General features: G+C 40.0%; 81 protein-coding genes and 1 pseudogene (1 of these 82 running past the window's edge). 24 read left to right on the top strand and 58 right to left on the bottom strand.

Annotation, left to right across the window (positions count from 1 at the left end; genetic code table 11):
- The 3 genes in view from Q4575_RS10405 to Q4575_RS10395 are tightly spaced (each overlapping or abutting the next) and all read right to left on the bottom strand, a layout consistent with a single transcriptional unit that may run on beyond the window.
- Window positions 1-381, bottom strand: partial view of a TRAP transporter small permease gene (locus Q4575_RS10405; RefSeq protein WP_303522862.1) — the 5' portion only. 198 nt of this gene lie to the left of the window's left edge; the window shows 381 of its 579 coding nt (coding positions 1-381); its start codon is at window positions 379-381; the stop codon falls past the left edge of the window.
- Window positions 371-1,363 carry a TRAP transporter substrate-binding protein gene (locus tag Q4575_RS10400; protein ID WP_303522860.1) on the bottom strand — a complete coding sequence of 331 codons (993 nt, stop codon included), beginning with the start codon at window positions 1,361-1,363 and terminating at the stop codon, window positions 371-373. Before Q4575_RS10400 ends, Q4575_RS10405 begins: the two co-directional genes overlap by 11 nt.
- Window positions 1,353-2,297 (bottom strand): sugar kinase, encoded by a 945-nt coding sequence (locus Q4575_RS10395; protein ID WP_303522858.1) that lies wholly within the window; start codon window positions 2,295-2,297, stop codon window positions 1,353-1,355. The genes Q4575_RS10400 and Q4575_RS10395 overlap by 11 nt, the downstream gene beginning before the upstream one ends.
- A gap of 360 nt (window positions 2,298-2,657) precedes the next feature.
- Here Q4575_RS10395 and Q4575_RS10390 point away from each other — a divergent pair, with 360 nt between their 5' ends.
- Window positions 2,658-3,491: a DeoR/GlpR family DNA-binding transcription regulator gene (locus Q4575_RS10390; protein ID WP_252736837.1), complete on the top strand. Its 834-nt coding sequence runs from the start codon at window positions 2,658-2,660 to the stop codon at window positions 3,489-3,491.
- Between the two features lie 84 nt (window positions 3,492-3,575).
- On the opposite strand, the gene Q4575_RS10385 is transcribed toward Q4575_RS10390, so the two are convergent.
- From Q4575_RS10385 to Q4575_RS10360, 6 genes are all read right to left on the bottom strand, one after another.
- Entirely contained in the window at window positions 3,576-4,979 is a 1,404-nt protein-coding gene (locus Q4575_RS10385; protein ID WP_303522855.1) for an FGGY-family carbohydrate kinase, read from the bottom strand.
- 31 nt (window positions 4,980-5,010) lie between these two features.
- Entirely contained in the window at window positions 5,011-6,156 is a 1,146-nt protein-coding gene (locus Q4575_RS10380; protein ID WP_303522853.1) for an alpha-hydroxy acid oxidase, read from the bottom strand.
- A gap of 105 nt (window positions 6,157-6,261) precedes the next feature.
- The gene (locus Q4575_RS10375; protein WP_215963692.1) at window positions 6,262-7,923 is read right to left on the bottom strand and encodes a nucleoside transporter; all 1,662 of its coding nucleotides are present in this window, start codon (window positions 7,921-7,923) and stop codon (window positions 6,262-6,264) included.
- Window positions 7,924-8,102: 179 nt separating this feature from the next.
- On the bottom strand, window positions 8,103-9,395 hold the full coding sequence (rhaI, locus tag Q4575_RS10370; RefSeq protein WP_215963693.1) for an L-rhamnose catabolism isomerase: 1,293 nt from the start codon (window positions 9,393-9,395) through the stop codon (window positions 8,103-8,105).
- A gap of 23 nt (window positions 9,396-9,418) precedes the next feature.
- On the bottom strand, window positions 9,419-11,611 hold the full coding sequence (locus Q4575_RS10365; protein WP_303522851.1) for a bifunctional rhamnulose-1-phosphate aldolase/short-chain dehydrogenase: 2,193 nt from the start codon (window positions 11,609-11,611) through the stop codon (window positions 9,419-9,421).
- 183 nt (window positions 11,612-11,794) lie between these two features.
- Complete coding sequence (locus Q4575_RS10360) at window positions 11,795-12,094, bottom strand: hypothetical protein (RefSeq protein WP_303522849.1); 300 nt, start codon at window positions 12,092-12,094, stop codon at window positions 11,795-11,797.
- 606 nt (window positions 12,095-12,700) lie between these two features.
- On the opposite strand from Q4575_RS10360, the gene Q4575_RS10355 reads away from it, so the two are divergent.
- The gene (locus Q4575_RS10355) at window positions 12,701-13,750 is read left to right on the top strand and encodes a type IV toxin-antitoxin system AbiEi family antitoxin (protein ID WP_303522848.1); all 1,050 of its coding nucleotides are present in this window, start codon (window positions 12,701-12,703) and stop codon (window positions 13,748-13,750) included.
- Window positions 13,731-14,021: a hypothetical protein gene (locus tag Q4575_RS10350; RefSeq protein WP_303522960.1), complete on the top strand. Its 291-nt coding sequence runs from the start codon at window positions 13,731-13,733 to the stop codon at window positions 14,019-14,021. Before Q4575_RS10355 ends, Q4575_RS10350 begins: the two co-directional genes overlap by 20 nt.
- Window positions 14,022-14,377: 356 nt before the next feature.
- Here Q4575_RS10350 and Q4575_RS10345 read toward each other — a convergent pair whose 3' ends face one another.
- Window positions 14,378-14,740 (bottom strand): DoxX family protein, encoded by a 363-nt coding sequence (locus tag Q4575_RS10345; protein ID WP_215963696.1) that lies wholly within the window; start codon window positions 14,738-14,740, stop codon window positions 14,378-14,380.
- A 102-nt stretch (window positions 14,741-14,842) separates the two neighbouring features.
- On the opposite strand from Q4575_RS10345, the gene Q4575_RS10340 reads away from it, so the two are divergent.
- Window positions 14,843-15,742, top strand: coding sequence for a LysR family transcriptional regulator (locus tag Q4575_RS10340; protein ID WP_303522845.1), 900 nt, complete (start codon window positions 14,843-14,845; stop codon window positions 15,740-15,742).
- A 314-nt stretch (window positions 15,743-16,056) separates the two neighbouring features.
- On the opposite strand, the gene Q4575_RS10335 is transcribed toward Q4575_RS10340, so the two are convergent.
- On the bottom strand, window positions 16,057-16,704 hold the full coding sequence (locus tag Q4575_RS10335; RefSeq protein ID WP_215963698.1) for a HEPN domain-containing protein: 648 nt from the start codon (window positions 16,702-16,704) through the stop codon (window positions 16,057-16,059).
- Window positions 16,705-17,512: 808 nt separating this feature from the next.
- On the opposite strand from Q4575_RS10335, the gene Q4575_RS10330 reads away from it, so the two are divergent.
- The gene (locus Q4575_RS10330; RefSeq protein WP_303522842.1) at window positions 17,513-18,907 is read left to right on the top strand and encodes a diguanylate cyclase; all 1,395 of its coding nucleotides are present in this window, start codon (window positions 17,513-17,515) and stop codon (window positions 18,905-18,907) included.
- A gap of 186 nt (window positions 18,908-19,093) precedes the next feature.
- Here Q4575_RS10330 and Q4575_RS10325 read toward each other — a convergent pair whose 3' ends face one another.
- Complete coding sequence (locus tag Q4575_RS10325) at window positions 19,094-19,261, bottom strand: hypothetical protein (protein ID WP_215963700.1); 168 nt, start codon at window positions 19,259-19,261, stop codon at window positions 19,094-19,096.
- A gap of 178 nt (window positions 19,262-19,439) precedes the next feature.
- Between Q4575_RS10325 and Q4575_RS10320 the strand changes: the two genes are divergently transcribed.
- Entirely contained in the window at window positions 19,440-22,718 is a 3,279-nt protein-coding gene (locus Q4575_RS10320; protein WP_303522840.1) for a glycoside hydrolase family 2 TIM barrel-domain containing protein, read from the top strand.
- 283 nt (window positions 22,719-23,001) lie between these two features.
- On the opposite strand, the pseudogene tatA reads toward Q4575_RS10320, so the two are convergent.
- The 7 genes and pseudogenes from tatA to Q4575_RS10285 form a co-directional block, all read right to left on the bottom strand.
- Window positions 23,002-23,145, bottom strand: a pseudogene (gene tatA, locus Q4575_RS10315) (twin-arginine translocase TatA/TatE family subunit); the annotation flags it as partial.
- Window positions 23,146-23,316: 171 nt separating this feature from the next.
- Window positions 23,317-24,813 carry a sulfatase gene (locus Q4575_RS10310; RefSeq protein WP_303522838.1) on the bottom strand — a complete coding sequence of 499 codons (1,497 nt, stop codon included), beginning with the start codon at window positions 24,811-24,813 and terminating at the stop codon, window positions 23,317-23,319.
- A 198-nt stretch (window positions 24,814-25,011) separates the two neighbouring features.
- The gene (locus tag Q4575_RS10305) at window positions 25,012-26,547 is read right to left on the bottom strand and encodes a sulfatase (protein WP_303522836.1); all 1,536 of its coding nucleotides are present in this window, start codon (window positions 26,545-26,547) and stop codon (window positions 25,012-25,014) included.
- Between the two features lie 153 nt (window positions 26,548-26,700).
- Window positions 26,701-27,948 carry a DUF6786 family protein gene (locus tag Q4575_RS10300; RefSeq protein WP_303522834.1) on the bottom strand — a complete coding sequence of 416 codons (1,248 nt, stop codon included), beginning with the start codon at window positions 27,946-27,948 and terminating at the stop codon, window positions 26,701-26,703.
- 269 nt (window positions 27,949-28,217) lie between these two features.
- Window positions 28,218-29,837: an arylsulfatase gene (locus Q4575_RS10295; RefSeq protein WP_303522832.1), complete on the bottom strand. Its 1,620-nt coding sequence runs from the start codon at window positions 29,835-29,837 to the stop codon at window positions 28,218-28,220.
- A 249-nt stretch (window positions 29,838-30,086) separates the two neighbouring features.
- Window positions 30,087-30,551 carry an arsenate reductase ArsC gene (locus Q4575_RS10290; RefSeq protein ID WP_303522830.1) on the bottom strand — a complete coding sequence of 155 codons (465 nt, stop codon included), beginning with the start codon at window positions 30,549-30,551 and terminating at the stop codon, window positions 30,087-30,089.
- 127 nt (window positions 30,552-30,678) lie between these two features.
- Window positions 30,679-32,169 (bottom strand): sulfatase, encoded by a 1,491-nt coding sequence (locus Q4575_RS10285; RefSeq protein WP_303522828.1) that lies wholly within the window; start codon window positions 32,167-32,169, stop codon window positions 30,679-30,681.
- Window positions 32,170-32,495: 326 nt separating this feature from the next.
- Here Q4575_RS10285 and Q4575_RS10280 point away from each other — a divergent pair, with 326 nt between their 5' ends.
- Window positions 32,496-33,488, top strand: coding sequence for an alpha/beta hydrolase (locus Q4575_RS10280; protein WP_303522826.1), 993 nt, complete (start codon window positions 32,496-32,498; stop codon window positions 33,486-33,488).
- A gap of 51 nt (window positions 33,489-33,539) precedes the next feature.
- Window positions 33,540-36,923 carry a GH116 family glycosyl-hydrolase gene (locus Q4575_RS10275; protein ID WP_303522824.1) on the top strand — a complete coding sequence of 1,128 codons (3,384 nt, stop codon included), beginning with the start codon at window positions 33,540-33,542 and terminating at the stop codon, window positions 36,921-36,923.
- A 134-nt stretch (window positions 36,924-37,057) separates the two neighbouring features.
- On the opposite strand, the gene cydC is transcribed toward Q4575_RS10275, so the two are convergent.
- Genes cydC through Q4575_RS10250 form a run of 5 tightly spaced genes read right to left on the bottom strand, consistent with a single transcriptional unit; the run spans window position 37,058 to window position 43,555 of the window.
- Complete coding sequence (gene cydC, locus Q4575_RS10270; RefSeq protein WP_303522822.1) at window positions 37,058-38,836, bottom strand: thiol reductant ABC exporter subunit CydC; 1,779 nt, start codon at window positions 38,834-38,836, stop codon at window positions 37,058-37,060.
- A complete protein-coding gene (cydD, locus tag Q4575_RS10265) occupies window positions 38,836-40,575 on the bottom strand; it encodes a thiol reductant ABC exporter subunit CydD (RefSeq protein ID WP_303522820.1) in 1,740 nt (579 codons plus the stop codon). Before cydD ends, cydC begins: the two co-directional genes overlap by 1 nt.
- A gap of 58 nt (window positions 40,576-40,633) precedes the next feature.
- A complete protein-coding gene (gene cydX / locus Q4575_RS10260; protein WP_215963710.1) occupies window positions 40,634-40,762 on the bottom strand; it encodes a cytochrome bd-I oxidase subunit CydX in 129 nt (42 codons plus the stop codon).
- A gap of 41 nt (window positions 40,763-40,803) precedes the next feature.
- Window positions 40,804-41,958 carry a cytochrome d ubiquinol oxidase subunit II gene (gene cydB / locus Q4575_RS10255; protein WP_303522817.1) on the bottom strand — a complete coding sequence of 385 codons (1,155 nt, stop codon included), beginning with the start codon at window positions 41,956-41,958 and terminating at the stop codon, window positions 40,804-40,806.
- A gap of 10 nt (window positions 41,959-41,968) precedes the next feature.
- A complete protein-coding gene (locus Q4575_RS10250) occupies window positions 41,969-43,555 on the bottom strand; it encodes a cytochrome ubiquinol oxidase subunit I (RefSeq protein WP_303522815.1) in 1,587 nt (528 codons plus the stop codon).
- A 343-nt stretch (window positions 43,556-43,898) separates the two neighbouring features.
- Between Q4575_RS10250 and Q4575_RS10245 the strand changes: the two genes are divergently transcribed.
- Complete coding sequence (locus Q4575_RS10245) at window positions 43,899-45,209, top strand: sigma-54-dependent Fis family transcriptional regulator (RefSeq protein WP_303522813.1); 1,311 nt, start codon at window positions 43,899-43,901, stop codon at window positions 45,207-45,209.
- Between the two features lie 151 nt (window positions 45,210-45,360).
- On the opposite strand, the gene Q4575_RS10240 is transcribed toward Q4575_RS10245, so the two are convergent.
- Window positions 45,361-49,044: an AAA family ATPase gene (locus Q4575_RS10240; RefSeq protein ID WP_303522811.1), complete on the bottom strand. Its 3,684-nt coding sequence runs from the start codon at window positions 49,042-49,044 to the stop codon at window positions 45,361-45,363.
- Window positions 49,041-50,297, bottom strand: a complete 1,257-nt coding sequence (sbcD, locus tag Q4575_RS10235; protein WP_303522809.1) for an exonuclease subunit SbcD — start codon at window positions 50,295-50,297, stop codon at window positions 49,041-49,043. Before sbcD ends, Q4575_RS10240 begins: the two co-directional genes overlap by 4 nt.
- Window positions 50,298-51,141: 844 nt before the next feature.
- Between sbcD and Q4575_RS10230 the strand changes: the two genes are divergently transcribed.
- Window positions 51,142-52,011 carry a WYL domain-containing protein gene (locus Q4575_RS10230; protein WP_303522808.1) on the top strand — a complete coding sequence of 290 codons (870 nt, stop codon included), beginning with the start codon at window positions 51,142-51,144 and terminating at the stop codon, window positions 52,009-52,011.
- A 261-nt stretch (window positions 52,012-52,272) separates the two neighbouring features.
- Here the strand turns inward: Q4575_RS10230 and Q4575_RS10225 are convergent, their stop codons facing one another.
- Genes Q4575_RS10225 through Q4575_RS10215 form a run of 3 tightly spaced genes read right to left on the bottom strand, consistent with a single transcriptional unit; the run spans window position 52,273 to window position 54,459 of the window.
- Entirely contained in the window at window positions 52,273-53,136 is an 864-nt protein-coding gene (locus Q4575_RS10225) for a mechanosensitive ion channel family protein (RefSeq protein ID WP_303522806.1), read from the bottom strand.
- Between the two features lie 7 nt (window positions 53,137-53,143).
- Window positions 53,144-53,932: a hypothetical protein gene (locus tag Q4575_RS10220; protein ID WP_215963718.1), complete on the bottom strand. Its 789-nt coding sequence runs from the start codon at window positions 53,930-53,932 to the stop codon at window positions 53,144-53,146.
- A gap of 47 nt (window positions 53,933-53,979) precedes the next feature.
- Window positions 53,980-54,459, bottom strand: a complete 480-nt coding sequence (locus Q4575_RS10215) for a hypothetical protein (RefSeq protein WP_272180173.1) — start codon at window positions 54,457-54,459, stop codon at window positions 53,980-53,982.
- Between the two features lie 372 nt (window positions 54,460-54,831).
- Here Q4575_RS10215 and Q4575_RS10210 point away from each other — a divergent pair, with 372 nt between their 5' ends.
- From Q4575_RS10210 to Q4575_RS10185, 6 genes are all read left to right on the top strand, one after another.
- On the top strand, window positions 54,832-55,254 hold the full coding sequence (locus Q4575_RS10210) for a hypothetical protein (RefSeq protein ID WP_303522803.1): 423 nt from the start codon (window positions 54,832-54,834) through the stop codon (window positions 55,252-55,254).
- Window positions 55,254-55,481: a helix-turn-helix transcriptional regulator gene (locus Q4575_RS10205; protein WP_272180175.1), complete on the top strand. Its 228-nt coding sequence runs from the start codon at window positions 55,254-55,256 to the stop codon at window positions 55,479-55,481. Before Q4575_RS10210 ends, Q4575_RS10205 begins: the two co-directional genes overlap by 1 nt.
- A gap of 216 nt (window positions 55,482-55,697) precedes the next feature.
- Entirely contained in the window at window positions 55,698-56,399 is a 702-nt protein-coding gene (locus Q4575_RS10200; protein WP_215963733.1) for a spondin domain-containing protein, read from the top strand.
- A 10-nt stretch (window positions 56,400-56,409) separates the two neighbouring features.
- Entirely contained in the window at window positions 56,410-57,126 is a 717-nt protein-coding gene (locus Q4575_RS10195) for a spondin domain-containing protein (RefSeq protein ID WP_215963734.1), read from the top strand.
- A 3-nt stretch (window positions 57,127-57,129) separates the two neighbouring features.
- Window positions 57,130-57,939, top strand: a complete 810-nt coding sequence (locus Q4575_RS10190; RefSeq protein ID WP_303522800.1) for a response regulator transcription factor — start codon at window positions 57,130-57,132, stop codon at window positions 57,937-57,939.
- Window positions 57,939-59,498 (top strand): cell wall metabolism sensor histidine kinase WalK, encoded by a 1,560-nt coding sequence (locus Q4575_RS10185; RefSeq protein ID WP_303522798.1) that lies wholly within the window; start codon window positions 57,939-57,941, stop codon window positions 59,496-59,498. The genes Q4575_RS10190 and Q4575_RS10185 overlap by 1 nt, the downstream gene beginning before the upstream one ends.
- 119 nt (window positions 59,499-59,617) lie before the next feature.
- On the opposite strand, the gene Q4575_RS10180 is transcribed toward Q4575_RS10185, so the two are convergent.
- Window positions 59,618-61,024 carry an ATP-binding cassette domain-containing protein gene (locus Q4575_RS10180; protein WP_303522796.1) on the bottom strand — a complete coding sequence of 469 codons (1,407 nt, stop codon included), beginning with the start codon at window positions 61,022-61,024 and terminating at the stop codon, window positions 59,618-59,620.
- Window positions 61,025-61,511: 487 nt separating this feature from the next.
- Between Q4575_RS10180 and Q4575_RS10175 the strand changes: the two genes are divergently transcribed.
- Window positions 61,512-62,351, top strand: coding sequence for a DHHA1 domain-containing protein (locus Q4575_RS10175; RefSeq protein WP_215963737.1), 840 nt, complete (start codon window positions 61,512-61,514; stop codon window positions 62,349-62,351).
- Window positions 62,352-62,442: 91 nt separating this feature from the next.
- On the opposite strand, the gene Q4575_RS10170 is transcribed toward Q4575_RS10175, so the two are convergent.
- The 4 genes from Q4575_RS10170 to Q4575_RS10155 all read right to left on the bottom strand — a co-directional run bounded on the left by Q4575_RS10170 (window position 62,443) and on the right by Q4575_RS10155 (window position 68,580).
- The gene (locus Q4575_RS10170; protein ID WP_303522793.1) at window positions 62,443-63,849 is read right to left on the bottom strand and encodes a polysaccharide lyase family 7 protein; all 1,407 of its coding nucleotides are present in this window, start codon (window positions 63,847-63,849) and stop codon (window positions 62,443-62,445) included.
- A gap of 205 nt (window positions 63,850-64,054) precedes the next feature.
- Window positions 64,055-65,404, bottom strand: coding sequence for a response regulator (locus Q4575_RS10165; protein ID WP_303522791.1), 1,350 nt, complete (start codon window positions 65,402-65,404; stop codon window positions 64,055-64,057).
- Window positions 65,397-65,747, bottom strand: coding sequence for an Hpt domain-containing protein (locus Q4575_RS10160; RefSeq protein WP_272180185.1), 351 nt, complete (start codon window positions 65,745-65,747; stop codon window positions 65,397-65,399). Before Q4575_RS10160 ends, Q4575_RS10165 begins: the two co-directional genes overlap by 8 nt.
- On the bottom strand, window positions 65,740-68,580 hold the full coding sequence (locus Q4575_RS10155) for an ATP-binding protein (RefSeq protein WP_303522789.1): 2,841 nt from the start codon (window positions 68,578-68,580) through the stop codon (window positions 65,740-65,742). Before Q4575_RS10155 ends, Q4575_RS10160 begins: the two co-directional genes overlap by 8 nt.
- A gap of 410 nt (window positions 68,581-68,990) precedes the next feature.
- On the opposite strand from Q4575_RS10155, the gene Q4575_RS10150 reads away from it, so the two are divergent.
- The 3 genes from Q4575_RS10150 to Q4575_RS10140 are packed head-to-tail and all read left to right on the top strand — an operon-like array spanning window position 68,991 to window position 71,913.
- Window positions 68,991-70,232 carry an EAL domain-containing protein gene (locus Q4575_RS10150; protein ID WP_303522786.1) on the top strand — a complete coding sequence of 414 codons (1,242 nt, stop codon included), beginning with the start codon at window positions 68,991-68,993 and terminating at the stop codon, window positions 70,230-70,232.
- Window positions 70,233-70,258: 26 nt separating this feature from the next.
- Window positions 70,259-70,609, top strand: a complete 351-nt coding sequence (locus Q4575_RS10145) for an Hpt domain-containing protein (RefSeq protein ID WP_272180188.1) — start codon at window positions 70,259-70,261, stop codon at window positions 70,607-70,609.
- Between the two features lie 5 nt (window positions 70,610-70,614).
- Entirely contained in the window at window positions 70,615-71,913 is a 1,299-nt protein-coding gene (locus Q4575_RS10140; RefSeq protein ID WP_303522784.1) for a response regulator, read from the top strand.
- A 39-nt stretch (window positions 71,914-71,952) separates the two neighbouring features.
- On the opposite strand, the gene Q4575_RS10135 is transcribed toward Q4575_RS10140, so the two are convergent.
- The 4 genes from Q4575_RS10135 to Q4575_RS10120 all read right to left on the bottom strand — a co-directional run bounded on the left by Q4575_RS10135 (window position 71,953) and on the right by Q4575_RS10120 (window position 79,157).
- The gene (locus Q4575_RS10135) at window positions 71,953-72,891 is read right to left on the bottom strand and encodes a diguanylate cyclase (RefSeq protein ID WP_303522782.1); all 939 of its coding nucleotides are present in this window, start codon (window positions 72,889-72,891) and stop codon (window positions 71,953-71,955) included.
- Between the two features lie 165 nt (window positions 72,892-73,056).
- Window positions 73,057-74,688 (bottom strand): electron transfer flavoprotein-ubiquinone oxidoreductase, encoded by a 1,632-nt coding sequence (locus Q4575_RS10130; protein ID WP_303522958.1) that lies wholly within the window; start codon window positions 74,686-74,688, stop codon window positions 73,057-73,059.
- Window positions 74,689-74,923: 235 nt separating this feature from the next.
- Window positions 74,924-78,022 (bottom strand): hypothetical protein, encoded by a 3,099-nt coding sequence (locus Q4575_RS10125; protein WP_303522780.1) that lies wholly within the window; start codon window positions 78,020-78,022, stop codon window positions 74,924-74,926.
- A gap of 829 nt (window positions 78,023-78,851) precedes the next feature.
- Window positions 78,852-79,157: a hypothetical protein gene (locus Q4575_RS10120; RefSeq protein ID WP_215963747.1), complete on the bottom strand. Its 306-nt coding sequence runs from the start codon at window positions 79,155-79,157 to the stop codon at window positions 78,852-78,854.
- Between the two features lie 571 nt (window positions 79,158-79,728).
- Between Q4575_RS10120 and Q4575_RS10115 the strand changes: the two genes are divergently transcribed.
- On the top strand, window positions 79,729-80,106 hold the full coding sequence (locus Q4575_RS10115) for a DUF3718 domain-containing protein (protein WP_215963748.1): 378 nt from the start codon (window positions 79,729-79,731) through the stop codon (window positions 80,104-80,106).
- Window positions 80,107-80,230: 124 nt separating this feature from the next.
- Here the strand turns inward: Q4575_RS10115 and fdx are convergent, their stop codons facing one another.
- From fdx to Q4575_RS10050, 13 genes are all read right to left on the bottom strand, one after another.
- On the bottom strand, window positions 80,231-80,569 hold the full coding sequence (gene fdx, locus Q4575_RS10110) for an ISC system 2Fe-2S type ferredoxin (RefSeq protein ID WP_215963749.1): 339 nt from the start codon (window positions 80,567-80,569) through the stop codon (window positions 80,231-80,233).
- A 28-nt stretch (window positions 80,570-80,597) separates the two neighbouring features.
- A complete protein-coding gene (hscA, locus tag Q4575_RS10105) occupies window positions 80,598-82,463 on the bottom strand; it encodes a Fe-S protein assembly chaperone HscA (RefSeq protein ID WP_215963750.1) in 1,866 nt (621 codons plus the stop codon).
- Between the two features lie 29 nt (window positions 82,464-82,492).
- Window positions 82,493-83,011, bottom strand: a complete 519-nt coding sequence (gene hscB, locus Q4575_RS10100; RefSeq protein ID WP_215963751.1) for a co-chaperone HscB — start codon at window positions 83,009-83,011, stop codon at window positions 82,493-82,495.
- 118 nt (window positions 83,012-83,129) lie between these two features.
- Window positions 83,130-83,453 carry an iron-sulfur cluster assembly protein IscA gene (iscA, locus tag Q4575_RS10095; RefSeq protein WP_215963752.1) on the bottom strand — a complete coding sequence of 108 codons (324 nt, stop codon included), beginning with the start codon at window positions 83,451-83,453 and terminating at the stop codon, window positions 83,130-83,132.
- A gap of 72 nt (window positions 83,454-83,525) precedes the next feature.
- Complete coding sequence (iscU, locus tag Q4575_RS10090; RefSeq protein WP_215963753.1) at window positions 83,526-83,909, bottom strand: Fe-S cluster assembly scaffold IscU; 384 nt, start codon at window positions 83,907-83,909, stop codon at window positions 83,526-83,528.
- Window positions 83,910-83,977: 68 nt separating this feature from the next.
- Window positions 83,978-85,192, bottom strand: coding sequence for an IscS subfamily cysteine desulfurase (locus tag Q4575_RS10085; RefSeq protein WP_215963754.1), 1,215 nt, complete (start codon window positions 85,190-85,192; stop codon window positions 83,978-83,980).
- A gap of 50 nt (window positions 85,193-85,242) precedes the next feature.
- Window positions 85,243-85,713, bottom strand: a complete 471-nt coding sequence (gene iscR / locus Q4575_RS10080) for a Fe-S cluster assembly transcriptional regulator IscR (protein WP_215963755.1) — start codon at window positions 85,711-85,713, stop codon at window positions 85,243-85,245.
- 123 nt (window positions 85,714-85,836) lie between these two features.
- The gene (cysE, locus tag Q4575_RS10075; protein WP_215963756.1) at window positions 85,837-86,655 is read right to left on the bottom strand and encodes a serine O-acetyltransferase; all 819 of its coding nucleotides are present in this window, start codon (window positions 86,653-86,655) and stop codon (window positions 85,837-85,839) included.
- 24 nt (window positions 86,656-86,679) lie between these two features.
- Window positions 86,680-87,402, bottom strand: coding sequence for a tRNA (cytosine(32)/uridine(32)-2'-O)-methyltransferase TrmJ (gene trmJ / locus Q4575_RS10070; RefSeq protein ID WP_303522775.1), 723 nt, complete (start codon window positions 87,400-87,402; stop codon window positions 86,680-86,682).
- Between the two features lie 318 nt (window positions 87,403-87,720).
- Window positions 87,721-88,350 carry a fumarylacetoacetate hydrolase family protein gene (locus Q4575_RS10065; RefSeq protein WP_272180198.1) on the bottom strand — a complete coding sequence of 210 codons (630 nt, stop codon included), beginning with the start codon at window positions 88,348-88,350 and terminating at the stop codon, window positions 87,721-87,723.
- Between the two features lie 152 nt (window positions 88,351-88,502).
- Entirely contained in the window at window positions 88,503-89,702 is a 1,200-nt protein-coding gene (gene tyrS, locus Q4575_RS10060) for a tyrosine--tRNA ligase (RefSeq protein ID WP_215963759.1), read from the bottom strand.
- 85 nt (window positions 89,703-89,787) lie between these two features.
- Window positions 89,788-91,248, bottom strand: a complete 1,461-nt coding sequence (gene dgt / locus Q4575_RS10055) for a dGTPase (protein WP_303522772.1) — start codon at window positions 91,246-91,248, stop codon at window positions 89,788-89,790.
- 35 nt (window positions 91,249-91,283) lie between these two features.
- Window positions 91,284-91,748, bottom strand: coding sequence for a hypothetical protein (locus Q4575_RS10050; RefSeq protein WP_215963761.1), 465 nt, complete (start codon window positions 91,746-91,748; stop codon window positions 91,284-91,286).
- Window positions 91,749-91,964: 216 nt separating this feature from the next.
- Between Q4575_RS10050 and Q4575_RS10045 the strand changes: the two genes are divergently transcribed.
- Window positions 91,965-92,564 carry a YigZ family protein gene (locus Q4575_RS10045; protein WP_303522769.1) on the top strand — a complete coding sequence of 200 codons (600 nt, stop codon included), beginning with the start codon at window positions 91,965-91,967 and terminating at the stop codon, window positions 92,562-92,564.
- 89 nt (window positions 92,565-92,653) lie between these two features.
- Here the strand turns inward: Q4575_RS10045 and Q4575_RS10040 are convergent, their stop codons facing one another.
- The 5 genes from Q4575_RS10040 to Q4575_RS10020 all read right to left on the bottom strand — a co-directional run bounded on the left by Q4575_RS10040 (window position 92,654) and on the right by Q4575_RS10020 (window position 108,223).
- Complete coding sequence (locus tag Q4575_RS10040; protein WP_303522767.1) at window positions 92,654-93,103, bottom strand: hypothetical protein; 450 nt, start codon at window positions 93,101-93,103, stop codon at window positions 92,654-92,656.
- An 11-nt stretch (window positions 93,104-93,114) separates the two neighbouring features.
- Window positions 93,115-104,259: an Ig-like domain-containing protein gene (locus Q4575_RS10035; RefSeq protein ID WP_303522765.1), complete on the bottom strand. Its 11,145-nt coding sequence runs from the start codon at window positions 104,257-104,259 to the stop codon at window positions 93,115-93,117.
- 31 nt (window positions 104,260-104,290) lie between these two features.
- Window positions 104,291-105,568: a FecR family protein gene (locus Q4575_RS10030; RefSeq protein ID WP_303522763.1), complete on the bottom strand. Its 1,278-nt coding sequence runs from the start codon at window positions 105,566-105,568 to the stop codon at window positions 104,291-104,293.
- 8 nt (window positions 105,569-105,576) lie between these two features.
- Window positions 105,577-106,950: a lipopolysaccharide assembly protein LapB gene (locus tag Q4575_RS10025; protein ID WP_303522759.1), complete on the bottom strand. Its 1,374-nt coding sequence runs from the start codon at window positions 106,948-106,950 to the stop codon at window positions 105,577-105,579.
- Between the two features lie 472 nt (window positions 106,951-107,422).
- A complete protein-coding gene (locus tag Q4575_RS10020; RefSeq protein ID WP_272180212.1) occupies window positions 107,423-108,223 on the bottom strand; it encodes an ion transporter in 801 nt (266 codons plus the stop codon).
- Window positions 108,224-108,579: 356 nt separating this feature from the next.
- Between Q4575_RS10020 and Q4575_RS10015 the strand changes: the two genes are divergently transcribed.
- The gene (locus tag Q4575_RS10015) at window positions 108,580-109,971 is read left to right on the top strand and encodes a sugar porter family MFS transporter (protein ID WP_303522755.1); all 1,392 of its coding nucleotides are present in this window, start codon (window positions 108,580-108,582) and stop codon (window positions 109,969-109,971) included.
- Between the two features lie 142 nt (window positions 109,972-110,113).
- On the opposite strand, the gene Q4575_RS10010 is transcribed toward Q4575_RS10015, so the two are convergent.
- On the bottom strand, window positions 110,114-110,629 hold the full coding sequence (locus tag Q4575_RS10010; protein WP_215963769.1) for a DUF2058 domain-containing protein: 516 nt from the start codon (window positions 110,627-110,629) through the stop codon (window positions 110,114-110,116).
- Between the two features lie 63 nt (window positions 110,630-110,692).
- Window positions 110,693-113,641 carry a hypothetical protein gene (locus Q4575_RS10005; protein ID WP_303522752.1) on the bottom strand — a complete coding sequence of 983 codons (2,949 nt, stop codon included), beginning with the start codon at window positions 113,639-113,641 and terminating at the stop codon, window positions 110,693-110,695.
- A 150-nt stretch (window positions 113,642-113,791) separates the two neighbouring features.
- Here Q4575_RS10005 and Q4575_RS10000 point away from each other — a divergent pair, with 150 nt between their 5' ends.
- Complete coding sequence (locus Q4575_RS10000) at window positions 113,792-114,808, top strand: hypothetical protein (protein WP_303522750.1); 1,017 nt, start codon at window positions 113,792-113,794, stop codon at window positions 114,806-114,808.
- The last annotated feature ends 535 nt before the right edge of the window (window positions 114,809-115,343 follow it).

Raw genomic sequence — 115,343 nt, 5'->3', positions numbered from 1 at the left:
GAACTGACCTAAAGTCCACGTCAATGTCATCAAGTTTGTACCACCGACAATCAATACGGCCACTGCAAAAAAAGACACCAAAAGGCAACTAAATTGATAGATACGAATGGCTTTTTTTACCGAAAGATTACGCACGATTAAATCAAACCCTAAATGACTATGCTGACGATAAGCGTAAGCACCACCTAGTAAACTGACCCAAATCAACAAAAACCGAGCCACTTCTTCGGTAAAAGAGCTTGGCTGTGGTAACACAAATCGTGTTAAGACTTGCCATGTTACGTCTATTACTAATAGCCCCATCATCAGCGCCAATAAGTAGCGTAAACCTTGATCCATTTTAGAAATAAAGGTGGCAAAAAAATGATTACTAGTCTTCATGGCGATCTCCTAATGCTCTAATGTCATTAATTAACGTCATAATTGGTTGATTGGCTAACGCTTGATAAATTGGCTCAACACTTTTCTGGAACAACGCTTTATCTGCCTGCATCACTTTAACGCCGGCTTCTTTAACTTTGTTTAGCGACATCAAGGTCGACTCATGCCATAACTGACGCTGGTAGTCTGTTGCTCGTTGCATCGCAATAGTCAACCAAGCTTGTTGTTGTTCAGAAAGTTTATTCCACATATGAGTGCCAATAATGATGACATCTGGAATAGAAGTATGTTCATCTAATAAATAGTACTTACTAACTTCATAGTGTTTCGAAAAGAAAAAACTCGGAGGGTTATTTTCCGCCCCTTCGACAATCCCCTGTTGCAGTGCAGTGTATAATTCGCCCCAACTAACCGGAGTTGCAGCGCCTCCTATCGTATTGACCATATCAACTGCCGATTGACTATTCATTACGCGGATCTTTAAACCATTGAGGTCGGAAGGTTTTTCAACAAGCTTGTCCGTGGTATAAAAACTGCGGCTCCCTGCATCGAAATAACCTAAGCCTTTAACACGATAATCGGTACCGGCGTCTAACAATGATTGCCCGATATCACTATTTAAGGTTTGCCAATAATGAGTTTGGTCAGTAAATAGATAAGGTAAGCTAAACACTTTCATTTGCGGAACAAATGCTTCAAGTGAACTCGCGCTAACCTTGGTCATGCCCATGGTTCCAATTTGGATAAGCTCGATAATTTCACGTTCAGACCCTAATTGGCCTGATGGGTAAATCACTAAATTCATTTGCCCAGACGACAATCTTTGAAGTTCCTCATCCATAAAAACTAAGGCTTTATGCACTGGGTGTTGAATATCAAGACCATGAGCCAAGCGAATTGACGTACTAGTTTGGTCGGTAGGAGTACAACCAACTAATGCCAGCAACGCGGCGCCAAATAACAGCCTAATTTTAGTTATCATGCGCCGCTCCCCTTGCCACATTCACGTCTTCGTTAATAATTGCGCCGCTATGTTGTATCACGACACTGGCGCAAAATTGACCGTCAAGAACACTTTCTTCTACTGACTTACTCTGTAATCTAGCGGCTAAGTACGCTCCATTAAACGAATCACCAGCAGCCGTTGTGTCACGCGGCTGAATAAGTCGTTCAAGTGGGATTTCAGAAATTTGCTCATCGACATAGGCCATACAACCTCGGTGGCCATTTTTCACAACAACCTCAGTAACACCAGCTCTTTCCCAGCGTTGAATACACTGTTTTGCGCTATGCTCACCGTACATCAATACTTCATCGTCTAAACTTAAAAGAGCTACATCGGTAAGCGTCATCATTTGTTGATAAGCAGTGATAGCAAATTCCACTGAAACCCAACCATTTGAGCGATAATTGTTATCAAATACCACTCGACCGCCTGCACCTCGATAAGTTTTTAGGAACCCTAAAAGTGCCTGCCGATCGTCCTCAGAATACAAAGACAACGTAATACCAGTTAGGAATACATAGTCATAATTCATTAGATCCGAAAACAACTCAGGGTAATAATGCAACAATTGCCTAGCTGGCGAATGATTTCGCCAATAATGGAAATAGCGCTCACCGTCGTCGTCATTTTCTATTAGATATAGACCTGAATTATTACGTTCAGCTACCTTAACTTTGGATACCCCAACGCCAGAATTTTCCCAATCTAACTTCATACTCGAGCTATAACTGTCATCACCAATCACAGTAAAGTAATCACACAGCCCTCCGCAGCGCGACAAATACACAGCTGTGTTTAATGTATCTCCACCATACCCTATTTTATATAGCCCGTTTTTTTGCATACTTAGTTCAAGCATACACTCACCAATAATTGCTACTTTCAATGTCTTACCCTTATTGACAAGCACTTTGCACAGTATTGTAGGTGACTAATTCATTGTTATTTTTTTACCCACCATGAGCAAAATGCATTCACGCATTAATGCAGTTATTTTTGATTGTATATAGGAAACCCATGATTGTAAATGAGCGATATAGATTATTATTGACCAAAAGTCATATAAAGAAAAATTAATTGACTTAATTAAATGTAGAATGAACTCTATCAAACAAAAATTATGACGATAAATTCAACAAATAAATTATTTTCTTAAATGTGAAAATAAATAATGACCATGAACAAACTATAACAGTCAAAAACTGTCTTTATACGTCTTAATATGGTACTTTTATACGTAATTGTATGTAGAGGAATTTGCCGATAGAATATGAAAAATTCACAAGTTAACAATGTTATCTCACCTAAGGGGTTACCCATGTTAGAAAAACATAGGCAACAATTGATCAAGGATATTTTGGACCAACAGCAATTTGCAAGTGTCCGAGATTTAACAGAAAAATTAAACGCGTCTGAAGCAACAATCCGTAGAGACATTACCAAAATGGCAAAGCGCGGTGAAATCACTAAAATACGTGGCGGAGCAGAATCAATTAACGGTGAGCCAAAGAAAAAACACATCTCAAGTTCTGTGTTTTTTGTTGATAAAGATAAACGAGCAGCGACAAAAAGAGCAATAGCTAAAAGAGCGACTGAATTATGTGAGAATGGTGACTCTATTATTATTAATGGTGGTACATCAACATATATGATGGGCGAATATTTAGCTGACATGCATTTAAATATTTTAACCAACTCTTTTATTCTGGCCAATTATTTAACAAAACATAGTGATATTCAGGTCACTTTACCTGGTGGTGAGATTTACCGTGAACAAGGCATTATTTTAAGTTCATATGAAACAGACAATACGGAATATTTTCACGGTTCAATGATGTTTATGGGGACACCAGGTTTAGGAAAGTTTGGGGTAATGGAGTCAGACCCATTGCTCATTCGCTCGGAGCAAAAGCTTAAAAAGCAAACAGAAAAGCTTGTGATTCTTGCTGATAGTACTAAGTTAGGAAAACGTAGTAATTTTATATTATGTCCTTTGGCAGAAGTAGACATTCTAATTTCGGATACCAAAGCAGATCCAGAACTCGTTGCCTATTTTGAGCAAAACGGCATTGAAGTGATTTTAGTAGAAGCCGAAGACGAATAAATACAACAAAAGAATAAATAAAAAAAGGTATGTGTCGGCAAACACATACCTAATACTTACAATAGCAAGAGAACGATCCCACACTTAACCTTCAATCAACTTTCGCCACATATTTTTATAAACCAATAAATTAGTCAGCTCACTTTTTTGAACCGACTTTGCTTCTATTTGGCCTTGGATGTTTTCCCAATCTGTTAAATATGCAGCGCCTTGTACTGTCCCTGTTGTGTCAAGGGACAGCTTAACTAGTTGCTCGGTTCGAAGTTGGCTTACAATGCTGCACAAAAGAGGGTTCTTTAAGAAAGCCCCTTCTATATATACGTCGCCTTTCGCACCTAACATATCCAATTGATAATCAGTCATTAATGCGCAATAAATTGTCGCCAATGCGATGCCGCTAACTTTATTGACATCACCATTAAAACTTGATTTTTGGCCACCAAACGGACCGCTTCCACCGCTAAAATCAGGGATAGCGAATACTTTATTGTCGATAACATTTTGCAAGTCTTGTAACTCAAACTGCTCTCCTAGCCAAGAACCTGCTTGTTCGCAAATAGCTTCGAACTCTCTTCCTCCCATAAAACGGGCACACGCGATTGGGGTTCCTAAAGCATCGATATTAGCCAACATATCTTTGCTTGGGTTTAAATTTTCTAGCTCAATTTGAGAGGCCATAAGTATTGTCCATGTCCCAGTCGAAACAACGGTAAATGGCTTATTGCCTTGCGACAAGCGATAACGCAGATAACTTGCATTACTATCGTGTAAGCCGCTATATACTTGGCAGTTAGATTCTAACCCCAATTTCGACGTCAGTTCTGACTTAACAACCCCAGCTGCGTACCAAGCTGGTTTTAACTCAGGAAATTTATCACGACAATCGAGTTGTTCAACCAAAGAAGAATAATCCCCTTTTTCTAAGGACCAGAGGTCAGTATGGCAACCCAAAGAAGTAATCTCAGAAAATAACTGACCTGTAAAACGCCAAACCCAGTATTGAGGGTACATTAGAATGTCAGTTGCTTGTTCAAACCCTTTAGGAAATTCTTGTTTTAACCAAAATAATTGACGGCCTAAATTTAGGCCTGCTGGTAACATAGGAGAATACGTAGAAGAAAAGTCAGGTCGACATTCTTCGTAGTTTGGAGTTTGTAGCTGGACGTCTGAATATTCGTAATCCAAAACAGGTAAAACAAGACCACCGTAATCAGATCGATTTCGATCAATTAACGCTGCAGTCGCACCATGAGTAGTCACCGTTAACTTGGTAATCTTAAATAGTGCAGCTGCTTCTGCAATCGAGTCACAGCACCATATCCAAATGGCTTCAATATCCATGCTAGGGTAAATGCCAATTTTGTTGACTTGATTGCTCATTTGTTTTGCAAAAACCGACTCAAACGTTGCTGAATCGAGCAAATGTACTTTAACGTGGGTCTTGCCGATATCGATAATCAGCGTGTATTCATTTGATGTAATTGTCATGTCTTATTAACTCAATTGGTTGATTCGATCTTTAACGAAAACGCAAGTTGCTGCGAGTTAATTGGTCAAGAGACGTTACCCCCATCAATTTCATATCGCGTTCAATTTCAGCCCGCATTTGCCCTAATGCACGTTCAACTCCAGCTTGTCCAGCGGCTGCAAGTGGGAAAAGGTAATAACGCCCTAAACCAACCGCTTTTGCGCCTAGCGACAAAGCTTTTAGAACTTGCGTACCTCTCTGAACACCGCCATCCATCATCACATCCAAGCGGTCACCGGCGGCTTCAACAACCTCGGTTAATTGATTAAATGCGGTACTTGAACCATCTAATTGACGGCCACCATGATTAGACAAAATCACTCCAGTACAACCAGCATCCGCGGCAAGCTTCGCGTCAGCGCCTGACATTATACCTTTTAAACAAAACTCCCCATCCCAAAATTCAGCGAGTTCAGCTACATCATCCCAATTCATTGTTGGATCTAACATTTCAGTAAAGTAACGCCCAATCGAAGTTGCTCCACCACTCATGTCTACATGTGATTCTAGTTGCGGCAGTCTAAATTTTTCATGAGTTACATAATTAATGCCCCACATCGGTTTCATGGCAAATTGCATCATACCGCCTAAAGTCAATTGCATAGGGATAGAAAAGCCTGTTCTTAAATCACGCTCTCGATTGCCCCCTGTAATGCTGTCCACAGTTAACATAAGGACTTCAACGCCAGCCGCTTTCGCCCTTTCCAACATAGCTCGATTTAGTCCTCGGTCTTTATGAAAATAGAATTGGAAAACCTGTGGGTTTTTGTGTTTTTCTCTGATTTCTTCCATTGCCACAGTTCCCAGTGACGAGACGCCAAACATTGTGCCATATTTTTCAGATGCAGCAGCTACAGCTCGTTCACCTTTATGATGAAAGAGCCGCTGTAAGGCGGTCGGCGAACAATATACCGGTAAATCTAGTTTTTGCCCCATAACGGTAACAGACATATCTACAGATTCTACTCCCCTTAAAACATTCGGGATCAAATCGCACTTATCAAAGCAACTTGTATTATTTCTATATGTGACTTCATCGTCGGCACCGCCGTCAATATAGTTAAAAATAGGGCCCGGCAATCTACTTTCCGCTAATTTACGAAAGTCTTTAAAGTTATGGCAATTTTTTAGACGCATGGGGAGATCAACTCTCTTGTTAATTTTAGAAGAGTTAAGGGGGAAGTCCCCCTATAACTTGTTAAACGGTGTATTGAAAAGTTTTACTTCTATCTTGGCAATGTACTATTGAGTGCTATTTGACTTCAAATATGCATATGTAGCGGTGACAAAATAAACTAAAGTAGGGATAATTAACCAAGAGGTGACAATTTCAATATTCGTATTTGCGTATGCTAATAAACCTAACAAAGCACATGCGACTAAAGCCCCCCAAGACACAAATTTAGCTAATGTTGCATTAAGTGGGATTATTTTAACCGCATCTTCTGCGCCATTCGTAGGGCCAGCTAAGTAAACCGCTTCTTTAGCCTTGCGATCAGACTCTGCTTGTTCCGCAATTGCAGCTTCAGGGTAAGTTTCTTTTGCTCCCATAACTGACGCTAAGGCAACGTACATAGCTGTAGCAAAAATCCAAAGTGGCACTAAAATAAAGAACAAGTGCAATACTCCAGCTTGCTCCACTGCAATTCCTACCAACATAGAAACAACCCAGGTAGATAAAGCAGCCCAATTTGTAGTGTTGCCCTTATAACTTGACCAATAGCGAGTTAAACCTATTTTATTAAACAACCAATGTTCAGCGACAATAATAGCGCCAACAGGTGCCAACAATAGTCCCATGTAACCGACAAAACCTAGCAAACCTGAAAACACAAATGGAGAGCAGGCAATGATAGTCGTTATAATACCTACGACGATCGTAACGCGAGTACGTCCCCACGATTGATTTAATGAACTAAAAGCGAGTCCTGCACGATAAATAGTCGGGTTTGACGTTGTCCAACCAGCAATTATTACGGCCAAAATCCCTGATGTTCCTAGTGCTGTATATGCAACTGACCCCGGATCAATTGCTGTAATAGTGGTATTTAGCAATATCGCAGCTCCGGCCCCCATAACACCTGCACAGATCCAAGCAATGTAGTGACCAATAAACATACCAAGCGCAGAGAAATATCCATATCTAGGACTTTTTGCAAAACGTAGGAGTGTCATATCCCCTAAACTGCCATGCATCGCCAAATTAGCGACCCATGCAAAAGCAATTACATGCATAATACCAATATCACCGGTCGTTTTTTTCCAAATTGAATCACTAGCAACTGTTAAAAAGTCGTTAAAACTGTTGATACTGTCGACATTTGCTGTGGCCGCAACGGTTGTTGGCATCATGACAAAAGCACCAACGATAAACATTAAAATCATCCAAGGAGCACATACCTCAGCAAATGCAGCCAATTTCTTGAAACCTTTCACTGCCATATAAACCACTACGGCACCAACACCGAGCACAACCGCTACAAATCGCCAATCTGTTGGAAAGTAGCCAACTTGATCTGGTATCCCAAAAGGGATCCGAACTGCCGATGCGGAAACCGTTATCATCGCCCCAGCCAAAACACAAAACAAAATGCCGTTGATAACACTGTAGAATCTGATGGTTCCGGGTCCAGCAATTTTCTCTAAATATGCATACAAGGTTAAACGAGTGTCGGTTGCAATAGGAGCTGTAACGAGTCCCCAGGTTAACACTGCTAATAAGTTACCAATTAATAACCCAACTAATACATCAACTGCTCCAACCCCCCAAGATACAAATAATGCGCCAATAACAAATTCTGTTCCGGCCACGTGTTCCCCGGCGTAAGAAGCTGCGAATGTTTTGGGGCCCTGCAGTTTTTCTGCCGATACCGGTACTGATTCAAATTCTTCTGCTGCTGACATGATGCTCTCCAAACAAATAGCTTTTTACCACTGGGTATAAGCCTTTTTATAATTTTATTTTGTATTGCCTTAAGCTGTTATGAAGATCGCTAAAAGGTTTTTTATTAAAAAGCACGGAAACCTGCAAAGACCCCCGTGCATATAGCTAATCACATATATAACATCTAGTGACCGTCGTTCTAAACAATCCCAGAGCCATTGCCACCGCTATTAGGACGCTCAATACCAGCCTGTGCTCGATAGCCTGACTTGCGATAAACAGCGATTGGATCAATTGCCCCACCTTTACGTAAACGAGCCATTTCTAATATTGGCGATACGTCTGTAGTAAAGGCCTTTTTCAATGTATTGCTACACATAAGCGCATCATTTTCAGTTTGATAACCACTTAACTTCTCGCGATCAACGATAAGTGCTGATACATAAGAACGTTGTACACTAGCCGCAGAGTTCATTAAACTTTCAATTGGGTCTGTCACGTTATGAGATTGATCTAACATATAATTAGGCCCAAATTCAGCTTGTTGACGATATTCTGCATCAACTAATTCATTGAAAATAAGGAACTGTTGATATGGATGCAAACTGCCGCTATCTAAATCGTCGTCGCCATATTTAGAGTCGTTGAAATGGAAACCACCAAGTTTCTTAAATTGGATCAAACGTGACACAATCATTTCAATGTTAACGTTAGGTGCATGGTGACCTAAATCAACAAGCGACTTAGCTTGAGGTCCAAGTTCCATCGCTGCTAATACATTACTTCCCCAGTCTTGAATAATCGTTGAGTAAAATGCAGGTTCAAACATTTTATGTTCGATGTGGAGTTCCCAGTCTGAAGGCAGGCCAGCATAAATCTTTTTCATGCTTTCTAAATAACGCTCAAAAGCATGTTGAAAATGTTGTTGACCTGGATGATTAGAACCATCCCCAACCCAAACAGTTAATGTTTTTGAATCTAGTGCTTTACCATATTCAATACAATCAAGGTTATGTTGAATAGCAAGGTCACGTGATTCTTGGCTGGTGTTGCTCAAGCTACCATACTTAAAACTATGTTCTTGTCCCGGCTGATCTTGGAATGTATTTGAATTGATAGAATCCCATTTCAGGTTCAGGCTGTCCGATGTTTGTTTCAACTCAGAGAAGTCATCCACTTTATCCCATGGAAAATGCGGAGAAACACGTTCAGTACACTGAGATAAGTCGTTAATAACCGCACTATCTTCTAGCTTTTCCCAGATATTACGAGGTTCACCCTCACCAGGGAAACGCGCAAAACGCGTTCCGCCTGTACCAGTTCCCCATGAAGGAACGGCAATTTGAAATTCTTCCGCTTTCGCTGTGATTTCATCAATATTGATACCGTCACGTGATAGCTTGTTACCAAGTGCTTGATAATCTTCTTGTAAATTGGCTTCTAATTTTGCATTTTCTTCTGCAATTAGCCCTTTATCGATACGTTGCGTCATAATAATTCCTATTTTCTCGTAACTTAGCGTAAAAACGCTTCGTGTAAACCACCGTCTACACTGATAATTTGACCTGTAGTTTTGCTTAATTGCCCAGACACCATCAAATAAGCTGCCTCTGCTTGGTCTGCTGGGGTAATTGGAGATTTAGTTAATGTGCGTTGGGCATAAAAATTAGCCAACTTGTCACGTAATTCGTCATCAGAATCTGATTCAGAAAAATCAACGCTGTATTTAGTTAATGAAGCGATGACTCGGTCACGAGGGAACATCGTACTGCCTTTCACAACAGTTGCAGGAGCTAAACCATTAACATTAACTAGCGGTGACAATTCAACAGCAAGCTCTCGTACTAAATGATTAGCCGCAGCTTTCGACGTATCATAAGCAAGAGAACCTTTCTTTGACACTGCTGCATTTACACTAGTTGTAAGAACTAATGCGCCTTTTAACCCTTGAGCTTTCCAAATTTCATTTGCTTCGGTACCGACGATATAGCCACCTTTTACATTTACGGCAAAGCTCACATCAAACTGCTGATCGTTACTCATACCCGATTGACCAGGAGCCAAAAATACACCTGCCGTAACGATAACTTTATCAATACCACCATAGGCTAAAATTACTTTTTCAAACATTTTCTGAACGCTTTCACGATCAGTAATATTCACTTCTTGAGCAATAGCAGGACCACAACCAGAGATCCCTGTCCCCGCGACACCGATACCTTGACCATAAATTGCCGCTAATTCATCAGCAGTTTTTTGTGCAGCGTCAAAACGTAAGTCGGCACAAACAACATGAGCCCCTTCTTTTGCAACTCTAAATGCGGTCTCTTTACCAATACCGTCACCAGCACCAATAACCACAACGATATCGCGAGCTAACGGTGCTTCTTTAGGCATCCGCTGTAACTTCGCTTCTTCTAAAGCCCAATATTCGATATCAAATGCTTCTTGCTGTGGTAAGGCTGTATATTCGCTAATTGCTTCAGCACCTCTCATGACTTCAATCGCACAGTTGTAGAACTCTGTCGTAACTCTCGATTCAGATTTGTTTTTACCCCAACCGATAATACCAACACCCGGAATTAAGATAACCGTTGGACTTGGGTCTCGCATCGCAGGAGAATCATCGCGTTTGCAGCTATTATAGTATTTTGCATAGTCTATTCGATATTGCTCAATACCAGCGTTAAGTTTTTCAACTAAGGTTTCAAAACTGTCTTGTTGAGGGTTAAAGTCAACGTAGAGTGGTTGAATTTTAGTACGTAAGAAATGATCTGGACATGAAGTGCCTAATTTAGCTAAACGAGGTGCGTCAACACTATTAACAAAACGTAACGCAGTTTCGTCAGTTTGAACCGTTGCAATAAATTTCACTTTATTAGATAGGATACCGCGAGCTACTGGTAAAAATTTACGAAGTAATTCCGTGCGTTTATTGTCTGGCAAACTTTCTACTTTGGCACCGCCAAAAGTCAATGCGCCTTTATCGTGTTCTTCGATATAACTTGCTGCTGTTTCAATAACCCATAATGACGTCTCGTAACAACTTTTACTTTCCGACTCCCAGTTAGTATGACCATGTTGCCCCAACAGAATTCCGATACTGTCAGGTTTTGCAGCATAAGCATCTTCACATACTTTTGCCGCTTCCCAACCTGGGCGCATCCAAGGTACATAAGCCATCTTTCCACCCCAAACTTTTTCAGTTAAGGCTTCTTGATCTTTACAAGAGGCAATTGCAATAACAGCATTTGGGTGTAAATGGTCAACATGCTTTTCCGCAATCATGGAATGAAGTGGGGTGTCAATTGAAGAAGCACGCGGGTTCAAACAAAAGTTACAATGTTTGTACATGCCAATCATTGCATCTTCGCCAGATGATTTATAACCTGTTACCGGTTGCTTTCGGTAAGCACCGTCTAATGCATTTAATTTACCTTGGTATAAAGAAGAGAAATTTTCTTTCTTCGCAGTTCGTAAATCACCGCCTGAACCTTTCACCCAAAGGACTTCAACCTCTTCCCCTGTTAATGGATCAGTTTCCATTAACTTCGCTGACGTATTGCCACCACCAGTGTTTGTAATGCGTTGATCTGCACCCAAAATGTTTGAACGGTACACTAGGCTATCTAGGGGAGATAACCCCTCAGCGACTTCATCATCCCAGTTGTAATCCACATATAGGTATTTGTCTTTTTTCATTGTCATTCTTTGTCACTCCCACTTAAAAAGGAAATCATGCGATAAATTAAATTATTTCACTCAATACTACCTCCAATTTAAACACAGTCAAGCATTTTCAATCATTTTAAGTCACCACGGGATAAATCAGATAAATTTCAAACAATTCAAGTCAAGCATTGTTTGTGTTATCAATATGAGCGAATAGATCTAATTATGGATTGCAATGGGTGCAACACGATGAAAATGAGAGCTATTTTTTAGCTGTAATTTAGTAAACTTATCTACTTGAGCACTACACTCACAAATACTAACGAGGATAGATTTGACATGAGAAAGGCGTTGCTCTTCTAAGCAGGAGCCAAAATATTTGATTAACAGCAGATCAACATCATAGTTGCCTTCATTAAACCGCATATCGTTTATATCGTCATGGTAATTCATAAACCGGCGGCTTATGTCATCAAGAATTAAAGATGCAACGGCGGCATTTAAAGTTGGTTTGTTCATATAAATTCCCTTTTTAAAATTGATTCAACTTTAAAAAGGCATGAGTAGGGAAAATTTTCACATTACGAAACTAATTAGTGGTGAGACCAACTTTTATATATGGAGAACACCATGAACGAAAACACGAACGTAATTGAATTATTTGGACAACGTCCGCCCATTGCAAACGATGAAGATTTTCTGGTTTTGTTAGATCGTGGCGATGATTACATCTGTTATGTGCGGAACTATATTTCTTCACAAGAGTTTATACTCGTCAGTAACAATATCATAAGCAAACTACCCGAAGAGTTAAGACCTATAACAAATGTGTTTTTATACTCGAACTTTCACGCACTGCGCCAATTTTAGTCAGACGTTCGACGGTACATCTTAGAGTCGGAGAACGGTTTGAAAATGTTCTATTTGTATTTCGATAGCTCAATAACCAGTTTCTTTGACAATCTCTGACTACTAGCCAGCAATGTATTTTGCTGGCTTTTCTTGTTCACTATAAACATTCGTTCAAAAATAATGAACATGACAATTTATTGAACAAACCTCTTGCTTTATGTTCAATTTATATTATTGTTCAATATTAATGAACAAAATTATTTATTGAACATCATGTTAGAAAAAGAATTAATTCACAATGCTATCGATAACTTAAATAAGCAAACTGGTTTAGGTATCGATTATCGTGTTTTTGAAGACGGAAATATCGATGGTGAGTTGGTATTGCCTAATGTACAACAACGATTGCACGTCGAATGCAAGAAGTGGCTAAACAAAGCTAACATACAAAAGTACCTTGCAGAATTAACAGTAAAAGACCTGAGCACTGATGTTGTATTAATTACTGAGTATATCAATCCAAATCAGGCTACTCGGTTAAAAGATCATAAAGTACCTTTCATAGATTTAGCAGGAAATGCCTATATCAATACCCCTCCTGTTTATATCGATATTCAAGGTAAAAAGCCGGAAAAGCCGACTCAAGAAATAACTTTGGCAAAACAACTAGGAAAAGCATTTCAACCTAAAGGTATGAAGGTGGTGTTTATGTTGTTAGCTCATCCTGAATTATTGAAAGAACCAATGCGCACCATTGCTGAGACAGCAGAAGTTGCTCTCGGTACAGTTAAGCAAGTGATCGACGATTTACTCTATCAAGGATTTATTGTTCAAAAAAACACTCGTAACAATAAGAACGCTATCAAAGAAATGATCAATCCGCAGGAATTACTCGACAAGTGGTTAGACGCATACCCAACAACCGTTGAAGCTAAACTAAATAAAGAAGTTTACACCACTGACAACTTAGAGATATTAAGGACTTTAGACCTCACCGACACTAATGCTTTGTGGGGCGGCGAATATGCAGTTGAACTATGCGACAACTACCTAAACGCAAAAGACTATCTGCTATATGTTCAGCCAGAGCATAAAAATCAAATTTTGAAAACTGCGAGGCTGCGTAAAGCTAAAACTAACGAAATTCTAAATAAAACTACTGCAAGAGTAATTCTTGCTGAACCACCTTTAGGGATCAGAAAGATAGAAGGTAAACAAGATAATATGGCGCATCCATACTTTATTTATGCAAACCTACTCGCTAGCCTAGAGCCGAGGAATATTGATGCAGCAAGGAAGTTTTATGAAAACCACATCGCTTAATGTTGTTGGCAAGCTACTAGAAGGACTAGTAGAGCTTTATCAAATTATTTCTAGCCATACAGACGCTCTAGATATCCCATACTTAGTTGTTGGCGCAACAGCTAGAGACATCATTTTACATCACGGTTTTGGAGCGGCTATTGAGCGCGGTACACGTGATGTAGATTTTAGTATTCGAGTTAGGCCGCATCAGCATAGTGGCGGTTTGGCACCAAATGAGTCAGAGAGAAGATACTGGCTAAACTATAAAACCGTGGCCAAAAACAGTTGACCACTACACATAGTATTCGACAAAAAGACGCGATGGATATTTACTATCTAACCAAACATTACTCAAAAAACAAAAAAACACCAAAAACTACTACAAAGCCACTACAAAACCACCGTATATATGAAACATTGTCGAAACCGCCAAAGCCAAGGGTTTGACGCCTTCGATTAAATCCTGATTGGCCTAAACGAACACTGCTACTCAGAGCTAGAGATCGAAAATTTAGTGGTCTGAAATGTAAACCTTAAGTGTTGATCACCAGACGTTTACTAAGGGCCTCTTCCGTGAGAAATAAAGTAAATCGGTAATGGCTCAGTTATTCGTCGGTCATATTAAGATTTATAAGAGCTAAGTATTTATATTGGATACCAGATAGCATTTCGCTTTCTAGCAATAACTGCGTAAATAGCTAAGGCAATAAATACAATAGAAGGCACTGCTGAAGGCACTTCATATGCGATATGGTAATAAGTCGCACCAATCATTATCGGAATGAGTCCTGTTGCCGCCAATGCAGTCCACTTGCGAATAAACATCGCAAGACCGGCAAGTAACTCTGCTAGGCCAATAAAGTAACCAAACCACTCTGGCAGCCCCATTTTTGCAAAGCTTACATGAAGCTCAGGTACTCCAGCAAGTTTGGCGGCGCCAGCCATTATCATCGATAGTCCTAGTAAGACAAATGGCAACCAAGACAAGGTTATTTTCAATTTATTCATAAATTCCTCAATTCATTGTTAATTTCAATAAGGAAAGTTTAATTAAATGAGTCGATAATATATATTGATAATATTTTATACTCTTGATTAGAGATATTTATCATGATTACCATTGACCAATTAAAAGTTTTAGAGGCTATTGCAGAAGAAAAGTCGTTAAGGGCCGCTGCAAGTAGATTGCACAAAACCCAACCCGCTTTGAGCCACTCAGTTAAGCAACTTGAAGTGCAATTAGGCTTAGCGCTTTTTACTCGTGATAGTTATAGATTAAGCTTAACTAGCGCTGGAAAATCAATATATCAAATGGCTCAAAAAGCCCTACGAGATGTGTCCCAAATTGAGCAATACGCAAATCATCTAAATCAAGGAAATGAAGCAAACATTGTTATTGCGGTTGAAGCGGCTTTCCCTATTGAGCCGCTGTTTTCTGCATTTGAACAAGTTCACAATAATTTTCCTTCAACGCAACTTTCAATAACACAAGAATATGTGACTGGTGCATTGCAACTTGTCTCAGAAGGAAAAGCGCAAATAGCAATAACGGCTGCCCCTTTAGACTACTTATCCAAGTTTAGTGGGCTTATTGCAATAGAACTATCCAAAGGTGAAATGGTTAATGTCGCTACCCCACAATTGCTTGATAAATATAAACCATTTAATTCAATAGAATCTTTGATAAATGAAAATCAGATCATTGTTAAAGATACAGGCGAAATAACCAAAGACGTAGAATTAAACACACAGTCTGGCCAAAGCTGTTGGTACGTGAATAACTTTGAAGCGAAATTAAAACTAATTTGTCATAACTTAGGATGGGGAATGCTACCGAGACATTTGGTATCCCAACACATTATTTCTGGAACCTTGCAAGAAATTAAAGTTGCAGATAAAGAAAGCTCAATGACTTTTCCATTTTGCCTAGTGAAAAACAAATCACATCTTCTAGGCCCTGTAGCGACTGAAATTTGGCGCACCCTATCAGAACTTGATTTAGAAGAATAACTATTATTTTGTGTCTAAGGTGAGTCAGTAAATGAGAAAAATAAAGAGGAAGACCTAGAAATTTTGCTCTTTGAGCTATTCATTATTTCTAAGTCTTTTGAAATAGCTAAGGTTCAAATAAACACAATAGGACCTAATGCAATTAATATAAAAAGGCTAGTTTGTATTAGACGTCAAATAATTTTGCACGGACCTTGCCGCCAATTACCTGTACTAAATTTGTACACACCCACCAATTTAATTTTTCAAATTACTTGAGGATTTGTGATTAAAAAGCACACGTCATTGCAAAAACGGCCCAATGTTATGCGCCACTAATCTAACATCGGGTAATGGGCTTCGCCCCACATCGCGCCGGGGTTATCCATCATAATATCGATGAGTATGGGGGACAGTTTTGATAGAAAATTGACTGCGTCTCGGAGTTGCTCGCGGTTTGCCGAGCTATTCCAGGTGGCACCGCCGTGGATAATTTGATTTCGAAGGGTGTACAACCTCGCTAAAATCACAGTTAGCAGTGCAGGGCTGTCATTGCGTGATAGTGCTTTATTTGCTTTGGATTTTGCTGCAGAAAATTTGTCCCGCCATTCTTGCTCGGTGATCTTGCCATTATGGTGATCCCAAAACGGTTGGAACACATATTGATTGTCAATTAAGAGTCGAATACTAGAGGTAAACTCACTCCAAAGTAACTGATGGAGTTGTTGGTTTTTATCTAAACCGCAGAGTTTTTTTATAAAGAGTTGGAAGGTTTCTAATTCACTAAATTTTGAGGATTCTAGGCCCTGAGCGTAGGCGGCGTTAAACGATATCCAAAGAAAAACAAACTGTGCATCTTTGTCGTCGTCACATTGCTCGGCTTTATTGAGCCAAGACAAGGCTCGGTGAACGCGCAAACCATGGGCATCTGGAAACCCGTGTCGAAGTAAACGCTGTTTATCCTTTAACAATTGATAATTCATAAATTCCCTTTGCTATCAACCAAACTGCTACTTTTGATTAAACGCCTTTTCTTTATTGTAAGCAACACCCCATTGGTATTTTTAATTGCTTTTAAACCTAATTAATATTTATAAAAGGCTAATTATTGAATTGAGTTACGCTATCATTTTACGTGTCACTTTAAACTATTTAGGTGTCTTTTAATCAGAAAACACTGCGCTTAACCGACATATGAGTGTGCTCATCTATTACATCCGTCAAACCACTAATAGGGTTTGTTTACTTATAATGTAGCTTTAAAATCTTTGTTGCTGCCCCACGTTAAGCGCGTAAAGCCATAACTGCCGTAAAAATCGTTTTAAATCTCCCAACGCCCTATGTGTTCAAAGAAGCTATCCAGCCCCTGACAGTCCATTCTGAATGTCGCCTATTTTGCTGTTTGAATCCAATGGCAGTCCTCTAATTTTTAGCGGTTATCAACAATAGAAAGTTAAACCAATGGGAACGGTGGAGTGGAGTTGATTTGTTATTAACTTTGTTTGGTCGCATTAGCCTACTTGAGGTTAGTTCTGACTCTCTTACCCTGTGTATTTTAGGGACAAACTTAAGATCGAATAACTGCAGGTAACGTCAACAAACTGAGGCTTCATCACATTGCGGAAATAAATAAAAAGCAGCCTCAACCCAAAGATGATGTCTATATATATTATACAGAACAATAAATAGCCAAATTTACATTAGCGCGTTATATTTAGGTCTAAGGTGTTGATTTTATGTCCACCAATGTTTAGGGACAAATAAATGTTTTTGCAATCAAGGGTTAATAACATGTGTTTTCTTAGAAAATACCAGTGGTTAATTATCTTTTTAGTGCCATTTTATGCACAGGCCATTGATGTTAATTATTGTGTCGACCCAGACTGGATGCCTTACGAAGCAATGGTAAATGGCCAGCACAAGGGTATTTCTAAAGAATATAAGCAGTTGTTTCAGGAAAATAGTACGATTAATTTCAACCGTATTCCTGCGAAGTCTTGGAATGAAGTCACTGAATTTCTAAAAGCAGGAAAGTGTGAACTCACTTTGATGTTAAATCGTTCGTCTGAACGAGAGCAATACCTTGATTTTACTATGCCCTACTTTTTTGGTCCTAATGTATTAGTTACAACAAATAATCGCCCTTACGTTCAAAATATTTCAGCCGCTGCAGGAATGAAAATTGGTGTAGTCAAAGGTTACCGATTGGTCAGCTACATGGAGCGATTCCATCCCAACTTGCAGGTAACCCTGCTTGATAGCGAACTCAATGGCTTATTAGCTGTAGCAGATGGTGAAATAGATGTTTACGTTGGTTCCCTCTTATCAATAACCAGTAAATTAAAACAGCATAATATTGCTAACTTAAAAATAAACGGCTGGGTAGCAATTCAAGACGAACTCAGAGTTGGCGTAATCAAATCTCGCTCAGCTGAATTATTGCCAATACTTAATAAAGTCATTGACCAAATTCCAGTGCAGGTCCATAACGACATACTTAATCGGTGGAGTAATACCCTAGTCGTTACCGAAACCGATTATACTTTGGTTAGAATGATCACTCTTGGCGCTGTCTTATTGCTGCTAATTTTAGGATGGCGATTCCAAATATCGAGAAAAGTTACCGCTACCTTAACGAAAAAAAACGCGCAGTTACAAAAAATGAGCGCCAAGTTAGAAGAGTCTAACCGACAGCTAGAGTATATTTCTTACCATGACAATTTAACTGGCCTTTATAACCGTCATTACTTCTTAACCACGTTTAATCACCTTTTTAATGACATGCAAAGGCAATCGCATGATGCTTCTTTGATGTTAATTGATATCGACTTTTTCAAACAAATCAATGACAAGTATGGTCATAATGCAGGTGATGAGGCATTAACGCATTTGGGTAAATTATTGAAAAAGGCCATTCGCTCAGGTGATGTCCCTGCCCGCTGGGGTGGTGAAGAATTTGTCGTGCTTATGCCTTCTACGACAGAAAACGACGTCAAACAGGTCGCAGAACGATTAATTCAAAACATTGAAAGTTATCAGTTTCCGATTATTGCAAAACTGACAGTAAGTATAGGTGTGTCGCAGTTCCGAGCCGACGACACCATTAAAACATGGTTAGAACGGACCGACAAAGCGCTTTATCAAGCTAAAGAGCAAGGGCGGAATCGAATTAGATATAGTGCTTAACCCCTTTTTAAACAACATATAATATTAACGAGAAACGTGTTTGTTGACCCAACGCTTAGATCTTTTCTAACATTTGCTTTAAAAGCCTCCCAAGTTAGTGTGTACACACTTTTAACACGGAATAATAAAAACAGCCGCTTTAGTAGTCATCAATAACAAAGTGAGCAACTTACCCTACCTTTCCATTTAACTACCAGTATCCACTAAGCCTAGCTGAGTTTGTAAATACTCCATTTGTAAATACTGCGGTATAAGTACTGCTGAGCGTATGTATTTACTACCGCTAGTTTCTAGCCAAACCATCCGGTTAGTTTCAATTAAGTCGTGCACTTTTACGGTGACGTTTGCGTTCATAACAAAAGTGTAGCGAGGTAACGCAAAAAAATTTAAGGGTTTAGCAAGCCTGTTTGGTTTAATAACTTCAAGCTAATAATAAATGACACTCACCTCGGTGCTTTTTGTCATTTAGCATCTTTCGATTTAGAACGATTATTACGCTACGCGTTTGGTCCATTTTATGAGAAAACTAACAATGAATAAAAATAAAGTTACCCTCGCGGTTGTCACCAGTTTACTGGCGTTAAGTGCGTGTAATAGTAATCAACAGGCTCAAAACACTCCAAGTACATCAAAAAAAGCGCCTGTTTATTGGCAGGACTTGAGTGTTTTTAAAGTTAATACCGAAGCGCCACGCGCGACTTTTTTGCCCTACGATGCTGAATCAAAATTAGCAGCGGATGATTACCAAACCTCTCCGTATTACAAACTGTTAAACGGCAATTGGAAATTTAATTGGTCGGCAAACCCTAGTTCAGTTCCCGCTGGTTTTTTTGACCCCAGTTTTGATGTCTCAAATTGGGATGAATTACCCGTGCCAAGTAATTGGCAAATGCATGGTTACGATTATCCGATATATACAAATAGACAATATCCGTTCCCTAAAAATCCACCATTTGTCCCCGAGGATGACAACCCAACAGGTGCTTATCGTACCAATTTCACTGTGCCAACCGATTGGGACGGGCAGCAAGTATTTATCCACTTTGGCGGCGTTAACTCAGGATTTTATCTCTATATAAATGGCCAAGAAGTCGGTTATAGCGAAGGCTCTAAGACGGCCGCTGAGTTTAATATTACGCAATACCTCAAACCTGGTGAAAACGTACTTGCCGCTAAAGTTATACGTCATACCGACGGTAGCTATATGGAAGACCAGGACTTTTGGCGTGTCAGTGGTATCGAACGCGATGTGTATTTACATACCGCACCGAATACCCATGTAAGGGACTTCTTTGCCAAAACAACACTAGTGAACAACTACCGCGATGGTGTGCTTAATCTAACAATCGATGTCGCCAATAAAAATCAATCGGCCCAGTCTGTTGATTTGGTTGTGAAAGTCAAAGATGCGAGTGGCAAGGTGGTCGCCACCGACAAAAATACGGTTATTGTTCTGGCAAATAAACAGCAAACCGTTGAGCACAAAATAGTATTAAACAATATTAAAGCTTGGTCAGCTGAGTCTCCAAACTTATATCAATTATCGATTAGCACTGAATATAACGACGGCACACCAACTCAACACATAGGTGAGCAAATTGGCTTTAAAACGGTTGAGTTAAGCAAAGGTCAGTTTTTGGTTAATGGCCAACCTGTTTTATTTAAAGGCGTAAACCGTCACGAACATGACGAGCGCACAGCACATGTCGTTAGTAAAGAAGCCATGTTGGCTGATGTTAAAATGTTAAAAGAAAACAACATTAACGCGGTTCGAACCTCGCATTATCCTAACGACCCTTACTTTTATCACTTGGCCGATAAATACGGTTTATATATTATCGATGAAGCCAATATCGAAACACATGGATTTGGATATTCGCCAAAAGATACACCTGCTGCAAAACCTGAATTTGAAGGCATGCATTTAGACCGATTAGAACGTATGGTTGAACGAGATAAAAATCACCCTTCTATCACGTTTTGGTCAATGGGCAATGAAGCCGGCGATGGGATCAATTTTGTTAAAGGTTATGACTGGATCAAACAACGCGACAATTCGCGTTTAACCATATACGAACGTGCCGAGCAGCAATCTAAATACACCAAAGAAAAGCACGTACACCAAGACGCTGTTACTTGGATGTATCGGACAGTCAAAAGGCTTAAAAAAGAATATATCAACCAATACCCAGAACGCCCGTTTTTCTGGGTGGAATACTCACATGCGATGGGTAATTCAAATGGTAACTTTAAAGAGTACTGGGACTTTGTTCGCGCAGAACGTCAAATGCAAGGCGGGTTTATCTGGGATTGGATGGATCAAGGTCTGATTAAAAAAGATGAAAACGGTAATGAATTCTGGGGTTATGGCGGAGACTTCGAACCTGAAGGCGTTCACAATGCTGGCAACTTTGTATTAAATGGCCTAATTAACCCAGACAGAACACCACACCCAGGGTTGTTTGAAGTTAAAAAAGTGTATCAAGATCTGCATTTTTCAAAAGTAGGTAAAACAACTTACCAGCTCTATAACGAAAACTTTTTTGTCGACACGTCAAGCTACAACATGACTTGGCGTTTGATTGAAGATGGTGTTGTTATTAAAACTGGGCAAGTTGACACAGTTGCACAACCTCAAAGTAAAGTTCGTTTTGATTTGGCCAAACAACTGCCTAAATTAAAGTCGAATAAAGAATATTTTATAAATTTCTATGCGACAGCTAAAGGCACACACCCGTTACTTGAAAAAGGCCATTTGCTTGCCAGTGATCAGCTTATGTTGCAAAAAGGCAAAACGTCTACATTTGTAACTAAGGGAGCAGCAAACGTAAAAGTCGCTCAAGATCCTAACCAAACGGCTGTCATTGCCGGTGATGCAAAACTGAAATTTGACCAGGCTGGTTATTTAACGTCTTACCAATACAAAGGTACAGAGATGTTAAAAGAAGCCCTTAAATTTAACTTATGGCGTGCACCTACAGATAACGACTTTGGTGGTACAAACGGTTTAGTTAAACGTGGCAAGCTTTGGAAAACAGCAACCGAGAACCAGAAAAGTCTTGGTCTGAAGGTCGTTTCCTCTGACGCTAACCTGGTTGTTTTAGAACAGGTTGTGGATCTCGCAGAAGCCGATTCGTCGGTTACTTACCAGTATACGATTAACGGTCAAGGCGAAATCAAAGTTGATGTCAATTTTGACTTTGCTGGCGATGCCCGTGTGAAGATTGTAAAAACAAAACCAAATGGTAAAACATTCAAGGTTGATAAATACAGTGAGATCCCTCGCATTGGCACAAACTTCCAAATGCCAGTTAACTTCGACCAAGTTACCTACTACGGTAGAGGGCCACACGAAAACTATTGGGATCGTAAAACCTCAGCCTTTGTCGGTATTTACCAAGGTGAAGTTAAAGACATGGCGTTTGATTATATTCGTCCGCAGGAAAATGGAAATCGCAGTGACATTCGCTGGGCAACCTTAACCAATAAAGATGGCGTTGGTCTTAAAATTATTGGGAATTCCGTGTTTGACTTTAGTGCCCATCATCAACCACAAAGCGATTTTGACCCGGGCGATAATAAAGCCCAGCGTCATTACACTGAGATTAAAAAGCGTGACTTAGTTAACGTAAATGTTGACTACAAGCAAACCGGTGTTGGTGGTGATAATAGCTGGGGGGCAAAAGCGTGGGAGCAGTATCGATTAAATGCTAAAGACTATAGCTATTCGTTTACATTATCTCCAATTGACTCTGTGGAGCCGTATAAGGCAGAGCAGACGATAAAAATAGGGACACATAACGAACTTTAATCGGACGTTATCAAAACACTTTAGGCCACACATAATGAAAGTTATGTTGTGGCCTTTTTTATTGCACTATTTAATGTAATAACATACCGAATGGCTGGGCGATCTGATGAATGCTCTAGTCGCACTGCATTCGCAATATCCTGCGTTTCCACAAAATTAGTTACAGACTCAAAACTAAGCGCCCCCTTGCATAAAGCTAAAGGACGTTTGCTGAACATTGAGAAAATATAGTGACTTTTAGGCGCTAAGTTGACCCAAACGACTAATCGTTTTTAACCACTGTATTATCTGATACTTCTTTTTTAAACCCTTTTAACGCCGCACCTAAGTCGCTACCAACTGATTTAAAACGTTTTGTACCAAACAATAAGACAACAATAATGGCAACTATCACGAGTTGCCACACACTTATACCTGAAAAACCCATAAAAACTTCCTCTAATTAAATAACGACTTATCGCTGACAAAAGCGATGTTAAACGCTCAAACAGGTATGCCGAGCAGATAACGTATTACCACCTGAATTATGCCGGTGACAATTTGCTTGTAAATTTTCTCTATTAATCACCTCGGAAAAAACCTAGGTGCTCAGAGAAGATTATTTACCATTTAGTGGTGATGCCGGCGGTAACGGAACTGAATTTTTTGCGCGCCAATCCACTAATTTTGTTAATAACTTTTGTTTTATTTTTAAATGACTTTTGGAAATATCCACTCGCTCTGACGGATCGTTTTCGAGATCAAATAATTCCACTTTGCCACTTAACAAAAATTGAATAAGTTTATACTGGCCTTCTCGAACGGCGGAAACAGGTCCATGTTTATATGCGGTGTTTATATGCCAAAAAATTGGTTTTTGTTGATACGGTTGACCAAACATTAATGGTGTAAAGCTACTCCCGTCGAGTTCACCCGTGTAATCTTGCACACCGGCAAGATCTAAAAAGCTAGGGAAATAGTCTAAAACCGACACCAGATTTTCATGCCGTGTCGCGGAAATTTTGCTCGGCCAGTTGGCAACCATTGGGACTTTAACCCCTCCTTCATAAATCGAGCCTTTAGCGCCCCTTAAGCGTGTGTCTGTTGATTGTATAGAATTAAAGCCATTATCCGACGTAAATATAATTAATGTATTTTCACGTAAACCACTCGATTCTAAAAAGTCGACGAGTCGGCCAACATTCTGATCTAAAGACTCCACTAACGTGCCATATGCCGCAAGTTCGCGTTTTGCCTTTGAGTCTCTTCCAGTTAACTGTTCTTTCTCTTTGTTTTGGTATTTTTTTAGTAACTCTTCACTTCTAGGAATACTTGGCCTATGCGGGGCGTAAAAATGCAGATTTATAAAAAATGGGCTGTCAGCGTTTTTCCCCATAAATGCAATAGCTTCGTCTGTTAGACGGTCAGTTAGCCATTGGTCGTCGGGTTTTTCGTTGATAAAGGGATTTTTAAATGGTGCTATGTACCCGCCGCTTTTTGACTTATATCCCTCAGTATAACCACGCGCAGGATCCCCCCACCACGACCCGCCAACATTGAGGTCAAACCCCCTCGCCTGCGGATAATAAATAGAATATTTATTTTTATGGTCGTTCAACCAACTCAAATCGCCATTTTTTGGCTGACTTAAATTATCATCAAATGGGTAGTTAACTTCTACTGACGGATCAGGGCCCACGATATGCCACTTTCCTAAATGCGCTAATTTATAACCGGCTTTTTTAAGGGGTTCAGAATATACAGTATGCTCAAGTTGCACCGTGCCACGGGAGAAAATACTGGTCTTGTTATTTCCTTTTTCTAAAACAGGGACACCATAAACTTGAGTTTTAAAAGACTGTTTTCCGGTTAACAATGCCGCCCTTGCTGGGGAGCAGGTAGGATAGGAATATGCATTGTCAAAAACTTGTCCTGAATTAGCTAATGCGTCGATGTTTGGCGTTTCAACCCATTTAGAACCGTTGTAACCAACGTCACCCCAACCGAGGTCGTCGGCCATAATAAATATAATGTTAGGTTTAGCTTCTGCGTGACTTAAGTTCATCGCAAAATAGCCCGCGATAAAAACAACTATCAAACTAGAAAATATTTTCATTACCACTTTCCCATATACGTAATATCGACTCTGAAACGTTTCAAAATATTCATCAGAGGTTGTGCCATATTAAGGTTCTAACCTACGTTTAAACCTCTGCTTTATCGTTTTAATTAGCACGATAAAAGAAAACTCACAGAGACATTGGCGTACCTCTGTGAGTTTAAACCCAGCTGTTTAAAGACTAAAGCTGTCTTGTTATTCGCCTAAAGCCGGTTTCCAAGGGGCACCATATTTTGGAGCCTTAGGGTTTTCTCTTAAAAATTTAGCGTCATTTTGCTGATACCATTGATGCAATGTCTTTTTCATTTCCGCAACTTTTGTTGGATATTCAGCCGCTAAATCAGTCGTCTCAGCCTTATCTTTAGTAATGTTAAACAGCTGAAGTTTGCCATCTTCAAACCGTTCTATGAGTTTCCAATCGCCTAATCGAATCACTGCCCCAGGGAAACCACCTTGATTTGAATAATGTGGATAATGGAAAAACAACGGACGTTCTGCTGAATTTGTTTCGCCATTTATGACAGGTAATAAGCTCTCACCGTCAATTGGGCCAACACGTTTGGCGTCAATACCTAGTAAGTCGTAAAGCGTCGCTGAGATGTCCATGCTAACGGCTGGAACCGAGGTTGACTTACCATTTGATTCGGAACCTGGAACACTAATAATGAAAGGTACACGAATACCGCCTTCATATAACCAGCCTTTACCGCCTCTAAGCGGTAAACTTGATGTTGAATGCGCTTCACCTATAGATAAACCACCATTGTCTGATAACAAAATTACTATGGTGTCGTCTCTTAGGTTTTTGGCTTTTAGTGAATCCACAAGTCGGCCGATGTTTTCATCAACCTTTTCGACCATCGCAGCATATGTTGGGTTCGTTTGCACAACACGATTTAATTGTGGTTTATCCGTTGGCCAAATTTGTTCAACTTGAGCAAACTCTGGTGTTTTATCTAGTTGAGAAAAACGTTCACGATACTTATTAACAAGCTTCTTTGGCCCTTGCAATGGCGTATGAACAGAATAGTAAGACATCATTAGGAAAAATGGCGCGTCACTTTTTGCATACCCATCGACCAAATTGATGGCTTCGTTGGTTAAGCGATCCGTAAGGTATTCACCATCTGGGCCACTGGTTAAACGTGGATTTTTATAAGGCGCAAAATAACCCCCACTTGGCGACCCCGCGGCATGGCCGGCAATATTAACGTCAAAACCATAAAACTCTGGCCACATTTGCTCTGTTTGCCCTAAATGCCATTTACCAATAAACGCAGTTTGATAACCCTCACCTTTTAAAACGCTGGCGATAGTGGAACCTTGCTCCGGTAATTTTTCGACAAAGGAAGCGGGTTTAAATTTGCCTTCGCGATATTTATGTCGACGGCTTTTGTTACGGAAGAAGTCTGTCGTGCCAATTGCCGTTGGATGTTTGCCGGTGATCAACGCAGCTCTTGTGGGGCTACAAACCGGACTTGCGGCATAACCATCGGTAAATAACAGACCTTCACTGGCGAGCTTATCCATACTTGGTGTTGAATATAGTGTATCTGGATTATAAGCCGCGACGTCAGCCCAGCCTAAGTCATCAACCAAAATTAACAAAACATTGGGTTTCTTTTTTGTTTCTATTTCTGTTGTCGGTTGCGAAAGACAACCGGCTAATCCAGATACAAAAAGGCCACCTAAAACGAATTTAAATACAGTATTAATAACGCTATCCTCCAAGGCTTCAGACTAAACCCATCACACATTGGTTTTAGGTTTGCGTTAATTGAGGCTGAAACTCACATTGTAATTGATAAATAATTGCTAAATCATTTGAGGGTTTGGTAACAAAACGGTCACCAAACCTCGATAAATATCTAAAAAAAAACGCTTTTATTCCTTAAATGCCGTTTTTACGCTATTTAAGTTAACCCCAAATAATGATTTGGAAATAACATCCAATTGCGCTTCCGGCCCTTGAATATGGTAAGTCGTTTGGATGTGTCTAACCGATTGACCGGGTTTTAGCGCCGCGGCAGGCGATGAGGTTTCCAGCTCATAAAACGGCCCTAATGGCGCAACGCCAGGCTCAGGGGAACCATCATTGTATGAATTAATGACGTCACCTGCATAAGGCTGATCTTGCAGTTCCCACATCGAATTTACATAGCCATTTGGTGCGGCTTGTTGATTATATGTAACAATATTAAGTACTTGCCCCGTTGCGTCATAACTACCTGCGATGCCTTTAGACCGTTTATCGCTAATACCAATTTTTCCGCGTTTTGTACCATCGCCTTTAAAGAACAATTCACTGTCGGTGACTTTAAGGTAATCCGCTGGCACTTTACCAAAGTAAGCGTCATTCACTTTTGCGCCATATTTTGATTCTGGGCCAGATTCAAACGGGATCACAACCGTTGTCTCAGGTGATGGGTTATACATGCCTAAGATCCAAATAGACACAAGACCGGTTTCTGCAGTCCAGGTATTTTGACCACGATTTGTCACGCGATTGTCCGTCTTATAGGCAACCACTTTTAAACTGTCATCTAGGTTAATGCCAAGTGATTCGCTTACCTTACCTTTACTCAGCAATTCAACGGTACGTTCAATTCCAACATCAAATTCAGTGCCGCTGTAGTTAACCAAAGTCGCTTCGTGAGCAAACTTAACTGACTGTTCATTTTTAGTAACGATACTAAATGCTTCGGTATCGATTACCGCAGGTGTCTTCCAATCTGAAAATTCAAATTTGTCACCGAGTTTAAAGAACAGGCCAAACTGTCCGCCTTCAGGACCAAACCAAAAACGCTCTTCACCACCAAAAATGTATATATGATCTTCTAGTTTGCCCTTCTGCTCTTCGGCAGTTAAAAATCCATTGGCGATAACCGGACGGTTGATCCAACCAAAACTTGGACCAGAATGTTGATCGAAAGATGAGGTCATGACTCGACCTTGATACTCAGGCGCAATCGCAACGGCGGCGTCGCCATTAGACAACATAACAATGTTTGTGTGTTCTTTCATAAATGCTACATCGTCGGCAAACGGGCCTTTTTGCTCTGTGCATCCGGTTGCAATCGCACAACTGATCAAACCGAGACACACAGATTTTGTCAAAACAGATAAATTCATATTTTTTTCCATTGTTAAGGCGAATCGAGCGAGCAAAGTAACTCTTCATCGCGCTAACCTATTGGTCAGCGCTGTTGCAAGTTTCCGATCCAACTTTTCGTCAATATTCATTGCTGAATTATTTCAGCTTTCCAAAGGTGACCTTACTAAATTAACCGGCTCATCTATTAGATGCACGTTAACGTGCCGCTAACTGCAATAGCACAAAGCAAGCAGCAAACACGAGGTTTAGGTCATAGAACCATTTTCAAAATGGCAAATTCATAATGTTATAAACGGTTTGATCTATAACGTTTTAACAATTGCTCCATCTCAGCCACAACTTCTGGGTATTGGTTGTATAGATTTGTCGTTTGATTCACGTCAGCATCGAGATCATACAATTGTGCAGGTGGTGCATCCGCTTTAATCTTGCCATTTACAATGTCACTATTAGGTGTATTTACTAACGTTGTGACAGCAGGTCCACCCCAGGCATGTTGATGTGGCTTTGAGCCTTTAAAGCCACCGTCATTCTGTGCTCCGATGTACATCCATTTACCTTTGCGTAAACCAACATGAGTTGCTTTTCTAGGAGTTACTATCATTTCAGTGCGCAGAGGCGTTGTCGCTTCACCTAAAATTGCTGGTAGCATATTAATACTGTCATTACTGTTATCTGCGCTTAATGGATGTCCTGTTAATGCAGCAAATGTCGCAAACATATCCACATTGTTGAGCATTTGGTTTGACACACTTCCGGCTTTTATTTTGCCAGGCCACCAAGCAATAAATGGCACTCGATGCCCACCTTCCCAAATACCAAACTTAGATCCTAAAAGATCACCATTGATTTGATGGCCTTTAGCAGCGGCATTACGTCCGCCTAAATTAAACATCCCACCATTGTCGCTGGTGAAGATAACTAAGGTATTATCTGCAACACCGGCTTCTTCTAAACTCGCCATAACTTGGCCGACTATCCAATCTAACTCTTCGACAAAGTCGCCATATAGCCCACTTTCGCTTTTGCCTTGAAAACGTTTAGCTGGGGTAAAAGGGTGATGGACATGGGTTGTGGCTAGATACATAAAAAATGGATTACCATCTCGGGCTTTAATCCAGTCGGTTGCTTTTTCTGTAATTGTGGTGCCAACACTATAATCGTTGTATAGAGAATGTGCTTCTGCGCCACCTTTAAACATATTTGCGGTACGTTGGGCTGCTTCCGCTGGAATGGGTGTAATAGGAGTCGCGTCTTTATGAACTTTATGCTTGGGCGGTCGGCCGAGATAAACTAACGGATCTTCGGGATCCCATCCAATAATCTGATCATTTTCAACATAAACATAAGGCGGTGCGCTGTTGACAACGGGAACGCCAAAATAATAATCAAAACCGAGTTCGAGTGGACCAGGGCGCAGCGGTTGTTGCCAGTCGTTTTTCCCTTCACCAAAACCTAAATGCCATTTACCTAATACTGCGGTATCGTAACCTTTGTTTTTAAATATATCCGCGATGGTCGTGGTATCAGGATCGATAAGCAACGGTGATTCTATCGGTGCAGGTCCCCATATTCCTTTGCCATTATTTGCCCTCAATGGGTACTCACCAGTCATTAACCCGTATCGAGAAGCGGTACAAACAGCAGAAGCGGAATGGGCGTCAGTGAACTTAACACCTTGTTTTGCAAGTTTATCAATATTTGGCGTTTCCAACTTTGTTGCACCGTAAGAGCTTAAGTCCCCATATCCTAAATCATCAGCAAAAATAAAAACCACGTTTGGTTGTTTACCGCCTTGATTTTGGGCTTGTTGAGAACTCAATAGTTCAGTCTTATTTACCGCTTCACAAGCCGTTAATGTCAAAGCGACAGTTGCAACTAAACCTGCTAACCTCATGTACGTCATGTTTTCTCCAAATAATTTGTTACACAGCACCTTGTTAAACAGCACTTTCTTACACAGCACTTTCCACACAACACTTAGTGTATTTTTATTTATTAAAGCACAGTACTTTTAGATTTCAAAGCCTTAAAAAGTTAGATACAGGGTTTTGTATATAAATAAAAACACAAAAACAAAATAGTGACTTAGTCATAAAAATGTCATTACCGCCAACTGACTTTATAACTGTCATTAAATTTCCTGAGCGACGTCTTATACGACCGACTGCAGCGCTTTGAGTTGCTCAGGTTTAGAAAGTGTCGAGAAATCCAAGGACATTAATTTATGCACTCGCCGCTCAATGCTTTCCATAACTTGATAAAAAGCATGTTTAAATTCACTTTCTGTACCATCAAGTTTTGATGGGTCCGTTAATTCCCAATGCACTTTTAAAGTATCGTCAAACCAATGAGGACAAACTTCCGCCGCGGCACTGTCACATACAGTCACGACGATATCGGGTTTAATATCTTCGAAGTCATCCCAAGACTGACTTTTCAATTTGTCAGTTGCTATGCCCTTTTCTGCTAAGTACTTAATCGACAGTGGATGTACTTCACCAACGGGCTGACTTCCTGCACTAAATGCTCGGTACTTACCTTGAGCTAACTGATTGGTGATCGCTTCGCTCAAAATGCTCCGACACCTATTGTGGGTACAGATATATAAAATATTCATATGTGTTCTCAGTTTGGTACTTAGCCTATTTAATCATTGATATAGCGCTAATGATCAAATGGTTAAGCTATATATAAAGAGCACCTCTAAAGCGCCCTTTGTTCTCTGATCAAATATTGTAAAAATACTATTTCTTTTTCTTAACCCACCAGCGATCAATTTTTTGTGGATTTTCCATTGGTGGCACCCGCTGATCTCGACCGATTTGATGAACATCCCCAAGTTCCTCTCGTGCGTATTGAATATCTGCATCAAAAGACGCCACTATGTCTGGGTGCAAATTGGCCACATCGACTTTTTCACCTCGATCGGTTTTTAGATCAAACAACATGTTTTGAGCAACTTCTGTGTGAACACGGCCACCGGAGGAGTTTTCATGCCAAAATGGTTGGTCGGCAATTGTGCGCGGAAGATGCAGTTTCCAACGACCTTTACGGATAGCTTGAAGATTGGTGCCGTTGTAGTAATAAAGCACGTCATGAGGACTATTTAGGCTCTTACCACGCAGAATATTTAACGTATTGACGCCATCTAACTTTCTATCACTTGGCAACTCTGCCCCAGCAATTTCAGCTAAAATCGGGAATATATCCATGGATGTCATAGTAATGCTGGAATCCTGGCCTGCCGGAATGACACCTGGCCACTTAAATAAGGCCGGAACAATATGCCCGCCTTCCATCGTGGTGTACTTTCGGCCGTTTAGTTCACCATTACTCCCCGCAAAATTCGCGCCGTTGTCAGACGTAAATATCACTAGCGTATTGTTTTCTAACCCGTGATCTTTTAACGCTTTAAGAACGCGGCCTGTGCTGTAATCCATTTCGTGAATAAAATCACCATATCGGCCTTTTTCGGAGGTGCCTTTAAACTGTTTGCTAGGGCGATGAGGCGAATGCACTATATTGTGAGCAAAATAAACAAAAAATGGACCGTCCTTTTCTCGTTCAATGAAAGAAACAACTTCGTTCGTATAAATTTCTGTGACTTTCTCTAAATCAATATCGACTTCTGAAATTGTTCGCCCACGGTACAAATCATCATTTTCTTTTAAGTAAGGGTATTTGACGCTATTTTTTGGGGCCTTATAAAAATTGCCTTCTAGTCCAACATATTCGTCAAACCCGGCATCTAAAGGGTGAGAACCTTTCTCTTTTAAGCCTAAATGCCATTTACCAACCATTAAGCTTTTGTAACCTGCTGGTTTTAACATTTCAGGGATAGTGATTTCGTCAGGATGCAACCCAAAATGACTGTCTATGTGTTTATGACTCATCGGATTTTTAGCGACAGGTATGCCATTTCTCATCGGATAGCGGCCTGTTAATAACGAGGCACGAGAAGGACTACAAACATTTGCTGGAATGAAAAAATCGCGACTTACAAACCCTTCTTCACCAATTTTGTCAATATTTGGCGTTCTGATCCCTTCTGCACCAAACGACTCGATGTCGCCATACCCTAAGTCATCTGCAAAGATCACCACTATATTTGGCTTTTGTTGCTGCTCAATTACCGATTTAGCATTTGCCGAATGGTCAGGTTGATTTATTAACTCGCACCCAGCACTTAATAATACAAAGCTTACAATTAATGACCTGCTCAATTTATTCCTCACGCCCACTCCTCCGCAATAAAACTTTTCGGCCCGGCAAATATACTTTTAAATATAAGACCACAAAGCAACAACAATACTAATATAAAATAAAAACAAGCCAAGACAGATAAAACCGCAAAAATAAGATTAAACCCAATCAAACCTTGCACTAAAGTGTTAAGTACAATATATATAAAAACACACAAATCATATTGTTTTTTTAATTAAAAATACGTATTTCTGCTCGTAAAACTGTTTTTAGTAACCTAGTTAAAACGTTCGTAAATTCTTGGTGTTGATCCAAAAACGAAAATTCAATTGAAGGCTCACTGGAGATAGATGTAAATATGGTACTTAAGTTTACAACCCGCAAAAACAAGTTGTGGGCAACCGTCAATGAAGCCGCTTTTTTTATACAAAAATGTTTTTTTGCGACGCTTGTGCTGTTCTCGTTGGTTGCAAGTCCCATAGCGATAGCAACTGTCGCTAAAGACTCAATTAAGGTTGGGAATGTTTGGGTCAACACAAAAGCAAAACCAAGTGAAATTATTAATTACAAAATAATCGGCGCTCGCGAACTAAAATTACATATTTTTCACGGCGTTTCGAGCAATGATAATGAACACAAACCTGCATTAATTATGTTTCATGGTGGTGGCTGGAATTCTGGTAACCCTACGAGTTTATATGACCAAGCGGACTATTTCTCTAAAACAGGGATAACCACAATATCGGTGGAATACCGCACTTGGAAAAAAGACCAAACACCGCCTAATGTGTCGTTAATGGACGCAAAATCGGCCTATCGTTGGGTGTTAACAAACGCCAAAACGCTAAATATAAACCCTGCCAAAATAGCTGCCGGAGGCGTTTCAGCCGGGGGCCATTTAGCGGCTTCATTGGCAACGATAAAAGGCTTTAATGCGATAGGAGAAAAGCCACTGCCCATTCAACCAGTCGCACTTGTTCTATTTAATCCAGTTGTCGATACGAGCTCACAAGGACACGGGTATAACAGAGTTAAAGAGTTTTGGCGGGCTATCTCGCCAATTCATAATGTCGCTCAAGGACATCCACCAACGCTAACCCTTTTAGGCTCAAACGATCGCGTACTCAGCGTTGCAACCGCGAACAAATATAGAGACAACATAGTGTCGGTGGGTTCTTACGCCGTGAACCACATTTATCCAGATAAAGCGCACGGGTTTTTCACCCGCACTCGTTCAGAATTACTTTTTGTCGACACCTTACTTAAAGCTCATGACTTTTTGTTTAAAACAGGAATCGCAGCTGCACCGTCATCGGCAGTTAGACCGACGCAACCAAATATCAATAATTAACTATACAAACTTTAGACCTAACAGGGTAACTACATTTAGAGAACTAATTTTATGCAAAAAACATCAGAACCACAGTCAAACAAATCGTGTCAATGCGACGCACCAAATCTATCACGTCGCAACTTCCTTTTTGTCGCAGGCGCAACCCCTTTTGCAATGGCGGGGTGTACGTCTTCGGTGTTTAGCAACCTTTCCTACGGAAAAGACTACCATGAAGCGATAAAAGCCCATGACTCCCTAAGAGCCTACTGGCGTTTCGACGACAACGTTATTGATGAACTTAGTGGTTTACCGGCAAAAACAAAACAAGTTAACTCATTTGAAAACGGCGCGGTTACTGGTTCTGGGATCCAGCTCTCACCTGGAAATAGCCTCGAAGTTGATGATACGAAACATTTATACGGTAGATTTGCGACAATCGAATTGTTTTTCAAAGTGAATTCACAACCTCGCGGGGACGATAACCCAGTTATTATTGCCCAGGCAAATGGCGAGAACGTGCGTTACATAATTGGAGTCGAAAACGATTTATCTGCCCTGCTGTACCGTAATGTAAATGGCAAGGTTGTCACCCGAATTGATTTACCCACGGGCAAAGGAATAGAGGTTGGACGTTGGTACCACCTTGCCGTGACAAGTTTTGACGTCGATCTTCGAGCTTACGTTGACGGTTTTGAATGTAGCTTATTTGGTGGTGCCTATGAATTTACCCGCAGAGGGCCAAAGACATCGGTGATGACGTTTGGTTCAACAACGGCGAGTGGCTGGAGTTCAGCCGATATCAGCCTAGATGAAGTGGCAACTTACGAGGAAGGTCTGACACCAAGCGACTTCCAAAGACATTTACTTGCCGCCGGATGGGATACTAAACTTGCCGAAACCGGGGCTTTGGTTGCCGCAGTCAAAGCGAAACGTGACCAAGTTCGTCAACAAAAAACTGAAAAAATTAGGCTCGACTCCGTCCTTACTGCACCTGGCACCACTCAAGTTTATGAGAATGAATACTTAGAGGCCATTAACTTTACGGTAGGCGGCATTGGTTCTGGTGCGATTCAGTTTGACGGCAAGGCTAGACCAAAAATTTGGCAAATTGCGTGTAACTTCCCTGAAATCGAGGTGGAAGATACTTTTTTAGCGATAAGAGCTCAATCTCCTGGCGCAGTGCCAATAACAAAGGCGTTACAAACAGAAGCGGCTGGTGCATTTAAACCCATGCAGGCATTAAAATTTGAAGGCGAATACCCGTTTGCCAAATACAATTTTGAAGACAAAGAATTACCTGTCGATGTATCACTAAACGTATTTAATCCATTTACACCAATGGATTTAAAAAACTCGTCAATCCCATGTGCTATCTACCAAGTAACAGTGACAAATAACAACGCCCACTCAGTAACGGTTGATATACTTTCATCGCAAAAAAATGCATTAGGTTACGCCAATGATAAAAACGGAAAATATGGCACTAACCAAAACAAATTGGTAACTAAAAATGGTGCAACCATGTTGCATATGACACGTGCCAATAATAATAAAGCCGACATGGTATTGATGACACTTTCCGATGGCGCGACTGGCACGGCGCAATGGAAGTCTAATGAAGCTTTAAAACGAGAGTTTACAGAAAAAGGGGCAATTACGGGCCCAATCACTTCCGGTCCGTCATCAGAAGGTAAATCCGTTAATGGTGCGTTAATTGCGCCGTTAAAACTTGCACCTGGTGAAACTCAAACGGTTAGTTTTGTGCTCACGTGGAGCTTTAGCGAAACCTTACATGGCACGATTTTTACAGCCCCTAAGGGAAAACCTTGGAGCAGAACAGGCCAGATGTACAACAACTGGTGGTCAGATGCTTTGGACGTGGCGGCTTATGTACAAACCAACTTTGCCGATCTAACGCGTCGCACCCGTCAATTTCACGATAGTCTTTATGCCTCAACTTTGCCGGTTTGGCTTATCGACCGATGTTCTTCACAACTTGCGGTGTTACGCAGCCAAACATGTTGGTGGTCAAAAGATGGGTATTTTGGTGCATGGGAAGGTTGTAACCCAAATAGTGGTTGTTGCCAGGCAAACTGTACCCATGTTTGGCATTATGCTCAATCACATGCGAGATTGTTGCCAGAGCTTGGTCGCATTATGCGTGAACAAGACTACGATATGCAGTTTGAAGATGGATTGCTGCCCTATCGCCACAATAATACCAAGCCAGCGGCAGATGGTCATTTTGGGACAATTCTAAATACCTATCGCGAGCACCTATGTAGCAAGGACAATAAATGGTTGAAGGAACAATGGCCACGCGTTAAAAAAGCCATTGAATGGGGGATCAAAGAGTGGGATCCTGAGCGAATTGGCTACACGAAAAATGAACAACACAATACATTAGATGGTCAATTAGATGGATGTTCGTCATGGATTGGTAGCCTATACCTTACGTCGCTTGAAGCCAGTGCCCGTATGGCAGAAATTGTCGGTGAAACTGCACTTGCTGTTGAATATCGTCGTATTCGAACAATGGGTAAACAACTTCAAAATGACCGACTATGGAACGGCGAATATTATATTCAAGAGTCAGAAAACAAACCCATTCAAAACTATCTAGACGGCTGCCACATTGACCAAATTTTAGGTGAGTGGTGGGCCGATCAAATTAACATCGACCGCAACTACCCTAAAAGTCGTTCGAAAAAAGCAATGCAGTCGTTGTTAAAATACAACTTTAGAGCCGACTTTTATGGCCAGTCATTAAAACCTCGTCAATATTGCGAAATCGACGATGGTGGAATGAAAATGATCACTTGGCCAAATGGCCCTCAACCGATCCCAGGCATGAAATACGGAGATGAAGTTATGACCGGATTTGAGTACGGTGCGGCGGTCTCCATGATCCAAAATGACATGCTTATTGATGGCCTAATGTTACTCAAAGTCGTTGCCGACAGATATGACGGGCGTTTAAGGACCGAAGGGGTATCTGACGTTAAAAATGGCCCATGGGGTTATTCTGGTAATCCATATGGTGACGATGAGTGCGGAAAATACTATGGACGCTCATTGAGTGTTTGGTCCGCACTAACGGCTTTACAGGGTTTCAAATACGACGGTCCTGCCGCTGTCATTGGATTTAATCCTGTATTTACACCAGAAGCTCATGTCAGTTTCTTTACCGCTGCACTTGGATATGGCTTGTTTAAGCAAACAATCTCAAGCAATACCATCAATTGCGCCATGTCATTGCAAGAGGGAGAAATGAACGTTAAAGAAATTAACCTTGGGAGTAAAAACGCAATTAAGCGTGTTGAAGTTCAGCTAAATTCAAAACAAATAGCAGCGTCGTATGTTTATAAAAACGACGAACTGATTATTAACTTAGCTAAAGAAATAACACTTCAAGAAAAAGATGAAATAACAATTAACGCATCGATGGCGTAAGCCAACTCGGCTGGTTTAAATCATTAAGCCAGCCCCTTTTTAAATAATTGTGTACAAATACACAGCCACCCACTCACTAACATTATTTCCACAAGAAATTAGAAATAAAGCGCATAGACTTTATACCACTTGGTTTAAAAGTAAGTGAGTAAAGTTTGGTAATATTTATTGCTGCTGATTAGCTCATTATGGTTGCCTTCAGCGATAATATTGCCATGCTCCATGACAACAATTTTATCCATTCTTTTTAACGCAAAGGGCTTATGAGTGACCAAAATCAAGCTTTGTTGACACTGCTCTACGTGAGTCAATAAGTTATTCATAACAAGCTCTTCGTTGCTGCGGTCTAGCCCTTTGGTTGGTTCATCTAATACTAATACCTCGGCGGCCCTCAATTGTAGTTGCGCCAGTTGCAGTCGTTGCGCTTGTCCCCCCGATAAACCTGTCCCTGTAGAACCTAACCAAGTATTAAGCCCATCAGGAAGACTATCGAAAAACTCAAGTAAATTGACATCCTGACACACTCTGCGCATTTCATCTTCGGTTGCATCTGGTTTAGCTAACCGTAAATTGTCAGAAATACTTGCATCAAAAATATGTCCGTGTTGCTTCATTAAAGCAACATGTTGTCGCAATGACTCAAGCTTAATTTCACTTAACGCAACACCCGCTATTGAAATCGAACCGTTAGTTTCTGCCGAAATTAAACCTGTAGACGAAGCACTCGAGTTAACATTCTCTACTCTCCCTATTGGCCAAAATCCCATCAACAAACTGACTAACGTCGACTTTCCTGAACCACTAGCGCCAACAATAGCGACTTTTTCCCCTTGTTTAATAGACAAATTAATATCCCTTAAGCACGGCTTGACCTGTTCAGGATAAGAGAAAGTTAGGGCATCAAATTGAATATCCCCTCTTTGCACATTCTTTTCACCCACCATAATTGGTTTTTCTTTATCTACGATTGAAAAAAGCCTATCAGCGCTAGCCAAACTTTGGGGCAGTGTTTGTAATGCAAGTGGCAAATTACTTACGGTTTCAAAACTAACCAAGGCAAGCAAAATAATTGCTACCAGCGATTTGCTGTCGATTTCACCGGTTGCCAACTTTGGTATTAAAATAAGCAAGCAAAACAACGCTGATAGGTGGATTAATAGAAAAGTAAGTGAATTTAAGCCCGCGTTAATTTTTATTAACTTAAGTCTGATCCCATAATACTGCTCGGTAAGACTTACAATTGTCTCCTGGTAACTTTTGTCAACTTGGTAAACTAATAATGTTCTAATTGCCCCAACACCATTCACTAGGCTTTCAGTAAGTTTGCCTTCCAATAGTGTTTTTTGTAGAGATAAGGTCACCGACGCAAAATAACTCAAGAGCGGCAAAACAATTGCGACAACTAACAATGCCGTCAACATAAGCCAGGCAATTTGCGTTGAAAATTGCAACAACGCAAAATAGACAATTGGTACTGAAATTAATGCGACAAATATAGGCAATAATACTCGAAGATAGAAGTTATCTAGATTGTCGATATCCTGTTGTAAACGAGCCAATAGATCGCCAGAACGCAAATCAATTTGGTAATAAGGTAATAATGGTTCAAGTTGCTGATAAAAATAATGGCGCATATGGGCCAATGCGTTAAAAGTTGCACGGTGCGTTAACATTCGTTCCGCGTAACGGCCAGCGGTCCTTACAATTGCCAAAAATCGAATAACGGCCGCTGGAGTGAAGTAGTTCACACTCCCTCCGGTTATTCCCGCTATGGCCATTAAAGTAATAAACCAACCCGAGATGGCGAGCAAACTAATGTTTGCCAATACTGTAATAACAGATAAGAACGCCCCTACCAACATTAAAGGAAGTTGAGGTTTGAGCAGGGTTATTAAGCGGAAAAAGACTTTCATTATCTTATCTGCCTTGCGTAATAACTATTAAGCTCGACTAACTGTTGATGCGTACCAGTTTCAATAACCTTGCCTTGGTCAAGAACAATAATATTCTTAGCACGAATGATGGTATGCAGACGATGGGCAATAACAATGACAAGGTGCTCTTGAGCATAGTCATGTATTGATTCGGTAATTATTTGTTCAGTTTGTTGATCAAGGTTACTGGTTGGCTCATCCAGTATTAACACTTCCGGCTGGTGATAAAAAACACGCGCCAAAGCTAACCGTTGAATTTGTCCACCAGATAACCCTGCCCCCGCTTCACCGAATTGTGTATCGATGCCATTTTCCAAAGTCGTCAAAAATGCCCCGAGCCCTGCTTTTCCAAGTGCGTTATGGATCTGTTCTACTTGATAAACCTCAGACAATGCGACATTAAAGGCTAATGAACCATGAAACACATCTGCCTGTTGCGAAATCCAACCACAGTGCTGTAACCAACTATCGCGGTTTGCCAATGACAGGGGAATATTATTAATAATTATCTGCCCTGAACTTGGTTGAATAAAGCCTAAAATCATGTCTATTAACGTTGATTTTCCTGAGCCACTATCGCCAATCACCGCATACAAACCTTGAGAAGCAAAAACCGTATTAATGTTTGTTAATGCGTTATTCCGCTTTGTGTAAGCAAAATTGGCATCGATTATCTGAATGTCAAAAGGCGGACAAAACAACACTGAGTCACTTTTTTCAACTGCTGGTTCGTTAAGTAACTCTACAAGATCTTCAGCTGCGGTTACGCCGGCCATTTTCGAATGATACTGCGTGCCGAGCTGTCTAAAAGGTAGATAAAATTCTGGGGCAAGCAATAACACCCATAAGGCAAGCACATAATCAACGTCGCCGTAATACAATCGAAATCCTAAGACAACTGCGACAAGCGCTATCGAAATTGACGCAAGGAATTCCAAGACAAATGAAGAGAGAAATGCGATTTTGAGTATGCCCATGGTTTCATCGCCATAGTCATCACTAATTTTTTTTACCGCGTCAATTTCCCTGCGAGAAGCATTGAATATCTTTAGTTGCGTTAACCCCTGAATAATATCAAGAAAATGGCTACTCATGCGTTGCAATTTTGCCCAATGTTGCTGATTTAAACGCTGCGCTTTATGACCGATAAGGATCATAAAAAACGGTACCATAGGTGCGGTCAGTAACAAGATTAAACCTGATTGCCAATCAATAGGAAATACAGCAACAAGGATCGCTAGTGGAATGACAGCACAGTAGGCAATAACAGGTAAATAACCGGCAAAATAATCTTCTAGTGAATCAATCCCTCTATTTAGTAATGTCGCTAGTTTTGCACTACCTTTGGTTTGTGTATAAGTCGGTCCAAGTTGAAAAAGACGCTGTAACAATCGAGCCCGAATATTTGCTTTAATAGACATCGCACCTTGGCGACTATAACATTCACTAAAGTAGCCCAATGCAGCACGAATAATTATAATAAAAATGAGCGCACCACAGATCTGAGGCAAGGTAAATGTCTCATCTCCTTCAATTGAAAATATTGAGATATCAATTAAATAAGCCAATATTGCGGTTTGCACGATCATTAACAAACCGTTTAATGCCCCTAAGGCAACGGCTCGGCTTATTCTCCCTCCGTCGTGTACTTTTTGAGATTTGAGCCAGCTATTAACGTCGTTCTTTTGTAGTTCAATTTTTTGTTTCATATCACTCATTTTATTTCATTAAAACCGAACTCTGGCTCATATATCTCATCACTAAAAGCAAATTGTATTATTTGGGGTTGTTGTTTTGATCATCGGCAACATTGTCTATATGTTGCTCCATTTCGTACCACATAACATTAATTATGCCTAAAGAAACGGCAAGTAAAACGCCCAAAATCCAACTAAAATACCACATGATTTATTCCTCTAATTTTGCGTAAAAGTATATCGATACAGCTAATATGCTGAGTGGCTATTCTGCTCAATTTCTTCAATAGTTACCGTACGCCACATTTTTTTGTAACACCAAAATGTATAACCGATAATAATTGGCGTAAAGACCGCCACGACCATTAGCATTAATCCCAATGTGCCTTCACTTGAAACGGTATCCCACATAAGCAAGCTGTGATTCGGCTGGCTACTCGATGGCATTACAAATGGAAACATTGAAATACCCGCGGTTAAAATAATGCTCGCAATTGACAACGCACTCGCGAGTAAAGACGCGGTTTTTACAGAGCCACTTTTGTTTTTGATCCCCAACAACATTGCGACAACTAACGGCATGAAAATACCTAGCAATGGCACTAACCATAATAATGGGGTTTGTATAAAGTTTGCTAACCAAACACCTGAACCAGTGCTAACTTCTTTAATAGTAGGTTGCGCTTGACCCATCTTATCGATATTACTAATAACAGAATAACCATCAATACTTTGCCAAACCATCACACCAGCAAGTGCAAAAGTGATCGCTAAAACCACTGCCACTACTCGGCCAATATTTGCCGAACGCTGCGCAACATCGGCATCTGTTCTTAATACAAGCCATGTTGAGCCGTGCATCAACATCATACATACGCTGACCACACCCGTTAGCAATGTAAAAGGGGTGAATAAAGCAAAAAATGAACCTGTGTATGTAACACGCATTAACGAATCGAAACCAAAAGGTACGCCTTGTAGTAAATTACCAAATGCGACGCCAAACACTAACGGTGGGACCATAGAGCCAACAAATAGTGCTTTGTCCCAGTTAGTTCGCCATTTTTCAGACTCGATTTTACTTCGATAATCAAATGCTAAAGGCCTTAAAAACAAACTAAATAAAGTCAACATCATTGCAAAGTAAAAGCCACTAAATGCCGTGGCGTATACCAAGGGCCATGCTGCAAAAAGAGACGCGCCAGCGGTGATCAGCCAAACCTGGTTACCATCCCAATGCGCACCTACCGTATTGATAACAACGCGACTTTCAACATCCTTTTTAGCGACAAAAGGAAGCAAACCGCCGACTCCCATGTCCATACCATCGGTAACTGCAAAACCGATAAAAAGGAAACCAATTAGACCCCACCAAATAAATTTTAATGTTTCATAATCAAACATATTTTGCCCCTTAATAATTCTGGCTGCGAAGACCAGAAGCTAACTCTGGTGTTTGTTCAAAATGATAACGTCCGGTATGAAGTGAGCTTGGACCAAGTCGAGCAAACTTAATCATTAAGTACATCTCAATAATAAACAAAATGGTATAAACAACGATAAACGCAATGAGAGAAAACAGCACATCTCCAACTGCTAAATTAGACGTTGATAAAAAGGTCGGTAACACTTCACTGATGGCCCAAGGTTGACGACCAAATTCAGCAACAAACCAACCGGTTTCTATCGCAATCCATGGTAATGGCAAAGCGACAAACAATGATTTTAATAACCATCGCTTACTTTCAATTTCACGACGAGCGTTAAAGTAAAAGGCCAATATAAATAGAATTAACATGACAACTCCGGCACCAACCATAATTCTGAAAGCCCAGAAAACGGGCGCAACTGGGGGAGTCGAATCTTTAACAGCCAATTTAATTTGTGCCTCTGTCGCATCAACAACATTGTCGGTATAGCGCTTAAGTAACAAGCCATAGCCAAGGTCGTGTTTAGTTTCATTAAACCGAGCAAGGTTTTCAGGAGTTTCTTCACCATTTCTTAATTTGGTTAGATATTCATAGGCGATCATACCGTTACGAATTCTTGGTTCATGCGCCTTTTGTAAATCACGTAAACCAATTACCTCTTCATCTAAAGATCGAGTTGCGATTATTCCCAGCGCGTATGGGATTTTTACCGCATAATGGGTTTCCATGGCTTCATCATCTGGCAATCCTATTAAAGTGAACGCGGCAGGCGCAGGCTCGGTGTGATACTCAGCTTCAATTGCAGCAAGTTTGACTTTTTGAACCTCACCAGTTTCATAGCCCGATTCGTCACCAAGAAGAATGACAGAAAAAATGGCAGCTAAACCAAAACCAGCCCCTACAGAAAATGAGCGCTTAGCAAAAGCAATATCTCTTCCTTTAAGCAGATAATAACTACTGATACTCAATACAAACATGGAACCAGCTACATAACCGCCTGCGACGGTATGGATAAACTTAACCTGTGCAACCGGGTTAAAAATAATCTCGCTAAAACTGACTAACTCCATTCTCATTGTCATGTAATTAAATTCACTTCCTACTGGATTTTGCATCCAGCCGTTGGCAATAAGTATCCACAAAGCTGAAAGGTTCGTTCCTAATGCCATTAAGAATGTGCCCATCAAATGTTGTCGTTTGCTCAATCGATCCCACCCTAAAAAGAACATACCGACAAAGGTTGATTCTAGGAAAAATGCCATCAACCCTTCGATAGCTAACGGCGCACCAAAAACATCCCCCACGTAATGCGAATAATAAGACCAGTTAGTGCCAAATTCGAACTCCATGGTAAGGCCGGTTGCGACACCAATGGCAAAGTTTATTCCAAATAATTTGCCCCAAAACTTGGTCATATCGCGGTAAATTTCACGGCCCGTCATGACATAAACGGACTCCATGATAAATAAAATCCACGTTAAGCCGAGTGTCAAAGGAACAAACAAAAAATGGAATAACGCAGTAACAGCAAACTGCCACCGAGATAGTTCTACTAAAGTTTCATTTATCATGTTAATTGCTCTCGTGATTACTTTGTAAGTGATAAGTATTTGCGGTGAACTAGATTGTTCCAAATTTAACGACTAGTCAGGTAAGTTCTGTTGGCCACTTTACTTTTTATCAATTCATTAAAAAGCCTTTCATACTTTAAAAGTAGTTAAACAGTTACGTAGTTACAACGTTCTTTGTTGTAAATATAGCAATGACAATGCCAACACAGAAAAAAACTTAAGTGTCTAAATTAAAACAATAAAATAATAAAAATATCAAAAAACACTTTCACTTGTGACATAAATGTCATTTAATGTCATGCATCAATGTCATTTTTGACAAAAACTAATAAGCGACGTGTAAATGGTTCATCAAACAATCCAAGCTATTATCGAATCGATTGAAAAGCCTGCAATTTTCATCACTCCGAATTATGCAATTGAAGCGGTAAACCAAGCTTATCGAGACACTTATTCACGTCCCGTTTTGTTAGGGAAAAGTAAATGTCATGAGGTCTCACACAATTCACCTAAACCTTGTGATCAAAATGGCGAGTCGTGCCCTTTATCTGCATGTAAAGAAACCAATAAAAACAATTCTGCACTTCACATTCATAAAACAGATTCCGGTGATGCTTATTGCAATATTCTGATGAAGCCAGTAAAGGATAACGATGAGGTAATTATTGGATTTTTAGAAATACTTGAAAAAATAGATTTTGCTAGCAGTTACAGTAGTGACCGTAAATTAATAGGTAAAAGTGAACCATTTCAACGACTTCTAAAAATGATCTCCCGCAGTGCTCATAGCGATATAAGTGTATTGCTACAAGGTGAAACAGGAACCGGTAAAGAGCTCGCGGCACTATCAATACATCAAGCCAGTACCCGAGCAAATAGACCGTTTATTGAAGTCGAATGCACTGGACTGAGCGAAGCACTATTTGAATCCGAATTATTTGGCCATGAAAAAGGCGCATTTACAGGCGCGATTAGCGGCAAAAAAGGGTTGGTATGCATGGCTAATGGAGGTACCTTATTTTTAGATGAAATTGGCGATATTCCACTTAATCTTCAAGTGAAATTATTACGTTTACTTGAAACAGGTTACTACCGACGAGTCGGCAGTGTTGAAAAACAAAAAGCAAATTTTAGATTGATTTGTGCAAGCCATAAAAATATAGAAAAAATGGTCGAACAAGGCGAGTTTAGGGAAGATCTATACTATCGAATTGATGCTTTCCCTATTCGCTTACCCACTTTAAAAGAAAGGAAGTCTGATATTGGGCTATTAGCAGAACACCTGTTATTAAAAAGTGAATTTTCATCAAAAACATTTACAGCCGAAGCATTAAATGCACTTTCTTGTTATCACTACCCTGGTAATGTCCGAGAGTTGAAAAACATTGTGCATAGAAGTGCTCTATTAAGTGATGATGAACTTATCGGTATCGAACATTTGCCCCAAAAGATCAGCGCACTGCTAAACGTTAAAAAACAACCTAACAACCTGAAAGAAAATGAAAAAACTCACATAATCAATCTACTCAATCAATATGGAAACGACCCAAAAACCATTGCTGATAACTTGGAGGTCAGTGTCAGAACTTTGTATCGAAAGCTACATAAACACCAAATCAATATCCAAGAATTTAGGGTGGGTAAATACGAATAAGCAACACGAAGACGCGCCAACAAAGCCTCAACAGTTTACATTTCAAACCTTGAATACCGGTAAACTGCAGTGTCTAACCAAATAACAGAGCAGCCGCTATTGTAATGCAGACAATGCTTTGCCTTTATTTTATTCTTACATCGCCATTGCTTTATGCTCCCTCCACCGCATATTCGCTCTCGAGTTTGCTGTAACCGATGCCAGCCGCTTTGATGACTTTGATTTGGGTTGGTATGCGCTCTTTAAGCGCAGCGACGTGGGATATAACACCTACCATGCGGCCACCAGCTTGTAGGTTATCAAGCGCATTTAGGGCAACATCTAATGTATCTGGGTCGAGTGTGCCAAAACCTTCGTCCAAGAACAGAGATTCAATGCTGGTTTTGTCACTGACTAAGTCTGATAAGCCAAGGGCCAAAGCGAGACTGACCAAGAAACTCTCGCCACCTGACAGTGTTCTGATATCTCGCTCTTCGTCCGCTTGCCAAGAGTCTACAATTGTCAAACCTAAGTTGTCTTTTTCGTGACGCTTGAGCAAGTACCGTCCGTCGAGTGACGACAGATGGTGATTTGCCAAATGCACTAAATGCCCTAACGTTAAACCCTGCGCAAACTTTTTAAATTTAGCACCATCAGACGATCCAATTAAACTGTTGAGTTGATCCCAATGACTCAGTTCTTTGGCCTTTATTTCAATTTCTTCAATCACGAGTTGGTGACGTTCACGTTGTTTTTTATCAGTTTCTAACTTTTGTTCAATAGAGCCGGTTGCTCTTTGTTTTTCTTCAAGTTCGGCCGATAACGTGGTAATTAATACGTCTAATTCACTAACCGTCAATTGCGTTTTATCAAGAGCGGTTAACGTACTCAGTTTATTTTTGGCATTGCTAAGTGCTTCAGTGATTTGCGTTTGCTGAGTTGTTAAACGTTCCTTTAAGGCAAGTAACTGTTCAAATTCATCTGTGGTCACTCGGCAAACGAGATAGTCATCAATGGTTGAATATGGGCTTTGTTCGATAGCTTGGTTTAATAACACATTTGCGTCATTAAGCTCACTTTCAGTATATTTAATCGTGCTGGTTTTTGATTCAATTTCACCAGAAATTCCAGACACTTGCTCTTTTATTTTTGATAAAAACTGCTCAGTGTTTCGTTGAATTTCTAACAACTCAAACAGGGTCGTATTTGATTGTTGACGCTCAAGATTAACTTGTTTGTCGGCAAATAACTCAGCGCGTTTATCCAGTTCAGTTTGCAGTTCATCAAGTCTTTGTTTAATCCGCTTTTCTAATTGCGATTTTGAACTGTGGTGTTTGGCAATTTGGTTTTTGTCGCTCAGTAGTTTTTCCGTTTTTAGTTCAACGTTTTGAGCCAATTGACCAAGCTCGCGGTCAAATGCAATAAACCGCTCATTTGCCTTTTCCAACTCAGCCATAAAGGTCGTATACGCCGTTGTTGCTGGCATATGTCGACCGATACTTGTTAACTGCGTCGTTAACGCTATTTCTGCTTTTTGTCGGTTTGCAGAGATAGTCTCAAGAAGTTGGTGACCTTCATTGATCCGTAACTCAATATGAGCAATATCTTGATTAAGTTTGGCAACCTGTTGATTGTTTAATTCTATTGCTTTATTGCTTGTTAAAAGCGCTTCTTTCTCGGCCATCAATTGCCTTTTAATTTCGGCAATATTCTCTGACTTTAATTTAAGATTTTGCTTCTCTGCTTTAATAGAGGCTAACCATTGATCAACATGGCTTTTATCGGTAATCGATAAATCCTGAGCAATATGTTTATTGCTCTCAGCCCAACGGCTTTCAATCACCAAAAGCTCAGTATTAATCGCCGTAACGGTTTTATTATTTTGTTCAATAATGGTCGTATCGGCAACGATTTTGCTCGTTAAAGCCGCTTCGTCTTTGCGATAATCCTCAAGTACAATTTCAGCGCCGTGGATTTCTATTTCAAGCTGACTGCTTTTGGTGTCGATGTTTTGTGTTGCAAACGGGTGTTCTTCAGCGCCGCAAAGTGGGCAAGGCTCGCCTTCAATTAATCGAGTCCGAACCTCATCTAAGCTTTCAATATCAGCCACCAGTAATTGCCGTTTATTGAGTTGCGACAATATGAGTTTTTGATTTTCTTGTTTGGTTAAACACTGTGCTTTTAACTCGTTTAACCCAGCGATAGACTCCTGCAATTGCTTACTTTGCAATTCTAAAGTTTCACGTTTTTGGCTCAAGTTATCGTGCTGCTGCGCATCATTTTCTATGGAAACCGCCAAAGTGGCCTGCTCATTTACTTTTTCATAAACAAGTGCCCATTGCTGCTCAGACTGCCCGTTTAAGGCGGTATCTAATTTAGCACTAGTATCACTAATTTGACGCTCTTGTTTGGCAATTTCATCCAACTCAATTTTTTGAGCCTGTTTGGCATGGCTTAATTGTTGTTGTAATTGCTCTTGCTGGAATTGTAAATCAGCAACTTTTGTATCAGTGGATTTTGCGCTTTCGAGTATTTGGCCGTAATTTAAAAACTGGGTTTTTAAATCTGGAATGACCGACGACAGCGCTCTATCCTGGGCATTTTCTTGTAAAAACGCGCTTAATTCTTTAACTTTTCTGTTCGCAAGTTCAATATCCTGTTCGGTGGCTTCAATGTCTTTTTCAATTATCGTAATTGACGCCTCTATATCCGCTAATTGATTTTGCTCATTGGTGATATTGGTTTGTTTCTCCGCTATCTTTTTATCGAGCGGAATGACTTTTTGGTCAATGAGTTCTTCGAGTTGTTTATGCTGGTTGAATTGAGTTTCATAATCTTTTTTCGCCGTAACGTTATGATTTTCAGCCACCTCTAACTGTTCAGCTAGTTGTTGTTTTTTAACACACAAGTTGGCGAGTTGTGTATTTTGTTCATCAAGCTCTAACTGCGCTTTACGACAACTTTCATAAAGCGGGGTTATCTTTTGCGCAGGTGCTGCTTTTGCCAGTTGTTCTAACTCAGGCAACGCCTGGTTTTTTTCGACTTCAAACTCAGTCTGCCTTGCCTCTGCGGTTTTGATCTCAACCTGACAATCTGATATTTGGGTTAACCACTGTTGCTCTTCATTATGGTTTTTTAGTTGCGTCTTTAATCGCTGAACCTGTTCGTTTTGCGTTTTTAACGCATCGACTAAACGCTGTTTTTCTTCTTCCTCGATAAAATCAATCACCTCAAGTTTGTCAGTTAACGACTTAACCGCTGCCTTGTGCTCTTTTTGATGTTCATAAACCGTTTGCGAGATCTGTTGATAAACCTCCGTTCCCGTTAACTGCTCTAATAATGTTGCACGTTCATTTTCCTTCGCCGATAAAAAGGCGTCAAATCCGCCTTGAGCAAGCATCATGGAACGAGTAAAACGGGCAAAATCGAGGCGTGTGATATCTTCAATACTCTTTCTGACCTTAGATAAATGCGTCTCTACGACCTTTTCGCCCTTATCATCGATAAGAGCAAGTTCAGCCTTTGGCCCTTGTAAGTTGCCATCTGGGCTATGTTTTGCGCGTCGTTGTGACCAATTAGCTCGATAACGATTGTTATTCACATAAAACTCAACTTCGGCAAAACATTCCGCTGTACCTCGAGTCATCAAGTCATTGTCACTTTGTGACGGTTTTATACGTGGGGTTTCATGATATAACGCCAAACAGATTGCGTCGTAAATTGTTGATTTTCCGGCACCTGTCGACCCCGTAATGGCAAACAACCCATTGTTCACAAATTGTGGTGTGGTTAAATCGATAAACCATTGGCCTTTAAGGGAATTTATATTTTGTAGTCGGATCGATAGAATTTTCATTTCGCCACTCCATTTGAATTACCCACATCTGTTTTTTCACCGGCTAGAACTTCTGCCACAACGGAATCAAATGTGCTGGTCAGTGACTCAATGTCAGCCGGTTCTAGTTGTTCTTGCTCTAAACGCTTTTGGAATACGTCTTTTGGTGTTAACTCACTTAACGATTGTTTGGGCTTTTCACTTTTAAGTTGCAGAGTCGTGGCCTTTTTACGTTTTACTTTGATGATTTCAATTGGTGCGTCGCTGCACATATCCAGTATTTTTTGTTGTAGATCAGAAAGGTAATCGTCCGTGCTTACTTCAACTTCAACCCAGGCTGTGTTGTCGGTTGATGACAACTCTACAGCAATGTTCTGTAACTGATGTTCTATTGAGGTCAGCGAGCCTTCGATTCGATACATGGCTTGGCTTCTCGGGATATAAAGCGGTTCTATGTGTTTTACATTTGCGCCCTCAAACTCAACCATAATAACTTGTTTTTTATGGTTGAGTTCGTCGAAACTTAGCGGTATTGGTGAACCACAATAACGGATATGTTCTTTGCCACTTACCGACATTGGCTTATGAATATGGCCTAGCGCAATGTAACCCGCAGGGGGTAACTTATCGGATGGGAACGACTCTAATGTGCCTACGTAAATTTCTCTTACCGACTCAGTCCGAGAACTGGCTAAGGTTGTTAAATGACCCGTGCTAATAATGGGTAGCTCGCCACCGAGTTGTTTTCGTTTTTGCTCGGCGATATCGAAAATCGCCATAAAATGCCCCGCCATCGCTTGAATAAGCGCTTTTTGCTTTTCGCTGCCCGTTTGCCCAGCAACTGAATCCAAAACATCTTTTGGCCTGATAAAAGGGATCCCACATAAAATGGCCCCCGGCTGTTTTGTATGATCGTTTAGTAGGATCACCTGATCATTAAGATCGGCTTTTACGCCACCAATGACATAAGTGCCAAGGCAACTTAATAACGATTCAGTTTCGTTTAACGTTGCAACTGAGTCATGGTTTCCGCCCAGCACAACCAACTGGCAACCTATTTTGTGCATGCTCACGATAAACTCGTTATAAAGTGTTCTGGCATAACTCGGCGGAGTGCCAGTATCAAAGATGTCCCCCGCGACAATCACTGCGTCTATTTGCTTTTCAGTGACTTGATTTAGCAACCAATTTAAAAATGCTTTATGCTCAGCTTCTCTACTTTTGCCGATAAACCCTTGGCCTAAATGCCAGTCAGAAGTATGAATGATTTTCATATTGGTTGCCCTTTTGTCGATTGTCGATTGTGGTTTTATTGTTTTCGGTTTATTGATTGCTTTCGGCTTTATTGGAAACGTTGATTTAACTTTGTTTTAGCTGTCTTTAACGTGCATTCAGCTGTATACCTTTGGTTTTCTTTGGTTTTCTCAGCGACGTTATAGCCTTGATATCGTGCTATTTTTAACCCACAAATTTACAAAACTCAGTTTGGTTTGCATGATGATAACGAGCTTCGCTTCCAATGGAAACCGTTATTACTAGGCACTGTTTTAGAAGGCACGGTTATTAGTAGACACGGTTAATATATTAAAAAAGTGAACATCCCTGTCCCTGTCATCCAAGACTTTCATCATTTCCATATTATCCTTTTAATTAGATTTCCATGTCCATTTTTAGTCCGTGTCATATCCATTTTGAATCCTTGCCATAGTTCAACATCCTTTCCTATGTCCGTGTCTTCTCCATATGCTTCTCCATGTACTTAACTAAAAGCCTTTTGATGCATTTTCCCTATGCCATCGTCCCTGTTATCTTTTGACGATATAGACTGTACATGTCGCCGATGGCGACAAGCAATAACTGGGAATATATACACGTACAAAAATCAATCATATTGATTACGACCTAAAGCAACACATGCAGAACGCAGAACAAACGCCTTAACTGAACTACTGCATTACAAAATTGCTGAATAAAAATAGCGGGTGACGACTTTGCACGGAGAAACCTGTACTAATTTTGTACATGTACGCAACTAATTAATTTCAGGGATGTACTTCTCCCTCCATTTATTATTAATATGGAGTTACGAAATAACGGAAAACAAATTAACGGATTAATATGCAAGACTCTAATTGGCCATACCGCTACGACCTATTATTACGACTCAGACTTATCGAAGTTGTCGCTATGTGGGAGGGGCGAGTTAACACCAATCATCTGATAAAATATTTCGGCATTAAGCGCCAACAAGCGTCAAACGACATAAAAAAGTATCGTGAGGACATTGCGCCTAATAATTTAACCTACGACAAATCGGCAAAAGCTTATACTCCTAGCGCGTCATTTACTGCGGTATTAACAACAGGTAGCGCTGACGAGTACTTGCATTTATTAGAGCGAAACTCCGACCTTAACTTAAGATTTGAACGCCTCGAATTAGGCTTTGGGCACATCCATCAACTGCCTATGCCAAATCGAGCAATTAGCCCGGAAATCCTAAGGCCAATTGTTAAAGCATGTCAGCAAAACTTAAGGATTGAAGTTGATTATCGCTCGATAAATGATCCGCAACCGGATGGCCGTGTTATCGCGCCCCATTCCATTATTTATGCCGCGAATCGCTGGCACGTTCGAGCGTTTTGTGAAAAAAACCAAGGATATCGAGATTTTGTATTAACTCGATTTTTTAACACGCCAGAATTTGAAAGCGGAACAAGTGAACACACCGAAGCATTTGACACCGACTGGAACACAAAGTTAGACGTAAGCCTAGTTCCGGACCCAAGACTTACTCCAAATCAAAAACAGGTAATTGAGCACGATTACGGCATGGAGGAAGGTAAGTTAACTCTTACGGTACGTGCTAGTTTACTTGCATATTTGTTAAAAGCCCTACGAATTGAGGCACACACTGTTCATGCCGATCCAAAAGCACAGCAAATCGTCGTTGAAAACTTTGATAAAATTAAAAATAGGGTGTTTGTTTAATCACTGAACATGACGTTAATGGAAATTTGGCGCTATTTTTAACCTGCGCCAGGTTTTCCCTGCGTCAGGTTTTCCCTGCGTCAGGTTTTCCCTGCGCCAGGTTTTCCCTCCGTCAGGTTTTCCCTGCGCCAGGTTTTCCCTCCGTCAGGTTTTTAATCTCATTTTCGCCCAGAAACATTCAAACGTTAAAACGATTAGTTTATATCAATCCTTATAAATAACTCAGGCGATAAATAGTGAGATTGATTTAACGTATGCCCCTTATTTATTCTCTTGAGAAGAGCTTGGATGTGTTGATTTAACATCAACATCAAACGGCTTGGTTTCACTTCCGGCGTATAGACTTAAGTGAGGGAATGGAATTTCAATTCCTTGCTCGTCAAAGGTCTTCTTAATCTCTTGATACATTGTGTTTTTAAGGGCTAAAAAGTTTTCCCTTTTTGCCCAAACTGAAAACTGAATATCAACTGAAGAACTGCCAAATCCAGTTAATATAAACAGAGGTGCTGGCTCTTCTAGGCAAATGACATTTTTTTCAGCAAGCCCAAATAATACGTCACGAACCGTTTCAATGTCTTCTTTATAAGCGATACCAATCTTTAAATCCGCACGCCTAATAGGAAATTTAGTCAGGGTCGTAACTGGGCTTTTAATCATATTTTCATTTGGAATTCGGACAAATAGATTGTCAAAGGTTCGAATTTTCACTGACAGTAAATCAATTGAAATGACTTCCCCAGTTACATCGCCTACCTTAATAATATCCGCTATTGAGAATGAACGCTCAATCATCAGGAATAATCCGCTGATAAGGTTGGATGCCGAGGTCTGTGACGCAAAACCAATCGCAACAGTCAAGATACCAGCTGCGCCAATCAATAAACTTAAATCTATGCCTATATGTTTTAATGCCGAAACAGCAAACAGTGCCAAAAGTGTATAAAAAACAACTCGCTTTAACAGAAAAAGTGCGTGTTTGGTGATCCTAGCTTCCACAAAAGTTGTAACCGCAGAACTGATCGCTCGGGAAATAAAATAGCCGACGATCAACAACAATAAAGCTTGAACCAACGTATAGAAATAAGAAGACTTTAGCTGTTCAACAAACTCAATAAAAACATCCATAAAATTGTTATCCAAAAAGGTTACTGATACGACGAATTAGCTTGCCTTGATCTGAGGCTTTTCGCGGGTCGCTAATTTGTATATGCTCGCTCGATTCGTTCAAATCACTACTCTCGATGTGCACTTCCACATGAGCAGAGTCATGATTTCTTTCAATCGAAATACCTGACGTCCATAGATTATGTTCCATGTCGCTGTATAAACTTAAGAAGTTCACTGGCACGTTAAGTCGATTAATTGTAAATGCTTTATTGTGGTTATTTTTCACCGTAATTGGTGTCGTCGCTCGATGAGAACGCATGACTAAATCCTCTAACCGAGTTCTTGCCGATGTGTATTTTGCGTAGCAAATGTCACCGTCTATTGTCGACGCACCAAACCAAGTATCTGATGGACGCCAAAATGGCACGTCAATTAAACATTCTTTCTGTAATAGCGCGGTAACGCTAAACCAAATAGGTGTCGTAACAAAAAGTTTAACCTTTTCACCAGCAAGGATGGTGACAGGTGATGCAGGCCTTGTCACAACAGACTTGTCAGCAAGCCGAGGGGCTACCCTCAAAGTAGTTGCAGTTTGTTTTTCTAAATATCTGCCTGCGACTTTATCGCCATCCAAATCGATATGTTGGCCGTCAGACAGTACAATTTCACTATCTAGCTCGGTTTGGGTTTCAATATTCCAAATTTTCCACTCGTCTACCAAGCGTTGGATCACAAACGATCGTTCGCCAATACTCCAGCTTCTTAGCTCAAGTTCATTAAATGAAAAATCACCCCACCATTGTTCTCGACTCATTGGCCACTCTTAATCTGTAAATAGTAAATTAAATTGCCGCTAGCGGTTTAAAATATATAAGGCAGCAACAAAAACCTGAAAAGTAAATCACCAAAACCCCAAATAAAAGTTCCGGCCATTAATAACGAGACCTCTAAAATACCGAGTTGAAAACGAACATGGTCTTTTAAATAATCCAGTTTATCTTCAAATTCATCTTCGATACTTAAGATCTCTTTGTCTATGTATTCTTTCGGCGCGTTGTATTTTCTCAATTTTAATTTTGCTTTAGACAACGCCAATCGATGTTGGATATTCAATCGGCTGACAAGTAATCGTTCTTGAATTACGCCACCGATGCTTGACCAAACGCCCAGCAGGGTTACCAAGCAACCACTGCGAGTTACCCATTCGATATCGACAAAATTTATCTTTGTTAGATAAATCCCGATACCGAGTAATATTACCGCTAATGCCCAAGTCATAATGGGTTGTCTATTTTTAATATTGGCAATGTCTTCGTTGTATAAAACTTTTGGATCATTCAAGGTAATAAGATTCTTTAATTTAATGTTTAAAACTATGCAAACGGTGTTTTAACCATAGCGTATGAGCGAACTTATGTCTTATACCCTACTTTTATTCACAACGGTAGAACAGACAAACATTCGGTAAATAAAAGTTATTATTCATTTAATTCAAGCCCACTTTTTTGCCTCAATCTTCGATAAGTCGCCGTATTTATTATATTAAAAACCTAGGAATACCAGTTCAGTTTAGCCCTAACTCATTATTAAAATGACAAAACAGTTATGAGGTTGTGTTAAATATTATTAACATTTAATGTTAAAAATGTTTGACATCAAAAAGAGAATACCTTACCTTTCATGTCAAATATATTTAACATAAAGGAAACTCAAATGTCTTTTCACGAAAAATCCTCTTGGATAATGGCGTTATCTTTATTAGTAAGTTCAGCGCTTTATTTTTTTATCATGGTGTCAATGTCTGGAACGGAAGGTTTAGCCGCACCAAACCTTCCTGTACTGATTGTTTTCACTATTGTTTTAACCGTTTTAGCAACAGTTGGTCATATTATAATTGCCGCGCTAAAGCCCTCCGAAGCAATCGACACGGTTGATGAACGTGAGCAACAGTTTTTTGCAAAAGCAAAAAGCATTGCCTCAAATGTGCTGGCAATAGGTATCTTTATTTCACTCTTTTTGTTTATCTTTTCAACGAGTGGCAACTTGCTATTTTATATGGTGCTTGGCAGTTTAATTGTGAGTCAACTCACTGAAGAAATTATGAAAATTGTATTCTACCGAAAGGCACTTTATTAATGGCTGCAAAACAGTTGCCAGTGGCAAACCATGTAAAAGAGTTAAGAGAGTCTAAACGCTCAATGACGCAGTCAGAACTTGGCGAAGCCGTTGGAGTCACTCGACAAACCGTTGCCGCGATAGAACAGCGACGGTATGCCCCAAGTTTGGAAACGGCATTTAGGATCGCTCGTGTATTTAATGTTGGCATCGAACAAGTCTTTGAATGGGACGAAACCTTTGAATAACCCATGTACGATTGGTGATGAGTGAAAAACTTGTCACCAATCAACCGTATTGAACTTAATACCTTAAAAGACGTAACCAATACTTCACAACATAATAAATATTGAGTTGTGACCAAAAAACACCATCTTCTTTATCAAATTGTGATTTTGTCGTGATACTTTTGGGATAAATTCGATTCATGATTGTTAGGGTCAAAACTAACAAGAGAAAAGAACATGAAAAAACTACAACGAATTTTACTTCCTTCACTCGCCGTCTTATTTTCACAAAACGCACTGTCGGCCGAACTCGACATTAAAGTCACTAATCTAACTCACGGTTTACACTTTACCCCGTTGCTTGTTACAGCACATGGTGCCGATGCGTACTTATATAAAACAGGTATGGCGGCAAGTGAAGATCTGCAAAAAATGGCTGAAGGCGGCGACATTTCAGGTTTGTCTTCAATGTTAATGGGCATCAATGCTGATGTTGTTGAAAATCCAGCGGCGGGTCTATTAGCCCCAGGCACCTCAACTATGACCATGTTATCTACAGCCGCCACTAACACCCATTTATCTTTGGTTACTATGTTATTGCCAACAAACGATGGTTTTGTTGGGCTCGATAGTTGGGAAATTCCAACGACGGCTGGCACATATACAGTTTATCTAAATGGCTATGACGCTGGCACCGAAGCCAATAATGAAATTATCAATGGCGGCGGCATGCCGGGTGTTTTAGGTATTCCCGCAGATCCTTCTGGAAACAATGGCACAGGTGGCACGGGCGTGACAGATATGGAAGAGACTCAAGTCGTCCATATACACCGAGGAAATTTAGGTGATGACGACGCTGCTGGTGGCATGTCAGATGTGAACAACAAAGTTCATCGTTGGTTAAACCCGGTAGCTAAAGTGACAATTACGGTTAAATAAGGAGTACCTCATGAAACCTAATTTATTAAAATCAATAAGCATGGCGGCAGTCGTATCAAGCGCCTTGCTGATATCTGCCTGTAGCAGTGACGATGACGACGATATGATGGTTGTCGAAATGCCAGTTCCTGTTGACGTTTCGTATTCAATTACAGTTACCAACCTAACTTATAGTCAGCCTTTTTCACCTATCTCGATTGTATTACATGACGATGGGCAACTATGGCAGATTGGTGAAAGTGCATCGGTTGCTTTAGAAAAACTTGCTGAGTCTGGTGATAACTCAGAGCTATTTACCCAAAGTGTCGTAACGGCTTCTATGGCGGGTGCAGGTATCTTAATGCCCGGTCAATCGGAAACAGTTTCGATCACCATTGAGGACAACACAACGTCTCTTTTGTCACTTGCAACAATGCTTGTGAATACAAATGACGCGTTTACCGGTCTTAATAGTATACCGCTGGCAGATCTCGGTGTTGGTGACAGTTGGTCCAAAATGGTTGGGGCCTATGATGCCGGGACAGAAGCCAATAGCGAAAGTGCAGGCACTATGCCTGGACCTGCTGATGGCGGCGCAGGCTTCGATACGCAACGTGATGATACTGACATAGTCACTATGCATCCCGGTGTTGTGTCAATGCATGACGGGTTGTCTACCTCAGTATTGACTCAAGCCCATAAGTTTGACCAACCGACAGCAAAAATAACGATTACAAGAACGGAGTAAACTATGACAGATTCAGTGCTTATTGTGGAAGATGATTTTGACATCGCTGACCTAATTCGCGTCAACTTGTTAGAATTAGGTATTCATACAGAGCACGAGTCTGACGGTTCTAAAGCATTAGCAAAGGCTCTTAACGAGCCTTTTAGTCTTTTGCTTTTGGATGTCATGTTGCCTTCATTGTCTGGCTTAGATATTTGCAAGCAGGTCAGACACGAAAAGCCCGAACAAGCTATCATCATGTTAACGGCCAAAAATTCCGAAATGGATCGTGTCCTTGGACTCGAACTAGGCGCCGATGACTACATGACCAAACCCTTTAGCGTGCGTGAGCTGCAAGCCCGCGTCAGATCACAATTACGTAAAGTTAATATCCTTAACCAGCGATATGGCATGTCGCCTTTAACTTCTGACGTTGCTGATTCCTATCAAGTCGGAAGTTTACTAATTAATGGTCAATTGCACCGGGCCACTATAGACCAAACCGTGTTAGAACTAACCGCTACTGAATTTGATTTATTAAAACATTTTGCCAAACATCCAGATCAAGTATTTAGCCGTGCGCAATTGCTAGAAGCCGTTTGGGGATATGGTCACAGTGGCTACGAACATACAGTGAATTCACATATTAATCGCCTACGGGCCAAACTTGAACAAAATCCAACAAACGCGGAAATCATCCAAACTGTTTGGGGCGTAGGTTATAAGCTCAACGCCCAAAATACCAAATCGTCTATGTTCGATAGCAATAGCAATAACAATAACAATAACAACGCTACCCAATCCACGACTTCTAAACTGAAGGGAACTCACTAATGTCTTTGTATAAACGACTCGTTTTATCGCTCTCTTTGGTTTTTGCCGCAATCATTTATTTGGTTGTATGGTGGAGTGGAGAGCTAAAAGAAAATACCCAACTAGAATCGGAACAGCGACTCCATCTTGGATTAGCCGAACATTTAGTGACAGACAACCCGTTATTGGCGCAGGGGGTTTATGATTACGATGCATTAAAAGGCCTATTTCATACCCTTATGATGCTAGGCCCAAGCTTTGAGTTTTATTATGTCGATACACAGGGCAAAATCATCACTTACTCTGCCGATCCTGGTAAAGTAAAACGCACTCATATTGATACGACACCCATTAAAGCGGTAATTAGCAATCGCATTAATGCTGCGACGTTACCCCCTCAAAATGCGTCCTCAGATACAAGTGTTGATACAAGCGTAGACAACAATTTAATCACCTCATTGCCAATTTTGGGCGACGACCCAAGGCAACTTAATCATCAAAAAATATTCTCAGCAGCTCCTGTATTGCGAGACGGTGAATTACAAGGCTACTTGTATATCATTATCCGTGGCGAGAACTACGACTCGATAATGCAAGCTGTCAAAGCCAACAATCAATTTGGCGAGTCTTCAATAATTGCCGCGATTTCACTGGCAGTTATGCTGCTATTGCTTTTAGGGTTATTTCGATATTTCACCTTGCCTTTGTGCAAAATTTCTAACGCGATAAAAGGACTTAGTAATGAAAATTGGGAAACGCAAAAACTTAATCTCAATTTAACCATGTCACAGGACAACGAACTGCAACTTGTAGTTACCACGATCAATACCATGTTAGGCCAAATTCAGAAGCAATTTAGTCAATTGCAAAATATCGACGAACAACGCCGTGTATTGCTTGCAGATCTATCGCATGACCTTCGTACACCATTGGCGAGCCTACAAGGTTACATCGAAACGTTACATATACACGGTGAGAAGTTATCAGCAGTGGAGCGCAGTAAATTCATTGATATTTCAATGAAAAATTCCAAAAACTTAAAGCTGTTAATAGACCAGATATTCGAATTAGCGTACCTCGAAGGTGGCCAAGTTACGCTGCAAAATGAGTCTGTCGCTCTTGGTGAACTCATCTACGACGTGGCAGCTAAGTTTGAACTTAAAGCCGCTGCAAAACGCATTAATATCACCGTCGACCCAGCTGAATGTAACTATCAAATATTTGCCGATATTGGCAAGCTAGAGCGGGTACTGTCCAATCTCATCGACAATGCAATAAGGCATACGCCAGAGGATGGGGAAATTACCCTTTCGGTTGCTGAACACAGTAAAGATGGCAAAAAACTGGAAATTGCAGTTAAAGACACAGGAATTGGCATCAATCAAAATGAGCTTACCCACATTTTTAATGCAAGATATCGCGCCAGCAACAGCCAAGAAGATAAACAATCCCACGCAGGTTTAGGATTAGCCATCAGCCAGAAGTTGGTACAGCTATTTAATTCTGAATTATCCGTTGAAAGCCAACTTGGCAAAGGCACCCGTTTTAGTTTTGAAGTCGTCAAAACACAGTTAGTGTAAACCCACGTTTATAACGACAATAACGAGTTTGTTTAAACCAAGCGCATCAAAGGAAAGTGGCGTCTTGGTTCGGTTTAAAAGGCTTTGACTTAGTTAGAGATTTGTCCGCGTTAGGTTTTCTACATAGCCAAATGTTGTTTAAACATAGGAATAAACTCATCTTCTCGATGACTTACAAATAATACGGTACTGTGTTTTTGTTGGTCTAACGTTTGTAAAAACTTCAGAACTCGATGACGGTTCACTTCGTCTAGGCCCTGCGTAGGCTCATCCATAACCAATAAATACGGAGATTTAACCAACGCTCGAACAATCAATACCAGACGTTGCTCACCAAAGCTTAAATCAGATAAGAGTTTAGCGCTATACTGCAACATACCTATTTTAGCTAACCATTGTTTGGCAATGTCGGTGTGCTTTGACTCAACTTGCTGATAGACCCCAATCGAATCAAAAAATCCTGAGACTACTGTGGCCAAAACGGTACAAGATACCCGATATTGGCGATGAATTTCAGGGCTAACAATGCCCATTTGTTTTTTAATCTGCCATATGCTTTCGCCTTGCCCACGAGCAAAACCCAACACGCTCAACTTGTTGTTGTAACACTGCGGGTGGTCACCTGTGACGAGTTGTAACAAGGTCGATTTACCGCAACCATTTGCGCCAGTAACTAAGGTATGTTGCAATGGCTTAATAGCAAAATCGAGTTCACTAAAAATAATATCCGATTGATAACTGACCTTGCCATTTTGTAATTCAACAAGATAATCGTGGGGATATGGCGCGGGTTCTTCTATATGTTCTGGCCAAGCAACATCCGCTAACTCGTCGGTCATTAACGACTCTAATTGGCGTTGAATTTGTTGTTCATCAATACCGGATAAATCGATTAATTTTCCTTCGTCGATAATGGCAATTTGCTCACACCAAGCAGGAATATCATCGCGGTTACTTAAACACAACAACACAGTGATGCCATAATCACTCAAAGTATTAAGCAACTCTGATAACTCATTAACCGATTTTAAATCTAAACTGTCAAACGGGTTGTCGCATATTAACAGCTTCAAATGCGGAGACTCTATATGGTCTAATAGCGCTTTTAATATAAGTAGCTTTCGGCTTTCACCGGTGCTTAATAGGCGATACCCTTTATCCATAACATGCGACAGTGAAAACTGTGCGACAAGCGTATTTTGATGTTGATTAACTGGCAAAAAATCACGTGCCGGCGTGCCATCATCAATACAATCTGTGATATCTGTTTCATCAATTTTGAGTTCGTTTTCATACACCTCTTGAAGCGTCTCAAACGAAACCACCTTAACTTGTTCAGGGCTAGGGACGACAAAACGCTCGAATGACACTAAGGTAACGTCATCAATCAACATTTTATCTAGGTATTGTTTTCCAGAACCATTACGCCCGACAACGCAAGCTTTTTGACCGGCGTTAATTTGCCAATGTGCTATGGATAACTTGTCGTGGATTAGATTTTTAATGTCGACTATCGGTGAATGCATTTATGGACTACTTTATGGCAATTGAATGAAAACAAACGAACTAATTATAATAATTTGAATTGTTTTTAACACAACAACTAACTCGTTATTAATAATCACCTTTTCGTATCAACAGCGCTCAGACAACTTGCACATATATGCAAATGAAATCTTGTCACTTTACAATTTGAACAATAAAACGAAGCCAGTTAGGAAATGTATTGAGTTAACAACCTTTAAGTCTATTTTGTCTTAAGCCCTTACCCTTGCTTATTCCACTATTTCAGAGCCATTAGATGCCATTTAATCTTGCCGTAAGGTAAGCCATCAATGGGCCAAATTTAAGTAATTTACTGGGAATAACAAACTGCGGAACCCGAAATGTTATACACTTACCTATATTCTAATTTTTCTTATACTTGATGAAACGTTATTTTGCCTTTTTGGCCTTAATTATATGTTGATACTTTTCGGAAAAAACACGTTTACTGAATAGCATGGAGTCACAATGCACCACTTTGTTATTTACCATAAATCTTGCCCCGACGGATTTGGCGCAGCGCTCGCATTAAAGGTATTTTTAGATAGAGAGCACCCTAATGACGTTACCGAATTTCACGCAGCAAACCATGGTGAGCCAGTTCCAGACATTGACGGTAAAACCGTTTACATTGTTGATTTTGCCTATAATCGCGAAACAACCATAGATATTAACAACCGCGCAGAATCGCTGATCGTACTCGACCACCATAAATCGGCGGAAGGTGCATTGGCAAACCTAGATTATTGTACGTTTGACATGTCACGTAGTGGCGCCATGATCGCCTGGCAGCATTTTAATCCAAAACTGCCAGTGCCATTACTTATTAAATATATTCAAGACAAAGACTTATGGACTTGGGCACTGCCACAAAGTAAAGAGTTTTCAGCTGGTTTGTCGCTATTTGCATTACACTTTGATATTTGGATGCCGTTACTTGACGACACTAAAATTAGCGACGTCATTGAAGGCGGAAAAACGATTTTGGCTTATGAACAGAAGTTGGTAAAACGCGCTATAGGCCGTGGAATAAGAATGGTAACGGTTGCTGGCTATCAAGTGCCAATGTTAAATACCACCATATTGGCCAGTGAAATTGGCAACGAACTTGCCATTGGACATCCTTTTGCTGTTACCTATTTTGATACCGCCGACAAACGTATATTTTCGTTGCGTTCGGCTAAAGATGGGGTCGATGTTTCTGAGATTGCGAAACGTTTTACTGGCGGCGGTGGGCATTTTCACGCATCTGGTTTTGCCATTGCGCTTGATCAGTTACCCACCGGTGATCTTCTTAACCCAAGCTAGTATTGGTTAAGTCAAAAAAAGCGTTGAACTTAGTAATAAGCTCAACGCTTTTTATTTGTAATATTTTTACGTTTACGCAGTCTACATTCGATTAGTTATGGGTATTTACCAAGTCATAAATGGTCACTTGCGCATAATCGTGACTATCACCCGAGTTATTTTGATTATAAACCCCAGCTTTGAAATACATATACTGATTACCAGATCCGTAACGACTGCCAGACATATCAAATCGTTCGAACGCTAACTGTGTTTCATTTTGAGAAATGGTCACGTCAAGTTGATCCCCAACAACCTTAATCTCATAAGTAAAGGTTTCACCAAGTTCAATTCCATCACTAGGATTGCTGGCATTATCCGAACGTGAACCAAGCATTTCACGGTACACATCATCGCCGCCCAACACTTCGTGTGCAAAGTAAATACTGCCCTTGGAATTATTAGGGAGCTTGCGATAATAAAGTCGAATAGGTTCGTCGTCATTTGCATGGATTTGGCCAATGATCACTCGTCCAATTTGATAATCTTCACCGGTTGATGTGACATGGTCAACTTTAAGTGTGGTACGTAATACACCATCAACCCCGCCCGCTTTTGCTTGTTCCGTAGCCGATGCACTTGAAAACACCCAGTTATTTTTATTGATCCCTTGAGTCGATATGCTCTTATTTCCCCGGCGTAACATTTCACGTAATTCGGTTCGAATATATTTAGTGTTTTCCGAAGTTTTAAAGCCTCGGACATTTGTTCTAAAAACTAATCCGGCATCAATCGATTGATAAAAGAATCGTGGGTCGAAGTACCCGCCAGCCAAATCGTTTTCATAAATGCTGTCGGATTTTCCGTTATTGTCAACATCAGTTGGCACACTTAGATACCAATCAATAAGTTCGATATTTTGGGTTACCGTTCTATCACAGCCAAAAACTTGAATTTCTATAATGTCGGAAATATCGTTTAGCTCGTTACCCAGAGAAGTAAATTTAACAAACCGGCCAGTTATCGCTCCGGTTCCATCTTCGTCAAAATTAATTCGAGTTGCAATCAAGCTATCACGGTCTGACGAACCACTAACGACAACTTCTTGCCAGTCGACAAGATTGTCAGAAACATGTATTTCATAATAATGACTGATATTAGGATTTAGCCAACTTACTAGAACGTCTGAAATCAATGCCCCTTTGGTCAGTTTTATAATTGCGCTCGTCCCGTTTGATTGACTCTTCCAAACAAGGTTATCTTTGTATTTTTTATCAATGAGGTAATTAACGGAAAAACCAACCGCGTCGGTTTGTTCAGTAGATACAGATTCAATACCTAACTCAAAAATTGAACTACAACTAATAGGTTCTAAGTCGGGGTAAGTTTCCGGTTCGGTTGTTCCAGAGTTGTCATCAACGACAGTGTCATTTTGTGGTTTTGACTCTCCCATTGACGGATCAGCAGTACACCCAGCGAGCAATAGCATCAAAGCTATAGCAGATAATATTATTTTCATATTAACAACTTCATATTTTGGCATTACCAAGTACTATTACCAAAAATACAACCAAATGCAATTAGTATTGATTAAAAGATAACTAAATTGGTAATAACAAATTACTAACCTCAATTACTAACTTTAAGGTGGCACACCTTAACTTCACATTTGCTGATGACCAACGCCCCCTCCGTCGGGCAACTAGCTGGCCTTAGATGTCTCCCTATGTGGCATCGGGCGTAACGCATTTTTCAACTTGTTCCAATATTTCCGCTTTAGATGACGGCTTTATGATGTAACCTTTAATGCCCATAGAAGCCCACTTTTTAAATAAGTCTTTTCGCTTGTTGCCCGTAAGTGCGATGACAGGAACAGGGTTATCACCGCCGGTCTTATTAATATGTTTGGTCGTATTTAAACCATCCAGTTTTGGCATAAATAAATCCATAATGATGCAATCATAACGCTTGGTCTTTATCAGCTTTAATGCCGCTAAACCATCGTCGGCTTGAGATACTATATAATTGGCATCACCCAGTACTTTGACTAACATTTCGCGATAAAGATCATTGTCTTCAACAACCAAAATGGATTTTTGTTTCGTAATTGAATTGGGTTCAGACGCTTCTCCAGCGAACTCTTCTTGCTCTGGCTGAGGTTTGTCTATTGCAGCTGGCTCATTACCATCACTTAAATGTATTACGCTACTTTCCTCATTGTTGGCTTCGATTTTGGCCTCTTCTTTAGATCCCTCGGTGAGCTTTTGTTGTTCGTCACGTTTTTTCTTTTTCGCCACGGTTTTTTGCAGTTGTTTATTGCGTTCATTTGCTTGGTATTGATTATGGACTCGGGTTTCCGTAGCCAATGTTTTTTTCTCGACCATAGTCGCAACCATGTCGTCGAGGCTAATTTGCAGCTCTTTTTCCAGACTTTCTAACATTGGTGCTAAGTGATTTTTAGCGATATTTTCCAATACTTTTTGGGGATCTTCGTTCGTCAATTCTTCTGACGATTCACTAACGACTTGGCCTAGCTTATTTTTACAATCTTGAATACTGCCCGACAATGCGCTTTTACACTCAACCCCTTTATCAATGAGCTCAGCAAGCTCTTCATCGATTATGTCAAACTGTTCATCCGTAATGCCTTCATATTTTTTAACGGTATGTTTTATTAATGCGTTATGCACAATAATTTTTAATCTAAATTTTTCATATAACGGCTGGTAAACAAAATAATTGTCGAACAACCCCTTTATACACGCTCGAAATGCAATATTGGACTCTTTGTTTTTACACAACAAAATTGCATCGTGATTATGTGAAACCAGCTTTTCCTCAACTAATTTAGAATACAATTCAATGCTTTCCATGACAGTATTAAGCGCAAATAGAATGACGGGTGGTTGAAATTTCTCGACTACCTTTCCAATGTTATTGGCATTTGGGATCGCACGAAACTCACTGACTTGCTCAGCGATAATTGCCGCTGCGCCCAATATATCTTCGTTATTGTCGTTTATTAAAATGACCTGAGGGTGTTTACTCGCCATTTTATTATTTGCTTCAGCCACGTTTAATTTCCTCATAAACCGATTTGATGGCCTTACCTATTTTGACAATTAATACTTTGCATTCGTTGCGTTTTGTCTCCGTGCTATTATGTTCAAGCGTCTGTAGATAATATGAAAGTTGCTCTGCACCAATTGCCTTTGACGACGTTTTTAAAAAGTGAGAACGGTCTTTAATTTTCGAAAAATCACCTTCTTTGTAGGATGAAACCAATTGATTATAAATAGTCTGGGCCTGTTGAATAAAGTCCAATTCACACTTTTTGATATATTCCATATCATCACCAACTAACTCTTTCATAATGTCGCGATTCAACACGGACAATGTACTTAATACCTCATCCATACCATTTCTCCATTATTGTTTTCAGGTCGGCTAATTTCACCGGTTTGCTAATAAAATCATTCATCCCAACAGATAAGCAATGCTCTTTGTCACCTGACATCGCCGCCCCCGTAATTGCTACGATGGGAATTGTTGTCATCATATCTTTAAGTTCCAATTTCCGGATATTTAGCGTCAATTCATAACCATCCATTTCCGGCATATGGCAATCAGTTAAAATTAACTTATAGTTTCTTTCTTGCCACATTTTAAAGGCTTCTACGCCATCGCCAGCAGTGTCGACAACGTAGCCTAATCTCACCATTTGCTTGTTGATTAAATCTTGATTAAATGGATTATCTTCAACAATAAGAATATCGGCGATTTTTGTTGCCTCCACATCGTCTTGTTTAGAAGTGAGTTCGGTCGCATTAGCGTCCGTAGAGAACAAATCAAGCTCAGCGAGCTCATCAAATAAATCGAAGTCGTCTGCTTCTGCTTCTGCCTCCGCTTGTGCTTTTGATCTTTTGTCTGAGTCGTAAAAATGAATAATGTTGGACAATAACTGATTTCGCGTAGTTGGTTTTATCGGGATAGGTCTAAATTTTGGATTGTTATTAACAAACGTATCAAGCTCCGAACGGTCTATTGCGACAGCAATGTCATGTGCGGGAATATAATGTGCGAGCTGTTCCAAATTATTCTTCACAAACTCGTTTTCGCCAATCAAGGCAAAAGTAATATCGATGTCGTCAGCATTGAGCGTTTTAATCGCTTCGGCCGTAAATTCGTGGGGGATAAAAGTAACGTTTGCACCTTCCGACTCTAAATACGCTTTATATCGTCGAGACACTTTAACTAAGTACCGGTTAAAGTTAATTATTGTGATTCTTTTGTCGAGTAATTTAGATGCATCCAAGTTATCTTCACTTGCTCGCCACACAGGCAGATGAAGTGAAAAAGTAGAGCCGACATGCAACTCACTTTCTAACGCGATATGACCGCCCATCATGTCAGCTAACTTACCGCAAATTGCAAGGCCTAAACCAGTGCCACCGTACTTCCGGGTCGTCGACTTTTCTGCCTGCACAAAAGGTGAAAATAGAGAGTTTTGGACATCTTTGGCGATACCGATACCGTTATCTCGAATCGAAAAGACCATATTCGTGAGCGCCCCTGTCGTTTTAGCCACATAAACGTCAACGACAATTTTGCCTACTTTATCGCTATTGGAACTGGTAAATTTAATTGCATTACCAAGTAGGTTAAAGAGTATTTGCCTCAGTCGAACATCGTCCCCCATAACTAATTTGGGGATATCGGGGGCTTCCCTTACGTCGAGGATAAGGTTCTTTTTGGACGCAACAGGAAGAAATATTTTACAAATATTGTCTATAACCTCAGAAATGGAAAAGGGTTCATCTTCCAATTCCAATTTACCCGCTTCGATTTTATTCAAATCCAAAATATCATTCAAAATAGAAACTAAGTTATCTGCCGCCGTTTTTGAAATTTCAATTAAAGATCGAGTTTCCTGCTTTAGGTCGTCGTCAAATGCCAGCTCTAAGTTGCCAATAATAGCGTTCATCGGCGTCCGTAGCTCATGACTCATCATCGCTAAGAAATCACTTTTTGCTTTATTAGCTAACTCTGCACGCTTAGACGCTTGTGCCAATGCTTCGGTTCGTTGTGCCACCCGTTGCTCTAATTCGACATTGAGCTTACGCATTTGTTCACGGTGCACAATGGTCTCAGTTTGGTCGATACAAACACCATACAATTGTCGTGAAAGCTCATCAGTATTACGTTTGATTACGCCCTTGGCATGAATGTGCTTAACAGCTTTATCGGGAATACACACCCTAAAGTCGACTTCAAATGATTGCTCGGTTAGCACTACTTTATTTAATGTCGTCATTAACTCGTTTATATCGTCATGGTGCACTCGGTCCCGCCACTTTCCTTTTTTTAAACCGACTTTATCTTCCAATTCAAAGATATCGGCAGTGACATGATCCCAATCCCAAAACCATCGACCATTGAGCCCTTCTACACCTGTCCAAGTGCCGATTAACCCCGCTTCTAATGCGAGTTTTTTTGATTCATTTGCATTACTTAGTTCAACTAAAACTTCTTTTTCTGCTGTGCAATCTTGTAATGAACCGACAACACTGGTCACGCCATAATTATTTTTATATGCATCTCCCCGTAACGAAAACCATTTTAACTCGCCATAAACAACTACCCGAAATTCAAACTGCAGTGGAATTGATAACTCAATGTGGTTTAAGAAAAAAACATCAAATATGGGCTGATCTGCCTCTAAAACTAGCTTTTTGAAGTGTTGCCAATCCAAAAGTTCTGATTTTTTCACACCTAGTAATGCTTTCATATGTGCCGAAAAGTACGCTTTATTTACACTGGGAATATATTCCCAAGTGCCAATCCCTGCACTTTCAGTGGCGGTTAATATTTTGTCTAAACTAAGAGCATAACTTTGTTCGTCAGCAATCACTTCAGTTGATATTTTAAATGTGCAAATGACAAAAATATCAGTATTCGTGTGGATCCGTTTTGCTGAAACATTAATTTTTCGATGGACATTTCCCCTATCATTTACGACCAGTTCAAATTGCTTATCACCCGCAACAAGTTGCTTTAAAAATGCCGCAAATGTTGTTGCACCGCTGCGCCATTTAGGGTCAAAACTTTCGCCAACTTTTATTGGAAGGTAAGGAGAAATTTCATTTTCAAAACCAGATGACAAACGACTAGCATTGCCTTTTTCATCAAAAATAGCTGCGGCGATGTTTGCAAAATCAAAATAGTCGATTAACTCTTGATTACTTGTCATTTATGCTCCGGAGATTTTAATTTTGTAGGTCGATTTAGCCATCTATTAGATTTTGATTTGAATAAACAAGTAAAGTAAAACGACTTTTCAACTCTATATCGTGCGTTTGTGGCGGGAACGTAATGTTTATCTAGCGCATTTAAGAACAAAATATCTTGACGTAAATTACAAATATCTTAAAAACAAAACAGTTTAGACCGCTTTCCAGAAGCTAAATACTTCAGCTTTGCTAACGAATAGCTTAGTTCACTTTGCACAGAAAGCCAGTTAGCCATTGCAGAGCTACAACGTATCCATTCGGACAAATTTATTAAACGAGTGTAAAAAATTAAAATCTAATCTAAATCAACACGGCAATTACTTTTAGTTGGTCTATATTTGATCTATTGGTATTTATTAAAAAGAATTACATGATTGATAAATTCATACTCGTTGTAGACGATGATCCATTGTTGAGGAAAATACTTGCTCGGATGCTAAAAGATCTGGGTCAACATAAGGTGCTTATTGCTATTGATGGCTTTGCCGCGATGGATTTAGTGACAAAACACGGCAATGATATTGGCTTTATTCTCAGTGATTTAAAAATGCCAGGAATGGATGGCGTTGAATTTTTTAGACATTTAGCGGAGTTAGAAACTCAAATTCCCCTCGCGATTATGACAGGAACAGACTCTAGGCTTGTTGAATCTATCGTAGAATTAACCATTCGACGTGGGCTAAATTACAAAGGGACGTTAACTAAACCTGTCAGCCAGTATGCCCTTGCATCCTTACTTCAGACACAAATAACGGTGACGACAGTCAGCGAAAAAGCAACTGTCACTAATATCTCACGAACTGCTGTTTCAGAAATTACCGTTGCCATGCTTGGCAAGGCAATCATTAGAGATGAAATTGAATGTTATTTGCAACCTCAAATTGACGCAAAAACATTAGATGTTATTGGTTTTGAAGCACTCGCAAGATGGCACCATCCGGAACTGGGTCTTATCATGCCAGACAGGTTTATCACTGTTGCCGAAAATAACTTTTTAATTGACGAACTCACGTTTCAAATTTTTAGAAAAGGATTAGAAAGCTTTAGAAAAATAAAATCCAAATTGGATTATGCGACGATTAGTTTTAACCTTTCTTCAAACTCATTAAATAATACTGAATTGCCCGAAATTTTGAGTGACCTGTTGTATGAAAATAAAATACAGTTTTCTGAAGTCGTGATAGAAATAACAGAGTCCAAGCTTTCATTGGATTTTGTAAATTCCCTAGATGTGATGACCCGACTGAGCTTAAAAGGGTTTAATTTGTCGATTGATGATTTTGGTACCGGATTCAGCTCACTTGAACAATTGCAAAAATTCCCTTTTACCGAACTAAAAATCGATCGCGTTTTTACTCAAAACCTTGATATCAGCCCAACGTCACAACTTTTGGTTGAGTCAAGTGTCAGACTCGCTCAAAAAATGGGTCTCAAAGTCGTAGCGGAGGGTGTTGAAACAGAACAACAAATCAGTCAATTGCGGTCTATGGGGTGTGATATTTTACAAGGATTTTATTTTAGTAAAGCATTAGATAGTAAGCAGATAGAAATCTGGCTTAATAACCGGAAAAACACGACTTCGTTAGACATTTCACAAACGTTGTCGACTTAATTTTTCAACAAATATGAGTTTTTCCAATGGCAGAAAGTAATTTTATTAATACCGATGAAATTGACAAGATATTTGGTCGTATAGACCGTGATGAAAAAATTCAGACAATTGTTGATCTAGCTAAAGATTTTGTAAAAAAGCGCAGTGAGTTGTTACGCTTAAAAAATGAAATGGACCTAGATAATTTTAAATTGATTTCCCATTCACTTAAGTCAAACTGTAGATACATTGGGGCTACCGCGCTAAGCCAATGCTCGCTTACTTTAGAAAAGACAGAGTCATTTAATGAAGATGGCTTCGACAATCATTGGCAACTATTTTTATCAACTTATAACAATACAATGAACGACATTAAGTTATCTTTACAGGAATTATAAACGGCGTGGCTAAGTCAATCAGTACCAGAGATAAGTTAAATCATATAATAATCTTTAGGGAGGATAATGAGCTTGATGCCTTAGCCGTGTCGAAGATCTTAGATTACTTTCAACATGTTTTAGTAATAACAGACATCAATAAATTAATTGAACAAATGAAAGACTTAACGCCTAAAGTCATATTTTTTTCGTTTGAACACATCGAAACCACACTCCAACGCTACTATTCTTTGATAGATGACCTTAAAACAACCCCATGCTGTGAGCATAAGCTTGTGGTTCTTTGCAAAAAAAATGAGGAAGGAACTGCGTTTGCTGCCTACAACACACAGGTAATTGACGAATACCTTATCAGTCGTCCGCTTTATGAAAAAACACGGCCTATTCTATTAGCCAAACAACTACTACGTGAGCTCGGCGTTCATTTTACGACAAATGGCAGAATCCAATATCAACTTACTAATCTAGAGCTTAAAAACGAACTTGTCGAAATAATTGAAGGGGCTTTGGATCGCAAACAGGCGTTTAAAACCGAATTAGAAAACAGCATAATAAAACTCGACTCAGCGATAACTGCTGCTCAGGAACGTTTTGAAAAAAATCAAAAAGCAGAGTTAAATTTAGACGATATAAAAAACTTGTTGAGTCAAATAAAGTCCAATGAGATCCGCCCTGAATTAATAGAATTGCAAAACAAAGCCCTGTCTTTGCTCAATGGTTTTGTAAAATCTACAACTTCTCTTGTCACAAAAATGGATCCGAATAATGCATCAATAGATGAGGTTGAACGTGTCGAAAATACTGGCGAAACCAGTCTAGAGCAAAACGAATTAAAACAAAGTACAGTACACCATAAAGTTACAACCCCGCCACTAAATGGCGAGCAAACAATCGATTTTGAGAAACGGCTTAGAGAGCTTCAAAGTCCGCAGAAAATAAGGGTTCTTTTAGTTGAAGATGACGAAATGTCACTAAATTTAAGTGCTAAATTATTTAAGAAATCGACCTTTAAATTTGATTATGCTGTAAGTGGCCGAGATGCCTTAAATAAACTAGATAACAATGAGTACGATATTGTTTTTCTAGACATTAATCTCCCGGACTCTGATGGGTTATCTATCGCAGCGCAGCTAACAAATAGTAAATCAATAAACGCTGACACATCTATAGTTGTACTTACAGGTAGCCACAGTAAATTGACAATTAGACGCGCAGGTCAAGTTGGCGCAAAAGCCTACTTAATAAAACCCCTTCGTGAATCGACGCTACGCGTGGCACTAGATAAATGCGGCTATGAATATTGACCATAAGGAAATTGTCTAAACCACACAAAATAAAAACGCCTATTCTTCTATAACCCCGATTGCACGATTTTGTAATTGTGCCCCCTGGCAGCTTAAAAATGCCTTTTCGATTATCTCGACTGATGTATCGCAGTTATTACTGTTTATTGCTAAACCCACGCTACAGTCCACTACCACATTAACTGTTTCACCATTTTGGTCTGTGATCATGTAATTATCGTCAATCGTTTTCAGCTGGCTTCTGGCCGCAGAAATAGCATCTTGAATTGTCTTCGAATTAGGAAACATAGTCACAAACTCATTGCCATCGTAGCGTGCAATAAAGTCCGACGCTCGGCTAAATAGTCGTAACCTGTTGGCGATGAGAGACAAAATGTCATCTCCAGCCTGATGTCCATATTTTTCATTTATTTGGGGAATATTATTAATTTTCAAATAACAAACACTAAATTTTGTGTTGTAACGTACACCGCAATTTATCATCACATCTAGTTTTTCAATTAATGCTTCACGGTTATATAACTTGGTCAGAAAATCATGTTTGGCAGAACGCTGTAAACTTTTACTGGTTTTAACTCTTAAAATAGAAAATCGAATAACACGTAACAGCAACGACGCGGTTAGCTCTGATTTAGGAATAAAGTCTTGAGCTCCGTAATTAATAAATTCTTCGCCAGTGGAGTCGGCCTCAGCACCCGAAACAACAACTATGGGAATTGCGTCAATTAATGAGCTTATTTTAATGATAGTGTCGAGCCCTCTAGAATCGGGGACATTTAAGTCGACAAGTACAATCTCAGGGGTAAAGTTAACAAGCCCGGTTAACAACGCTTCCAAAGAATCAAACACAACTAAAGTATGACTTTGAAAAACATCCGTATTGAGTGCTTTTCTAATTACCGTTGCGGAAAACGCATCATCTTCTAAAAGGTAAATTAAAAAGCCTTGAGTCGTCTTTGCGGTTAACTTCTTTTCCATTACCAACCCTTCCTTTGTTGTAATGTTTTACCAGTTTGAATGACCAACCATAACACCTAACGGATCTTTTTAAGTAATAATTTGACGGAATGAAGGGGTTAATCTTCATTCCTAACAACCTTTATTTAATTTTCACCTGTTAAGCATTAATGGAATTTGGCGTTACTACATATTTGGATAATTTGGACCACCGCCACCTTCTGGGGTCACCCAAATTATATTTTGTGAGGGATCTTTAATGTCACAAGTCTTACAATGGACACAGTTTTGGCTGTTGATTTGTAGACGTTTTTCGTTTGACTCTTCAACGATCTCATAGACACCTGCAGGGCAATAGCGCTGCGCTGGTTCATCGAACACGTTTAAATTGACTTTAATCGGTATATCTTTGTCAATAAGTTGTAAATGAACAGGTTGCCCTTCTTCATGATTCGTATTTGACAAAAATACCGAAGACAATTTGTCAAAACTCAACTTTCCGTCAGGTTTAGGATAGTGAATTGGATCACATTTGGCTGCCGGTTTCATTGTCGCATAATCAGGCGTTTCATCCTTAAAGGTAAACGGCATTTTGCCGCCGAATAGATTTTGATCTAACGTGTTATACGCTCCGCCAAAAATGGTCCCTAATTTGTGCAGCGCGCCACCAAAGTTTTTAGCGCTTTCCAGTTCTTGATATAACCAACTCTGTTCAAATGATGTTTGATACTGAACTAAGTCAGATTGGCCTTCATCGCCTGCTAACAAAGCGTCTACAATAGTATCTGCTGCAATCATTGCAGACTTCATAGCGGCATGATTGCCTTTGATCTTCGCAAAATTTAATGTCCCTGCATTGCAGCCGACCAAGAAGCCGCCCGGCATCGTCATTTTAGGCAAGGAATAAAGTCCGCCTTTGGCGATAGCGCGCGCACCGTATGAGATCCGTTTACCATTTGCTAAATATTTAGCATATACCGGATGATGTTTCATTCTTTGGAATTCATCAAATGGACTCATATGCGGATTTGAATAGTTCAAATCAACAATTAATCCACAGACAACTTGGTTATTATCGGCATGGTAAAGATAGCCACCACCATTCGACTCACTCGATAATGGCCAACCAGCGGTATGTATCACTAAACCTTCTTGGTGAACCTCTGGTGAGACTTCCCAGAGCTCTTTGAAGCCTAATCCGAAGTGTTGAGGCGATGAATCACGGTCGAGTTCAAATTTAGAAATTAATTCTTTGCCTAAATGACCTCGAGCACCTTCGGCAAAAATAGTATATTTTGCTTTCAGTTCCATACCAGGCATAAATGAATCTTTTTGTTGCCCTTCTTCATTTAGCCCCATATCTCCGGTTTGAATACCAACGACTGCACCGTCTTTATATAAAACACGCGATGCGGCAAACCCTGGGAATATTTCAACACCTAATTGTTCCGCTTGTTCTGCCAACCAACGGCATACATTGCCCATAGAGACAATATAATTACCATCGTTGTGCATGGTTTTTGGGAAAGCAAAGCCAGGAACCGTGTTTGAGCCGGTTTCATTACGTAAAAAGTAGACTTCATCGTGGCTCACTTTAGTTGTAAGCGGTGCGTCTTTTTCAGACCAATCAGGGATAAGTTCGTTAAGTGCTTTAGGTTCAAAAACGGCACCAGATAACACATGAGCGCCAACTTCAGAGCCTTTTTCAACAACACAAACCAATAATTCTTGCTCATTTTCCTGAGCCTTTTGCATTATTCGAATAGCCGCAGATAAACCCGCTGGTCCAGCGCCAACAATGACTACATCAAAATCCATAGATTCGCGTTCGATTTCAGACAAAATACTCTCCCGTTATTTTTATAATTTTTTCGGTGCCATGTATCAGTTTATTTATAGTAGGGATTTGCTTAGTTTTAAAGCTGAACAGGCTATTTAAATCGATTCTACCTTACCTTTACGTAAACTGCATTTACTAGACTTATTTTTGAAATTGAGTAAAAAAATAATTCGGAATGAATTTTTGACAAAATTGCCTATCGAATATGTTTGTTCACTTATCGCGCGCGAATATCGCTTTAGCCAAATATGCGTACCGCCGTAACATGATAAGTAGCACCAACCACAAGTAGTCATCAAGCGCGCCAGATGATTTTTCAGTGCTTTTATCTTTATTGCTATTAGAAGTTTCAACGTTACCAATCGGTTCATCCGTTGAAATGGAGTACGTTTTTTGCCAACCTTCCTTAAAATGAAAAGTACCCTCGAATCGAATTATTTTGCCAAGCATGCTTTCGTCGACAGTTAAAACTGAAGCGCCGCTCGCAACTACTACATCATCTGCATACCAAGTGTAATCATCGAAATTATACGTTTCGTTATATTGTCGAAGCCGGTCAAATGTATTTATAACGCCGTTAATGCTGATAATTGAGCCCGCAATAACTTCAAAGTCATCGCTATGATAGTTTAAAACCTGTAGCCTAGTATTATGAAAAATCGGATCTTCCTGGGGAACTATTTCAACAGATATTAGATACTGATAAACCAAACTCTCTGTTTTAACTTCTACAGAAAAATTATCTTCTCCGAAAAAATTTGGTTTTGGTCGATAAGTAATTTCCCAGTTGCCATTATTATTGTCATACATCGCAACACCTGACATAGGAGAATTAATGATAAGGAGTTCACTGGAATTGGCACTTACCTGAGGCAACAAAAAGGACGAATTTCCGCTATCTTCGGTAACAGTCAGGTTGAAATTTTCTTTTTTAAATTCGATCGGTTGACTAAAGTCAACACTGTGCAATGTGACGCCATGCAACGAACTCGTCATTATTTCGACTTTGTTATTATCTATCTTATTAAATTGGTTTCCACTCGAATCACTAAAGTAATTATATGCCGATCTTTTATCTGGGATCATATCTTCTGACATGTTTAACATAAAACTATCTGCATCAACCAAATCACTAGTGGCATTACCGTTTATGTCAAATGATTTGAGCTGAAATGTCGGGCGCCCCAGTATTCCGCCATCAATAATGACATAAAATTGGTGCTGATCTATCATCCATATCGACTTGGGCAATACATCGTTTTCTAACAAACGTATACCTTCCTCAGCAAAATCAAATTGTACCTGACCTTTTTCATTCAGTTTAGCGATGAACCCTGTCGAATTGACTTCATATTTGCCATATTCGTCAAATACACCTGTTATATAAATATTATTAGCACTATCAGGAGTGAAAGAAAGCCCTGTAACACTTGTATCGTGCTTAAATTCGGCCACCCCATTGTTGCCAAACTCAGTAATGAAATTACCGTTGGCATCTAGCTTAAATAAAGTTAAAAAACTGGGAACAGCGGGCGATTCAACCGTCACCATTATTAGAGTTTCATTTTTTTCAGTTCGCAAAACCTTTAAATTGCTAGTGTCATATCCAATATTTCCGAAAATATCATCCCAAGTAAAAATGACTAGTCCATTCTGACCAAAATTGACGTCAAGCGAACCGTTTTCATCTAGCCGTAAAATAATAACGTCTTGCTGACCCCGATAAGCTGCAGTTTTGTCTATTAGGAATACATCAACTCCACCGTCAATATTTGGTTCTATCCAGCTAATTTTTAAAACAGAGTACCCTTCGACTTTAAGGTAATTATTTTTACCCTCAAGAAAGTTTTCATCCAGCTTTCCAAATTGGTTATAGCGATAAATAGCAGAATTGCGATACGTCCAAATATTATTATTACCATCAATTACATAGGGTTTATTTAACGGTAAATCGGACTTTGTGCTTAAGTCACTTCCTTGGGAAAATGCGTTATCTAACTGACCATTTATATCGAGCATAAAAAAACGTTGATTATCGGTATAAACGAGTCTTCTTCCATCACTAAATGATTCAAAGGATACAGGATTACCTTGACCGTATAAATTATCAATATAGTATAAGTTTGTATTAAACGAAGCGGGTTGGGTAGGAGATGTTTGTACTCCAGCTGGCGACAAATAGCGGAAGTATGTGTTTCTTGGATTTTCCCCCTTGTAAGTAAATAAAAGACCACCGTCTTTTGCATATTCAGCATTTCCACCAAAGAAATAATTTACGTCACCTTTTATCCAAAACACACCTTTTGTACCAAATGTTAAGTCGATCGCCTTATCTTTAAGTTTAAATATCATTAAGGATTTGTCATATTCTACATTTTTGCGTTTTACTTCGGCAATTACAAACTGCTCGCCGTTAACAATGTCTGTTGCAAATTCAGTTCTAAAATGAAACTTATCTTCTTCAAATTCACTAAATACATCTGCACTGTAATTTTTTAAATCAATGTCGCCTAACAGATCACCATCAATATTTATATACCACACACCTTGGACGCTGTTTATTGCATGATAAGTCTTACCTGCGTCTGTTTTTAACGCGCTCGTTCTCACCCCGATGTGGTTTTGTTTTGAACCTGATAATTTATCGCCGTCAGAAATATAAAAATTACTAGCAAATGACTTCATGCCGTCATCAGCAAAAGTCCTATCAATAGAGCCATCTTGGTTTATACGTATAAATGTTGTATCACCAAATCCCAAACTGACACCGAGCAAGACTTGATTATTAGTAGAACCAGTAATAAATGTTTTAACAAAGTAGCCCAAGCTGTATCTGTGAGTATAAAACAACCTCATAGACCAACCTGTTTTACCAAAATATTTGTCTGCTGTGCCGTCACTAGAAAATTTAAATAAGTGAACTTGCCGTTTTTCAACATCATAGCCTTCTAAACCAGTCAACAATGAAATATATATATCCCCTCCCTCATCAACAAAGATACTGCCTAATTGATTCCCCAACGGTTGGAAAAAAGCACTGTCTACAAATTCAATCGAAGCTTCGCCATTAACCCCGAAGGACTTATTTTGCGCTCCTGAATGGCTAAACTTTCTTATTTCTAATTTATTATCATCTAAAAAAGCCAACAGGAAACCATCAGAAATTTTTATTCTGAGGTCAGAATCAGTGTCGTTACGGACGATAGGCGATGAAAGCTGAGCATTAAACTCAACTTTTGTCATTGGAACTGCTGCGTGGGATAAGTTAGTAAAATCTAAAATAAGCAGTAAAAATATCAACGTCCGTGTCATAAAAATAGAACCTAATTGTAAAAATAGAATACGCAAACTACTTAATTATATTAAGGTCGTCAATAGCATAGAGGGTTTTAACTATTATCGAAAAATCCCTAAAACAATTACAGTTAATCGCTACCTAAACACATAACCGAAGGCCCAAATTCGGTGGATGTCTGGTTTAATTTTCAGACTTAAAATTACATGGGTGTCTGCTTAAACTCAGGCTTCAACTCACATGGGTGTCTACTTAAAAATGCATGGGTGCCTGGTTAAATTTGTGTGGGTGTCTGGTTAATTCTTAATTTTGAATGGCTGTCTGGTTAAATTTGGGTGGGTGTCTGGTTAATTCCTTATACTCTTGCTTAATTTTGTGTGGGTGTCTGGTTAATTTTGAATGGCTGTCTGGTTAAATTTGTATGGGAGCCTGCTTATACTCGTGCTTAATTTTGGGTGGGTGTCTGTTTAATTTTGTGTGGGTGTCTGGTTAAAATTAAACTTATGCTTAAACTTGTGATTAATTTGGTGGAGGGTCAGCTTATTTTAGGCCGTTTAAATTTTTGCTAAAAGTTTATGACTGTCGTGCTAATGCGTCTCCAACTACGATACCTGACATATCGCTATACTAAGGTATTTCCAAAGTTGCAGACCGTTCATTTGTGCTAACAATAATTTGATTTAAGGAATTTACTTTAAAAAACGTGTCTTTTTGAACTCGTTATTAAATGACACAATGATGCGGTAGTTTGAGAAAGCACTATAACTATAGGAGGCGAAATTGCTTCACCCCCTATTCAGTCAGACAACGGCTAAATAATCAGCCGATTAACTAATTGTGGTAATTCTAGTTACCACCACCAACTGGACCTTTAAGGGCGCCAACTTGGTTTTGCAATACTTCATCTAAAACGGTTTTAGTGCGTGAACGTGCTTGACGTTGTTTCTTCGTTGTACATTTCATTTTAGAGATACGTGAACCGGTAGGTGCTTCACTACGACACTTTATATCAGCTTTAGCTTGCTTTAATTTTTCTTCTTGTGTCATATTTTGAGCAACTTCTTTGCTCGTAGTCGCTTTATCAGCCGTCGATTTACAACCAACTGCAGTTACTACCATAAGCGAAATAAAAACTAATTTTAATGTTTTCATAATTGTTCCTTTTAAATTGTGTCCATAAACTTGGATTAACGTTGTATTAGTTAGCAATTCTAAAACATTAAGATGCAGTAGTACATTTGCCGAACTTGCCTTGTTATAACAAACTTAATGACCATGTTACAAGAGTTTAGCGTCGATTTTAAAGTCATCGTTTTTTTAGGCACAAGCTCTTTTTTACCGTCTAATTCACGTTAACTCACCCGATAAAAATTTAGAGTTTACCCGTATAAAAAAACGATAAACAGCTAGAGTAGCTAACCCGCCTAGCGTTAACGTATTTTTATATGTTAATAAACACCAAGAAGTACTTTACAAAACATCTAAATATGTCAGCCGAAAACATTTTATAAAACCGCTATATGGAAACTATTCATTACAGCATCAAAAAATACGTTCAAATGAATTTTTTTAACTAATCGCGTAAATGTAGTGTGTTATTCCAATTACGTGCGTTAACTTAGCTATACACTTTAGCAAAAAATCAAAAACACCTATATTGAGCAAAATTTGCACTTAGTTTTAAAACATTTATGATGCGCAAAATTTTTTAGAGGATACAAAATTGAAAAGTGTATTAACAATTGTTTTACTTGCAACTATGTTTGCGCCGACGTATGTAAAAGCTAACGACGGTTTAGCTGAAACAATTTGTAGTTATATCGAAGTTGATAATAAATCACGTTTACGTAAAGTTTTGAAAGCAAACAACATACGGATCAGAAACATCTATGACTCTGTTTTGTGTGACGGTCAAACAATGTTGCGTTTTGCAATTACGAGCGAAGCAAATTCTGTTGGTGGGTTTATCGTTTCAAAATTACCTGTTGTTGCGTTAAACACTCCAGAATCAAATGGCAAAACACTTGTTCAATGGGCTGACGAATTTGGTCACAGTGCTTCTCCAGTCGTTGCAATTGCTCGAGACAGAATGGGCGAATAATTGCTTATATTTCAAAGAGCAGATTTTTCGTTAACTCTTAGGGTTAGTCAAATCGCTCTTTTATGAAGCAAAAAAAATGGCGTTACACTTAAGTGTTAACGCCATTTTTGTTTCAGACAAAAAACTAATTATTTTCTTTTGCGTGGTTTAGACTGTACTTAGGAATTTCAACAACCAAATCTTCATCTTGAATAATGGCTTGGCAGCCTAAACGTGATTCCATTTCCAAACCCCATGCTTTATCTAGCATATCGTCTTCCAGCTCATCGCTCTCAGACAGTGAATCAAAACCTTCACGAACAATAATATGACATGTTGTACAGGCACATACCTTTTCACAAGCATGTTCAACATCTATATCATTCGCTAATGCAACGTCCAGTACCGACTGTCCTTTTTTTGCTTCCAATACTGCGCCATCGGGGCAAAGCTCTGGGTGAGGTAATACAATTATTTGAGGCATGTTTAATCTCTACATTCTGTAATTTGTTTTATACGTCTTCAACCGCTTGACCGGTTAAAGCTTGTTTAATACTGTCTTCCATTCGACGAGCTGCAAACGGCTGACTAATATCATCAAGCTGCTTGATCTTGTCTTTAATTATTGAGCCATCTTCGCCCTGGCAACTCTCTTGTAACAACTGAATGGCCTTATCTATTGCTGCTCGTTCAGTATCGTCGGCAATTAGATGACCTGATTGAGAAATTGCCAATTCCAACGACTCAATCATACGCTTTGCATCAACTTGCTGTTCACGAAGCATTCTTGCTTGCATGTCTTCTTTTGCATTTCTCATAGACGATGTAAGCATATTCGCTATTTCGTCTTCTTCAAGTCCATATGAAGGTTTTACTTGAATTGATGCCTCAACCCCTGTCGATTTTTCCATTGCGGTTACACTTAATAAGCCGTCCGCATCAATATTAAACGTAACTCGAATAACCGCAATACCAGCGGTTAGCGGCGGTATACCTTTTAATACAAACCGAGCCAATGAACGACAATCGTCAACTAATTCACGTTCACCCTGTAATACATGAATAGCCATCATCGTTTGGCCATCTTTGTATGTGGTAAATTCTTGTGCTCTCGCGACTGGGATTGTGGTGTTTCTTGGAATGACTTTCTCTACCAAGCCCCCCATTGTTTCTAACCCTAAAGATAATGGCGTCACATCCAGTAGCAACATATTAGAGTCGGGCTTGTTACCAACTAATAAGTCAGCTTGAATTGAAGCACCAATTGCAACAACTTGGTCCGGATCAATTGTGGTTAAAGGGGTACGTTTGAAAAAACCTTCCACTTTTTCTCGGACTAGAGGTACACGAGTAGAACCCCCCACCATGACCACTTCTAAGATATCTTCGGCTTCTATTTCAGCGTCTTTTAACGCTCGTCGGCAGCTTTTCAGGGTTTTCTTAACTAATTCGGCAATACCATCTTCAAACAATTGTTTAGTGAAAGTCCCGCTAACCTCACCTTCTTGAATAGAAAGTTGATACTCGACAGAATCATCTAACGTTAATTGCTCTTTTACTTTACGTCCTAAATCGTACAGCTTTCTTAAACTTTTCGCTGTTAGCCCACTTTTTGGTAGTGCATGCAATTCAATCAGTTTTGAAACGATTGTACGATCGAAGTCATCACCACCAAGCGCCGAATCGCCGCCCGTTGACAACACTTCAAAAACGCCCTTATTTAAACGTAAAATTGAAATATCAAACGTACCACCACCAAGGTCATAAACCGCAATAATGCCTTCCTGTCCAGAGTCTAAACCATACGCAATCGCCGCAGCTGTTGGCTCATTAATCAGACGTAATACTTTTATTCCAGCAAGTTCGGCAGCGTCTTTTGTACCGTGGCGTTGAGCGTCATCAAAGTATGCAGGAACGGTAATTACGGCACCTTGCAAGTCGCCGCCAAGTGAACTTTCAGCACGTTGGCGGAGGTTATATAAAATCTCCGCTGATACTTCAATTGGGTTTTTCTCCCCCTGTGCTGTTTGAATATTGACGGTATGCTCTTTTTCAACAAACTGGTACGGCAAATCGCCATATAACGCATTGATGTCGGATAATCCACGGCCTAAAAAGCGTTTAACCGATACTATGGTATTTTCAGGATCATCTGCTGCGCTGTTTTTTGCGTCGTCACCTATCATTACCGCCTTCGGCAAATAGCGAACAACAGATGGCAGTGAAAACCGCCCTTCTTCGTCGGGTAAAACACCTGGTTTACCACTACGTACCGCTGCGACTAACGAGTTAGTTGTGCCTAAGTCAATCCCAACTGCAAGCTTATGTTCGTGAGGGTTGGTACTTTGTCCAGGTTCAGCAATTTGTAATAAAGCCATCTAAATACATTTCCAGTTGATATTCATTTTTAATCGTCTAATAACTTGTCTTCTAGCTGTTGCGCTTCGGACTTCAATTTGTAAACAAACCGAAGTTTACGTACAGCAACCGCAGCTGAGTCGTAATCTTGCGAATTAAACAGTGATTCAAATTGATTGGTGTATTGCACTACGAGTTGTTTCACGTCATCGTAAAAGTCATCAAACGCTGACTCTTTGTCCGATGCTGTTTCAATATCTTCAAGCTCTTCACGCAACTCCATTTGCTGCATCAAAAACATGCCATCTTTAATGGTAGTTTGCTCATGCTTTACATCAAAACCGTGTTCCATCACCATGTATTCAGCGCGTGACAATGGGTGTTTTAACGTTTCAAAGGCGTCATTGATTTCTGAGGATGTTTGTACCGCAAGGAGTCGCTCACGGTCTGAGCCGCTAGCAAAATTGTCAGGGTGGACTTTCTTTTGAATATCACGATATCGTTGAGTTAATAAGTTGGTATCAACTTGGAAATCAACGGGTAAATCAAACAACGAGAAATAACGCATAAAAACCTTTAATACAATTTAACTAAAATAATTACGAAACTTGTAATGCAAGATTTTAAAACAGTTAAGGCCATTACCTTTGGGGTAAATGGCCTTATTAATACAAATCTAAAACAGGCTATATGGTGAAGCTTTCACCACAACCACATTCGTCTTTTTGATTCGGGTTCACAAATTCAAACCCTTCATTCAACCCATTTTTCACAAAATCTAATTTTGTTCCATCTAGATAAACTAAGCTTTTTGCATCGACAATGACTTTAACGTCTTTGTCTTCAAAAACTTCATCGCCGTCTTCGATATCGTCAACAAATTCCAACACGTAAGCCAATCCTGAGCATCCTGTTGTTTTCACGCCTAAGCGCAGGCCTAAGCCTTTACCACGGTTGTGTAAAAACGATTTTACTCTATCTGCTGCCGAATCGGTTAAACTGATGGCCATTTACTGCTGCCTCTATCTAAATAAGTTGAAAGTAAAACTAAACTATTACGCTGTGAAAACACAGCTTAATACCTAATTGTTCTTTTTAGCTTTGTAATCTTCAATTGCTGCTTTGATCGCATCTTCAGCAAGAATTGAACAGTGAATTTTCACTGGTGGTAGCGCAAGTTCTTCAGCAATTTCAGTGTTGCTAAGTTGCTGAGCTTCATCGATTGACTTGCCCTTAACCCACTCTGTTACAAGTGAAGAAGAAGCGATCGCAGAACCACAACCATATGTCTTAAACTTTGCGTCTTCGATAATACCGTTTTCGCCAATCTTAAGTTGTAGCTTCATTACATCGCCACAAGCCGGTGCGCCAACCATACCCGTTGCAATAGTTGGATCATTTTTGTCAAAAGAACCAACGTTACGAGGGTTTTCGTAGTGGTCTATTACTTTTTCGCTATAAGCCATTTTAAGCTCCTTAATCGAAAACTCGATTAATAATTAATTTGAAAATTCGTTACCGCTACTAGATAAACCTAGTGTGCAGCCCATTGCACGCTATTTAAATCAACACCATCTTTGAACATTTCCCAAAGCGGCGACATTTCACGTAATTTGTCGATTGCGTTGTTAACTTGTCCGATAACATGGTCGATGTCAGCTTCTGTCGTAAAACGACCAATACTGAATCGAATCGAGCTATGTGCTAACTCGTCTGTCAAACCTAATGCTCTCAATACATATGAAGGCTCTAAAGAAGCAGACGTACAGGCTGAACCTGAAGATACCGCCATGTCTTTTAGTGCCATAATTAAACTTTCGCCTTCAACAAAGTTAAAGCTTACATTGAAGATACCTGGAACACGGCTCTCTAAGTCACCATTGATGTAGGTTTCTTCGATATGTTTAACACCGTTCCAAAGTTTTTCACGTAGTTCTATAATGTGTTTTGTGTCTTTTTCCATATCTTGCTTAGCAATACGGAATGCTTCACCCATACCCACAATCTGATGTACAGGTAGTGTACCAGAACGGAAACCACGCTCATGGCCGCCACCGTGCATTTGCGCTTCTAAGCGAATACGAGGTTTACGACTAACATATAATGCGCCAATACCCTTAGGGCCGTATATTTTATGCGCTGAAAATGACATTAGATCCACTTTCAATTCTGACAAATCCACTGGGATTTTACCGGCACTTTGTGCGCCATCAACATGGAATACAATTTTACGTTCACGACACATTTCGCCAATTTTAGCGATATCTTGAATAACACCAATTTCATTGTTTACATGCATGATGCTTACAACAACAGTGTCGTCACGCATTGTTTTTGCAAGTACGTCTAAGTCAACAAGGCCGTTTGGTAATACGTCTAAATACGTTACTTCAAAACCTTGGCGTTCTAATTCACGACAGGTATCTAAAACGGCTTTATGTTCAGTTTTAGCCGTAATAATGTGCTTACCCTTTTTGCTATAAAAATGAGCTGCACCTTTAATCGCTAAGTTATTAGACTCTGTTGCACCCGATGTAAAAACAATTTCGCGTGGGTCAGCATTTACTAATTCAGCAATATTATTTCTGGCGATATCAACTAATTCTTCTGCTTGCCAGCCATATTTGTGTGACCGCGACGCTGGGTTACCAAATGTGCCATCCATTGTTAACGACTTCATCATTTCTTCTGCTACACGAGGGTCAACTGGTGTGGTAGCTGCGTAATCTAGATAGATTGGTAACTTCATTAAATTCTCCACGAACGAATTAAAAACCTGCGTTTATACAGGTAGAACAATTATAAATTTTGCGCTGCTAAACGAATAGTCGTATGTTCAGCATCTTGCCGCTCTGCTACGGCTTTTACGTCTTTTTGTTGAACCAATTCACCAATCGAAATATCACTTAAAAAGTTTTCTATTCGATCGCTCAGATTCGACCATAATTTATGAGTAAGACAGCGAGTGCCACTCAAACAATCGCCTTTTCCGCCACACTTAGTTGCATCTACACTTTCATCTACAGCAGCGATAACTTCGCTAATGGAGATTTCTAATGCATTGCGTCCAAGAAAATAACCACCACCTGGGCCTCTTACACTGTTTACCAACTCGCTTTTACGAAGTTTGGCGAACAACTGCTCTAAATAAGAAAGCGAAATTCCCTGGCGTTCTGATATATCGGTTAACGGTACGGGTCCATTTGACGTATGTAATGCAACATCTAGCATTGCTGTAACGGCATAACGACCTTTAGATGTAAGCTTCATTTCTCACCTTTCACGTTAAAAATGTGGACCCTTTCGATGGGGTCGCATTTTACAAACCTGAGTAAATTAGTCAAGTACTTATACTTGACTAATTTACTCGGGTTTAAATAAAACGCAAGGACTTTATATTGTCGGATCGAAGGCGTGCATACCTGCGACGCGCTGTTCAGCAGCTTTTTGGCCTTCTTCCACAAACTCTTTTGAGTCGACGTCGATGACCGGTAATTCTTTATTGCAGACAGTACCACCCATTTTTGTGACTTCTGAGCACACTGAAGCTAGCTTCTCGTCCATAATAGTAATGTGGTCTAACATTGCGCCAATTGCTTTGGCGACAGGATCTGGGTTATCTGGTGACACCGCATAAGCGTCAAAACCATATTTTTGCGCCATCTGCGTACGCTTTTTATCATCTGTTGCAGCTGAAGTCGGCGCGTTTACTATTCGCCCTGGAATACCTACAACAGTGGCGTTCTCAGGAACTTCTTTAACAACAACAGAGTTAGAACCAACACGGGCATTTTTGCCAACTAAAATCGGACCTAAAATTTTCGCCCCGGCCCCTACGACAACACCATCTAACAATGTTGGATGCCTTTTCCCAGCATTCCAACTTGTCCCACCTAAGGTCACACCGTGATAAAGCGTTACATCGTCACCAATTTCTGCCGTTTCGCCGATTACGACGCCCATGCCGTGGTCGATGAAAAATCGACGGCCAATAGTAGCACCGGGGTGAATTTCAACCCCTGTTAACCAGCGTGCAATAGTTGAAATGTAACGTGCCAACCATTTCCAGTTTGCGCGCCACAGACTATGTGATATTCGTTGAAACCAGATCGCATGAAGTCCAGGATAGTTAAACAATATTTCCCAATTGCTGCGCGCAGCTGGGTCACGATTGTAAACACTTGCTATATCTTCTTTAATGCGATCAAACATTGGGAACGTTACTCTTTAATTAGTTTAGTTTTTAATTAACTTAGTTATAGAAGTGAGGACACCTCTTAATATATTCAACTCGTGGGACTCAGGTCGTGCCCGATTAAATATACGACGAAGCTTTGACATAACTTGCCCAGGATGTTGTTTAATAATAAATCCGGTATGAACCAAGGTTTCTTCCAAATGCTGATAAAAACCTTCTAGTTGACCGCTATTAGGATAGTCGGCTTCAAACGGCTCATATTGCTCACCTTCTTTTTCTAAAAAGTTCATGCGAACTTCGTAGGAAAGTGTTTGAACCGCCATTGCCAGATTTAAAGAACTGTATTCTGGATTTGCCGGAATATGAACATGGAACTGGCACTGCTGTAATTCTTCGTTGGTGAGGCCCGAGTTTTCTCGCCCAAATACCAAAGCAACTTTATGTTTTTCGCCTTCTTCAACTACTTTTTTACCACACTCTCGAGGACCGACCATTGGCCAAGATAACGTACGTGAACGAGCACTTGCTGCAATTGATAATCCACAGTCTGCGATGGCTTCTTGCAAAGTATCTACAATTTTGAGATTGCCTAAGATATCGGTCGCTCCAGCGGCTAAAGCAGAAGTATGACTATCTGGAGGCTGCACAGGATCGACAAGTACTAAGTCTTTAATTCCCATCGTTTTCATTGCGCGCGCAGCAGACCCGATATTTCCGGTATGTGAGGTATTTACCAATACAATTCTTACGTTATCTAACATTCACTCAGTCATTCTAGTAGTTAAGCCGGCCGCAGTTTAACACAATAGCGGTGTAGGAATTAAGCCCAAATACGCTGTCGTTAACTCATTTTTTTATTAGATATTATCTGAATACCACTAATGCCCAGATTTTGTAAGGACATTTAGCCCCATGAAGATCAGTGAAAGGAATAATAACGTAAAAAACAACGCAGACACCCACCGTTGTTTTAACCACAAAAAAACAACGCAGACACCCACCGTTGTTTTAACCACAAAAAAAACAACGCAGACACCCACCGTTGTTTTAACCGCATAACGTAAGGTAAATTCAATTATTTATGCTTGCCACTCTTGGCTCATAAGCTTTATTTCGTCTGCAAACAGCTCCGCAACAAAAACATCACCTTGATTTATTTTCCCAACACCTTTTGGTGTGCCGGTCATAATGACATCGCCATCATCTAACGAAAACACCGTTTCGACTTCCGATAATATCGCGGTTGGAGAGTGGATCATGTGTTCTACACCGCCAGCTTGTTGTAGCTTGCCATTTATCCAGAGTTTCAAATGAAGCTTTTCTAAATCGAAATCCAACTTAACAAAGGGAGATAACACAGCGGCACCTTTAAAACTTTTAGCTCGCTCCCACGGAAGCCCATTCTGCTTCAACTTAGTTTGAATTTCTCGTTTTGTTAAATCTAAGCCAACCCCGACCGCATCTAAAAACCCGTTTTTTACGACAAAACATATTTCTGTCTCAAAATGAATTTCATCGCCGCTTTGAGCGCTCCCAAGCTTAAAAACAAAACTGTCAGATATTGCAGAATTGGGTTTTATAAACAACACCATCTCGTCAGGAACCACATTATTCAACTCCTTAATATGATCTACAAAGTTACGCCCAACACAAACAACTTTATTAGGTATGATCTTAGTTCCAGCGACAGTGATTCTATTTAGTGACATACAAATATTCCTTTGCTCGGATTAAGTGGATACGCTTAAGAAGTGTAAGTTTAACTAAAACAGACGGTAAACAAACACGTTTCCAGTTCATAATTAACAAAAAACCCCAGGCGACTGGGGTTAATTTTAATATAGGAAGAGCTATTAGAAGATTAGCTAACTGTTACTTTGGCAAACTTTCTTTTACCGACCTGATAAATTTCACTGCTGCCAACTTCAATTATCAACTTTGTATCACTGATTTTGTCTTTGCCGTTTAACTTAACAGCCCCCTGCTTGATCATGCGCATCGCTTCAGAGGTACTTGCCACTAAACCAGCTTCTTTAAGTAAATTACTGATAGCAATTGGTTCACCTGATGTCACCGTAACTTCTGGAATTTCGTCAGGCAACGCATTTTTTTGGAATCGCTTAATGAAATCGGCATAAGCATCATCCGCAGCTTGTTCACTGTGGAAACGTGCAATTAGTTCTTTTGCTAATTCAATTTTGACATCACGAGGGTTGCTGCCCGCTTCAATATTTGCTTTAAATTGCTCAATTTCAGCAATTGGGCGGAAACTAAGTAAGTCATAGTAACGCCACATTAGCTCGTCAGAAATAGACATTACTTTACCAAACATATCCTGCGGCGCGTCTGTAATGCCGATGTAATTGTTCAAAGACTTAGACATCTTTTGAACACCATCTAATCCTTCTAACAAAGGCATCATCAAAACAGATTGTGGACGCTGACCTTCGTCTTTTTGCAACTCACGGCCCATTAATAGGTTAAATCGTTGGTCTGTACCACCTAATTCAACGTCAGCTTTAAGTGCAACTGAATCCCAACCTTGTACAAGTGGGTATAAAAATTCATGAATTGCGATTGACTGACCACCCGCGTAGCGCTTTTTAAAGTCGTCTCGTTCCAACATACGTGCAACGGTTTGACGAGCAGCTAGCTTAATCATGTCTGACGCACCAAACTCGTTAAACCATGTCGAGTTAAAAGCGACGGTGGTTTTAGCTGGATCTAAAATTTTGAAAACCTGTTCTTTATAGGTTTCTGCGTTTCTTAGCACGTCTTCTTTAGTTAACGGCTTACGCGTAACATTTTTTCCCGTTGGGTCGCCAATGAGTCCAGTAAAGTCACCAATTAAAAAGATAACTTCATGGCCTAGGTCTTGAAATGTTTTTAGTTTATTAATTAGAACAGTATGACCTAAATGAAGATCAGGAGCTGTAGGATCAAAACCGGCCTTGATGCGAAGAGGTTTGCCCTCTTCTAGTTTTTTGATCAGATCGTCTTCTGGCAAAATTTCATCTGTGCCACGTTTGATCTCAGCTATAGCGTTTTGGATGTCGGTCATGTTATCGCCTGTAAATTACTACTCGAAGAGTCAGGTTAAAAATAGAATCGCCGGAGTTTACGACAATTTGTCCCTTTTTTGAATGTTAAGCTAGGTACAAATTGCGATATTCTTCAAATGCGTACTGATCTGTCATGCCGCTAACGTGATCTTGGATCAATCGACAACGGTAATAAAACTCCAGTAATACAAAGTCGGGCTGGTTAATCAAAGGTTCAATTGCCACTCGATAGGCTTTTAAATGTTTGTTTGCAAGGCGTTTATAAAGCCTAGCTTCTAAAAGCCCACCACGTTTTCGGTCCCATACCATGTCTTGAAACTTGTCTGTTTTGCATAATAACAAAGGTTCAAAAGCTTGCAGTAGCCCCGATATAATTTGATAACCCTGTAGTTCTTTTGTCTCAACTTCATGTGTTGAGAAAATGTATTTAATCGCGACATCTTTAAATGTCGAAATAACGTTATGAAAAATACTGTCGTCTTCGAGTAAGGCACGATTAAAATCGCCTTCGTAGACGCTTTCAATATTATCGATAAATTGCACAGCAGCATGATCGACCAGAGGATGAATGAGCTGCACCCGCAACCAAACAAAAAATTCATGAGTCTTGTTTATCGGCTCTTTTTCACTTCGGCCAAGTGCATATTCTACGGCCTCTTCAAATGTCTTGTTTTTCGTGATCCTTTGAGTACTTGTTTCACCAGCGTACCGATTAAACGTCTCGATTAAATGAGCAGACAACTGTTGGCAATCTAGTAGTCCTTTTTCAACACCATCTTCAATGTCTGCTAAACAGTAACTTATGTCATCTGCCGCTTCCATTAAATAGGCTAAAGGATACCTGTGACCGGGCTTTATTTCTAAATGGGTCGACATCGACTTGATGTCTTCCATTTCAGAATAATAAAACCCGACTTTCTTCTTCAAATAAGACAGTGGTTTGCTTTTGTCAGGTCTTTGTTCAAGCCCCGAACGCGTATATTTTAGTATGCTGGCCGCTTGCGAGTACGTTAGGTTTAAACGTAACAAATTAAAGATGATCCGAAATGCTTGAGCGTTTCCTTCGAAATTTTTAAGTTCGTGTTTAAGTTGCAACGCCAACATTTTGTTCGACGACTGCGCAAACAAAACATGTTTATCAAGGTGTTTTTCAAACCAATGGTTAATCGCCGCTTCACCAAAATGACCAAAAGGCGGATTACCTATGTCGTGCATCAAGCACGCCATTTCTACTAATGTTTCAACTTCTCTTTCGAATGGCAGTAAACCGATATCTAACGGATTTTGGTTTAATTTCTTGAAAATTGTTCGAACAATATGTCGACCCGTCTGCTGTACTTCTAACGAATGCGTTAAACGGCTGCGTACTGCAGAGTTATTTTCTAATGGAAAAACTTGTGTTTTTTGTTGAAGACGACGGATCGCAGCTGACTGAATAATTCGGCCTCTGTCACTTTCAAACTGCTCAGCTAAATAACTAATATCGGTAGGAGGGGTTGCTCGCCCATATGAACGCAACGCTGTGATTTTCTTCTTGAAATCCATAAAACTAGAAACTCTCGGCAAAGGATGAAAACACCCTAGTGGCGGATATTCCAGCCAACTAATAAGTGAGTACGATTGTTAAAGGTAAGGTCGGCTTCTTTAAATTTTTCGGTTTGGCAAATTGGAGCCATTTTATATTTATAAAAAGTTAATGAAGACTCACGACTAACTTCTTTTTTTTCAGATTCTGGCAACACGTTCCACGACAAATACACTTGTTTTTTGGTCATTCCCCGTACAATTCGACATTCTAATATCGCTTTCTTGATCTTTTTTGACAACTTAGGATAACCAGCGATATAACTTTCAGCTCGAGCTTGCCGCTCATCTAGTTGTTTTTGTTGCTTCTTTTTTTGTTTCGCCCAATAAGTTTCAATGGATTCAGCTCTGCTAACGTCATAAAACGTCATCTTCGACTCGTCTCCACAAGGCAATGCCGAAAACTTCGTTACACCATCTTCGATACACCGGTATACCTCTGCATTAATGTTTGCAGACATAAACAGACCAAAGACTAATAGTAGAAAACCAGCCGCTCGCATTAACCTACATTTTCCTTTCTGTTAAACTTAAATTCAGACCATGTTGAAATGTAAAATCACTGATATTCTCAGTTTTTTTCAAATTTCCACACAAATAAGTCGTAATAGTGCGGTAAAATCAACGATAAACCTAGCATTCCACATAAAACGATGTACATCAAGGCAAAAATACCAATGACACAATTTGCAATCATCAATGAAGTACATAAAACATTAGAAATAAAAAAAAGCCAATTCATTTGCTGGCTCAAAACAGTGGATTCTCGTGAAGATGCCATGGCGTTTCTTGCTATCGCCAAGCAAACTTACCCTGACGCGCGACACCATTGTTGGGCGTATGTCATGGGCGCCAACGCACAATCTCAAACCGCCGCGATGTCCGATGATGGAGAACCTTCTGGTACCGCTGGAAAGCCCATTCTCAATGTTTTACAACATAAACCTGTCAATAATATTATGGCAATTGTCATTCGTTATTTTGGTGGTATTAAACTTGGGGCCGGAGGGCTTGTAAGAGCATATTCGCAATCTGTTGAACAAGCGTTTAGTGAGGCGGAATTAGCGCCAATTGTCCCTGTAGATAGTTTTACGGCGAAGTTTGATTTTGCTCAAGAACAATGGGTTCGCCACCAACTTGATTTACTGAATGGCACTATTTTAGATGTTGAATATGCTGAGTCTGTAACAATGACAGGGCTTATTCCAAGTGAAGGCTTGCAACAATTACAAAATGCCATTGCGTCAAAAAGCATTGATTTAGTCATTGAGGAATAAAAGGTTAATACAAATATATTAGAAACGTCTTACCCAATTCTATGTGAGTTAATTAATGTCTTTAGCAAACCGCGGCACAGCAACTGTCGTTAGCCCGAATTTGATGTCTGAGACATCTTTGATATTGCCAATGGTAATATCAATTGATTATATTCATTCATTAAGTTTTGGATCTGCAGTTTAATTAACTTCCGTTCATCTTCATCTAACGATTCATCATTGTAATCAAGCGTTGCTTGCTCAATTTCAATACGTTTATTCGTTGCCAGTTCCTCTAAATTTGCTTTATCTGAAACGGTCAAGGTCACATCTTGTGATTGCTCGGCTTGACGAACCTGAGCTACTTTCGCCATCGCTCTTGCTTGGCTCTGCGCTAATTTCACTTGTTGCAAGCTCGTCGGCTTCGTTAATTGAGTTGTTTTTTTAAGTTCCGCTTCTGGTGAAACATTTTGCTCCAGATGATGACTAAAAATGACAAATATCGCGACACAGAAGGCAACAATAAACGCGCCAATTAACACAATTTTATTCTTTTTCATTGTCAATGACCTTAGTTTGAACCCGTTGAGAAAGTATGTGTACCTAAATTCTTGGTATTGCCCGCCATATCCCTAACGCTTGATAAAATGCTAATTCGATACGTTGTTGATCCTAACAGTGCCGAATTTGGGGTAAATATTATTGTGTCACCTACTACCTCATATTCACCTTCTATAACATCGGTACCTTGCTTGATTTCAGGTAACGAGCGACCATCAATGACCTCATCAAAAACGATGGTTATTGTTGTATTAACATCAACATCTGTTGCATTACTTGCTGGGTCAAGACTGACCAGAGATGGACCCGTTGTATCGTTTGACTCAGAAAGCGATGTCGTAAATGTCAGTACATTGCTTGCTGCGTACTGGTTACCAGCATAGTCACAAAACGCATTAACCGAAACATAATAAGTTGTATCAGCCGATAAGTTTTCCTGGCCTTCAATCGTCACGATTTTTCTGTCCGACGACAATGAGACATAGATATCGACTGAACTATCATCGGTACTTAAAGTCACACCTGTTTCAATAGGACAAGAATCGCTCAGGGCAACGTCAAATTCTAAAACGACCTGGCCATTTAAGGGCATATCTGTATATCCATCAGGTAAATTTGTCGCCACTAAAATAGGAGCTGTCGCATCTAAAGCATCAGCTGTAGTGAACACACGTCGTTGCGACTGAGCCAAAATATTCCCTGCGTTATCTAATAGATAGGGAGAGTAACCAACATAAAAGTCATAGCGAGAATTTGCTACCAATACCGAATCAGGCAATAACGTTAATGTCTGCCCGTTATTGCTTAACTCCCACGTAGAAGCAACTTTTTCCTGTGCGCTAAAGTCTAATAGATAAAACGTATCCGTATCTATTGTTGTAACATCAACAGGTTCGTCAAACGTCACTTGCAACAATGGATTTAGTGGTATGTCAACACTGTAATTAATAGGAATACTCCATGCGCTAACTTCCGATTTGGCAGTATCGACTTTATTACCTGTTGTAAAGGTTACTGTCATTGACTCCTGCATAGCATTACGACTTAAATCATAGAGCCCAGAGATCGTAAATGTATATGTTTCGTCCGGATCTAAAAGCCGTTTTGGTGTGAAGGTTATCAGTGTTCGCTCACGAGTTAGGTTCATAGCTAATGGAATATTCAGGCCCTCACTATCCATCAAATTTGCGATATTTGAGTCAAAACTTGAAATTGCTTCGTCGATTCGAACTCGCAGTTTAAGGTTCAATGGCAGACCAGTTTGCTCATTATCTACATTAATTGAGAGCAACGTTGGGGATGTCACATCGATATCGCTATTTGTCGTAAAGTATCGATATTCGTGCCCTGCTGGATTGCCACTCAAATCACGCAAGCCAGTTGCATAAGTATAATGCAACGTATCGGCGACTAACGCAGAAGCAGGTGTAACTGTAAGTATGGTGCCATCTGACGACAACTCCCATGTAGAGGCAATCCTCAAGTCACTTGAATTCCAATAATAAATGCCTTCATTAGATAAACTTGTTGGATCAATCGGCTCAGAAAAATGCCATTGAGTTACCGCATTAATCGGTATATTAATTTGATTATTTGATATTGAGACATCTACAACCGTCGGTGCCGTAACATCTGCGCTATCGCCAGTATTAAATACTGTTTGGGCGGATACAGCCACATTACCTGCACCGTCAGTGACACCACTAACCACTTCCGTAATTTCGCTGCTTGTCGCAAGGCTTTGTTGGTGGCGATAAGTAATGACTTTGTCTTCTTCATCAAACATTACATTTGTTGCCGATGGGTTATTCGCAACAAATGATATTGGATTGATGCTTTCGTCATATCTAACCGAAAATAGCGCGTTCACCCCTATATTCTCAGCGCCATTTGGCGGATTCATTGCAACTATAGTAGGGCCAACATCATCCACAATCGACAAATCATCCGTTGTAAATGAAATGTAATGATTACCATATTTTATGTCTCCGTCGGTATCAATAATGTCCGATGTAAACTGCACATAGTAACTATTATTGACCTCGAGAGGCTCATCAGGATTGACAGAAATAATTGTGCCAGTAGGATCAAGTTGCACTGTCGCGGGATGAAGTTCTGCTTCAAGGTTGTTTGTATACAATTTGACGTTTTCAGATGTCACAGTAGATTCATCCAATGGCTCTGAAAATTGCGCCATAATGGTCAAATTCAAAGGCAAATGAGTGCCACCCTGTGGATAAGTCGATGTCAATGCAGGAGCGATACCTATTTGCTCAGAAATTTCAGCCATTTCAAAATTACTGTCGTAGGAATAAATCCGATTACCAACTAGATCGGTTAGGCCATCCACATAGACCTCAATACGTGCACCAGGAGTAAGTCCACCAGCTTTCGTCAATGTCAGTGTAGAGCCAGATGAAGATAAACTGACGTCAACTTCCACTAACTCACCATCTTCCAATACAGTTACGCCATCCGCTAAATTTGCCGCAGATATTGGTTTCGACAAATAAAGAGTTATCGTGTCAATATCATACGAAGTATCATCGTTATAACTCGGTACTTGTTGCAAAACTCTGGGACGAACATTACCTGTTGGATCAAGTCCTGTTGTAAAAGAACTCACAAACGGCACTAATGCGTTACCTGATAAATCCACGATCTTGTCATTAGCGACAACAGAAATTAGGCTGTTTTCAGGTAGATTTGCACTAATCGTGACAAACTGCCCGTCCACTGAGCGACTTATTGACGTCGTGAGCGTTTCTGAACCACTAAATACCGCGATATTAGATGAAGTTAATTGCGAGGCATCCATAGGTTCGCTAAATGTTAGAACAATGTCTGTATCTGAATTTGTATCAATACTGAGATCCGCTGGCGAAATTGCCACTATGGTCGGTGACGTATTTTCAACCGATTCCGCAGTGACAAATTGTCGAGTACCAAGGCTCCGTGTATTCCCAGCTAAATCAGCAACCGTACTATACAAATAAATGGTATACGTTGTATTTCCAACTAAATTAACTGAAGGCGTAAAGACGACTGTATTACCAGTTACCTGATACGATCCTGGGACGGTAATTCCGGCCCCACGCACTTCGGGTGCGGTGCGTTGGTCAATATCCTCATCAAATTCCATTGTTATAGTAGAGAGCGACGTTGTGATTTCCGTTGCCTGATGGTCAGGTGAAATTGATACTAGCCCCGGTGCGTCATTGTCTACTTCCGTGTTACTAAGCGTTGAAAATTCAAGTTGATAAGAGTCATTTGTATTACCTGCGTAATCACAAATATCTGACATTGTCAGGACATAATTTGTCGCTGCAGAAAAGTTTTCGACAGGTGTGATACTAAGTGTTTTATCATCTGAACTTAACGCCAAATCGATATCAATCGCAATACCATTTGCTTCAACTTTAATGCCTTCGTCGAGTAGACAACCACGGTTTAGTCTTTCGTCAAACGTAAGCTCTACGGCACCGTTAATAGGCATATTTGTTGCGTTTGTGGTGATATTTGTCGATAACACATTTGGCGCAACATCATCCGTTTCATAGGCGGTAGTAAAGTAGCGATAATTGCTATTGCTTACCCTATTTCCGGCTAAATCTTTTATATAAGGCGAATACCCAAGGTAGAAGTAATGACGAACACCAGCCCTTAATGCCTCACTAGGAATAAAAGTAATGGTTTTTTTATCATTAGATATTTGCCAATCACCCTCGACATCAATACCCGTGGTATTGTCGTACAAATAGAAAGTTTCTTCATCGACAGTTGCAGGGTCGATAGGTTCATCAAACGTCACAGATAGTTTGGGATTTCTAGGTGCGTTTTCTGCTCCATGGGTCGGTGCACCCCATATTGCAATACTGCCGCCTTCGATGTCCGTTAACGCACTTGTAGTAAAATGTGTCGTCATCGGTGTGCTTAAAGTACCGCCACTGCTATTTTCAACCAAACCTATTGACCAGGTGTACTGGCTATTCGATTTGAGTAACATTTTTGGGGTCAACGTAAGTAATCTACGTTCTCTGCTCAGTTCAAGTTCAAAATCGACAGGGTTACCTTGATCATCTTGCAAGCTAATATGCTGTTCATAATCTGTTGTGATTGATTGATTAAAACGAGCATTTAATTTTACATTTCTCGGTACCGAAGTCGCGTTATCTTCTACTGTCGTTGCGGTAATCGCCAGCGGTTGTTCTGTGACATTCCGGTCGGTATCGACTCGATAGTAAGTATAACTAAACACGTTATGACTTAGGTCGCGCACGCCATAAATATAGAAATATAATCGACGATAAACGGGCAATAAGGCCGTTGGAATTAATGTGATTTTTCGGCCATCAGCGGAGAGTTCAACGCTCGCTGCAATATTTTTGCCTGTGGAGCCATCATACAAATAGACCGAACCTGAATGCACACTTAACGGATCGATTGGTTCATTAAATGTAACCGACAATATTGCATCGCGTTGGACGACGTCATAATCAAAAAACGTAGAATCCACTATTGTTGGTGCCGCAATGTCAGGTCCACCGGCTGTGGTAAACGTCGTCGACGCACTAACGACTTTGTTACCGACTAGATCGTAAACTTCCGATATTGTCTCTGTATGTTCTGTCAAAGCAGGTAATGGCTGGTAGTAACTATATCGTAATTGCTTATTGTCTGCATCAAACTGAATATTCGCCTGACCCAAGCGATTAAACCTCAAACTATTAATGTATTCGTCAAATTCAACAGTAAACGTTGCATTTGTACCTATGCCAACCGTGCCTTCTGCTGGGCTAAATGCCGTAATCATTGGTTGTCTATCATCAACTATAGAGTCACTGTCGGTATAGATGTAATTAGAAAAACTGAAATTTAATGAGTCGCCATCCGTGTCTAAAACACTAGATTCGATAGATAAATAATATGATCTACCGACCTCAAGTAACGCTGACGGAATAATGGTTAAGAGCTTGCCTGTTTCGTCCCAATCAAGATGATAGCTTATTGATTCCCAATCTGAGCTAAATTCACCACCAACGGCTTGCAAGTTAACGGTTTGTTCATTAAAGGTGGATTGATCCATTGGCTCATTAAACTTGACCATAAAGGAGCTATTCAATGGCACGCCTTCGTAACTGCTCTGCGGTGTATAACCTATTACATAAGGGCTATAACCAACTCGACCGTCTAAATACGCTAACGTAAAATAAGCACTGGCTGAGTAAATTCGATTACCAGAAAGATCTCTTATCGAATCATCTAAGAAGCTGGTTATTTCAGCGCCATAGGCAAACCCGTCAGCATAATAAACATGAATTGTTTTACCATCATTTAAAAGAGACACCTCAACATCAATTGGTTGGCCATTCTCAACAACTTTAACACCTTCAGCTAAGGTACTAGGGTCAAGCGGCTGATTAAAATGGAAATAAATGTTATTTCGTTCCGTCACTTCAGAAACACCATTTTCTGGACTCTCTTGAATTAGTGAAGGTCGAGAGTAATTATTGCTTTCGGCACCTGTCGTGAACGAACTGACGAAGTGATTTAATGGATTGCCACTGAGATCAACCACGTTACTAGATACAATTATGCTGACAATGGAATCGGCTGGTAAGCTTGCTATTAATGTAACTTCTTTACCATTTACGCCACGATATACGCTTGGCGATACAATTTCGCCTGCTGCATACAAGACAATGTTGCTGCTATTTAAGGTATTTTGAGTGATCGGCTCGCTGAACGATAAAACAATCTCTGTACTATCTGGTGAGACCCCTATTGCACCATTTTCAGGAGAAACTAATGTCACCTCCGGAGGGGTCGTATCTATTTCAGACACTGTATTGAAATATTGTGTTCCACCATACGTTGTATTGCCAGCAAGGTCTGGAACATTATTATAGATTTCTATTCGGTATCTATTTGACCCCAACAGTGGCTCACTAGGTGTAAAAGTAATTACATTACCAACAATTTCATAGCTCCCCGGCACTTCTAGATCAGTTCCTGATATTTCGAGCTCTATTTTAGGCCTTGCCATCAAAGAAACGTCTTCATCAAACTCTAAAACAATTGAAGTATCTTTTGGAACATCTACCGCTTGATGTAAAGGTGAGATGCTAACCAAACTAGGACCCGTTGTATCCGGACTTGAGTTACTCGACGTGGTAAAGCTAATTGTTTGTTTCTCTAATACGTTACCGGCGTAGTCGCATATTTGGTTTAGTTCCAACTGGTAACTTGTACTTGGTAAGAGCTGTTCATCACTTTCTATGGTGATCTGGTCCCCACTACCGCCTAAAGTAACTGAAATCGCTACCGTTTCTTGCCCAGTTGTTAACGTCGCAGCTTGATCTAACGCACACGTTTCAGAGATTTTTCGGTCAAATTCAAATATAAATTGTGGATTGATTGGCATCGTTAAAGAGCCATTAACAACATTTGTTGTCATTAATTGAGGGGTTGTCGCAAGTTCATCTAAGCCTGTTGTAAAGTTCCGCGTTGCACTATTTACAACTGTATTTCCTGCAATATCAGTAATAGGAGTGACCCGGCCGACATTGATTGTATAAGAGTGTTCTGGCGTCAATAAACTGCTTGGCTCGAGACGAATTGTTGTTAAGTCATCGCTAATAGATTGGCTGGTAGCAACAAGTTCACTTACATTGTTGTCATACAAATAAAATCCTGCAGAAACCACAGTTGTTGGGTCAACAGGCTTTGATAGTGTCACTTCAATGACAGGATTGAGTGGCAAATCCGTAGCATAGTTATTCGGGATACTCCAATTAACGATGCTACCAAATTCCGTATCGAGTAATTGCCCAGTTGTGAAATTTAACGAAAGTGCTTCGGTTAATGTATTTCCAGCTAAATCACTCACGCCAGCGATCATAAATTGATAATCTGAACCCGCGTCTAATTCGACCGTTGGTTGCAAAATTATTCGAGAACGGTCCGCCTCAACACTAACTGTTGCATCTACTTTTTGACCGTCGACATCAAATAACTCTAAACCACTGAGCTGCAAGGCGTCGATAGGCGAATCAAACAATACGGCAAAATGGCTATTGATTGGTAAGTCTACATCCCCCTCTGCTGAGCTTGTTCTTTGAACCACTGGCGGCACTAAGTCCTCTGAAAAGTTCGTTTTAAAATCAAATTGATAGCCATTCAACTGATTGCCGTATATATCGGTAATTCCAGCATATATATATACGTTATACTCGCGGCTAGCTTTAAACAGCTGGTCCGCGACAAAACGGATAATCGTATTATCATCAGATAAACTTAATTGACCGGATATGTCTTCCCCAGTTAGCCGGTCTTGTACCACAAAGTTGTTAGAGGTCAGTGTTGTTGGGTCTATAGTTTCATTTATAGCGACAGCGATTTGGGTATTTCGAGGAATATTCACCGAGTTGTCCCATGGACTTACTTTTAAGACTTCCGGTTTGTCAGATTCAACACATGTCCCTGTTGAAAATGTCGAACTAAACGAACCTGACATTGTGTTCCCAGCGCTGTCTTTTACACCCGAAATCGTAATTGTAAAATTGCTGTCTGTTGCTAACGAATCGGTTGCTCGGAAAAATACCTCGGCGCTATTTAGCACGGCGGTTACCGTGCCGGTAATGGCTCCGACATTTTCCTGCAGTAGACTTAGACTCGAGTCATTTACACTTGATGCACGAATAGGCTCATTAAAACGAATCGTAATGCCCTGATTGGTACAAACATTTGTCTGTAGATCGGTGGGGGTTACGTTGATAACAATTGGTCTTGTTGTGTCTGAGTTTAAAGGGTCTGTATCAGCTGCAACTTCGTCGCCATCTAGTATTAAATCGTCGTCACTATCTTCATCTAATGGATCGGTCCCCATCTCAACTTCGAGTCCATCTATTAATCCATCATCGTCCGAATCTGGGTTATTTATATCTGTCCCCAATATCGCTTCCTGATCGTCCGTCAGGCCATCTTCGTCGGTATCAAGATCGTCAACAACATCCAATATATTTACCGTCACCGTTAGGTTTGTAGACAGATTCGTCGGCGAGCCATTGGTTTCTGTTGCCCTAATAACAATGTCGTACATTTCTGTCGTTTCAAAATCCAGTGCAGTATTATTCTCGACAAAAAGTACCCCTGTTGCATTGTCGATGGTAAATATTTGAAGTTCGTCTTCGCTAATTGTCCATTGGACTGCATTCCCTTCAGGGTCAGCTAAAATGGTTGCGGTGTAACCTGCCTCGCTTTGATTTGGGGTATTTTCGTTTAGGCTAAATTGACTGGCGGAACTAAACACTGGCGGTTCATTTACGTTAAGAACCCGAACATCGATAACATATGTTTGCGACAAATTCCCGTCTGATAAAACAAGTTCAAGCTCAATATTCGGTGTAGTCTCAAAATCAAGTACTGCGTCCGTACCCACACGGACCTCACCATCGGCATTGATATACAATCCGTTGCTAGAACTATTTAACGAATACAAGACTGTTTGGGCTTCAGGGTCAATGCCTGTCGCTTGATAAACTAATGTCCCCTCTGTGGTGTTTTCCAATAGCTCAAAATCAGTTGCAGAGGTCAGCATGGGGGCTTCATCAACATTTGATAAATTTATTGTAAATGGTAGCGTCGCAACCGCATCAAAAACATCAAATACCGAAATCGTAAATTCAAATTTATCAACCGTCTCAAAATCTATTAAAGCGTTGTTTTTAACGGAAATGACACCTGTAAGTTCGTCAATTTCAAACGAATTGGTGACATCATCTATAACGAACGTTAATGGATCTTGCTCAGAATCAGTTGCCGTGACCGTGAATATTTCTGAACCTGCGTCTAGATTTTCCGCAATGACTACCGACGCGGCCGATGTGATTATCGGACCTGTATTGTTCGTCGTTATCAATACCACTAGCTGATAGTTATTCACTTCCGAGTCGACCAATATTTCCAATGTGATAATTGAAATACCGCCTTGCCCTATCGCAGGTGTAAACGTGATTTCGCCATCGCTAAGTACGACATTACCGACGGAAGCTGATGCAGATGATATTTCAACATTGGATGGTAAATCTCCGAGGATCTGCTCGAGATCAACTACAATTGGCGTTAAGTCGTCCGTTGTTGCGTGGGCCGCAACAACGTTTAACTGGACCGTTGCAATACTGCTAACCAAATTCCCATCTGTTACTCGGTAACTGAATGAATCAACACCAATAAATCCGGCCTGTGGTGTATAGACAAAACTACCGTTAGCATTGACTACCACCGTGCCCGAACCAGCCGTTGTCACGCTTGCAACATCGATAATAACTGTATCACCATCGATATCAGTGTCATTAGTCAAAATCCCTAGAGCGCTTGGAATTGTTGCTACTGCCGCATTTGACACCACATAAACATCATTATTCGCCACTGGTGGATCGTTTTTAGGTTGCACGTCTATTTGTGCGACCGCCACCGTTTGATTGCCTTCCGGGTCGGTTAATTGATAACTAAAACTGTCTAACCCAGTGAAATTATCGATTGGTTGATAAGAAAATGAACCATCTGTGGCCAATACTAATTCGCCGTGCATTGTCGTTGTTACTACCGATAAAATAAGTTCAGACAGGTCATTATCATTATCCGAATCATTCGCTAATACCCCGTTTGCAGTTGTTATCGTTAGTAGCGCGTCCTCATCGACTTGATAGGAATCTGCAATCGCAAATGGGGGATAACCATTAAAGTCTGGTGATTGAATAGTAACAAGTGTTTCAGCACTTAAATCGTTGCCATCAGACGCTTGGTAAGAAAATTGATCAAACGTCGTAAAGCTGTCATTGGGGGTATATAAAAAACCACCGTCTGTATTTACAGAAATTGTCCCAAACAAAGGTGCAGTAACAAGCGGTAAATTTACGGCTAGGTCGTCACTTTCTACATCAAAATCATTTTCGAGCAGTCCGGGACTGGCAACCGTTAAAGTGTCTCCAGTAATAACGAAACCGTCAACATTTGAAACAGGAAGGTCATTAATACCAGTCACATTAATCTGCACTAATCCGATTGCAGTTAGGCTATTAGAACTTGTAATTTGATAACTAAATTGGTCTGTACCAAAAAAGTCAACATTAGGAATATAATCAAACGTGCCGTTAGCATGTATGTCAAGTTGACCATTGGCGGCTTCTGATATTGGAGTCGTTACTATAGAAATGGTATTGGTGCCAGTGGCCGTGTCATTAGCAATTAAGTTACCGCTTAGTGTCCCATCTTCTACAACTGTAAACTCATCGTTATTGGCCGTTGGCGGAGTGAAATCCAAACCGTCTACTAAAATAATTTCCGAACTAAAAGCACTCTCGCCGGTACCATCAACCCCTGATACAACCAAATAATAATCTTGCTCAATGGATTTTTGTGACAAGCTTACTGAATTTTCTCTGATCCCTAACTCTGATATTCCGCCATTTAATGAGGCTATATTACTGCCTGTAATACCGGGCTCATTTGCTACATAAACGTTATACCAAAGAAATTCGTCTGAAGTGGACCATGAAATATTTAGCTCCGAGCTCGACTCAGAAATTTCAGCAACCACATTAGTAATCGTTTTCGGTTGCCAAAATAACACCAATGTCGCGACTCTTTGTTGTTCTTCATTGCCATCTACAACCCATAGTTCAAGCGTATTTTGCCCTGGCAACCAGCCTAAAACGGTTGGATTAATACCACTGATAGTTGCTTTGAATTCTGCACCACAGTTAAGATCACAGACTGCCATGGCAAGTTCAGTATGGTTATTTCCAAGAAATATAGCGCTAATACCTTGGGCATCAGAAACATCAATTGCTAAGGTTAAATTGCTGTCAAATTGACTATTTGGTTGCGGATAAACAAAGCCACCAACAGCATTAAGTTGGCCAACTTCAATAATTTGCGAACTAGATAACGATGCCCCTTGAACTTTAGGGCTATATGAAAACGGAACGAGCTTAATATCACGGGCTTGCAATTGCACTTCATCTTGCGACCCTGGTTGCAATTGTTCTTGCGCATCAAGTGGTGCTTTTTTTGCCGCACTTTCGTCCGATCCACCACAACCGAACAGCACTAGGCTGACAGCTAAGCTACAAGCGATCTTTATTTTTGTCATTGCGCTAATCATTACTGCCACCACATATCCGTTACTTAATAATAAAACTACCCGTTGTATTGATGTTAGGGCGTAAAACTTCTTCTAACTCAAAATTACCAATTATTGAGTCTAAACCGTCATAAAATGCGGTATCTATTTCACCATCAGCCAAGTTGTTACCATGGGAAGCATGACTTATATCTAAAGCAATTTGACCAGACGTAGAAATGTTTCCAGAGAACGTTGCTCGCCATTCTCCTTCGTTATCATCTAAAGTTAAATTACCCGCGGTAACGCCTAGCGTGTCAAAATCAATGTCCATCGACATCTGGAAGTTTTTTAAGCCGCCCGCCGTTGAGTTGCCATCTAAAAGCTCAGCGTTGTTATAGGTTAATTTTCCACTTCGGTCAGGCAATAGCTGCTCTGCGGTTTTTGGTTGAGCAGTATTAAATTCATCGGTTGCGAGATATGAGCCATCTTCGGCTAAATCCACCGCAATTTCAGTAAATTGTCCATCACCTGCTGTCATTTCTGTATCTTGGCCAATGTCGTTAGCTTCGGGTACCGCTGCATCTGAGCTTTGACTATTGCTTGTTTGCGCAACTTCAGTGGTCTCTTCTTCACTATTATCTGACGGTTCATCGTTACTAGTGACTTCTTCCGAGTTTTCAGCCTCTTCAGAACTTTCTTCTGCTGTACCTGCCGTTGTTGACATACCTGAATTAAAATTCTTTGGGGGTTCAAGTAACATGGTCACTTTACCCGTACTGCTTATTGAGGCATAAGAGAATGCCTCTCCTGCGCCAAATGAAACTTGTCGACCAGGCTCATCACCAACACCGATTGAAACGTCTACAGCCCCATCCCATACCGCGATAAACATTTCTTTTGCGACAAGTTCTACTTCGTAATGAGTACCACGGATCCCAATACTGCCCACGGGAGTTTTTAATCGATAATCGCCATTTTGCGCCTTAATATTTCCCGTAACCGAGCGCAGGCCCCCTTTAACCAATTCCATGACGACAGAACCTTTACCTGACTCGTCAGAATACTGGTAATCGGCTATTTTTAATTCACTATTCGCTTTTAACGCTATAAGTCCACCATCAGACATTCGTAATTGAGCTTTTGCTTTATCGCCCGTCGTGATGAGGTCCTGTCCGAAAACAGCTGTGCGACGTTTTAATTTACGCTTTACATTGGTTTTAATGTCGCTGGCGTTTACGGCACCAACCACCAACATAGTCTTACCCGCGATATCCGCTGCATGCGCCACGCCGCATCCCATAAATAATGCAATTACTGTCAGTTTCCTAATTAACATATCGGCTCCTAAAACACATATTGCCAACCCATTACGGTCTCGACACGGTTAAAATTAAATAGCTCTACATTGCTGTCTTTTTGTTGAATATTTAACTGCAATTTAAATTGTTGATGCTCAGAATATTGGTAATTTAGCTGTGATGACGCAGCAATAATAGATTCGCTACGAACCGCTTTGAAGATTGGATGTTGTAAATCGTAACTATGAGACTCATACATGACATAGCTGCTGCTCATGACTTTATCCATAACGGGCAATGTAATTTGATAAATAAGACCAATTGTGGACTTGTCATTGTAGCCATAATCGCTGTCGGAGGCGCTGTCATTGGTATAATGCAGGTTTAATGTGTGCAACATTTTACTTTTATATTGAACACCGGCTGCCAACTTAATTCGAGAAAAATCGAGTTCCGGGCTAATTTGATTAGCCACAAATGACACATTTGCGCCAAATCTGTAATTAACTTGTTTATTTACTTTTTGTTTAAATCCAATACCCGCCCCTGTTTCAACTCGATACAAACTCACTTCGCGTTTAGGTTCCGACGTTAAATCATCTATTGTGTCTGTTTTAACATCCTGTTCTAACCATAGTGGTCGTGTATACCCAGAGTAAGATACTTGGCCAAATGACCAGTCCTGAACTAATGCAATATTTAATGCTAATTGTTGACGTTGAAACTGATTGTTTTCCACAAAACCATAATGGCTCGCAGCAACATCGATTTTTATAGCCTGATTTTGATCAATTGGATGCTGATACCCCCCCATGTATGACAGGTTATAGCCTGTATCTGAGGTCGCTTTTGCAGATTCAAATAATACGATTTCACCTAAGTCTGGAATCAAAATACTATCTTGGTCAGTACCGCTATTGATATTACTGTCTAACGATAAATTCGCACCGACAATGTGGTACCACACGGTTTTTCGACTTAAAGCGTTGCGATTAATGGTTGAGGATAAACTTGAAATTTTGTTTTGTTGTTCTGCAGTTAATGTCAATTTTTTTAGCTTTTCTAGCTCCGCTAGAGCGGCGGCGTAATTTCCCAGTTTATTGTAACTTTGAGCTAAGAAAAAGCGTCCTATAAACACCTTGGGCCTTAAAACCGATACACGTTCAAAAGCAAATACCGCTTCTTGAAAACGCTGACTGCCATACGCTGCAAACCCAAGTAACAGATCAAAATCAGCTTCGCCACCATAATCAAATGCGAAGAGCTCGGCCGTTTGATAGGCTGATTCGTAATCTTTGTTGGTCAGTAGATAATTTAACTCATCCAAAACATCTGGGTAAGGCAAAATTTCGCTACGAGCTTGACTCGCGAGAGGCAACAAGAAAATAACAAAAACAACTACTAGGCGTCTAATCAGCATAAACCACCTTCGCTAGTTTCAATTTGAGGATTGTCCACGATACAGTTTTACCTTAAAAGTTAACCTTGATAGTTGCGTTTCGATTAAAACATTCTTACTAAACCGTTTAGATAATACACACACCGTAGCCTGTTTAACAATCCAACCACGTTGTTTAAAAGGGATAAATCAAGCGTGCTGTCTTGCTACAAAGTGTATATTGTCCACCAAATTACTGGCCAAGCCATCTATGGTGGCATTAGAACCTCGGTTAAAAAGCTACAGCCCATGACCTTAAAATAGTGTAATAAAGCACAGTGATGCAAATATGACAGCTAGACTATTTTCACAAAAAAAGAAATCTAAATGGTGATTATTTTGAGTGTAGTATAAATAATCAAAATATTGCCGAAAAAATTAATATTTTCTAAACAAATCATGGGCAACTCATTCAAACCAATAAAATACGTTGGCCGACAGCCAACATATTCAATTACAACTTATTTTGATTAGTGACAAGTTGATTAACCAAAGCTTTGAGCTCTTTGATCTCTGTTTGCAATTCAGTCATAGAAGGCTCATTGCTAACATACAATAGCGCTTGCTCCTTTTCCATGACGCTCACCACGATGCCAATAACCATATTTAAAAATGCAAAGGCGGTAAAAAAGATAAATGTTAGGTAAAAGATCCAGGACATTGGGTACACTTCCATCGTCTCATACTGGATGTCGGTCCAATCTTCAAAGGTCATGATGCGGAACAGAGTTAACATCGAAATAGCAATGTCTCCCCAAAGCTTTGGATTTATGGAATTAAAAACAAAACTACCAATTGCTGCGTAAATATAAAAAATGATAAACATCAGCAAGACAACATAGCCCAACTGCGGCAATGCTTTGATTAACGAGTTAATTAATACGCGAAGTTCGGGGACAACTGAAACCATTCTAAGTACCCGAAACACTCGGACCAGACGAGCTAACAGTGCCATTTCAGAGTCATCAATTGGGATCAGACTTATTGCAACAACCAAAGAATCAAATATATTCCAGCCCTTCTTGAAGAACTGCTTTTTATCATCATCTGCGATAAATCGAATGGTTAATTCAACTAAGAAAAAGACGGTAATAAAAGTATCTAGAATATAAGTAATTGAAATGGCACTTTCTGGCAATTGAAAGGTCTTTGCGCCTATTTCGAGTGCCGAAAGGATAATAACTGCGACAACAACAAGCTCAAAAATTTTATTATTTTTTAACGCGTTAAACTTAGATTTTATAACCTGATACATGTTTTTTAGCTAAAATATGGGTGGTAAAAAGTGATGTGAATTATATCGGACATTGCCCCAAATGTAGAACTGAATTTTTAGACTAATATCATTAGTTCAATTGGAGTCTATTATTAAGGTTCATGCATAAAACGCTTCAGCCTCACACATTATCAACATTAAAGACGTTAGGGTTGCCGCCAACTTATGTCTGCTCTCATCCAAAACACGAAGCGCGACAATAGGCCAACTTTCATACACCTATTTGTGCCTCGTTGATAACGCTAATAAATTTAGTAAAGCTAAAGCAAAAATACTGCATTGCATAAACATAAAATAACGCTTAGAAAAGAGGCAAAAATCAAACGGGAAAATAAATGAATAATAACAATAATATCTTTATCGCCTTTATCAGTGTCGTTGCCACGATAGGCGGTTTTTTATTTGGATTCGACAGTGGCGTAATTAATGGCACAGTTGACGGTCTTCAACAGGCCTTTAATTCACAAAGTATTGGCACAGGTTTTAACGTATCGAGTATGCTGTTAGGTTGTGCTATCGGTGCATTTTTTGCTGGCAGATTAGCGGACAAATTTGGTCGTCGTGCTCTACTACTCGTCGCAGCTGTGTTTTTCATCATTAGCGCCTGGGGTTCTGGTATTGCAACTAGCTCTGTCGAGTTTATTGTCTATCGCATCCTCGGAGGTCTCGCTGTTGGCGCCGCATCGGTAATGGCTCCAGCGTATATTAGTGAAATTGCGCCAGCGGAATACCGCGGCAGACTCACCACCATTCAACAAGTTGCAATAATACTAGGCCTGTTCATGGCATTTGTAAGTAACTACTTACTTGCTCAACAAGCAGGTTTATCTACCGAGATTCTATGGCTAGGCTTTGAAGCATGGCGTTGGATGTTCTGGATTGAACTGATCCCAGCGGTCCTATTTTTCGTTATGTTGTTCTTTATCCCTGAAAGCCCTCGATTTTTAGTGGCTAATGGACAAACGGATCTGGCAAAACAGGTATTGTGTAAACTTTATGGCGTTGACGTCGGCACCAAAAAACTATCAGAAATTGAAGCCTCTTTAGATGCTGATCACAAACCTCAACTCGCTGATCTCCTTGATAAGAAAACCCAAAAAATTCGTAAAATTGTTTGGATTGGGATCGGCTTAGCTGTATTCCAACAAATGGTAGGCATTAACGTGGTATTTTATTATGGTGCGGTATTATGGCAGGCCGCAGGATTTGCGGAGTCCGAGGCGTTATTAATTAATATTATTAGCGGTGCAGTTAGTGTCACAGCTTTAGTAATTACTATTTCAGTTATCGACAGAATCGGCCGTAAACCGCTACTTAAGTGGGGTTCAATTGGAATGTCTGTCACCTTAGGTATGTTAGTTATTGCATTTACAAATGCCGATACAGCTTCAAATGGTGACTTAATTCTGGGCGACTGGGGTACATTAGCGCTTGTTTCAGCAAATGCTTATGTTTTCTTCTTTAATATGTCTTGGGGACCGGTGATGTGGGTCATGTTAGGGGAAATGTTCCCGAATCAAATCCGCGGTTCTGGTTTAGCGGTAAGTGGCGTTGCACAATGGGGCTCTAACTTTATTATTACTATGACATTTACTATGTTACTAGGTTCTATCGGACTTGCGGGCGCTTATGGCTTCTATACGATTTGCGCAATCCTGTCAGTATTTTTTGTTATTTACTATGTGTATGAAACAAAAGGGCTTGAGCTCGAAGACATGGCTGGTTAATCGCTAAGACCGTCCATATTGTATGTAAGGTTGTATGGGCGGTTGTATGGACGGTTATTTAAAAAATAAGCAATCACAAAAAAGCCTAGATTCATTCTAGGCTTTTTATTACGTATTTATCTGAGCAATATAACTCAAACGCTTACCACATTAAGTCGTCTGGGATCACATAGTCTTTGTATGGATCATCTTCATCAACTTCTTCAACGGTATTTTGTGATACAAGTATCGAGTCATCTCGTTGAGCAATCTTTTCAGCTACCACAGAAGGCACAACAGCATAGTCGTCTGCTAATCGAACAATTGACAGCAGACCGTTGGCTAATTGACGTTGAACTTTGTCATCAACATTAAGTTTGCGAACTGCGCTGCCGTCTGTAAAGTTATAAGCTAAACTGCCACCGTGCAAGTTTAATTGATTCATTTCAATTAGCTGTACAATTTGGGCCTGAATCGCTTTCTTTTTAGCTTCTTCTTGGATCTGCTTGTTTAGCTGTTTATCACGCTCTAACTGTTCTGTTCTTTTAGAATCAGTTGCTGCTTTAATGTCACGTTTAAGATCACGATTCTTTTTACTGGCTTTTTTCGCCTTCTTCGCTTTCTTTTCGTTCGTTAAACCCGCTTTTAATAGCTGTTCTTGCAGTGACATCTGAGCCATAACTCTACTTACTTCTCCAATTTTTAATAATGCGCATTATCGTTTTTTCTCGCTAAATTTCAACTAGTACTGATACCTTAATCCAAACCACCCTTGTACCGAATATTCGTCTTCGGGTGAGATCAATGTTGCTAAACCATAGTCAAAAACCAAGTCACTCAGGCCTGTTCCATACATATTGATTTTTTCTTTGCTTCGTAATCCGACAATTTCCATTATGACATAGCTATCGACTACTAGTTCTGAGTAATAAAATTGACTTCCGCCGGTACGGCTAGACAACGCAAATGTTATCCGCTCAAATTTGTCACCAGTGTCATAACCAAATGGCAACTCTGGTGCAAACTGCCAATGGCTAAACATGTCTTCTGCAATTAGCGTCGATGGCATACCACCGATGGACAACAAATCATAACTACTATCTTTTCGCTCTGCGCTTAAATAGTCAGTGGTAAACAAGATACCTTGATAGTGAGCACCAAGCGACAATTGTAAATCTGTGCCTGTCCAGTCATCTACGCCGGCCACTAAATCTCGTTCAGTTTCACCACTTAGCCAATTTATACTAGACGACTGCACAACGCCCCATGATTGTCGGTCAAACCAGAACTGCTGTTTATGACCAAACGACATTGACTTATCAGAGACCACAGCATAACCATCTGGCTCATACTCATTGTGATCGTAACTCGCATTAAATTCACCACTATAAGTTTCAAATAAACGATAAGGGTAATCTGCGCTAAATCCGACACCTGCAAACGTCGTTTTGTCGCCTCTGACACTATGGCCTTGTTCGTTAAAGTCTAAATTAAAATAATGAAAATCTGCTGTCAGATTTATCGGATATTTTCGAAAATTAAGGTAACCACTTACTCCCGCAGCAGTATTACTTAAGGAATCTAAACTCGCATTAAGTTGCCAGTTCAAAATTTGTAACAAGTCACTGCCTTTAACGCCAATTTCCAACAAATTAGTGGAGGCACTATTAAATTGCCCGCCTACCGTAAGTGTTTTATCTTGACGCCATAGCCCTTCCGAAGAATTGTAATCTAAATGTTCTCCTATTGAATCGTCCTGATTAAAGGAGGCTGCAGGCATTTTAATTGGGTATGGGCTAATAGATTCTAGGTATTCCCAATTTTGTTGGTCTGAAATCCCAAATACGCGATGCCAATTTCCTTTAGACGTTTGAAACGAATACAAATTTGGACCTGTTGAACGATATGAAGAAAATAAAATCGTAGTGCCAAGCTTATTTGGTAACTCCATCGGCCAGGCAACCGGGACATGGCCCTGTGTTAATGCAAATAATTTTTGATCTTCAAACTCGTAACGATACATTTTTAATGCTTCGCCCTTACCTGCAACATAATAAAGCGCCTTACCATCTCGAGACCAATTTAAAAACGATAAGAACTGGTATTCGTGTGGCAACGCTACATAACTTGTTTCTTGGGTCGTCAAATTTCTTATTTTAATTCGCCATGGTTGATTTATATTGTGTTCAAGGTAGGCCAGCTGGCTATTGTTTGTCGGGTTCACTCGTGGGAAGTCATACCCGTATTGTAATGACGCGGTTTCAATTTCATTAGCCTGAACCGTGCCACTTAAATTGGTAATATTAAACTGCACCAACGAAGAATAGCCGAACTTATTTAATTCGGCATAAACACGACCACTAGCAATGTCGACATCAAATCGTCTGACATTTAGTCCATCAGTCAGTTGCGTTACATTGCCGGTGGATAATTTCCACTTAAATAAATCTTGGTGTTTAAAATTATTACTGTCCGTTGTACTGGAAACAAACAGCAACGCATCGTCTCCCATCCAACGTGGGTGGCGAATACCATTAAAATTACGCTGCGCAAGGTTAAATTTTTTCTTACGTTTAAAAATAACTGGCGGCGTATCAGCAATGTCTATTGGATCGGCTTCAATTAAATCTTTTTGTGCTTTTTCAAACTTTTCTTTCGCTTTGATATTTTCTTTGGTTTCATAAACCACTAGATTGACTTTAGCGTTTGGTCCCTTTGACTTCTCGACAACAGCTAAAAGTTCACTATTTGGGCTTAATGTTGGTTCTGCTAATTCAAAATCACCATCTAACCAAAGACTGTATTTATCCATGATGTCTTTGTTTTCAAGATTCATCACTTTTTGCGTAAATTCGGCAACAAAACGTTGATATAGAAGCTGAGCGGGTTGATTAAAAACGCCGACAAAGGCTTTTTCAAAGTTTCGTTTTTTGGCGCCTTTCATCCGTGTCCAAACAGCGTCTAATTTTTTCTCACTGTAGTTGGCTTCAATCCAAGCTAAAAATCTACCACCGACTAAGTAAGCCATATTACCGATCCGATATCGACCGCTTGTACTGCTAAGTTCATTATAAGTCGGCCAGCCACCTTCACGTGCAAATTGCTGTAACATCATTTCAACTTGCACATCGTACAATCGGCCACGACCTGTAAGTTTTGACTCCAGCAGGGTCGCATAACCTTCCGCGACCCATCGTTCGGTAATTCCGTTTGTTACATCATAAATATCATAAATAGACGCCACAAAGTTGGTCCATGTGTTACGACTTGGTTGTGCGAGGTGCAACAAATGTGCATATTCATGAAGTGATAAAAGTTGTGGCCAACTTGAAGAATTAGAAATCTGAGAGTCAGATTGTGGTGCTGTTGCAAATAACGCCATAAAAGGCTTATTACTATATGGAATTGCAAAGCCATTCGAGTCATTTAAAGGGTCAAAAACAACCACATTGACGACTTCTGGAAGGGATCTTTTTTGCTGCTGTAATAATACGGTTCGCGACGCTTCCATTTCATGTGCAGCTGCTATAGACCACTCCTCATATTCGGCAGTGTAATGAATCCGAAAATGTTCAGTTTTAAATATTTTCCAGTCCAATTTAGACATAGGGTCTGCAATACCCTGCCCACTCGCTACAATAAACATCAACAATAAAAAGTTAATTAACAATATAATTCGGTTTTTGAACATTTAAAATCCTTGTCGCCTTAACCTCAAATTTAATGATGACATTAAGCCTGCTTTTTTCTTTAATACTGACAATATACTAAATTATAACAAAATGTTTTAGGTGGCGACCAAAACATTGTTATGCTGTAAAAAAAAGTTAGGAATTTAAACATGATGGAAGTATTCGACTCCTTAAAAGCAAAGTTTTTTGACAATTTGAGTCAACCTCAAAAAATCTATCTATTTGCATTTCTCCTGCAACTTTTGTTTTTTGCAACTGATGATCTCATTGCATTTTCAACTATTGGCTTTGTCGCAATTATCGGTATAGCAATGGAGGTATGGCCTAAATTTGTTGCCGCCTGGAACAATTTGTTAGGCCGATTCATTATCATTATCAGTTATGCAATCGTTGCAAATTTTGCGGTGGCATTTGCTGCACAAAAAGTGAATGAAGTGATTGGTATTGATCCTTCCCCGCTGTTTTATTCTATTGGATTTGCAACCCTACTTATGGCGCCAATATGGATGTTGACACTAAGTGCAACGGTTATGGTCCTTTATGTGATTTTTTTGCAATCACTTATTTTATTAAGAATATTTCTCAAAATAATTAGGCTTGATAAGTTGTTTCAATCTAAGGCCCCAAAAAGTAGTTTGTCATTAGCTTTACTTAAATTATTTCTAATTCCAGCCATGCTTACGACTTTAACTTCAGCCATTGAATTTTACAGCGGTGAATTTGACTCCGCAAACATGCAACAAACCGTAAAAGATATCGGCAAAAGTTCGCCTTATAATAACAGAGTCGATGACAATAATGTTGCTGGTGATAGCAGTACAGAGGCTGATTTATCCAAAAGTAAGGAACAGGAAATAGCGGAAGAAATCCTAGCGGCGACACTCGTCGAAGATAATATTACTGGTATTACAGATGGAAAAGCGACAAATGAGACAGATAAAGAGGTCGACGATGACGAAGAGCTTGATTATGATTTCACCTTTAATCATCTCATCGCTATATTTGTACACAATGTCGAACTATTTAAATTTTCACAGTGCATCAAAACAGATAAAGAACGCGTTTTATCAATAGGCGAATTTGATATTTTAGTCAGTACGCCTGATAAAAATGCGCAATACGGACACAAGTTTACTGTTAGAAATTGCCAATTAAAATCTTTTTAAACGGCTTAATGATAGGGTTTACCTTGTCCACTACACTGTCGTCATAATGACCTAGAGAGCGTATTTACCAATATAAATGCGCTTTTTATAACGCAGACACCCACCGTTGTTTTAAGCTTCAAACGCTCCTGCGCCAGATGATTATAACGGATTATAACGTAGACACCCACCGTTGTTTTAAACCTCAGATTATAACGTAGACACCCACCGTTGTTTTAAACCTCAAACACTCCTGCGCCAGATTATAACGTAGACACCCACCGTTGTTTTAAGCTTCAAACGCTCCTGCGCCAGATTATAACGTAGACACCCACCGTTGTTTTAAACCTCAAACACTCCTGCGCCAGTTTATAACGTAGACACCCACCGTTGTTTTAAACCTCAAATGCTCCTGTGCCAGTTTATAACGTAGACACCCACCGTTGTTTTAAACCTCAAATGCTCCTGCGCTATTTTAAAACGCAGACACCCACCGTTGTTTTAAGCTTCAAACGCTCCTGCCCAGATGATTATAACGCAGACACCCACCGTTGTT

The sequence above is a fragment of the Psychrosphaera sp. 1_MG-2023 genome, assembly GCF_030548245.1.
In the GTDB taxonomy this organism is placed as follows: Bacteria; Pseudomonadota; Gammaproteobacteria; order Enterobacterales; family Alteromonadaceae; genus Psychrosphaera; species Psychrosphaera algicola.
Note: the sequence above shows the minus strand (reverse complement) of the source record. Positions and strands in the feature narration are given on the sequence as shown.

Bases quoted from the DNA above. Each gene is read 5' to 3' on its own strand.
- Q4575_RS10245 (WP_303522813.1), top strand. From the start codon at position 43,899: ATGGTTCATCAAACAATCCAAGCTATTATCGAATCGATTGAAAAGCCT.
- Q4575_RS10180 (WP_303522796.1), bottom strand. From the start codon at position 61,024: ATGCATTCACCGATAGTCGACATTAAAAATCTAATCCACGACAAGTTA.
- Q4575_RS10380 (WP_303522853.1), bottom strand. From the start codon at position 6,156: ATGCGTCTAAAAAATTGCCATAACTTTAAAGACTTTCGTAAATTAGCG.
- Q4575_RS10375 (WP_215963692.1), bottom strand. From the start codon at position 7,923: ATGTCAGCAGCAGAAGAATTTGAATCAGTACCGGTATCGGCAGAAAAA.
- Q4575_RS10240 (WP_303522811.1), bottom strand. From the start codon at position 49,044: ATGAAAATTCTATCGATCCGACTACAAAATATAAATTCCCTTAAAGGC.
- cydB (WP_303522817.1), bottom strand. From the start codon at position 41,958: ATGTTTGATTATGAAACATTAAAATTTATTTGGTGGGGTCTAATTGGT.
- Q4575_RS10120 (WP_215963747.1), bottom strand. From the start codon at position 79,157: ATGAAAACATTAAAATTAGTTTTTATTTCGCTTATGGTAGTAACTGCA.
- Q4575_RS10025 (WP_303522759.1), bottom strand. From the start codon at position 106,950: ATGCTGATTAGACGCCTAGTAGTTGTTTTTGTTATTTTCTTGTTGCCT.
- Q4575_RS10135 (WP_303522782.1), bottom strand. From the start codon at position 72,891: ATGGAAAAGAAGTTAACCGCAAAGACGACTCAAGGCTTTTTAATTTAC.
- Q4575_RS10185 (WP_303522798.1), top strand. From the start codon at position 57,939: ATGTCTTTGTATAAACGACTCGTTTTATCGCTCTCTTTGGTTTTTGCC.
- Q4575_RS10360 (WP_303522849.1), bottom strand. From the start codon at position 12,094: ATGAACAAACCAACTTTAAATGCCGCCGTTGCATCTTTAATTCTTGAT.
- Q4575_RS10085 (WP_215963754.1), bottom strand. From the start codon at position 85,192: ATGAAGTTACCAATCTATCTAGATTACGCAGCTACCACACCAGTTGAC.
- Q4575_RS10275 (WP_303522824.1), top strand. From the start codon at position 33,540: ATGCAAAAAACATCAGAACCACAGTCAAACAAATCGTGTCAATGCGAC.
- Q4575_RS10200 (WP_215963733.1), top strand. From the start codon at position 55,698: ATGAAAAAACTACAACGAATTTTACTTCCTTCACTCGCCGTCTTATTT.
- Q4575_RS10190 (WP_303522800.1), top strand. From the start codon at position 57,130: ATGACAGATTCAGTGCTTATTGTGGAAGATGATTTTGACATCGCTGAC.
- iscA (WP_215963752.1), bottom strand. From the start codon at position 83,453: ATGGCCATCAGTTTAACCGATTCGGCAGCAGATAGAGTAAAATCGTTT.
- Q4575_RS10015 (WP_303522755.1), top strand. From the start codon at position 108,580: ATGAATAATAACAATAATATCTTTATCGCCTTTATCAGTGTCGTTGCC.
- tyrS (WP_215963759.1), bottom strand. From the start codon at position 89,702: ATGACCGACATCCAAAACGCTATAGCTGAGATCAAACGTGGCACAGAT.
- Q4575_RS10400 (WP_303522860.1), bottom strand. From the start codon at position 1,363: ATGATAACTAAAATTAGGCTGTTATTTGGCGCCGCGTTGCTGGCATTA.
- Q4575_RS10065 (WP_272180198.1), bottom strand. From the start codon at position 88,350: ATGTCACTAAATAGAATCACTGTCGCTGGAACTAAGATCATACCTAAT.
- Q4575_RS10225 (WP_303522806.1), bottom strand. From the start codon at position 53,136: ATGGATGTTTTTATTGAGTTTGTTGAACAGCTAAAGTCTTCTTATTTC.
- Q4575_RS10170 (WP_303522793.1), bottom strand. From the start codon at position 63,849: ATGAAAATAATATTATCTGCTATAGCTTTGATGCTATTGCTCGCTGGG.
- Q4575_RS10250 (WP_303522815.1), bottom strand. From the start codon at position 43,555: ATGATAAATGAAACTTTAGTAGAACTATCTCGGTGGCAGTTTGCTGTT.
- sbcD (WP_303522809.1), bottom strand. From the start codon at position 50,297: ATGAAAATCATTCATACTTCTGACTGGCATTTAGGCCAAGGGTTTATC.
- Q4575_RS10340 (WP_303522845.1), top strand. From the start codon at position 14,843: ATGATTACCATTGACCAATTAAAAGTTTTAGAGGCTATTGCAGAAGAA.
- Q4575_RS10000 (WP_303522750.1), top strand. From the start codon at position 113,792: ATGATGGAAGTATTCGACTCCTTAAAAGCAAAGTTTTTTGACAATTTG.
- Q4575_RS10320 (WP_303522840.1), top strand. From the start codon at position 19,440: ATGAATAAAAATAAAGTTACCCTCGCGGTTGTCACCAGTTTACTGGCG.
- Q4575_RS10335 (WP_215963698.1), bottom strand. From the start codon at position 16,704: ATGAATTATCAATTGTTAAAGGATAAACAGCGTTTACTTCGACACGGG.
- Q4575_RS10355 (WP_303522848.1), top strand. From the start codon at position 12,701: ATGTTAGAAAAAGAATTAATTCACAATGCTATCGATAACTTAAATAAG.
- Q4575_RS10325 (WP_215963700.1), bottom strand. From the start codon at position 19,261: ATGAACGCAAACGTCACCGTAAAAGTGCACGACTTAATTGAAACTAAC.
- dgt (WP_303522772.1), bottom strand. From the start codon at position 91,248: ATGGATTTCAAGAAGAAAATCACAGCGTTGCGTTCATATGGGCGAGCA.
- cydD (WP_303522820.1), bottom strand. From the start codon at position 40,575: ATGAGTGATATGAAACAAAAAATTGAACTACAAAAGAACGACGTTAAT.
- iscU (WP_215963753.1), bottom strand. From the start codon at position 83,909: ATGGCTTATAGCGAAAAAGTAATAGACCACTACGAAAACCCTCGTAAC.
- Q4575_RS10175 (WP_215963737.1), top strand. From the start codon at position 61,512: ATGCACCACTTTGTTATTTACCATAAATCTTGCCCCGACGGATTTGGC.
- Q4575_RS10030 (WP_303522763.1), bottom strand. From the start codon at position 105,568: ATGTTAATTAGGAAACTGACAGTAATTGCATTATTTATGGGATGCGGC.
- Q4575_RS10050 (WP_215963761.1), bottom strand. From the start codon at position 91,748: ATGTCTGCAAACATTAATGCAGAGGTATACCGGTGTATCGAAGATGGT.
- cydX (WP_215963710.1), bottom strand. From the start codon at position 40,762: ATGTGGTATTTTAGTTGGATTTTGGGCGTTTTACTTGCCGTTTCTTTA.
- Q4575_RS10195 (WP_215963734.1), top strand. From the start codon at position 56,410: ATGAAACCTAATTTATTAAAATCAATAAGCATGGCGGCAGTCGTATCA.
- Q4575_RS10130 (WP_303522958.1), bottom strand. From the start codon at position 74,688: ATGGATTTTGATGTAGTCATTGTTGGCGCTGGACCAGCGGGTTTATCT.
- Q4575_RS10150 (WP_303522786.1), top strand. From the start codon at position 68,991: ATGATTGATAAATTCATACTCGTTGTAGACGATGATCCATTGTTGAGG.
- rhaI (WP_215963693.1), bottom strand. From the start codon at position 9,395: ATGACGCAACGTATCGATAAAGGGCTAATTGCAGAAGAAAATGCAAAA.
- Q4575_RS10160 (WP_272180185.1), bottom strand. From the start codon at position 65,747: ATGGATGAGGTATTAAGTACATTGTCCGTGTTGAATCGCGACATTATG.
- Q4575_RS10005 (WP_303522752.1), bottom strand. From the start codon at position 113,641: ATGTTCAAAAACCGAATTATATTGTTAATTAACTTTTTATTGTTGATG.
- trmJ (WP_303522775.1), bottom strand. From the start codon at position 87,402: ATGTTAGATAACGTAAGAATTGTATTGGTAAATACCTCACATACCGGA.
- Q4575_RS10040 (WP_303522767.1), bottom strand. From the start codon at position 93,103: ATGAAAAAGAATAAAATTGTGTTAATTGGCGCGTTTATTGTTGCCTTC.
- Q4575_RS10230 (WP_303522808.1), top strand. From the start codon at position 51,142: ATGCAAGACTCTAATTGGCCATACCGCTACGACCTATTATTACGACTC.
- cysE (WP_215963756.1), bottom strand. From the start codon at position 86,655: ATGTTTGATCGCATTAAAGAAGATATAGCAAGTGTTTACAATCGTGAC.
- Q4575_RS10295 (WP_303522832.1), bottom strand. From the start codon at position 29,837: ATGACGTACATGAGGTTAGCAGGTTTAGTTGCAACTGTCGCTTTGACA.
- Q4575_RS10345 (WP_215963696.1), bottom strand. From the start codon at position 14,740: ATGAATAAATTGAAAATAACCTTGTCTTGGTTGCCATTTGTCTTACTA.
- Q4575_RS10210 (WP_303522803.1), top strand. From the start codon at position 54,832: ATGTCTTTTCACGAAAAATCCTCTTGGATAATGGCGTTATCTTTATTA.
- fdx (WP_215963749.1), bottom strand. From the start codon at position 80,569: ATGCCTCAAATAATTGTATTACCTCACCCAGAGCTTTGCCCCGATGGC.
- Q4575_RS10290 (WP_303522830.1), bottom strand. From the start codon at position 30,551: ATGAATATTTTATATATCTGTACCCACAATAGGTGTCGGAGCATTTTG.
- Q4575_RS10330 (WP_303522842.1), top strand. From the start codon at position 17,513: ATGTGTTTTCTTAGAAAATACCAGTGGTTAATTATCTTTTTAGTGCCA.
- Q4575_RS10020 (WP_272180212.1), bottom strand. From the start codon at position 108,223: ATGTATCAGGTTATAAAATCTAAGTTTAACGCGTTAAAAAATAATAAA.
- Q4575_RS10125 (WP_303522780.1), bottom strand. From the start codon at position 78,022: ATGACACGGACGTTGATATTTTTACTGCTTATTTTAGATTTTACTAAC.
- cydC (WP_303522822.1), bottom strand. From the start codon at position 38,836: ATGAAAGTCTTTTTCCGCTTAATAACCCTGCTCAAACCTCAACTTCCT.
- hscB (WP_215963751.1), bottom strand. From the start codon at position 83,011: ATGCGTTATTTCTCGTTGTTTGATTTACCCGTTGATTTCCAAGTTGAT.
- Q4575_RS10220 (WP_215963718.1), bottom strand. From the start codon at position 53,932: ATGAGTCGAGAACAATGGTGGGGTGATTTTTCATTTAATGAACTTGAG.
- Q4575_RS10385 (WP_303522855.1), bottom strand. From the start codon at position 4,979: ATGACAATTACATCAAATGAATACACGCTGATTATCGATATCGGCAAG.
- Q4575_RS10145 (WP_272180188.1), top strand. From the start codon at position 70,259: ATGGCAGAAAGTAATTTTATTAATACCGATGAAATTGACAAGATATTT.
- iscR (WP_215963755.1), bottom strand. From the start codon at position 85,713: ATGAAGCTTACATCTAAAGGTCGTTATGCCGTTACAGCAATGCTAGAT.
- hscA (WP_215963750.1), bottom strand. From the start codon at position 82,463: ATGGCTTTATTACAAATTGCTGAACCTGGACAAAGTACCAACCCTCAC.
- Q4575_RS10390 (WP_252736837.1), top strand. From the start codon at position 2,658: ATGAAAAATTCACAAGTTAACAATGTTATCTCACCTAAGGGGTTACCC.
- Q4575_RS10280 (WP_303522826.1), top strand. From the start codon at position 32,496: ATGGTACTTAAGTTTACAACCCGCAAAAACAAGTTGTGGGCAACCGTC.
- Q4575_RS10310 (WP_303522838.1), bottom strand. From the start codon at position 24,813: ATGAAAATATTTTCTAGTTTGATAGTTGTTTTTATCGCGGGCTATTTT.
- Q4575_RS10300 (WP_303522834.1), bottom strand. From the start codon at position 27,948: ATGAATTTATCTGTTTTGACAAAATCTGTGTGTCTCGGTTTGATCAGT.
- Q4575_RS10155 (WP_303522789.1), bottom strand. From the start codon at position 68,580: ATGACAAGTAATCAAGAGTTAATCGACTATTTTGATTTTGCAAACATC.
- Q4575_RS10010 (WP_215963769.1), bottom strand. From the start codon at position 110,629: ATGGCTCAGATGTCACTGCAAGAACAGCTATTAAAAGCGGGTTTAACG.
- Q4575_RS10045 (WP_303522769.1), top strand. From the start codon at position 91,965: ATGACACAATTTGCAATCATCAATGAAGTACATAAAACATTAGAAATA.
- Q4575_RS10205 (WP_272180175.1), top strand. From the start codon at position 55,254: ATGGCTGCAAAACAGTTGCCAGTGGCAAACCATGTAAAAGAGTTAAGA.
- Q4575_RS10365 (WP_303522851.1), bottom strand. From the start codon at position 11,611: ATGACAATGAAAAAAGACAAATACCTATATGTGGATTACAACTGGGAT.
- Q4575_RS10350 (WP_303522960.1), top strand. From the start codon at position 13,731: ATGAAAACCACATCGCTTAATGTTGTTGGCAAGCTACTAGAAGGACTA.
- Q4575_RS10035 (WP_303522765.1), bottom strand. From the start codon at position 104,259: ATGACAAAAATAAAGATCGCTTGTAGCTTAGCTGTCAGCCTAGTGCTG.